The organism is Pseudomonas sp. BCA17 (assembly GCF_004519405.1).
Classification (GTDB): domain Bacteria; phylum Pseudomonadota; class Gammaproteobacteria; order Pseudomonadales; family Pseudomonadaceae; genus Aquipseudomonas.
Map to the genome: position 1 here is coordinate 398366 of NZ_SGWI01000004.1, position 112364 is coordinate 510729.

Genomic DNA, 112364 nt, shown 5'->3' on the forward strand with positions numbered 1-112364 from the left:
CGAGTACCTGCAAGGCCGCGAAGCGCCGAGCCCGCGCCGGCCGTTGAGCGAGCTGGTGTCCGAAGGTGACTTCAGCCTCTGACGCTCACGCAATACCCTCTGTGGGAGCAAGCCTGCTCCCACAATTCGCTCCGGGTACGGTCAGTAACCGCGCTCGAAATCCACTTCCCCGCGCAACGCTTCCTTGGCCTGATACGCCCGCAGGTTCTGCACGAACAACCCCACCATCATCGAAGGCGACGTCGGCGCCGAACTGTGTCCGGTCAGCAACAAGCCCCAGGCGGTCCAGAACGGGTGACGTTGCGGCAACGGCTCCTGGCGGCACACGTCGATCACCGCACCGGCCAAGTGCCCTTCTTTCAAGGCGTCGACCAGATCGGCATCCACCACCGCCACGCCGCGCCCGACATTGATGAACAAGGCGGTCGGCTTGAATTGCTTGAACAGCGCTGCGTCGTACAGGTCATGGGTGTTGGGCGTATTGGGCAGCAGGTTGACCACGTAGTCGACCTCCCCCACCAACCGACCCAATTGATCGAGCGCGGCCACTTCTTTAAACGGCGCCTGCTCACGTGCGGTGCTGGCGATACCGTAAAGCTCGACGCCGAACGGCACCAGGAAGTCAGCCACGCTCTGGCCGATATCGCCGGTACCGACCACCAGCACCTTGCGCCCCGCCAGGCTCTGGCCCATGCGGTTGTCCCATTTGCGCTCGACCTGGCTGACCAGCCGCGCCAGCACTTCGCGCTCGTGGCCCAGCATGTAGGTGAGCACAAACTCGGCCATGACCTGGCCAAAGATGCCGACCGCACGGGTCAGGCGATAGTTGCGGGGCAAGCCTTCGGCCAGCAGCGGTGTGATACCCGCCCAGGTCGATTGCAGCCATTGCGGCTGGTAGCCCTGACGCAACAGGGTCGCCAGCAGGTCCGGCTGGCCCAGCCACACCGGGCAATCGGCGGCCAGGCGCGACAGTTCGGCGGAATCACCGCTGGTCAATACCTCAAGGTCCGGAGCCGCGTCACGCAGCAGTTGGGCATAGAGCGGGTGATCCTGTTCAGCAATCAGAACACGCATGGTTCAAACCTTTCAAAAACAGTGCAGACGGCCGCCCGCATCCTTACGGCCACCGCCAACTAATACGAGTCCATGGAAGCAGGTGCCCTGAACAGGGCACTACCGATCAGATCGGGTCGTTGCGGCGCAGCAGCTCTTCGGGCAAGTGTTCGATGTACTCGTCCTCGGCCGGCGGCATTTGCAGGTGGTAGCCCTGCTTGTCGAGGTTTTCCAGGACTTGCACGATGTCTTCCTGTTGCAGCTTGCGCTCAGGCGTCAGCACCAGATCAAAGGCGTGCACCGGCTTGCCGAACACGGTGATCAAACCTTCGGGCACGCGCTCCAGGGCATCGCTTTTGAGTACATAGAGGTACATGCCGGCACGTTTCGGGCTGCGGTAGATGGAGCAAATACGTTTCAAGGCTGTTCTCCGGCAGTGGCCAGGCTGTCGAGCAGCGCCTGGCCCATCAACTCGCGGCGCCAGCCACGCAGCGAGTCTGGCAATTGGTAAGGCCCATCGGGGTAGCCACTTTTAACCAGGGCTTCGAGGGTTTTCTTGCGCAGCATCAGTTCCGGCGCCATGTCCAGGCGTTCGGCGAACGCCTGGCCCAAGGCACGCAGTTCTTTGATCAGCGCGGCAGCATCTACCGGCAGGGGTTCTGCGACGGCAGGCGGCCATTGGTCCATGGGCACGCTACCGGCACGTTTGATCAGGTCCAGCAGGAACTGGCCATCCTGACGCACGGTGCGCGGGTGCATGTCTTCGATCTTGCCCAGCGCGGCGAGGTTATCCGGCTGGGTTTTGGCCAGGGGCCATAGCGAATGTTCGCGAATGATACGGTTGCGCGGCAGGTCACGGGCACGGGCCTGCTGCTCGCGCCAGGCGCACAGTTCACGCAGGACGGCCAGTTGGGCGCGGGACAGTTTCCACGCCAGCTTGGCCTCGCGGTACACCTCGTACGGGTCGACTTCGCGGCGCAGGTTCGCCACCAGTTCGGCGCCGTCTTCCAGCACCCACGCGTACTTGTCATCGGACAAGCGCGGACGCAAGCGGGTATACACCTCGGCCAGGTGCACGGCGTCTTCGGCGGCGTAGCTCACCTGGGTCTCGGACAACGGCCGCTGCAGCCAGTCCGAGCGGGTTTCGCCCTTGGGCAACTCGATATCGAGCACGGTTTGCACCAGGCGCGAGTAGCCCATGGAGAAGCCGAGGTTCAGGTAAGCCGCAGCCAACTGGGTGTCGAACAGCGGCACCGGCAAGCTGCCGGTCAGGCGCAACAACACTTCGAGGTCTTCGCTGCAGGCGTGCACCACCTTGATCACCGCCGGGTTTTCCAGCAAAGCGGCCAACGGTTGCCAATTGTCGATGGTCAGGGGGTCGATCAGGTAAGCGCGTACGCCATCACCAATCTGGATCAGCCCGGCAATGGGATAAAAAGTGTCGACCCGCATGAATTCGGTGTCGAGGGCAACGAATGGCAACTGCTGCCATTCGGCGCAATGCTGGCCGAGGCTATCGTTGTCGCAGATCCAGTGAATATCGATGGCCACACGGCTCTCCCTTGAAGAATGGCGCGCAGTATATATCGCGAAAGGGGCTTGCGAGCATTCGCAGTGCACACACGATCATGAAAACTCCGACAAGAGACGGAGAATAGTCCGACGAGCGGGACTTATCCTCTCTTACGCAGAACGTAGACCCGCCACAATTTGGAGCCCGGGAGGAATTCCTGGTAACTCAGGACTTTGAAACCGGCCTCGCGGAATTCACCTTCCACCGTTTCGCGTGCATTCACCGACACGATCACCGTGTCGCGGCTGACCCGATGAAACTCGCGCAGCAACGTCAAGCGCACTTCACTGTCAAGGACGTGGCGAAACAATTCCAGGCAGAAAATGCAGTCCACCGCATTCGCCGACAGGCCAATGGAAAACGCTGAGCCTTGAAAGGTCTTGATTCGCTTGAGCAGCGCCGCCGGGTGATGGGTGCGCGCGTGGTCGAGCATGTTCTGCGAGTTGTCCGAGGCCAGGATCACCCGGTTGACGTGTTCGCCCAGCACGGGCCAGAACTGCCCCGAGCCACAGGCCAGGTCAAGGATCAGCCCCGGCTCGCCCGCCACCTTCAACGCATGGCGCACCAGCCGAGCCGTGCGCCAGGCAGCCAGGCGCTGCAACAGCCCTGGCGGACGGGTGTCACCGCATACCCGGGCATGTTCACGGTCACAGCGTTCGGTGAATTCGATCTCGATGGAGGATGGTGGTTGTGGCGACATCGCGGGCTCATGTAGGCGAAACGGTAGTGAACGACCTTGATCCGCAGCTTAACCACTGCAACGTGAAAAAAAGGTCGAAACCGTCGTGACCACAAATCCTGTCAGGCCTGGTTCAGGTACCACCGCCAATCCTGCTCACCCACTTCCCCCATGAACTGGCGATATTCGGCGCGCTTGACCGCCAGGAACACCCCAAGGAACTCACTGCCGAATGCCTCTCGCGCCCAACTTGACGCCTCCAACGCACGCAGGGTGGTGAGCCAGTCAGTGGGCAATAGTTCCTTGGCCTGGGCGTAGCCATTGCCTTGCACCGGCGCGCCGGGGTCGCGTTGTTCGCGGATGCCCCGATGGATGCCGGCCAGAATCGCGGCGGCAGCCAGGTAAGGGTTGGCATCGGCGCCGCAGATGCGGTGCTCGATATGCCGCGAGTGCGCCGGGCCACCGGGAACGCGCAGGCTGACGGTACGGTTGTCCACCCCCCAGGTGGCGGCCAGGGGCGCATAGCTGTTGGTCTGGAAACGACGGTAGGAGTTGGCGTTGGGGCAGAACATCAACAGCGAGTCGAGCAAGGTGCTGAGCATGCCGCCCACCGCCTGGCGCAGCAGCGGTGTGCCGTCGGCGGCTTCGCTGGCAAACAGGTTGTTCCCCTGAGCGTCCGCCAGGCTGACGTGCATGTGCATGCCGGTGCCTGCCAGGTTGTCGAACGGCTTGGCCATGAAGCAGGCGGTCATGCCGTGTTTATGGGCCACACCTTTGACCAGGCGTTTATAGCGCACCGCTTCATCCATGGCTTGCAGCGCATCAAAACGATGCTCCAGGGTGATTTCCACCTGGCCTGGGGCGTATTCGGAGATCGCCGTACGCGCCGGGATGCCTTGCAGTTTGCAGGCACTGTAGAGGTCGGCGAGAAACGGCTCGATCTGCTCAAGCTCGCGCAGGCCATACACCTGGGTAGAGCGTGGGCGATTGCCGTCCACATCCCGCGCCGGTTGCGGGCGGCCGTTATTGTCGGGCTTCTGGTCGAGCAGGTAGAACTCCAGCTCCGCCGCCATCACCGGGTAATACCCGTCAGCGTTCAACCCATCGATGACTTTGGCCAGTAAATGCCGAGGGTCGGCCACAGTGGCGGGCAAGCCTTCGGTGGGGTGCATGCTGACCTGCACGGCCGCCGTCGGGATCAGCCGCCATGGCATCCGCTGCAAGCTACCGCTGAGCGGATAGGCGCGGCAGTCGATATCACCGACGTCCCACACCAACCCCGAGTTTTCCACATCATCACCGTTGATGGTCAGGCCGAGGATCGTGCTGGGCAATGGCCGACCACTCTCGTACACCGCCAACAGCTCATCGCGGTGCAGCAACTTGCCGCGCGGTACGCCGTTATTGTCGAGGATAAACAGTTCGAACATCTCGATGTCCGGGTTGTGTTCAAGGAACGCTTGGGCTTCGTGCAAGCCGGCAAAAACACTCATGGCAATTCTCATACGGTTGTATCAGGCAGGCGCACAGGCGCCGCCGTTCAGATGCGCACAGGTGCGCGTCATCCATGGGGCGGATCAACGTACGAGAGGGGTATCGGGTGGGCGGGCATGACGGCAGTGGAACAGTGCCCAGAATGCCAGCTCGGATGGCAGCGCCTCGACGACCGTCGAACCGCTCGGCACCACAGCGCCAGGCGATGTCTCGGGGTGAGTGTCGGGGGAACCATCCATGTGTAAGCCACAGTGAGCTAGAGGCCTGCCAGCGTCACACGCACACAACGGTTGTTCAATTCAGGGTTGGCGGAGTTTGGTTGCAACTCGGCTAAACATTGCTATCCCCCGGCCCGCTGGAAATAATGACGGCCCCGCCCATGCCCCAAGGACTCGACCGCATGAAAGCTCCACTGGCCTTCTGTCTATTGGCAAGTCTGACCTCCTACGCCCTGGCCGATTCGCGCCTGGACGATGTGCTTCAACGCGGCACGCTGGCCGTCTGCACCACCGGCGACTACAAGCCTTACTCCGCGCTGCGCGCCGACGGCGGCTATGAAGGCATCGACATTGCCATGGCCGAATCCTTGGCCAAGAGCCTCAACGCGAAGATCCATTGGGTGCCCACCACCTGGAAAACCCTGATGCCGGACTTCCTCGCCCAACGTTGCGACATCGCCGTGGGCGGCATTTCCGTGTCGCTGGAACGCCAGAAAAAAGCCTTTTTCAGCCAATCGCTGGGCGTCGACGGCAAGATCCCGTTGGTGCGCTGCGCCGATGTGCAACGCTACCAGACCGTCGAGCAGATCAACCAGCCGCAGGTGCGCGTAATCGAGCCCGCCGGCGGCACCAATGAAGTATTTGCCCGTGCCCATCTGGGCCAGGCGCAGATACGCCTGCATGACAATGTGACGATTTTCGATGAACTGCTGGCGGGCAAGGCCGACGTGATGATCACCGATGCCAGCGAAGCGCGTTACCAGCAAAAACAGAAACCCGGGCTGTGCGCGGTCAATCCGCAGCAGCAAATGCAGTACAGCGAAAAAGCCTTCCTGCTGCCCCGCGATGATGTAGCGTGGAAAAGCTACGTCGATCAATGGCTGCACCTGAGCGTGGCCACCGGGGAGTACGAGCGCATCGTCAGTCAATGGCTGGCGGCGCCCTGAGCTACAGCCGTCTACGCTGTTGTCACATCAATAAGAATGAGGACGGGGCATGAAGGGATTACTCAGAATCACCTGGCTGTTGCTGTTGTGTTTCAGCCAGGTGCACGCGGCCACGCAGGACGAGGACGCCCAGGCGGCCAAGCATCTGCTGGAAAAAGCCCTGGCTTACTACCAGAACAACGGCGACAAGGCCTTCGCGGCGTTCAGCCGCCAGGGCGAGTTTATCGACCACGACCGCTACGTATTTGTGGTCGACACCCAGGGTGTGCTGCTGGCCAGCGGCGGGCCTTCCTCCGCCTTGATCGGGCGCGATGTGTCCGAGCTACTCGGCCCGGACCTGCAAGCCTCGTTCAAACAGGCGCTGGCCGTGCCGGAAGGCCAGGGTATCCAGCAGGCCGACTACCGCTGGCAGAACTGGAACGATGGCAAGGTCGAACACAAGCACGTGTTCTATCAGCGCGTGGGCCAGCGCATCCTGGCGGTGGGTTACTACTTGCCACGGGCTACGCCGGAACAGGCGCGAGCATTGCGCGACAAAGCGGTGAAAGCGCTGGTCAAGGATGAGGCCGGTACGCTCAAGGCGATCAACTCACTGGAAGGCGGCTTCCTGCAGGATGATCTGTATGTGTTCATCGTGGACCTGGACACCCGGCGCTATGTGGCCCACGGCACCAACCTGCGGCTGGTCAATACTGACTTCAGCAAGATCAAGGACCCGGACGGCAAGCCCGTCGGCGAGCCGATCCTGCATCTGATGGCCCAACAGGACCAGAGTGAATACAAATACCGCTGGAAAAACCCGGTGACCGACAAGGTCGAGAACAAGCATGCGTACCTGCGCAAGGCCGGGCATTTCATGGTGGCGGTGGGTTACTACAGCCCTTGATCCGGGGTGGAGTGCAATCAAATGTGGGAGCACGCCCTCGCCCACATTTCGCGCTTCATCCTGTCAGTTATCGAGCTTTATCTTCGCGGCCACGCAACAGGCGATTCGGCATCGCAATCGCCGCCGCCAGCCCCAGCAACGACACTGCCGCACTCACCATCAACAGATGCCTGAACGTCACCGCCAACTCGCCGCGCAGGGCATCCCGGGCCGGGCCTGGCGCGGCGTTCAGGCCATCGAGCAACACGTTGCCGGAACTGCCCTCTGCAACCAACGAACCGCTGGCCAGGTGGGCAAAGGTGGAGTCCTGCAACAGCGCCAGCAACAGTGCCGACATACACGCCACCCCAACCGCCCCGCCCAACGAACGGAACAGGTTGGTGGTGCTGGTGGCGACGCCGATGTCCCGTTGTTCAACGGAGTTTTGTGTGCCGACCAGGGAGGTCGGGAACTGCATGCCGGCAGCGATTCCGCACAGCAGCATAAAGATCGCCGTCAGCCCGACCGCCTGCGGTGCGCTGTAGGCCATGCCAAGGATGGCGAAAGGACTCAACAGCGCGCCGGTGAGAATCATCGGTTTATAACGACCGGTCACCGAGGTCATGCGCCCGGCAAAGTAGGCGCCCATCGGCAAGCCCATGGCCAGCGGCAGCAGGTGCAAGGCTGCGCTGTCGGCCCCCGAGCCGGTCACCGTCTGATAACGCAAGGGCATCAATACCGTCAGGGAAATCGCCTGGAAGCTGGTGAAGAAAATCGTGCACCAGCACAGCACCGCGCTGCGGTTGGCGAACAGGTGCATGGGCAGCAACGGCTCGCGTGCGCGGCGTTCGTGCCACACAAATACGCTCAGCGCCACCAACGCACAGGCCAACAACCCCAGCACCTGCTCATCGCGCCAATGATGGCCCTGGCCGATTTCGGTGATGCCCAGCAACAAGGCCGTCAGGCCGATGATCATCAGGACGGTGCCGAGGTAGTCGATGATCGGTGTGCGTTGCGGCACCGGCAGCCCTACCAGCGTGCGATGGGCCACATACCAGGCACCGGCGCCCAGCGGCAGGTTGATCAAAAATACCCAGCGCCAGGACAGATACTCGGTCATATAACCGCCCAACACCGGCCCGGCCACACTCGCCACCGCGTACATGCTGCTGAAATAGCCCTGATAACGCCCCCGCTCGCGAGGTGGGATGATATCGCCGATGATGGCCTGGCTCACCGAGATCATTCCGCCGGCGCCGATGCCCTGGAGAATCCGCGCCAGCACCAGTTGCTCCATGCTTTGCGCCATGCCGCAGAACAATGAGGCCAGGGTGAACACGCCCATGCCGATCAGCATCATCGGCCGCCGCCCGTACAAGTCGCCGAGCTTGCCGTAGATCGGCACCGCCACCGTCATCGCCACCATGTAGCCGGAGATCACCCAGGCCAGCAGGTTGACGTCATGGAACTGCGAGGAAATGGCCGGCATCGACACGGCCACAATGGTCTGGTCCAGGGCGCCGAGGAAGATCGCCATCATCAGGGCGACGAGCACGCTGCGTACGGCGGGAACGGATGGGGCAGGCTGATTCAGGTGGGTCACGGCAGAACCTTCGAGCAGAGCCCGCCAGGCAGGAAAGGCCGGCGGGAATGCTCGATACGATAGCAGGCTACTCGATAGCTTCGTAAGGAAGTCCGACGTAATTTTCTGCGATGGTTTTACGGCCCGCCTGCGAATGGATGAAGTATTCGAGTTCACTCTGTGCAATCCGCTGACTGAAGCCGTCCGCTTCCGGAAACTCATGCAGCATCGAGGTCATCCACCAGGAAAACCGTTCGGCCTTCCAGACGCGACGCAAGCAGATGGCGGAATACTTATCCAGCAAGTCCACCCGCCCTTCGCGGTACACCTTGAGCAAGATCCGATACAACGTACTCACATCACTGGCCGCCAGGTTCAGGCCCTTGGCGCCGGTCGGTGGCACGATGTGCGCGGCATCCCCCAGCAGGAACAGGCGCCCGTACTGCATCGGCTCCACCACGAAGCTGCGCAATGGCGCGATGCTTTTCTCGATCGACGGGCCGGTGACCAACTGTTGCGCAAGCGGACCCGGCAGGCGTTTTTTCAGTTCGTCCCAGAAGCGCTCGTCCGGCCATTCTTCCAGCGATTCGTCCACCGGCACTTGCAGGTAATAGCGGCTGCGGGTCGGTGAACGCATGCTGCACAGGGCGAAGCCGCGCGCGTGTTTGGCGTACACCAGTTCGGCATGGATCGGCGGCGTGTCGGCCAGGATGCCCAGCCAACCGAAGGGGTAGACCCGTTCGAAGACGTTGAGCGATTCGGCCGGAATCGACTGCCGGGCCACGCCGTGGAAACCGTCGCAACCGGCGATGTAGTCGCACTCCAGGCGAAAGGTTTCGCCCTGATGTTCGAAGGTCAGCCAGGGACGTTCACTTTTCAGGTCATGGGGCTGCACATTGGACGCTTCGTACAACGTCACGGCGCCAGCAGCGGCGCGGGCCGCCATGAGATCGCGGGTGACTTCGGTCTGGCCGTAGATCATGACCGATTGGCCATCGGTCAGGGATTTGAGGTCGATGTGGGTCAGCTCGCCATTGAGTGCCAACTCGAAACCATCATGCACCAGCCCTTCGGCGTCCATACGTCGGCTGACGCCCGCCTCGCGCAGCAGGTCGACCATGCCCTGCTCCAGCACCCCGGCGCGGATGCGGCCTTGCACGTAATCGGCACTTTGACGCTCTAGGATGAGGGTCTGGATACCCGCGTTATGCAACAACTGGCCGAGCAACAATCCGGAAGGACCGGCACCGATGATGGCGACTTGAGTATTCAGCGTTTTCATTATTTTTATCACCCGCAGGCTTCACCCGAACTGATCAAGTGAAAGAGTTGTCATTGGTCTTGTGGCTGACATTTTTCACTTGAGCGGGCAGCATAAGAAGGTGAGAACTGCCATAAAGCCTGCGCTTTTTGCCAATTTGGGCGATTACCGCACTACTGTCCTGAGTATCGGATTGAAACCATGACCAATACCGCGATTCCGGTCTTCAAGCTTTACGGGGAAAGCCAGCAATGGCCAACCCCCGATTTGTTGCACTGCGAAACCATTTCCCGAAGGAGTCGGGAATACCAGTGGGAAATCCAACCCCACCGGCACGCGGATCTGTGCCAGTTACTCTACGTCCACAAAGGCCAGGCGCACCTGGAAATCGAAGGCCAACGCACCACGCTCAACGAGGCCACCCTGCAAGTCCTGCCGCCCATGTGTGTGCACGGGTTCAGGTTTGCCGAAGAGGTGGAAGGCTACGTGGTGACTCTGTCGGCGCCATTGGTGAGCCACCTGCAGGCGCAGTTGGGCGCCACGGCCGGAGGCCTGCAGACGCTGGGAAATTATCCGGCAGGTAAAGACGCCGATTACCTCAACGCGCAGTTCGCCCGCCTGCAGGACGAATACGCCGACGAACAACCGGCACGCGAAATGATGATGCATGCTCTGGTCAGCGTGCTGCTGGTGTGGATCAGCCGCCAGGCGATCCAGCGCCGCCATCCGCGCGCGCCCAGGGGCCGCGAGTATTTTCGCCGGTTCACCCAGTTGGTCGAACAGCATTACCGCGAACACCCCAAGATTGAAGACCTGGCTCACAAGCTGGGCATCTCGGTCTCACACCTGAACGGGACGTGTCGGGAATTGGGCGGCCAACCGGCGTTGCAGATCATGCACGACCGCCAGTTGCTGGAAGCCAAGCGCTTGCTGACCTACACCAGCATGACCATCAATGAAATGTCGGAGGTGTTGGGGTTTTCCGACCCAACCAATTTCTCCCGGCTGTTTCGTCGACGGGTCGGGTTCTCGCCCAAGGCGTTTCGCGAGCAATTAAAGGCCGATCAGCCTACCTGAGCGCGCTGAAACTGCCGGTGCGGGGCACGCATTGGTCCTGGTGACAACTGATCGCGAAAGCCGCCGGTTGCAGGCGCGTTTGTTCAACGCGGTAGGCGGCAGTCCCGTACAGCGCGGTGGCGAATGCGCTGAGGGTGAAAATCATCAGGTACTTTCTGGTTTTGATGCTCATGGCACAGACCTCTGAACGGATCTAGACAGTGCTGTTTAAAGCATAGGTCAGTCAGGGCGAGTTGCCATTATCGGGCGTCATTCAATAGATTGATGTCGGTTTACAGGCCGGCATCCCAAGCAGGCTCGTCGGGAAAGCGCAGCACCAGAAAATCCAGCAGGCTGCGCAGGGCCGAGGGCATGTGCTTGCGTGAAGCGTACACCGCGTAAATGCTCAAATGCCGAGGTTCTGCCTGGGGTAGCAAACGCACCAACTCGCCACGGCGCACGTAGTCACCGGCCTGGTAGCTGGGCAGTTGCGACACGCCCGCCCCGGCCAGGGTCGCACGCAACAGGGTGCTGGATTCGTTGGCAGTGATGTTGCCCTGCACCGGTACCGAGACATGCTCGCCTCCCTCTTCGAAATGCCACAGGCTTTTGCCGAAATAAGAGTGGGTCAAGCAGTTGTGGCGGGCCAGGTCCTCGACCTTCTGCGGGGCGGGGTGCTCCAGCAAGTAGGCTGGTGAAGCACACACCACGGAGCGACAGACGGTCAGGCGCCGGGCAATCAGGTTCGGGTCCAGGTCATTACTGATGCGGATCGCTACGTCGATGCGTTCGTCCACCAGGTTCACGGTACGGTCGAGCATTTGCATATCCACCGTCACCAAGGGGTAGCGCTTGACGTACTCGGCGATGGCGTCCGCCAATTGCGCCTGGCCGAACGAGGTGCTGACACTCAAACGCAACAGGCCACGGGGTGCCTCATCGGGCTCGCTGACGGCGGCTTGCATGTCGCAGCACAGCTCCAGCAATTGCCGGCAACGCGGCAGAGTTTCACTGCCGGCGGCGGTCAGGCTCAGCTTGCGCGTGGTGCGGTGCAGCAGGCGCGCGCCGACCCAGTCTTCCAGTACGGCCAAATAGCGCGACACCACCGGGCGCGACAGGTCCAGATGGTCGGCGGCGGCGGATTGGCTGCCCAAGTCCACCACCGTCACAAACACGCGCATTGCTTGAAGACGATCCATGATTTGCCCGATTTTAGAAACAAACTATGTCCAAGCATCGCATTTTTTGTTGCGTTTGGTGCAACTAAGCTCTGTACATCCCTTACCGATGGCAGGAGCTGCCCGATGTTTTCAACCTTCAAACGCTTGACCCTGGCCACCGCCGCCCTGGCCTTTGCAGCCCACGCGGCAGCGGCAGACCTCAAACTCGACGTGTACAACCCAGGCGAAGCGGCGATCTTCCCGGTCAGCTCGGTGCTGGTCAGCGGAGCCAAAGACGCGATCCTGGTGGATGCGCAATTCGGCAAAGGCCAGGCTGAGCAACTGGTGCAGAAAATTCGCGCCAGCGGCAAACACCTGACCACCATCTACATCAGCCACGGCGACCCGGACTACTACTTCGGCCTCGATACCCTGACCGCGGCCTTCCCCGACGCCAAGGTGCTGGCGCCGCAACCGGTGGTCGACCACATCAAGGCCACCGTGGCCGGCAAACTGGCATTCTGGGGTCCGAAAATGGGCGCCGACAAACCGGCCAAAACCCTCGTGCCGCAAGTGCTTGAAGGCCACAGCCTGACGCTTGAAGGTGAGCAACTGGAAGTCGTCGGCCTGGACGGCCCGCAGCCGGATCGCAGCTTTGTGTGGATCCCGTCGATCAAGGCCGTCGTCGGTGGCGTGGTCGTGGCAGAAAACATCCACGTGTGGATGGCCGACACCCAGAGCGCCCAGTCCCACAAAGATTGGCTGGCGACCCTGCAACGCATCGAACAACTGAAACCGCACACGGTGATTCCGGGTCACTACCTGGGCAGCCCATCGCTCGAATCCGTGGCGTTTACCGCTGACTACATCAAAGCCTTCGATATCGAGACGGCCAAGGCCAAGGACTCCGCCGCCCTGATCGCAGCCATGAAGAAGCGTTACCCGCCCCTCGCCGACGAAAGTTCGCTGGAACTGAGCGCCAAAGTCGCCAAGGGCGAAATGAAGTGGTGATTGGTTTTTAAACCCTGATCGTACTGGAGAATGTCATGAGCAAGATTGCAATCATTGGGGCCACCGGCCGTGCCGGTAGCCAACTGCTGGAAGAAGCGCTGCGCCGTGGACATACCGTCACCGCCATCGCTCGTAATACCGACAAACTGACGGCGCGCCCGGGCGTGACCGTCAAGCAAGTCGACGCCCTGGATGCCAACGCCCTGCAACAGGCGGTGAGCGGCAATGACGTGGTGATCAGTGCCGCGCACTTCTCCACCCTGCCCGCCAGTGCCGTGATCGGCCCGGTGAAAAAGGCCGGCGTGAAACGCCTGCTGGTGGTAGGTGGTGCTGGTTCGTTGCTGCTGCCGGGTGGCGGGCGCGTGATCGACAGCCCGGGCTTCCCTGCCGAATACAAAGCTGAAGCCAGCGCGGGCGCGGAGTTTCTCGACGCACTGCGCCAGGAGAAAGAATTGGATTGGACGTTCCTGTCGCCATCGGCGGAGTTCGTGGAAACCGAGCGCACCGGGAAATTCCGCTTGGGCCAGGATGATTTGCTGGTGAGCAGCGAAGGCCGCAGTTGGATCAGCTTCGCTGACTTCGCTATCGCCTTGATCGACGAAGTTGAATCACCGAAGCACTCCCGCCAGCGCTTCACCGTCGGCTACTGATCTGCGGGAGGGGCAAGCTTTACAGCTGTAGGCGCGAGCTTGCTCGCGCCTACCAAAAGCCTTAACCCCGCCTCCCACATTGCGCCTGGCTCACCAGCCAACTCATCAATGCTTCCAGCCCTGGCGAGGGCTCGGCTCCCGCTGGATATACCAGGTAATACGCCATCCCCGTCGGTACCTTCAATTCAAACGGCGTCGCCAAGCGCCCCGCTTTCAGATCTTCGCCAATCAGCGCGCTGTCGCCGATCGCCACGCCTGAACCTTGTGACGCCACCGTCATGGCCAAATCCAGCGTCTCGAAATGATGCCCCTGGGCCAGATTGCTCAACCGCGTATTCGCCGCTTTCAACCACAACGCCCAATCCCGCCCGTCCCGCGTGGGGTGCAGCAGCACCTGGTGCTGCAAGTCCGCCGGTGTCTGCAAACCAGCGAGCAAGACAGGTGCGCAGACCGGCGTGAGCTGCTCATCAAACAAGTGCCGCGCCTCGGCGGATTGCTCGGCAATGGGCGCATAGACCACCGCGGCGTCGAATGACTCGCGACGAAAGTCCACGGTGTAGGCCACGGAGGTGGTGAGTTCCACCGGCACATCCGGACGTTCACGCTGCCATTGCATCAGGCGCGGCAGCAGCCACCGCATGGCACAGGTGGGCGCTTTGAGTTGCAGGGTTTCCCGACGATCGCCGATCTGCTCCAGCGCGTCCGAGATCAAGCCAAACACCTGCTGCACACGCAGGGACCATTCCCGCCCCTCTTCGGTCAGGCTCAAGCCCCGCGCCTGGCGCCGGAACAAGGCGTAGCCCAAATGGCTCTCCAGCCCGGCAATCTGCCGGCTCACCGCGCCTTGGGTGATATGCAATTGCTCGGCGGCGCGGGTGAAATTGCAGCACTGGGCGGTGACCCAAAATGTGTGCAAGGCGGGCAGCGGAGGAAGACGTTTCATTGCAGTGAGCCATGACGTGAGGACATGGCCAGTATGACTTTTTATCGATTGTTGCCGCTACCGCCGAGCCGCTCCAATACCGCCTCGAATCCCTGACAAGAGCGACATGTATGGCGACCTGCGGCGAAGTATTGGTCAACCTCCTGGAACGCTACGGTGTGGACCAGGTGTTCGGTATTCCCGGCGTGCACACCGTGGAGCTGTACCGTGGCCTGGCGCGTTCCGGCATCCGTCACGTCACCCCGCGCCATGAACAGGGTGCCGGGTTTATGGCGGATGGTTATGCGCGTACCCGCGGCAAGCCCGGCGTGTGCTTCATCATCACCGGCCCCGGCATGACCAATATCACCACCGCCATGGGCCAAGCCTATGCGGACTCGATCCCGATGCTGGTGATTTCCAGCGTGCAATCGCGCAGTCAATTGGGCGGCGGGCGCGGCAAGTTGCATGAGTTACCGAACCAGAGCGCAATGATCGCGGGCGTGGCGGCGTTCTCCCATACCTTGATGTCGGCCGCAGAATTGCCGGGCGTACTGGCGCGGGCCTTTGCAGTGTTCCAGGCCGGTCGACCGCGCCCCGTACACATCGAAATCCCGCTGGATGTGCTGGTGGAAAACGCCGATGCGTTGCTGGGCTGTGAGCCTGTCAGCGTGGCCCGGGCCGGCGCGGCGCCGTCGTCGGTCAAGCAAATGGGCCAATTGCTTGCCGCAGCAAAACGCCCTTTGATCCTGGCGGGTGGCGGCGCCATTGGGGGCGCGCCTGAGTTGACGCGCCTGGCCGAAACCCTCGGTGCACCGGTAGCACTGACCATCAATGCCAAGGGCATGCTGCCCTCCTCTCATCCACTGCTGATCGGCTCGACCCAGACCCTGGCCGCCACACGCGCGCTGGTGGCCGAAGCCGACGTGGTGCTGGCCATCGGCACCGAACTGGCGGAAACCGACTACGACGTGACCTTTGCCGGCGGCTTCGAGATCCCGGGCGCGCTGCTGCGTATCGATATCGACGCCGACCAGACCGTGCGCAACTACCCGCCACGGGTGGCACTGGTGGCCGACGCGCAAATGGCCGCCGCCGCGTTGCTGGACGACTTGCACAGCCGGCCATTGCCGGCTCGCGATTCGACCTGGGGCAGGCAACGAGTCGCCCGTCTGTGGGCCGAACTGACGCCGGCGTGGGATGCCGCCACTCGCGCACAGACTCTGTTCCTCAACACGATTCTGGATGAACTGCCTGGCGCCGTGCTGGTGGGCGATTCCACCCAACCGGTGTACAGCGGCAACCTGACCCTGAACCTCGACCATCCACGTCGCTGGTTCAATTCCTCCACCGGCTACGGCACCCTGGGCTATGCCTTGCCGGCCGCTATCGGCGCCTGGCTGGGACGTGGCGACGGGCAGCCAGTGGTGTGCCTGATCGGCGATGGCGGCCTCCAGTTCAGCCTGCCGGAACTGGCCAGTGCAGTGGAGGCCCGTACGCCGATCATTGTGCTGCTGTGGAATAACCAGGGTTACGAAGAGATCAAGAAATACATGGTCAACCGCGCCATAGAACCGGTGGGCGTAGACATCTATACGCCGGACTTTATCGGCGTGGCCAAAGCCTTGGGCTGTGCTGCCGAAAGCGCCCACGGCATTGCGCCGTTGCGGGCGGCATTGCGCGCCGCCATGGACCGCCAGGGCCCGACGCTGATTGAAGTCGACCAGGCCCTGTGGACGCAGGGGGTGGCGGAATAAGTGGGGACTGCACGGTGTCTGCATTGAGACTACGTGACGCACCGGCGATAGCGCACAGGCGGAGACTGACGTCGTGTTAGCAACATTATTTGTCCCACACCAAACATAGAAACGGCCTACAGAGCTTTCTATTGGCACGCTCGTTCCGTTAAGCTTTTGTGCAGTCTTGTACTGAGTTCGGTACAACGGGTTTACGGACGAAACCGATGCTAAACAGTAACTTGCTCAGAAAGCTCGATATGCAAGACTTGATGGTATTTATCGCCGTCTATGACCAGAGCAGCGTTACCGAGGTATCCGAAACGCTGTTCGTCAGTCAGTCCACCGTGAGCTACAGCCTGAAGAAGCTGCGCACCAGCTTTGAAGACGAGCTGTTTATCAACACGCGGGCCGGCATGCGCCCGACCTACAAGGCCACCACCATGTATGGCCATGTGCGCAAGATCCTGGAAAGCATCAACCTGTGCCACGCCGGTGGCCAGGCCTTCGACCCGAAGCAAAAGGCCGCTTCGACCTGGTGATGGCGTCGGCCCACACGTGCACCGTGCCCATGACGAACCGGTGGGTATGTGCCGACCTGGCGTTGCTATAAGCCTTAGCCGATCGCGACTTTGCTGTAGGACTCGCGATCCATGTCCACCAATTGCACACTGAACTGGACCTGCAGGTCCGCCGGCCATTCGCTCAGGTCCTGCAATGCCGCCAACAGGCTTTGCGACAACTGCTGCTTGATCTGCGGCGACCGCCCGCTGAGCAGTGACAGCTTCACCGCGATAAAACCGCGGGGGCTGAGGGAGGTGCCGACCTGGAAATGTTCCACCTTCACTGCGCGGCTCTTGATATCGAACTCGGACGCAAACTGCCCGGACGCCATCAGCACGTTGTTGAGCCGCAACAGGGTTTTCTCGACAGGCAGGTCTGTGAGGTTGGCGGTGTATTCCAGATGCAGGTGCGGCATTAAAAGCTCCCAATGGTTGTAGGAAAAGAGTCATACATATAGCACGCAGCCGGGCTGATTCAGAGCGCTTTCAGTGTGAAACTTCTGCCACGCTGCGCAGCGAACGATTCTCCCAAAATGCCACGATTACCAGGATCGCCGTGGTCAGTGCCCCCAGCACCAACGCCGAAAACACCTGTTGCCAGCCCAGCGGTAACAACACCAGCAACATCAACACGCCGCCCAGGTGCGAGAGCGGTGGCAACGGCCGGCTGGTCATCACCCATTTGAACAACGCACTGCCTAGCAGAAACACCCCCGGACCCGCGATGATCGCCAGCACGCCCGCCTGGCTAGCATGCCCGGGGTGCACCAGCACCAGCTCGTCGGCCACCGCGCTGACAATGATCCCCGCCACGATCAACACGTGCAGGTAGGTGTAGGCGATCCGTGCCTGTCGGCCTGGGTCGGCGGAACTGGCAATTCGGTGATGAGCGCGTTCGGCACCGCTGTCAAAATAGATCCACCACAGGGCGATACTGCCCACCACGGCCACCAGGAAGGCGCCGAAACCTTCGACACTCCAAGGCAACTCGGCGAAGGTGGCGCCGGTCACCAGCAGTGATTCCCCGAGGGCAATGATCACAAACAGGCCGCAGCGTTCGGCCATGTGACTGCCTTCCACATTCCAGTCCGCCAGCGTCGAACGCCCAAGCCCCGGCACCCAGAAATACACCGACGGGGATATCAGCTCGATCAATAGCGCCAGCGCCCAGCAGGCCAGGCGCTGCTCGCCCTCCAGCAACGCTCCGGTCAGCCAGAACACACCGGAGCAGAGCATCCACACCAGAATCCGCTGGAAATTGCGGATCATGTTCAGTGACTCGCCACGCACGGCCCACAAGGCAAACAGCGTACGGCCCACTTGCATGCAGACGTAGGCGCCGGCGAATAACAGCCCTCGGTCCGTAAAGGCCTTGGGGATTGATGACGACAGCAACAGACCGGCTACCATCAAGCCGAACAGGCCGAGGCGCACAGGGATTTTTTCCGGGTCGAGCCAGTTGGTGACCCACGAAGTGAAGATCCACACCCACCACACCGCGACCATCATCAGCGCCACCTGCACCGCGCCAACCAAGGTCAGGTGGGCCAGCAGCGAATGGGACAGTTGGGTCACGGCAAACACAAACACCAGGTCGAAGAACAACTCGACCATGCCGACCTTGCCACTGTCCTGACTGCCGCGCCCACGTAGTAACGAACGGGGTAAGGTCATCGGTGCTTCTCCCTGAAGGGTTGACTCAAGATTTTGGCGGCGGCTCCGCCAGCAAGCCTCGCTCACTCATGAAAGCTTCCAGGCGCGAGCGCATCCAGCGTTCCGCCGGGTCGGTATCGACATGGCTGAGCCAGACCATGGACAGGTCCAGGGTCGGGGTTTCAAACGGAAACGGCTCGCAGAACAGATGCCCGCCGGCGGCCATGGCCTGGGCGGTGTAGTCCGGGAGGCTGGCGATCATGTCGGTGCCGGCGAGCAATGCCGGCAGCGCGCTGTATTGCGGCACCGACAGCACCACCTGGCGCTTGCGGCCAATCTCCGCCAGCCATTCATCGGCAAACCCGGACACGTTGGCGGTATGGGACACCAGCACATGGGGCCGTGCGCAATATTCGTCGAGGGTCAGCGGTGTGTCCGAAGCATCGGCGCGCAACAGGCACGGGCGGATATGCCGCAACAGTTTACGTTTGGCGTTGGCCGGCAGGCCGCGGGTCTGGGTGATGCCGACCGTGATATCACCGGAAGCCAGCAAGTCCGGGATACGCCAGTAATCCACATGCTGCACCACAAACACCACCGATGGCGCTTCCTGGCGCAACGCCCGCAGCAACGGCGGCAGCAGGCCGAACTCGACGTCGTCGGACAGGCCGATGCGAAAGGTCATGGTGCTCAGGGAGGGGTCGAAATCGTGGGTCAGGCTCAAGGCCGACGACAGCGAATCCAGGGCCGGCGACAGGTGCTGGATGATCTCCTCGGCCCGCGCCGTCGGTTCCATGCGGTGACCGACGCGTATGAACAGCGGGTCATTGAACAAGGTGCGTAAACGGTTGAGGGCCGAACTGATGGTCGGCTGGCCGAGAAACAGCTTCTCCGCCACCCGTGTCACGTTGCGCTCGAGCATCAGTGCTTCGAAGACCACCATCAGGTTGATGTCGGCCTTGCGTAGTTCATTACGATTCATCGGCGCCTGCCCCTTTCCCCAAGACATCGCGCAGTTTAGAAAGCCCATGGGCCTGCGTCTATGTGAACACTGTTCATCGAACGGCTTTGGGACTATAAATCAGCTCTTGAAGGTCACAGGAACACCATCGTGCTGGTCATTATCGCCTTGGCCATTGTCGTGGCCGGGTTCTGTCTCTGGGTTGTCCGCCTCATCGCCAACCCCACCGTGAGGACATTGCTGCGCGTATTTATCGGCTTGTGCCTGGCGACGGTGATCGCCTATATGGTACTGGCGGCGGGGTTTCCGACGTCGCTGCTGGTTTAATCTCAAATGGCCTCAACCTGGTTGAGAGCAAGGACTGCCAAGCATGAAATTCGCCTACACCATTATCTATGTGCCGGACGTTGCCGCCTCCCTGGCATTCTTTGAAATAGCCTTCGGCTTCAGTCGCCGTTTCCTGCACGAGTCAGGCACCTATGGCGAGCTGGAGACCGGCGACACCACCCTTTCGTTTGCCGCGCATGAATTGGCGGACATGAATTTCGACGGCGGCCATGTGCAGGCCCACGCCTCACGCAAACCTTTGGGGATGGAGGTGGGTTTCATCACCGAAGACGTGTTTATCGCCCACGCCAGAGCCCTCGCACAAGGTGCAATAGAGCTGTCGCCACCGAGCACGAAGCCCTGGGGGCAAGTGGTGTCTTATGTGCGTTGCCCGGATGGAACGCTGGTGGAGTTGTGCACCCCGATCCATTGATCGGGTGCACCTGTTCAGGGTTTGAGCGGACGCTCCTGATCAAGCTCGGACAGTTCCGTACCGTCATCAGGATGCTTCCAGGTCTGGGGTTTTTCCTCACGCGGCTGCCGGGGTTGTTCATGCTCCGGCTCGTCGCGCTTCTTCTGCTCATGATCCATAGCCACCTCCCGTCCGTAAGAATGGGTCACCTGTGCAGCATAGAACAAGGTGAGCACTTTGGTCGCCCGCTCCCCTTTGATAACTTTCATGCATCAATTCATCCAAATAACTCACTTATCATTTCTTAATGTGTCAGCCACTATCCCGGGTCCTAAGCGAAACAAGCTCTTAAAAAAAACGCTGGAGACACAAAAACCATGACTAGCCCTTCCCGGCCCGACGCTGCCCCTTCGAAAGTAGGTGCGGTATTACGCGTTACCTCGGGCAACTTCCTCGAACAGTTCGACTTCTTTCTGTTCGGCTTCTACGCCACCTATATCGCTGCCGCGTTCTTCCCCGCCGCCAATGAGTTTGCGTCATTAATGATGACCTTCGCCGTGTTCGGCGCAGGTTTCCTGATGCGTCCGCTGGGCGCAATCATCCTGGGTGCCTACATCGATGACGTCGGTCGCCGCAAAGGGTTGATCCTGACTTTGTCGATCATGGCCAGCGGCACGCTGCTGATCGTGCTGGTACCGGGTTATCAAACCATTGGTCTGTGGGCGCCGTTGCTGGTGCTGCTGGGTCGTCTGCTGCAAGGTTTTTCGGCGGGTGCGGAACTGGGCGGTGTGTCGGTGTACCTGTCTGAAATGGCCACCCCAGGCCGCAAAGGCTTCTACACCAGCTGGCAGTCCGGCAGCCAACAGATCTCCATCGTGGTCGCGGCCGCCCTGGGTTATGGCCTGAACCAGTGGATGGAACCGGCCACAGTGGCCGACTGGGGCTGGCGCATCCCGTTCGCCATCGGTTGCGTGATCATCCCGTTCATCTTCGTGCTGCGGCGCAACCTGCAGGAAACCGAAGAGTTCGCCAACCGCAAACACCGTCCGAGCATGCGCGAAGTACTGGCGACCCTGGCGAAGAACTGGACCATGGTGATCGGCGGCATGCTGATGGTCGCCATGACCACCACGGCTTTCTACCTGATCACGGTGTACGCGCCGACCTTCGGCAAGACCGTGTTGCAACTGAGCACTTCCGATGCCTTGCTGGTGACGTTGCTGGTGGCCGTGTCGAACTTTGTCTGGTTGCCGATCGGCGGCACGTTGAGCGACCGCTTCGGGCGCAAGCCGGTGCTGGTGGCGATGACCGCCCTCACCGTACTCACCGCTTACCCTGCGCTGTCGTTTGTGGTGAATGCGCCAAGCTTTGCACACATGCTGGAAACCCTGCTGTGGTTCTCCTTCCTTTACGGCATGTACAACGGCGCAATGATCCCGGCCCTGACCGAAATCATGCCGGTGGAAGTACGTGTAGCCGGTTTCTCCCTGGCCTATAGCCTGGCGACTGCCATTTTCGGTGGTTTCACCCCGGCGATCTCCACCTGGTTTATCCATGTCACCGAAGACAAGGCTTCGCCGGCCTATTGGATGATGTTTGCCGCGCTGTGCGCCTTGTGCTCGACCTTGGCCCTGTACCGTCGCGCCAATGCCCGCGGGCAGGTAATGCGGGAGGCCGTATGATGCGGTCGCTGCTCAATAGCCTCACGGCCCTGGCCTTCGGCACCCTGGCGCTGACGGCGCAGGCCGAAGAGCTCAAGGTGATGACCTCCGGTGGTTTTACCGCTGCCTATAAACTGCTCGGCCCGCAATATGCCCGGCAAAGCGGCGACACCCTGGATACCATCCTGGGCCCGTCCATGGGCAAGGCGCCGGAAGCGATTCCCAACCGCCTGGCCCGTGGCGAACACGCCGATGTCGTGATCATGGTCGGCTATGCGTTGGATGACTTGATCAAGCAAGGCAAGGTCGACCCTGCGTCCCGCGTGGAACTGGCGGATTCGCGCATCGGCCTGGTGGTGAAAGCAGGTGCTGCCAAACCTGCGATCAGCACCGATGCCGAGTTGAAGGCGGCGCTGACCCAGGCCAAGTCCGTGGCGTATTCGGACAGCGCCAGCGGTGTGTATGTCGAGAAAGAGCTGTTCAAGAAGCTCGGCATGCCCGCCAAGGGCACCATGATCGAGCGCCTCCCGGTGGCCGAACAGGTCGCCAAGGGTGACTACGAGGTGGGCTTGCAGCAGGTGGCTGAACTGTTGCCGGTACCGGGGGTGACGTACGTCGGCAAGATCCCGGAAGACGTGCAGTCCGTGACGCGCTTTGCCGCGGGCATTCCGGTCAATGCCGAACATCCGGCGCAGGCGCGGGCACTGCTGAAGTTCCTGGCCTCACCCGAGGCGCAACCGGTGGTGCAGTCCACCGGCCTGGACTCGGTGTCACGCTGACCGAAACGGCATCTCACGCACCAACCGCTCCAACTCCAGCGCCGCCGGCGGCAACGTCCGCCCGCGGCGCTTGATCAAGCCCACATTGCGCATTACCTGCGGTTCCACCAGCGGCACACTCACCAGGATCGGGTGCGTGCCGGGCGGCATCGCAATCGATGGCACCATCGCCACGCCCAATCCTGCCTCCACCAGCCCGATCATGGTAGTCACGTGATGGGTCTCGCAGACACTCGGTTTCTTGACCCGCACGCCGCGCAGGGCCTGGTCCAGCAGAAACCGGTTGCCCGAGGATTTGTCCACGGTGATGTAGTCGTGTTCATAAGCTTCAGCCCAGCTCACACTCTGGCGCCCGCCCAATGGATGGTCATGGCGGCAGGCCAGGACGTAACGCTCCTGCAGTAGCAGTTCGAACTCCACCTCATCGGCCAGACTGCCGCTGAAACTCACACCGAAATCCGCCTCTCCGCTCTCCACGGCATTGCAGACCTCACCGGCGCTGGCATCCAGCACCCGCAGGCGAATCTTCGGGTAGAGCTTGTGAAACTCGGAGATCACATGGGGCATGAAGTAATAGGCAGTAGACGGCACGCAGGCAATGGTTACGTTGCCCATCCGCGTGGACGCCACATCGCTGATGCCCATCAAGGCAATGTCGAGGTCATCGAGAATACGCTCCACCTGGGGTAGAAACGCGCGGCCCACCATGGTCAGGTTGACGCGCCGTGTGGTGCGCTCGAACAGCTTCACGGCGAGCGCGGACTCGAGTTTTTCGATACGTCGACTGAGGGCCGGTTGCGAGATTCTGATGGCCTCGGCGGCAGCGCGAAAACTGCCTTTGTCTACCACGGCGCGGAAGGCTTGGAGATCGTTGAGGTCGAAGTTGATGTTCACGAAGTTCGCCAGTGGCTGTCAGGGTGGCGGCATTATCGTATGGGAGTTGCCGGGACGTCATGTACCTGGACCTGGAACGGCGTAGACGCATGGTTTTCGGGGACAGCCGGTTATCCCGGGGTGAAGTTCAATGGCAGCCTTGGTAGGGTGTCCGACTCGATCATTTTCTCCCTACCTTCACTGGCGCATACCGATGAACCCAATAATAAAAAACCACCGAGCGCTCCGTTTCGGCGCGTGGACCCTCGGCCTGCTATGCCTCGCCACCCTGGGCTTTTTTGCCTGGCAGAGTTTCTACCCGGTGCGGGCCGGCGATGGCTGGAGCTATGCGGTGATTCATCGAGACGTGGCCAAGGCGGCGTCGCTGATGCCCCTGCATGATGGCTCGCTGATGGTCACCCAGGAGCTCAAGGACGGGCTGGGCAGCATCGTGCGTATCCAAGCGGATGGGAAGCGCGAAGTGGTCGTGGCCAACTTGTCCAAACCCGACGGCATGGTCGCCACCCGTGGCGGCTGGGTGTTCAGCCAGGAATCAAGCGCTGCGCCCGTCAGCTATCTCAAGGACGGCGTCGTCACGGAGTTGTTCCGCGGTGAAAACGTGCAGGGCCTGTGGGTCGAGGGCGACGACCTGTACGCCATTGAAGACCGCAAGCCCACCGGTCGCCTGATGCGTTACCGCTGGAGTGACCAGTCCCTGAGCGTGCTGCGCGATCAGGTCGAGGAAGGCGAAGCCATCGTGCGTTGCACGGATGGGCGCATGCTTTATACGGAAAAGAAAAAGGGCGTGGTACGTGAGCTGACCGACGACGGCAGCGACCCGGTGGTGCTGGCGGGCCTGAACCAGCCGACGTTCCTGATGTGTGACGAGCGTGGGTTGTGGGTCAACGAGGACTCGACGCACCGGGCGCGCTTGCTGCTGATTGACCCCTTCGGAAAACAGCACACCATTCTGTCGTTCTTGAAAGCGCCGCAATCGATTGTGCCGACAGGGCGTGGGACATACTTACTGGCTGAGGGGGGGCGCAACCGGGTGCTGGAATTGGTGCCGCCGACGCACGCCGTTTCACCGTAAGACTCTACGCTTAAGCGGCAACCCTGGCGCGCATGGCGCCAGGGTACATATCACAGCGCCCAGGCGTGTGCGCTCGCAAAGAATGCCCTGCGCATTACTGTCCAGCGTCTGCACCGCCTGCACGATCACGCATGGCAATCCCAGCCCAAATACGCACTCACCTAAACGGGCAAACCCTTCTCGCATCACCGCGACTTTACTCAACGGGCCCAACGCGTAGATATCAAAGCCGAGGGACAACACCAGCACATCCGCCGAGAAGCCCTTCACCGCAACCAAGAGCTGTTCCAGCTTCTGGAAAAGCGGCGCCTCGCTCGCGCCGTGGCCCATTTGCAGGTTGAGGTTGAACCCTGCTCGAATGTCGCCTCCCCGCTCTTCGGCGAAACCGGCCATTACCGGATAGAAATTGGTGGGGCGCCATGGATCGACATATACAGCACGTCGTCGCGCTCGTAGAAAATCTCCTGGATACCTTGACCGTGGTGCATGTCGGTATCGAGGATCGCGACGCGTTGGAAGCCTGCGCACAGCACCTGTGCCGCCGCCGCGCTGTTGATGTAGCAAAACCCACCCGCTGCGTCGTAGCGGGCGTGATGACCTGGCGGCCGACACAAGGCGTAAGCGGACGGCGCACCCTGAGCTCACTAAGGCGTTCGAGCCTGGCCAGGCGGCAGGCTGGCCGGTGCGGCCGGCGTCGGTGATGGCGTGAGCGGACGGCAGCCTAAAGCACGTCGAATCGATTGCACTGATGATTATTATCGAAACGAGCGCCTGGGTGCCTGGCAAAACCGGTTCATATAATCGCCTCCACTTTCCCCTCCCCGCGCCTGGCTTCAGGCGTCATTCCCCTTGGAACCCATATCATGCCAAGTGCCAGCCAAGTCCCTAGCGGCCCCCCAGAACATAATCAACAGAGTGTCAAACAGCAGTGGCTGGCGATTCTCTCGGTTGCCGTTGGCGCGTTCGCCTTGGTGACCAGCGAATTCCTGCCGGTGGGCGTACTCAACGACGTCGCCAGCGACCTTGGCATCAGTGCCGGCCATGCCGGCCTGATGGTGACGCTGCCCGGCATCATGGCCGCCCTCGCCGCCCCGTTGCTGTCAGTGATTATTGGCGCCATGGACCGCCGCTATTTGTTGATCGGCCTGACGTTGATCATGATCATCGCCAACACTGTCGTGGCGTTCGCCAGTGACTTCAGCCTGCTGCTGTTCGGTCGTGTCCTGCTGGGCATCAGCATCGGCGGGTTCTGGGCCACAGCCATCGCCCTCAGCGGTCGCCTGGCCCCCAAAGGTGTGGGCGTCGCAAAGGCCACCTCGATCATCATGATGGGCGTGACCCTGGCCACCGTGCTGGGCGTGCCTGTCGGTACCTGGCTCAGCGGCCTGATGGGCTGGCGCATGACCTTCCTGGTCACCGCGCTGCTGGGCGTACCGGTGCTGCTGGCGCAGGTCTTCCTGCTACCTCGGCTCAATCCGGAAAAGGCCATTCTGATCAGCGACCTGCCGGCTTTGTTTATCAACCCACGCGCTCGGGTCGGGTTGATCGCGGTATTGCTGATTGGTCTGGCGCACTTTGCGGCGTACACCTACGTCGCGCCCTTCTTCAAAAACAGCTCCGGCTTCGACGGCCAGACCATTGGCTCACTGCTGCTGATGTTCGGCGTAGCAGGCGTCGCGGGTAACATTTTTGCCGGCTTCGCCGCCAACCGCAGCGTGCGCTACACCCTGCTACTGGTCGCACTGATGATCGGCACCAGTACCGCCTTGTTCCCCTACTTCGCCACCGGCCTGACCGGCGCAACGATGCTGATCGCACTCTGGGGCTTCGCCTTTGGTGCCTTCCCGGCGTGCGCCAGTATCTGGATGTTTGTCGTGGCGCCCAAGGATGTTGAACGCGGTATGCCGCTGTTCGTGGCCTTGTTCCAGGTGATCATTGCCTTGGGCTCGTTCTTTGGCGGGCGAATCGTTGATCAGATGGGTAGCTCGGTACTGCTGAGCCTGGCTACGGCGTTGGTCGGCGTTGGTTTTGTCACGGTGCTGGTGCTGGGGCGCAATGTGAGTAATAGCTCGGTGACGCAACCTGCCTGAGCAGAAAGCAGACAGCAGAAAACGAAAAAGCCCCGTAGCTTATTCAGCTACGGGGCTTTTTCTATGTAATGGCGGAGAGATAGGGATTCGAACCCTAGGTACCGGTGAAGGTACAACGGATTTCGAATCCGTCCCATTCGGCCACTCTGGCATCTCTCCAACGGCGCGCATCATAACAGTGTGTTTCGCGGAAGCAAACCCCAAAGAAGATTTTTTTCCGTGCTATCAGATGCTTGCGTCGATTAAAGCGGTACGCCCAGACGATTGGCGACTTCTTCGTAGGCTTCGATCACGTCACCGAGGCCCTGGCGGAAGCGGTCTTTGTCCATCTTCTTCTTGGTGTCCTTGTCCCACAGGCGGCAGCCGTCCGGGCTGAATTCGTCGCCCAGGACGATGGAGCCGTCGTGGAACACACCAAACTCCAGCTTGAAGTCCACCAGCAGCAGGCCGGCGTCGTCGAACAGTTTGCTCAGCACGTCGTTGACCTTGAGGGACAACTCTTTCATGCGCGCCAGTTGCTCAGCGGTGCCCCAGCCGAACGCCACAACATGGGATTCGTTGATGAACGGGTCGCCCTTGGCGTCGTCCTTCAGGAACAGCTCGAAGGTGTAAGGGTTGAGCTTGAGGCCCTCTTCCACGCCCAGGCGCTTGACCAGGCTGCCGGCGGCGTAGTTACGCACGACGCATTCGACCGGGATCATGTCCAGCTTCTTCACCAGGCACTCGTTGTCGCCCAGCAGTTTGTCGAATTGGGTCGGAATGCCGGCCGCTTCGAGTTTCTGCATGATGAAGGCGTTGAACTTGTTGTTCACCATGCCTTTGCGATCAAGCTGTTCGATGCGCTTGCCGTCGAATGCCGAAGTGTCGTTGCGAAACAGCAGGATCAGGCGGTTGGCGTCGTCGGTCTTGTAAACCGACTTGGCTTTGCCGCGGTAGAGTTCTTCACGTTTTTCCATGATGGGCTCCGCTTTGAGTGAGGTGGGCTAGGCGATATGTCGCCAGTCGAGCCCTGAATCTTGATCGGCCAGTTGCAGCCAGTCCGGGTCGCACCCGAGGGTGTCGACAAAACATTGCCGGGCAAGCGTCGGCAGGTTGTTCTTGCTGCTCAGATGGGCCAGGACCAGGTGTTGCAGGTCTTGCCAGCCCAACTCATACACCAGGTACGCCGCCTGATGGTTGTTCAAATGTCCCAGTTCGCCGCCCACCCGCTGCTTGAGAAAGTACGGGTAATGACCACGAGCCAGCAGGTCTCGACAGTGGTTGGACTCGATCATCAAGGCATCGAGGTCGCGGTAACCGTCCAGCACCTTCGCACAGTAGGAACCCAGGTCGGTGAGCACGCCGAAACGCCGCTCACCGCCACTGAACACGTATTGCGTCGGCTCCTGGGCGTCGTGTGCCACGGCAACCACATTGATGCTCAACGCGCCGATTTGCAGTTGCTCGCCACCGGCCAGGAAACCAGCAGGGTCAATGGGTTTGCGCATCCCGCGCAAGGTGCCGCGACTCAGGTATACCGGCAGATTGTAGCGCCGAGACAGCAAACCCACGCCATGCACATGGTCGGCATGTTCGTGGGTCACCAGAATCGCACTCAGCTGCGCGGGGTGAACCCCCAGGCGCAGCAGGCGCCGCTCGGTTTCTCTTAACGAGAAACCACAATCCACCAGCACGTACGTGTCGTCATGAGCGACCAGCGTGCCGTTCCCTTGGCTACCGCTGCCGAGAACGGCAAAACGCATCGGATCAGCCCAGGTTGTCCTGAATCACGCCCAACACTTTGCGCGCTGTTTCAGCCGGCGCAACGGTGTTGATGTTCTTCTCGACGGTGACCTGGACACTTTCGCCAACCTTGCTCAAACGAACCTGATAACGCTCGGCACGGGTTTCGATCTCTTCCTTGGTCGGCTTGCTGCCGAACAACTTGCCGAAGAAGCCTGGCTCGTCGTCTTTCTTCTCGGCCTTTTCAGCCACGTTGATGTAGTACAGGCCCAGGCTGCGGTTGATGTCCTCAACACGCCAAGGGCCTTTCTCCAACGCGCGACCTACACTGGCCCAGGCACGATCCAGGTCTTCACCCAGGTTCAGCACCACGTTGCCGCTGCCGTCTTCGGTGAGGCTGACGCGGTTAGGCGTATCGTAGTCGCGCGCGGCAAGCAGTGATACCGAACCGCCCTTCTCGGAGATACGGCTCATGCTGGCCAGCATCTCGTCGACCAGAGCGGCATCAACGCCAGTGTTGACCGAGCGGTTGGTGAAATCGACATTGGCCGTGCTGCCGGCAGGACGCTCGGCGCTGACCACATACACTTCACTGGTATTGCGCTGCACGCCAGGCTCGATGCGCACACGCACACGGGCTTCGCTGTCGGCCGCTACGCCACCGGCCTGCAGGCGCTGGGCCATGTTGGCGGACAGTTCACTGCCGTGCTGCCAGGCAGTGGTGAACTCACCGGTCTGCGGGCGTTGCTGGTCAAGACGGAAACCGTTGTCCTGGAAGAACTGCACCGCCACCGGCCAGACTTCGGCAGGTGGGCGCTGAGCCACGATCCAGCGGTTGTCGCCGCTCTTCTGCAGGCTGTAATCGCTGGCTTCCGCCACGGCCGTGATCGGCTGCGGGCGCGGTACGACGAACTCGCCTTTGACGGTGTCGTCGGCAACGTTGCGTGGAATCGGCAGCAGTGGGTCAAGGCGCTTGGCGACATTGACATCAGGCGGCAACTGCATCGGCTTGGTCGCTTGCGCGTCCAGGTAATCGCTGCCGCGGTCGCGGAAGTAGCCTTCCGGGCCCCAAATCCAACCGCAGCCACTGGTGCTGGAGATAATCAAGGCAAGTGCGGAAAGTCCGGCCAATCGCTTCATGCGTAGTGCTTCCTCAATTAAACCAGGACGCCGGACTGGCGCAGGGCCTGTCGCAGCGGTTCGTGACAGGCTTCGCTGAGACGGGTGAGCGGCAGACGGATACCGTCCGGCATCATGCCCATTTCAGTCAGCGCCCATTTCACGGGAATAGGGTTGGATTCAATAAACAGTGTCTTGTTGAGCGGCATCAGCTTCTCGTGGATCGCACGGGCGGTCGCGGCATCACCGGCGATGGCAGCGGCGCACATTTCGCTCATGGCACGTGGGGCCACGTTGGCGGTCACGGAGATGTTGCCCTTGCCGCCCAGCAGGATCAGCTCGACAGCCGTGGCGTCGTCACCGGAATACACCAGGAAGTCGCTGCTCACGCCGGCCAGGATGTCCTTGGCGCGCTGCAGGTCGCCGGTGGCTTCCTTGATGCCGATGATATTCGGCACGGTGGACAGGCGGATCACGGTCTCAGCCTTCATGTCGCAGGCGGTACGGCCCGGAACGTTGTAGAGGATCTGCGGGATCTCGACAGCTTCGGCGATGGCGCGAAAGTGCTGGTACAGGCCTTCCTGGGTTGGCTTGTTGTAGTACGGGGTCACCAGCAGGCAAGCGTCGGCGCCGGCCTTCTTGGCGTTTTTGGTCAGCTCGATCGCTTCGCGCGTCGAGTTGGCGCCCGTACCGGCGATTACGGCGATGCGGCCCGCGACACGCTTGACCACGAACTCGATCACCTGGATGTGTTCTTCCACATCGAGGGTCGCCGATTCACCTGTGGTGCCGACCGCAACAATGGCATTGGTGCCTTCTTGCAGGTGGAAGTCCACCAGTTTGCCAAGGCTGTCCCAGTCGAGATGACCTTGTGCATCCATGGGTGTGACCAGTGCCACCATACTGCCCGCAATCATGCAACCGCTCCTGCCGGAAAAAGAGAGCCGTAATGGTACTGGCGCCAAGATGCTTGCACAAGCGAAGTACCGTCTGAGGATGCGTTCTGGACCAACTAAACGACGGGCAATGCCATCATTGGCCCAAAGCATGGCCTGAAGCACGATGAAACCCGACCGGTCACGCAATGAAAACGCCGCCTCCTAGCCCTTGGCGACGCTTTTCGCTACCCTTCATCCTTTGATCGATACAGCCACACAGTATCGACCGCTCATCGCTTTAGGAAGGCTGCATGTCCACCCCCACAGTTCGCGAACAATTCCTTGTAATCAGTGCCCTCGGCGCCAACCCCATGGAGCTGACCAACGTCCTGTGCCGCGCCAGCCATGAGAACCGCTGCGCCGTCGTGACCTCCCGCCTGACCCGCCACGGCGAATGCAGTGCACTGGTGCTGCAGATTTCCGGCAGCTGGGATGCCCTGGCGCGCCTGGAGACCGGCTTGCCGGGCCTGGCCAAGAAGCACGACTTCACCGTCAACGTAGTACGCAGTGCCGCATTGGAGAATCGCCCTCAGGCGCTGCCCTATGTCGCTTATGTCAGCTCGGCGTATCGCTCGGACATCGTCAATGAGCTGTGCCAGTTCTTCATCGACCATAACGTCGAACTGGAGAACCTGACGTGCGACACGTACCAGGCGCCCCAAACCGGCGGCACCATGCTCAACGCCACGTTCACCGTCACCCTGCCGGCGGGCGTGCAGATCAGTTGGCTGCGCGACCAGTTCCTGGATTTCGCCGACGCCCTGAACCTTGACGCCCTGATCGAGCCATGGCGCCCACAGAACCCAATGTAAGGAAGTACTCATGCCGGTAGCCATCGATACCCCCGTGACCGATTTCGAAGCCCAGGCCACCAGCGGCCAGACCTTCAGCCTCGCGGCCCTCAAGGGCAAGCAAGTGGTGATCTATTTCTATCCGAAGGACAGCACCCCTGGCTGTACCACCGAAGGCCAGGGTTTTCGTGACCAGTACGCAGCGTTCAAGGCCGCCAACACTGAAGTATTCGGCGTGTCGCGCGACAGCGTGAAGTCCCATGAGAACTTCAAGGGCAAGCAGGAATTCCCGTTCGAGCTGATCAGCGACAAGGACGAAGCAGTTTGTCAGCTGTTTGATGTGATCAAGCTGAAGAAGCTGTACGGCAAGGAATACCTGGGTGTCGATCGCAGCACCTTTTTGATCGACAAGAATGGCGTGCTGCGTCAGGAATGGCGTGGTGTGAAAGTGCCAGGCCATGTGGATGCGGTGCTGGCGGCGGCTCAGGCGCTGGACAAGGCATAAGAGCAGACTGGGTGTGGCGAGCGCTTGCTCGCCACACACGGCCCCACCGTTACAACAACGGCGCCACCACCGGCTCCTTTCGCGGCCACGCGTCCAGCACCGCCTTGAACAGCGTCGCCAGGGGAATCGCAAAGAACACGCCCCAGAATCCCCACAGCCCACCGAATAACAACACTGCGCAGATGATCGCCACCGGGTGCAGGTTGACGGCCTCCGAGAACAACAGCGGCACCAGTACATTGCCATCCAGGGTCTGGATAATGCCGTACACCGCCATCAGGTAGATGAACTGGTCGCTCCACCCCCACTGGAACAAAGCGATCAACATCACCGGCACCGTCACCACCACTGCGCCGACATAGGGCACCACCACAGACACGCCCACCAGCAGCGCCAGTAACGCCGCGTAGTTCAGCCCGAGGGCGACGAAGGCGATGTAGGTAACGCCCCCGCAGATGACGATCTCAATCACCTTGCCGCGAATGTAGTTGGCAATCTGGCGGTTCATCTCCTCGGCCACCCGGGTAATCAGTGCCCGTTCACGCGGCAGATACCCGCGCACCCAACGCCCGATCATCTCGCGGTCCTTGAGGAAGAAAAACACCAGGATCGGCACCAGCACCAGGTAGATCATGATGTTGACCAACAAAGGCAGGCTCGACAGAGAAAAGGTCAGCGCCCACTGCCCGAATTTTCCGATCTCGCCACGCGCCACTTCAATAGCCTGCAACACCTGCTCATCCGACACCAAATGCGGATAGCGCTCAGGCAGTAACAGCAACAACGATTGCCACTTGGCCAGCATCCCCGGCAACTCGTTGAACAGGGTGATCATCTGATGCCACAGCAGCGGCAGCACTACCACGATGAACACCACCAGCAAGCCCATAAACAAGGCAAACACCAACCCGACTGCCACACCACCTGGTAAGCGCAAACGTTCCAGGGTGGTAACCAGCCCTTGCATCAGGTACGCCAGCACCATCCCTGCCAGTACCGGCGCCAGCATGCCGCCCAAGGTGAGCACGGCCGTAAAAGCCAGGAACAGCAGGACGGCCAGCACCACGGCTTCTTCATCAGAGAAGTAGCGCTGAATCCAGTCTCGTAACACTTTGAACATCAATCAACCTCGGGTGGTATGAACGAACGGTTCAAGCTTTGCGCAACCAGTAACGGTACACACCGTCAAGGTCTTCTTCGTGCAGCAAGGTGTGGCCGGCCAGTTTGGCAAATGTCCGGAAATCTCGTTGGGAACCGGCATCCGTGGCAGTCACTTTGAGAACCGCGCCGCTGGCCAACTGGTTGAGTTCCAACTTGGCCTTGAGCAGGGGCAGCGGGCAATTGAGGCCACTGGCGTCAAGTTCCGCATCAAAGGCTACAGCGTCGGTCATGGTTTTACTCCGAACAAGCGTTGGGGCCGCTTAGAATATCTGGTCCGAAGCTCAGTGTCCGGATACAGTAAGCTCTTTGTCGAAAGGCTCTGTGCATGACTTTTTTGCGCCCTACCCTGCTGACGCTGGCTTGCTTGCTGGCCTCTCCGGGCTTCGCTGACGACCTGCCGTCACTTGGCGACGCCAGTTCTGCCATTGTCTCGCCACAACAGGAATTCCAATTGGGTCGCGCCTGGCTTGCTTACCTGCGCGGTCAGGTCTCGCAGCTCAACGACCCACAGCTCAAGGACTATGTCGAAACCAGCGTGTACAAACTGGTGGAGACCAGCCAGGTCAATGATCGGCGCCTGGAGTTCATCCTGATCAATAGCCCCCAACTCAACGCCTTTGCCGCGCCTGGTGGGATTGTCGGGGTCAACGGCGGACTGTTCCTCAATGCGCAGACCGAAGGTGAGTATGCATCGGTATTGGCCCACGAATTGGCTCACTTGTCCCAGCGTCACTTTGCACGGGGCGTAGAAGCGCAGTCGCGTATGCAGATCCCGATGATGGCCGCCCTGCTCGGCGGTATCATCGCTGCGGCAGCAGGCGCAGGTGACGCCGGCATTGCCGCCATTGCCGGCAGCCAGGCCGCGGCCATCCAGGAGCAGCGCCGGTTCTCGCGCCAGAACGAACAGGAGGCCGACCGTATCGGCATCCTCAATCTGGAAAAAGCCGGTTATGACCCGCGCTCAATGCCCACTATGTTCGAACGGCTGATGCGCCAATACCGTTTCGACGCCAAGCCGCCGGAATTCCTGCTGACTCACCCGGTTACCGAGTCGCGGATTGCCGACACCCGCAACCGCGCCGAGCAAGCCAAGCCCGGCGGCACGGAAGACAGCCTGCGCTATCAACTGATCCGCGCACGCGTACAGCTGCAATACGAAGATACCCCGGGCCTCGCCGCCAAGCGCTTTCAGGCACAACTGGACGAGAATCCAAAAAACGACGTGGCGCGCTATGGCCTGGCTATTGCCCAGATCAAGGGCACCAAGCTCAAGGAGGCCCGAGAAAACCTGGCCCCCCTGCTGGCCAAGTCGCCCAACGACATCACCTACAACCTGGCGCAGATCGAGTTGGATATCACCAACAATCGCCTGCCTGACGCCCAGCAACGCACGGACCGGATGCTCACCCAATACCCTGGCAACTATCCGCTGAATCAGGTGCGCGTGGACTTGCTGCTCAAGCAGAACCGCACCGCCGACGCGGAAAAAGCCTTGGACGGCTTGCTCAAATCCCGTCCCGATGACCCCGATGTGTGGTACCAGGTTGCCGAGACACGTGGTTTGTCCGGCAATATCATCGGTTTGCATCAGGCCCGCGCCGAGTACTTTGCCTTGGTCGGTGACTTCACGCAGGCCATTCAGCAGTTGGACTTCGCCAAGCGCCGGGCCGGCAGCAACTTCCCGTTGTCCTCGCGTATCGATGCACGCCAACGTGAATTGATTGAACAGGAACGTTTGGTAAAAGGGATGATGGGGTAAACCTATCGCCCACAAAAAAGCCCCGCCTCCGTTAAACGAAGGCGGGGCTTTTTAATAGGCTAGAGCATTACTCTGCCAGTTTGAACGTGATGAAGCTGGCACGCCCCTGACGCAGGACACGCATCGACACCGAGCGATTCTTCGGCAACGCCTTGGCGATGTCGGTGAATTCCTTGGTGGAGTTGATCGCCTGGTTATTCAGGTGGGTGATCACATCGCCCGGTTGCAGGCCGATCAAGGCAGCTGGGCCGTCCTGGACTTCCTTGATCACAACGCCGCCCTTGAGGTCGAAGCTCTTCTTCTGCTCGGCGGTCAGCTCAGCCACCGCAATGCCCAGGCGGTTGCTGCTACGCTCAACGCCTGGCTTGGCATTGCCCAGCGCGTCGAGGGTGGCATTCTCATCAGGGATAGCACCAACGGTCAGCTCGATGGTTTGACGCTTGCCATCACGAATAACTTCCAGCTTGGCTTTGCTGCCCGCTTTCAGAGCACCGACCAGGTGCGGCAAATCGGCGGACATAATGATCGGCTGGCCATTCATGCTCAGGATCACGTCGCCTACTTGCAGACCGCCTTTGGCAGCCGGGCCGTCGTCCTGAATCTGCGCGACCAGTGCGCCGGCCGGCTTGTCGAGGCCGAAGGATTCAGCCAGGTCTTTGTTAACCTCCTGGATCACGACCCCCAACCAGCCACGGCTGACTTTGCCACCGCTCTTGAGCTGGTTGGAAACGTCCATGGCTACATCGATAGGAATCGCGAAGGACACGCCCATGAAGCCACCGGAGCGGGTGTAGATCTGCGAGTTGATACCCACTACCTCGCCCGCCAGGTTGAACAGCGGACCACCGGAGTTACCCGGGTTGATCGGCACGTCGGTCTGGATGAACGGCACGTAGTTTTCGTTCGGCAGGCTACGGCCAATGGCACTGACGATGCCCTGGGTGACGGTATGGTCAAAGCCGAATGGCGAGCCGATTGCCACGACCCACTGCCCGGCTTTCAGGTCCTGGGATTTGCCAAGTTTCAGCACAGGCAAATCCTTGCCATCGATTTTCAGCAAGGCCACGTCGGAACGTGGGTCCGTGCCGATCAGCTTGGCTTTCAACTCACTGCGGTCGGCCAGGCGCACGAGGATCTCGTCAGCATCGGCAATCACATGGTTGTTGGTGAGGATGTAGCCATCGGGCGAAATGATGAAACCCGAGCCCAGGGACTGCGCTTCGCGCTGGCCACCGCCACCACCACGTGGAGAACGTTGCTGCGGCATACCGCGCTCGAAGAACTCGCGCAGCATCGGCGGCAGCCCCTCGAGGTCCGGCATCTGCTGGTTCGAGACTTTGCGCTCGGGCAATTTCTGCGTGGTACTGATGTTCACCACGGCAGGCGAGGCCTGCTCCACCAGTTGGGTGAAGTCAGGCAGTTCAGCCGCTTGCGCGGACACAGCCTGACCCAGCACCAGCACCGTGGCGACTATGGACAAGTAAGACTTCAAACGTGGTATCGACATACAGCTCCCGTTACGACGAGCAGGGTTGAGCGACAGGGTTCAAGAAACGCCGAAAGCTACGACCGGCATTTTTGTTCCGCGAACAAAACAAGGCCAGGATCGACAAACTCTGACCTATAAAAAACATGGGGATTTTTTGCAAGTGAAAATACTGATCCGGACATTTCATGTTCTCAACACCCAACCATACAGGGGCTCACAGTGAAAGGTCAGGATGAACATAGGATTAACAACTCACGGCTGGGTGGCAACCTTTTCACCGCGCACCGACAGCGCAATGCGTTCGGCAGTGCCGATGGGGATTTCGCCGACAACCGTCACCATCACCTCACCGTCCACCGTGTTCAGGCGCCGCGACACGGCAACCGTAGGCCCCAGCTGAGTGCGGGTTTCGCTCACGTTCGCGCCGTCTGTCGACTCGAGAAACACCGAGAAGCGCGCAAGACCGTCGTCATACATCAAGCTGTCGATCGTGGATTTGGTGTGGGTATCCTGGCGGGCGGTACTGCTGGTGAGCTGAAAACCAGGCGGTAGCCAATTCAGATGCCATGCCTGACTTGCGGGCACTTCTGGCGCATTGCTTTTAGAGAGGGCGATAGGTGTGCATTCGCTGCTTGGCTGCAGATCGCGATCAGAAGGTGTCACCGACGTATTCAGGCGAGTGAACTGAAAGCGCTCCAACAACTGCCCCTGATCGTTGAGCAGCAACGATTTGAGTGGCAACGCCGTTTCACGATCCAGATGCAGCTCGAAACCATAGCGGTATTGGTCCCGTGGCGTGACCGAGACAATCACCGCATTACGACCGGCCACGCGGGATTTACCGATAACCGTCAGTTCGTAAAGTGGAGTGAGTTTTTGTGGATCGAGAGCACGCGCAGCCGAGGCGTCACGCGAATTTCCGAGGCCTGCGACGAGTGTGCCGCTGACGCATTGAGTATGACCATCTACCCGTACAACTTCCTGAGCAGAACCGTCGAGCTGTAATAACCGCTCACGAACCTGACCATCCTGGACGCGATGCCAGATGTTATGGGTAGAAAAACTGCCATTACGTTCGTAGACGAACGTACCGTCGAAGCTTTGCTGCTGCTCTGCCCGCCCAAGTCGAGTCAGCCAGTCTTGAGCTTCATCGGCGTGGGCGGATAGTGCAAACCAGCTGCTGAGCAAAAGCGTAAGGAGCGGTATGGCGCGCATAGGGCTCCTCAGCGGTTCAACGGTTTTCCAGGCTTGCAGCACGTGCGTAAGGCAGAGCGCTTTCAGTGCCTTTCAAGGCAGACTCCTGTGCGTGTTGACGCAGGTAGCCTGGAAGGCGCTGATCCTGCCAGCCGGATTGCCCTTGAAGCACACCGTTGGCCATTGGGCCGGTGGCGTCGGAGCTTTCCTTGTAGCCGGCCAGTACAGCTGGGCCCTTGACTTGCGGACCTGCCATGACCGGTTGCTGAGCCTGTTGGGCCAGTTCGTTGCCGGCGATCTCGTCCTGGTTGTACAGGCGAACACCCGCCAATACAGCCACAGTCACCGAGGCAGCCACCGCCAGGCGACCCAGGCTGCGCCATGGTCCCCGAGCAGCTTTTGCCGGAACGGCTTCATCAGCCAGTGCAGCAGAAACGGCCGCAGCAATATCCAAACGAGGGATTAATAGATCCTTGTGCATCACCGCCCGAGCGACTTGGTAACGAGACCAGGTATCACGGGTTTCGGCATCATCAAATGCGTTGAGCACTCGACGAAGTTCCAGTTCATCCGCTTCGTTATCCATCACTGCGGACAGCGATTCCTGCAGGGCATCACGACTCATGGCGGTTCCTCTCTTGGCTGTCGCCGCTGTCTTTAGTTTTCCTGCAACAACGGTTGCAAGGCTTTGTCGATGGCTTCCCGGGCCCGGAAAATCCGTGACCTTACAGTCCCCACCGGACATTGCATGACGCTCGCAATGTCTTCGTAACTCAGACCATCGAATTCACGTAAAGTTAACGCCGTACGCAAATCTTCTGGTAGCTGCTGAATTGTGCGATGAACGGTGCCCTCGATCTCGTCGCGCAACAGTGCACGCTCCGGCGACTCGAGATCCTTCAGACCATGATCACCATCGTAGAATTCAGCATCTTCTGAACTTACATCGCTATCAGGTGGGCGGCGGCCGCGAGACACCAGATAGTTCTTCGCCGTGTTAATGGCGATGCGGTACAGCCACGTGTAAAACGCACTATCACCGCGGAAATTGCCTAGCGCACGGTATGCCTTGATAAAGGCTTCCTGTGCTACGTCCTGCGCTTCATGGGTGTCGTGCACGAATCGCACGATCAACCCGAGAATTTTGTGCTGATATTTCAGCACTAGCAGATCAAACGCACGCCTGTCACCGCGCTGAACGCGCTCGACCAGCTGCTGATCCTCTTCCTGGGTTAGCATGAACACTCCTCGTTGTACTTGAAGGAGGCTTGCATAACTAAACGACCAGGCTTGCAAACATAGACTCGGGCTTTTCGCAAAAGTTCTCCCCTTTCAAGCAAGTTTCCGGCGCGCACTGATTTGGCACACACGAAAAACGCAGCACGGGCAACGCCGGCTGCGCGAATAATCTTGTCGTCGGTTTCCTGACGCGTCCAATGCTCCCGACGGGCCAATAAACTCAACGTTTCCCAGCTTTCGGGCAACCTGCTATTGAGTCGGATCTGCTGCTAAAAGTTCCCATTTCAATAACCGGCTGCTTTCAGCCGCGTCATACAAGGCAATCTCATATTGCCACGAATGCCCGGCTATTGTGCCGCTCCCCCCCTCTATATACTAGTGGCCCGTGTGACCCTTTGATTCGCCGATCCAGGCGTCCTGTTCGCGCCAGCCTCTCGGATCGCTTTTTGCGGAATCCTTCCAATGAGCCAACAATTTCAACACGATGTCCTGGTGATCGGCAGCGGCGCGGCCGGTTTAAGTCTTGCGCTGACCCTGCCCAGCCATTTGCGCATTGCAGTACTGAGCAAGGGCGACCTGGCCAACGGCTCGACCTTCTGGGCCCAAGGCGGTGTCGCGGCCGTGCTGGACGACACCGACACGGTTCAATCCCACGTCGAAGACACCCTCAACGCCGGCGGCGGCCTGTGCCATGAAGAGGCGGTGCGCTTTACCGTCGAACATAGCCGTGAAGCCATTCAATGGTTGATCGACCAAGGCGTACCGTTCACGCGTGACGAGCAGGCGGGCAACGATGATGGCGGATTCGAGTTCCACCTGACCCGGGAAGGCGGCCACAGCCACCGACGCATCATCCATGCCGCCGATGCCACCGGTGCAGCGATCTTCAAGACATTGCTCGACCAGGCGCGCCAACGCCCCAACATCGAACTGTTGGAGCAACGCGTCGCCGTAGACCTGATCACCGAAAAGCGCCTGGGCCTGGAAGGCGAACGTTGCCTTGGCGCCTATGTGCTCAACCGCGCCAGCGGCGAGGTCGACACCTACGGCGCACGCTTCACCGTCCTCGCGTCCGGCGGTGCAGCCAAGGTTTACCTCTATACCAGTAACCCTGACGGTGCCTGCGGTGACGGCATTGCCATGGCCTGGCGCTCCGGCTGTCGCGTGGCCAACCTGGAGTTCAACCAGTTCCACCCCACTTGCCTGTACCACCCCCAGGCCAAGAGCTTCCTGATCACCGAAGCCCTGCGCGGTGAAGGCGCGCACCTTAAACTGCCAAATGGCGAGCGCTTCATGCAGCGCTTCGACCCGCGCGCCGAACTGGCCCCACGGGATATCGTCGCCCGCGCGATCGACCATGAAATGAAGCGCCTGGGCATCGACTGCGTCTACCTGGACATCAGCCACAAGCCCGAAGCCTTCATCAAGGCCCACTTCCCGACGGTCTACGAACGCTGCCTGACCTTCAATATCGACATCACCCAAGGCCCGATCCCGGTGGTGCCGGCGGCGCACTATACGTGTGGTGGCGTAATGGTCGACCAGCATGGCCGCACCGATGTGCCGGGCCTGTATGCGATTGGCGAAACCAGCTTCACCGGCCTGCACGGTGCCAACCGCATGGCCAGCAATTCGCTGCTTGAATGCTTCGTCTACGCGCGCTCGGCGGCCGCCGACATACTGGAGCAGTTGCCACGTATCGCGGTGCCCGCCGCCCTGCCCCGCTGGGACGCCAGCCAGGTCACCGACTCGGACGAGGATGTGATCATCGCCCACAACTGGGATGAGTTGCGGCGTTTCATGTGGGACTACGTGGGAATCGTGCGCACCAATAAACGCCTGCAACGGGCACAACACCGGGTGCGGCTGTTGCTGGATGAGATCGACGAGTTCTACAGCAACTACAAGGTCAGCCGCGACCTGATCGAATTGCGCAACCTGGCCCAAGTGGCGGAACTGATGATCCGCTCCGCCATGGAGCGCAAGGAAAGCCGGGGCCTGCACTACACGCTTGACTACCCGCAGATGCTGCCCGAAGCCCGCGACACTATCCTGGTGCCAACCACCTACGGCGGCTGAACTTGAGGCGCACCCGCAGGCGCCGATGCACATCGGCGCCCTGCGAGTCCCTCGGCACACAGAGTGAACGCACGCGCCACTCACCCGGCACGCGGTAACGCAGCACTACGACCAACGGCAATGCCAGGCTGTCGGGCCGCAGTTGCACGCCGTGCCAGCCGCGCTCATCACTGAACAGGTGCCAGCCGTCTTCGTCACGACGCAGACCGCGCACCGACGAACGGTGAGTCAACAGAATGTGTCGCGGTAATACCCAGGCGGCGTGAGCCAGGCACAACAGCATGCCAAGGCTTGAATAAGGCAGATCGAGAAACGGCCAACTACCCAGCGCGAACAACTGGGCAAGAAGATACGCCGCCAGCAGCAGCCGAGAGGGCCGCCAGCGGCATTCGAAGCGACTATTTGGGCTGGACACGATCCAGGATCATCCGAACCATGCGCTGCAGCTCCGGGTCTTGCGACTCGTTGCGCTCCATGAACCAGCCGAACATGTCCTGGTCTTCGCACGTCAACAGCCTGACGTAGAGGTCACGATCCACCTGGTTGAGCGTCGCGTATACCTCTTTGGTAAACGGCACCAACAACACATCCAGCTCCAGCATGCCGCGGCGGCTGTGCCAGTAGAGGCGATTGATTTCTACATCTTCGACCATGGAGCGCTCCTCAAATAGGCGGCAAGTATACAGGCCCGACGGCAGTGGAACAGTCGGCTTTGGTCGCCTCTTATGGAAACTATCCATTTGCCGGGCGCCCCTCTATGATGCACCCATGACTTTTTGACCTGCGATGACCCATGGCTGACTCTGCTTTTTTCTGCCCCCTGTCCCACGAAGGCGTACTCGCCGTCCGCGGCGCCGACGCTGCCAAGTTCCTGCAAGGGCAACTGACCTGCAATCTCAATTACCTGAGTGACACTCAAGCAAGCCTCGGCGCGCGCTGCACGCAGAAAGGGCGTATGCAGTCGAGCTTTCGCATCCTGTTGCAAGGCGACGGCGTGCTTCTGGCAATGGCCACCGAATTGCTCGAACCGCAACTGGCTGACCTGAAAAAGTACGCGGTGTTCTCCAAATCCAAACTCACTGACGAAAGTGCCGCGTGGGCACGCTTTGGTCTGACGGATGCGGACCACGCCCTGGCCAGCCTCGGCCTTCCATTGCCTGCCGAAACCGACAGCGTCGTGCGTACCGATTCGCTGATCGCCATTCGTGTCTCCCCCCACCGCGCCGAACTCTGGGTACCCGCAGACCAGGCCGAAGCCATACAGGCCCAATTGAGTACACAGCTGAAAGAAGCCGGCCTGAATGAATGGCTGCTCGGCCAGATCCGTGCAGGCATTGGCCAGGTCATGCCACAAACCCGCGAGCTGTTCATTCCGCAAATGCTCAACCTGCAAGCCGTAGGCGGCGTCAGCTTCAAGAAAGGCTGCTACACCGGCCAGGAAATCGTCGCGCGCATGCAGTACCTGGGCAAGCTCAAACGACGCCTGTATCGCCTGAGTCTCAATGCGGCCGAACTGCCCGAGCCTGGCACCCCCCTGTTCTCTCCCAACCACAACAGTTCGATCGGCGAAGTCGTGATCGCGGCAAAAGCTGACCAGGGCGTTGAACTTCTGGCCGTGTTGCAAGCCGAAGCTGCCGACGGCGGCGATATCCGCTCAGGCACCCTGGAAGGCCCCGTCCTGCAACTGCTCGACCTGCCCTACCTATTGGATCGCGATAAAGAGATCCAGCGTTAATCGCCGTACCTTTTGCAGCACCCTAGAGAGCATGAATGAACAAGCTGGCGGAAAAAGTTCAACAGGCTTTGGTAAAGGCCATCGACAACGATGACCTGGTTCTGCCGACATTACCGGAAGTGGCCCTGAAGATTCGCCAAGCCGCCGAAGACCCGGATATCAGCATCAGCCACTTGAGCAAAGTGATCGGTCGCGATACCGCCCTGTCGGCGCGGCTGATCAAAGTGGTCAACAGCCCCCTGTTGCGCGCAACCCAGGAAGTCACCGACCTGCATACCGCCATCACCCGGCTGGGCACCAACTACAGCAGCAACCTGGCCATCGGCCTGGTGATGGAGCAGATCTTTCACGCCCGCTCCGAAGTGGTCGAACTGAAAATGCGCGAAGTCTGGCGACGCAGCCTGGAAGTGGCAGGCGTCAGCTATACCTTGTGCCGCAGCCACAGCCAGCTGAAGCCGGACCAGGCCGCCCTCGGCGGGCTGGTGCATCAGATCGGCGTGCTGCCGATCCTCACCTATGCCGAAGACCACTACGAGCTGCTCGCGGACCCGGTCAGCCTTAATCATGTAATCGACAGCATTCACCCCGTGCTCGGGGACAAACTGCTGCGCGTCTGGGAGTTCCCGGAAATGCTGGCCAGCCTGCCGGGGCAATACCTGGACCTGGAGCGCGACTCGCCGAAGCTGGACTACATCGACCTGGTGCAAGTCGCCGCCCTGTATTGTCATCGAGGCACCGACCACCCGCTGGCTGACGTACCGGTATCGACATTGCCGGCCATGAAGAAGCTACGCGTGGATCCCTACAGCGATGCCCTGCGTGCAGAGCTGGATGAAGCGCGCTCGATGTTTTACTGATCACCCCGCGATAAAACTCACCCGCACTTTCAACCCCGCTGATTCACCGTCGTGCAAACTGATCTGCGCCAGATGCGCCCGGCAGATCTCCCCAACAATCGCCAACCCCAGCCCTGAACCCACGCCCTGCTGGCTACGGCGATAAAAGCGCTCGAAAACCCGGTCCCGCTCATCGAGCGGGATACCTGGCCCGTCATCCTCGACCTCAAGCACCGCCGGGGCCGTGACCCGCAGAATCACGTTGCCGCCGGGTGGGGTGTGGGCGAGTGCGTTGTCCACCAGGTTACTCAGCAGCTCGTTCAACAATGTAGGCTCGCCGCGCAGCCACACCGGCTCATCGGCTTCCAGCGCCAGGGCGACGCCCCGCGCATGCGCCAACGGCGCCATGGCCATGCCCAGTTCCCGCGCCAACTGGCTAAGGTCGAGTAACTGCGCGCCCCCCTCGGCAATTGCCCGGGCACCGTTTTCAATACGCGCCAGGGACAACAATTGGTTGGCCAAGTGAGTCAGGCGGTCGGTGCCTTGGGCGGCGGTCTCCAGGGTGCTGCGCCAGGTGCCGGGGTCTTCGGCACGCAGGCCCAATTCCAGTCGGGCCTTCAGTGCGGCCAACGGCGTACGCAACTCGTGTGAAGCGTCAGCAATGAACTGCGCCTGGCGCTCGAACTGACCGCGCAGACGTTCAGTGAAGTGGTTGATCGAACGCACCAGTGGGCCGAACTCATGCTGCACCTCCACCAGCGGCAGCGGCCGCAAGTCGTCGGGCTGACGCTCCTCCACCGCCGTGCGCAGACGCTCCAGCGGGCGCAGCGCCGCGCTCACCGCAAACCACACCAGCAGCAACGCGCCGATAGCCAGCATGCCCAAGCGCAGTAAAGTATCGGCCATCAGGCTGCGCGCCATGGCGACGCGGGCTTCCTCCGTCTCGGCGACGCGGATTTCCGCCATGCCGTTCATATTCGGTTCCGACACCGCCTTGAGCAGGCTCACCACCCGCACCGGCTGGCCCTGGTACTTTGCATCGTAGAAGCGCGCCAAGGCGGGGTAATCATCGGTGCGCGGCGTGCCGGGCGGTGGGCCGGGAAGGTGTTCGTAGCCGGAGATCAGCTTCTGATCAATGTCGTTGACCTGATAATAAATACGCCCGGCACTGTCGTAGGCAAAGGTATCCAAAGCCACATACGGCACATTGGCGCTGAGCGTGCCATCGACCTGGGTCAACCCGGCGGCGATCGTCCGCGCCGAGGCCAGCAGCGTGCGGTCATACGCGGTGTCGGCGGCTTCGCGCCCATTCCAGTAGGCACTCAGGCCACTGGCGAGCATCAATACCACCAAGAGCAACGCCAGGTTCCACAGCAACCGCCAACGCAGGCTGCTGGGCTTATGCATCACGTGCTTCCAGCAAATACCCCAGGCCGCGGAAAGTCACGATGGCGATGGGTTGGCCATCAAGCTTCTTGCGCAGGCGGTGCACGTAGATTTCGATCGCATCGGGGCTGGCCTCTTCGTCCAGGCCGAACACCTGGGAAGCCAGTTGCTCCTTGCTCATCACGCGGCCCGGGCGGGCAATCAAGGCCTCCAATACCGCTTGCTCGCGAGAGGTCAACGTCATCAGTTCGCCCCCCACCGTGAACCGCCTTGTATCCAGGTCGTAGACCAGCACGCCGCAGGTCTGCTGGCGCTCGCCGCCGAGTACGCTGCGGCGCAACAGCGCCTTGACCCGCGCTTCCAGCTCCGTCAGTTCAAAGGGTTTGGCGAGGTAGTCGTCGGCCCCCAGGTTCAGGCCATGCACGCGGTCCTTTACGTCACTGCGCGCCGTCAGCATCAGCACCGGCAGGTTTTTACCGCGCGCCCGCAAGCGTGCCAGCACCTCGAAACCGTCCATGCGCGGCAGCCCGACATCGAGGACCGCTACCGCATAGTCCTCGCTGCTCAAGGCCAGGTCCGCGGCCACCCCATCGTGCAGCACATCGACGGTCAACCCTGTGCTCTTGAGCGCCTGGGCGACACTTTCGGCGAGTTGCAAATGGTCTTCAACCAAGAGGACACGCATGGATTTCCACCTTATACGGGCATGGTCGGCGCCACGCTTTGCGGGGCAGTTTACAGGCGCCGCATAGCCTGTGAAGCCCGAAAACACTGAAAGACAACTGAAAGGTTAGTGAAAGGTTCGCCCTTTAGCATCCAACCTCGGTGGTCTATGCCCACCCAGTTGCCTGACTCGCAACGCCCGAAAAACGCCTCGAAGCGTTTTCGCCAAAATAAGAACAATAACGGAGTACACAACGATGCTGTCGACACAGCCCCAGGCTCGCCCGCCTGTGCGTTTTTCCCGCCTGACCCGAACCGCCCTGACCAGCGCCGCCGCCCTTGCCGGCTTTTCCCCGGTCAGCCAGGCCGCCTTCTTCGAAGACAGCAGCGCGACCCTGGAAACCCGCAACATGTATTTCAACCGCGATTTTCGCGATGGCACCAGCGCCCAGCAATCCAAGCGTGACGAATGGGCCCAGGGCTTCATGCTCAACCTGCAATCGGGCTACACCGACGGCACCGTCGGCTTTGGCGTGGATGCGCTGGGCATGCTCGGGGTCAAGCTCGACTCCAGTCCCGACCGCACCGGCACTGGCCTGTTGCCCACCGACGACGGTCGCGCGGTCGACGAGTACTCCAAGCTCGGCCTGACCGGCAAAGTGAAGATCTCCGCCACCGAGCTGAAAATCGGTGCACTGATACCCGAGCTGCCGATCCTCAAGCCCAACGACGGTCGCATCCTGCCGCAGACGTTCAATGGCGGCCTGTTGACGTCCAAGGAGTTCAAGAACCTTGTGTTCACCGGTGGCCGCCTGGACAAAGCCAAGGACCGCGACTCCACCGACTACGAAGACATCGCCCTCAACAATAAGAACAGCCGTTTCGTCAGTGGCGCCACCGGCAAGCACTTCAATTTCGGCGGTGTCGACTACACATTCGCCGACAAGATCACCGGCAGCTACCACTTCGCCCAACTGGATGACGTCTACCGCCAGCACTTCCTCGGCCTGGTCGCCTCGCGTCCGATGGGCCCCGGCACCTTTGGCGCCGACCTGCGCCTGGCCATCAGCGATGACACCGGCGCCGCCCGCGGCGGCAAAATCGACAACACCTCCCTCAACGGCCTGTTCAGCTATGCCCTCAATGGCCATAAGCTCAGCGCCGGTTACCAGCACATGTCCGGCGACAGCGCTTTTCCCTACGTGGACGGCAGCGATCCGTACCTGGTCAACTTCGTCCAGATCAACGACTTTGCCGGCGCCGAAGAACGCTCCTGGCAGGCGCGCTACGACTACGACTTCGCCAAGCTGGGGATTCCCGGCCTGAGCTTCATGAGTCGTTACCTGTCGGGCGACAATATCAAGCTCAGGAACGGCGAGACCGGCAAAGAGTGGGAACGCAACAGCGAGATCCGCTACGTGGTGCAAAGCGGCACGTTCAAGGACGTCGCCGTGCGCCTGCGCAATGCCACGTACCGTTCCAACTATTCGGCCCGTGATGCGGATGAAGTGCGCCTGCTGGTCAGCTACAGCGTGGCGCTTTGGTAGTCAAAAAGCTCATAACAACAAAGACGGAGATACCCATGACCTTTTCATTGCGTAAATTGGCCCTTGCCGCCGGCTGCATGCTGTTCGCCGGTCAACTGCTGGCCGACGAACCCAAACGCCCGGAATGTATCGCCCCGGCTTCCCCCGGTGGCGGTTTTGACCTGACCTGCAAATTGGCGCAAAGCGCGCTGGTCAACGAAAAGCTGCTGAGCAAACCCATGCGCGTGACCTACATGCCCGGCGGCGTGGGCGCGGTCGCCTACAACGCGGTGGTGGCCCAGCGCCCTGCAGATGCCGGTACGCTGGTCGCCTGGTCCAGCGGTTCGCTGTTGAACCTGGCGCAAGGCAAGTTCGGTCGCTTCGATGAGAGTGCCGTGCGTTGGCTGGCGGCGGTGGGCACCAGCTACGGAGCCATCGCAGTGAAAAGCGATTCGCCCTACAAGACCCTCGATGATCTGGTCAAAGCCCTGAAGAAAGACCCGGGCAGCGTGGTCATCGGTTCCGGCGGCACCGTCGGCAGCCAGGACTGGATGCAAACCGCGCTGATCGCCAAGGCCGCCGGGATCAACCCGCGCGAGCTGCGTTATGTGGCACTCGAAGGCGGCGGCGAAATCGCCACGGCCCTGCTCGGTGGTCACATTCAGGTGGGTAGTACCGACATCTCCGACTCCATGCCGCACATCTTGAGCGGCGACATGCGACTGCTGGCGGTGTTCTCCGAGCAGCGCCTGGACGAGCCGGAAATGAAGAACATTCCGACCGCCAAAGAGCAAGGCTACGACATTGTCTGGCCGGTAGTACGTGGCTTCTACCTCGGGCCAAAAGTCAGCGATGCCGACTACGCCTGGTGGAAGGAGGCCTTCGACAAACTGCTGGCCTCCGAAGAGTTCGCCAAGCTGCGTGACCAGCGCGAGCTGTTCCCGTTCGCCATGACCGGCCCGGAGCTGGACACCTACGTGAAGAAACAGGTGGCTGACTACAAAGTGCTGGCCAAAGAGTTCGGCCTGATCCAGTAATCGCCCCTCTTTTGCACGGCCGTGCCCTCATGAACGAGGGCACGGCCCAGGAGTTCCACATGCTCTTACAACGCATTTTCGCCTCGGTGATGCTGCTGGTCTGCGCCGGCCTGGCGCTGATGGCGTGGCCGTATCAGGCGTCGTTTTCCTACGAGCCGGTCGGGCCGCGGGCCTACCCGCTGCTGATGCTCGGGCTGATGAGCCTGGGCCTGCTCTACATGCTGTTTCGCCCACAGCCGACCAAACACACGGAAGAAGAACCTGCGCTGGACCGCCAGACGCTGATCAAGATCGGTATCTGCGTGGCCCTGTTGCTGGTCTTTGCCGGCACCTTCGAATCCCTGGGTTTCATCCTCAGCAGCATGTTGATCGGTATTCCGATGGCACGGCTGTATGGCGGCCGCTGGTTGCCCGGTGCGGTGATCATCACCTTGATGAGCGTCGGCCTTTATCTGTTGTTCGATAAAGCCATGGACGTACCGCTGCCCCTCGGTCTGCTCGACGTTCTGGAGAACTGATATGGATACTTTCGGCTATTTGGGCCAAGGCTTCGGCGTCGCGCTGAGCCCCTACAACCTGGTGACCGCGCTGTGCGGCACTCTGATCGGCACCGTGGTCGGCCTGTTGCCGGGCCTGGGCCCGATCAACGGCGTGGCGCTGTTGATCCCCATCGCTTTCGCCCTGGGCCTGCCGCCCGAGTCGGCGTTGATCCTGCTGGCCGCCGTGTACCTGGGTTGCGAATACGGCGGGCGTATCAGCTCGATCCTGCTCAACATCCCGGGCGAAGCCTCTACCGTGATGACCACCCTCGACGGTTATCCGATGGCCCGCAAAGGCCTTGCCGGTGTGGCGTTGTCGTTGTCCGCCTGGAGTTCGTTCATCGGTGCGTTCATCGCTACCTGCGGCATGGTGTTGTTCGCACCGCTGCTGGCCAAATGGGCGATTGCCTTCGGCCCGGCGGAATATTTCGTACTGATGGTGTTTGCGATTGTCTGCCTCGGCGGCATGGCCGGTGACAAACCGTTGAAAACCTTTGTCGCGGCGCTGATCGGCCTGTTCCTCTCGGCGGTAGGCATCGACGCCAACAGCGGCGTGTACCGCTTTACCGGCGACAACATCCACCTCACCGACGGCATCCAGTTCGTGGTGCTGGTGCTCGGCCTGTTCTCCATCAGCGAGATCCTGTTGTTGCTGGAAAAAACCCACCGTGGTCAGGAAGCGGTCAAAGCCACCGGGCGCATGCTATTCAACCTCAAGGAAGCCGGTGCGGTGTTCGCGGTGAATATCCGTTGCGGCTTGCTCGGTTTCATCATGGGCGTGCTGCCCGGTGCCGGTGCCACCTTGGCGTCCGCCGTTGCCTACATGACCGAAAAACGCATGGCCGGTGCCGGCGGCAAGTTCGGCCAGGGTGACATGCGCGGCCTCGCGGCCCCGGAAACCGCCATCGGCGCCTCCGCCTGCGGCGCCCTGGTGCCGATGCTGACCCTGGGCGTACCCGGTTCGGGCACCACGGCGGTGATGATCGGCGCCCTGTCGCTGTATAACATCACCCCGGGCCCGCTGCTGTTCCAACAGCAACCCGACATCGTCTGGGGCCTGATCGCGTCGTTGTTTATCGCCAATATCATGCTGGTGATCCTCAACATCCCGATGATCCGCATCTTCACGCGCATCCTCGCCGTACCGAACTGGGCGCTGGTGCCCGTGATCGCCATTATCACCGCGATCGGTGTGTACGCCGTGCATGCCACCACGTTCGATCTCTTCCTGATGATCGGTATCGGTATCTTCGGCTACATCCTGCGCAAGCTCGACTTCCCGCTGTCGCCCGTACTGCTGGGTTTTATCCTCGGCGGCCTGATGGAACAGAACCTGCGCCGCGCGCTGTCGATCTCCAACGGGGCGCTGGATATCCTCTGGTCGAGCCCGATCACCTTCGGTGTGTGGGTGCTGACTGCGCTGATGCTGGCCTTCCCGCTGGTGCGTATCTACCGTAAACGGGCGCTGCAGCGTCGCGCCGTGGCCGATGTCTGAAGCCACCTTTAAACATTGGTGGGGAACACCGCTGGTCGGCCTGGCCGGCGGTTACCTGGCCAGCCTCGTCGGCTGGCCTTTGCCGTATATGGTCGGCTCGCTGCTGGCGATCATCCTGGTGCGCTGCCTTACACCGTGGCAACTGGCGGAGATCCCCGGAGGGCGCAAATGCGGCCAATGGGTGGTCGGCATAGGCATCGGCCTGCACTTCACCCCGGTGGTGATCGAACAGGTGATGAGCCACTTCGGGCTGATCTTCTTCGGCGCGTTGGTCACCAGCCTGTCGAGCATCGTGGGCGTGTGGTTGATGCGCCGCAGCGGCGAAGACCGCGCCACCGCGTTTTTCTCCAGCATGCCGGGCGGCTCCGGTGAGATGGTCAACCTCGGCGCACGCAACGGCGCGGTACTCAGCCGGGTCGCGGCCGGGCAGAGCTTGCGGGTACTGGTGGTGGTGCTGTGTGTACCGGCGATCTTCAAATATGTGCTGGAGGGTGGCACGCCACAGTTTCATCCGGCGCCGGTGAGCTGGCCCTGGTTACTGGTGCTGTTTCCGATTGGCGCGCTGATGGCCTGGGGCTGGCAGCGTTTGCGCCAGCCGAACCCGTGGCTGTTCGGGCCGTTGCTGGTGACCGCCACCGCCAGTGTTGTGTGGGACTTGCATATCGGCCTGCCCGACGGCGGCAGCCAGATCGGCCAATGGCTGATCGGCAGCGGCCTGGGTTGCCACTTCAACCGGCAGTTCTTCCGCCGCGCGCCCTCGTTCATTGGGCGTACCTTGATCGGCACGGCCTTGACCATGGCATTGGCGACCGTCGCTGCAGTGGGTTTGAGCGCGTTGACTGGCCTTGACCTGCGCTCACTGACCTTGGGCATGATGCCCGGCGGCATTGCCGAAATGAGCCTGACGGCCGAAACCCTGCAACTGTCGGTGCCCTTGGTGACGGCGATGCAGGTGATGCGGTTGTTGTTTGTGTTGTTTCTGGCAGAGCCGTTGTTCAGGCGGTGGGATCGCCTTCCCTGACAGGCCACAGCCATTCGTCGGAACTGTCAATTCTCACAGCTAGCGATACTGATGTGCCATCGTTTCAATCAACCCAACCGCCTGGTCCATTAAAGGAAGTGGTTATGAAACGTACCGTCAACCCCACTCAGCAGCAAAACGACGACGTGGAGCCTGAAGGCATTATCGGTGTCATACACCTTACCGACACACCAAGCCGCCTATTGGTCAACGTGGACGGAACACGTCTATATGTTGCCAGCACTAACGGTGAGTCAGTGACGATCATCGATACTGCAAGCAATGCCATCATCCACACGGTTGAAGGTCACGGAGCTCCACTCTGGCTGGTCCTGCACCCGACGCGCCCATGGCTCTATATCAGCTATGCGAACCGCCCCGGTAATCCTGTCATCATGGTGATCAGTACCACTACCTTTGACGTACTCGACACGTTGAGCGGCTTTATCTCCATCAACGGCATTGCGATTAGCTCGAGTGGGTTGCGGCTTTATGCTCCAGACCGCGCCGGCGAGCTGGATATCATTGAAATCAGCAATCCTCAGCAACGCGTAAAACTGAGATTCAACGCTGCGCCCGACATCGTCACAATCGCACCAGGGAATGCACGAGCCCACCTGGCCAACGGGTTCGCGAGTTGGTTCACGGTCCATCTGGGGACCAATCGTTTGGTGAGTACCGTCAATACACAAGTTCCCAGCCAGCCCTCCACTATCGCTCATGCAACTTACATCGCACGCATCTACATCCTTTACCCGAGCGCCAATCAGATTTACATAGGCGACACCACCACTAACCGACAAAGCCGAATCCTGAGCAACCTGCTGCAGCCATGGGATATCACGTTCAATAGCATGCGCGGGCTGGCCTACGTCACGGAAACCCAAGGTCACCGGGTCAGTATCCTCGATACCACCAGCGAAAGCGTCATCGGCACCTTCGAGGGGTTCAACAGGCCCATGGGGATTTCCAGCACCAGTGATGGCCGTATGGCCTATGTCGCCAACAGCGGCGACAACACCATTGCTCGAGTAAGGCTTTAAGCCCAGGCCGCTCCGGGTTCAGATTGGAGGCAATCGCCACTCAATCGGCGTTTCTCCATTTTGCTCGAGGAATTTGTTGGCACGGCTGAAGTGCCCGCATCCCAGGAACCCGCGATACGCCGACAACGGCGACGGGTGTACCGAGGTCAGCACCAGGTGCTTGGTGGCGTCGATCAGCTTCTGCTTGCTCTGGGCATGCGCGCCCCACAGCAGGAACACCAGATGCGGCTGATGCTCGCTGACCACTTCGATAATGCGGTCGGTAAAGAACTGCCAGCCCTTGCCCGCATGGGCGTTGGCATTGGCGCGCTCTACGGTCATGGTGGTGTTGAGCAGCAGCACGCCCTGGTTGGCCCAGCTCTGCAGGCAGCCGTGGTTGGGGATGTCGATGTTCAGGTCGCGCTTGAGCTCTTTATAAATGTTGACCAGCGACGGCGGCGTCGGCACGCCCGGCTGCACCGAGAAGCACAGGCCATGGGCCTGACCGGGCCCGTGATACGGGTCCTGGCCGAGGATCACTACCTTGACCTTGTCGAGCGGCGTGGAATTGAGCGCATTGAAAATCAGCGGGCCTGGCGGGTAGATCTCCTTGCCGGCGGCATGCTCCTGGCGCAGAAACTCGCGCAACTGGGCCATGTACGGTTTGTCGAACTCATCCCGCAGGGCGTGTTTCCAGCTGGGTTCGAGTTTGATACGGTCGCCATCAGTCATGATTGAGTCGTCTTGTAAAAAGAATGGGCGAACCCTAGGAAAGCGCACCCCGCTTGTCAATTGATCTGACACACCACCGACACTTTCCCGCCCAGCGATCATACTGATCCTTCAACGTATCGATTGAGGTCACGATGAACCTGCACTTTGAAGAGCTGACCTGCAGCGACGGTACGCGCCTGGGCATTGCCAGCCTGGACGCGGAAAAATCCCTGAACGCCCTCTCCTTGCCAATGATCCTGGCCCTGAGCGAACGCCTGGAGGCCTGGGCCAAAGACCCGCATATCGTCTGCGTGCTGCTGCGCGGCAACGGCCCCAAAGCCTTCTGCGCCGGTGGAGAAGTACGCAGCCTGGCGCAGGCCTGTCGTGAACAAACCGGCGTGGTGCCAACCCTCGCCGCGCAGTTTTTTGCAGCGGAATATCGTCTCGACTATCGCCTGCACACTTACCCCAAGCCGCTGATCTGCTGGGGCCACGGTTACGTGCTCGGCGGCGGCATGGGGTTGCTGCAAAGCGCGGCGGTGCGCATCGTGACGCCAAGCAGCCGCCTGGCCATGCCCGAAATCAGCATCGGCCTGTACCCGGATGTGGGCGCCGGCTGGTTCCTCTCGCGTCTGCCCGGCAAGTTGGGTTTGTTCCTCGGTCTCACCGGCGCCCATATCAACGGTCGGGATGCCCTGGACATGGGCCTGGCAGACCGTTTCCTGCGCGACGATCAACAAGAGCAACTGATCGACGGCCTGCTGCGCCTGAACTGGCAGGAGCAGACCGCGAAACAGCTCAACAGCCTGCTCAAGGCCCTGAGCCAGGAAGCGCTTGGCCAGCAGCCCGAAGCGCAATGGCTGCCGCGCCGTGCGCAGATCGACGAGTGGTTGGACGTCGGTGACGTCAGTTGCGCCTGGCGCGCCTTGAGTCTGCTGCGCGACCACAGCGACCCGCTGTTGAACCGCGCCGGCAAGACCCTCAGCGAAGGCTGCCCGCTGACCGCGCACCTGGTCTGGGAGCATCTGCGGCGCGCCCGTCATCTGTCGCTGGCTCAGGTGTTCCAGGTGGAGTACACCTTGAGCCTCAATTGCTGCCGTCATCCCGAATTTGCCGAAGGCGTACGGGCACGCTTGATTGATAAAGACCAGGCCCCCCATTGGCACTGGCCGGCTATCGACGCGATTCCAGACGCGGTGGTCCAGGCACACTTCAACAAAGCCTGGGAAGGTCGTCACCCTCTGGCGGATTTGTCCGACTACTGAAAGATCACTGCAGCCGGCCGTTGACCCTGAACGCGCAGTTGTCGGGCTGGCTGTCCTGGCACAGGAAAACCGGTTGGTTGAACGGGCCTATGTCAGGTTGCCAATACAGCGTACTGCTCAATGACATGTTAGTGACAAGGTCGCCCATGGCCGGTCTCAAGGCGACCAGGTTGCCGCTACTGGTGCGATAGAGACATTTGTCCATGAAACCGTTTTCCCGCTCTTGTCCGCTGCCCGGCATGAAGATTGCGCCGATGAACAGATCGATAAAATCGCGGACTTCGACCTTCGGACTCAGCCACAGCAACTGTTTGTCGGCACTTTTAAAATGCCCGTCAACGTACCGGATCATGGAGGGATAAGGGCATCCTTGCTCAGCCTGCACCTGGCCAATTGCGCTGAGCATCAGCAGGAGCAGGGCTATCCGCTGTTTGAATATTGAGAGGCTCATTCGACTGGTCGCTCTACTGGAAAAGCACAACGGCTTTTATGCAGTGAAATCCATTTTGGCCCCAAAATATAGCTGTTAATTTTGACAGTTTTTATGAACGCCACGTATAAAAAAACGGCGCCTCATGCGCCGTTTCTTCGGGCCTATCAACGATGACCGCCGCGTCCTCCGCCATGATCGGAACCGCGCCCGTGACCGCCATTCCCCCAGCGATTGCCCCAGTCCTGATTTTGATAGGGTCGGTAACCGGGCCGTGGGTAATACCGCGGTGTCGGTTGATAGTAGCGTGGAGACGAGTAATACCGTGGCGCCGAATAGTAGCGTGGTGAAGGTGCGTAATAGCCGCGCCCGTACGGGTAATAGGTAGGACCGCCGTAGTAATAGGCTGGCGCCGGTGCGGTGTAGACTTCAGAGCGGTAGTAGGTGCCGCCTCCCTCGTAGTAAGGCACGCAAGCTGACAAGGTCAGGCCGAGTAAAACGGTGAGCAGCAGTCGTCGATACATGGCGGCCTCCTGGACCGCGAAAGAGCGCCTCCAGCGACGCTGGGGGGCGGCATCCAGCTTTCGCTGAATGACGAAATATCTGACATCAAAAACGGAAACTGGTGCGCTCTTGCAACAGTTTTATACATCTGCGCGAGCTTAATCGATTAAGTAAATTTGTTTGGCAGGCAACTTTGGCAATTGCAATGATGTCACTATGACATCGCAAAGGGCCAGGGAGGCTCTAGCGTGCCCCTTCGCTACCCTTTCCGGACTTGCCCATGAAAATCTCAACCAAATTGCTGCTTTCATTTTTACTCTGTGCGCTGGTCACCCTGGGGGTGGGCCTGCTGGGCATCAAAGGGGTGGTCCGCCTCTCCACGGCATTGGAGCTGACGTTCTCCAACAACCTGGTTTCCGTGAGCAATACGGCCGCCACCCTCAGCGGCCTGACGGCCCATAACCGCGGCATGTACCGCTTGATGGACGCCAGCAAAGGCGATGTTGCGCCGCAAGACCGCGACCGCGTGCGCCAGGATATCGCCCAGGAACTCAAGCGCAGCCAGGCCTCCTACGCGACCTACCGCGCAACGCCGCTGGAAGATGACGAACGGGCAGCGGGCGATAAGCTCGACAAGATCTGGCCCGCCTATGTCAGCAGCTCCGAACGCATTGTTTCTCTGCTCGACGGTGGCCAGATCGATCAAGCGCGTACCCAGCTCAATACCACCAACAACGAACTGTTCCGTCAGGCACGGGAGCTGATCCGCGTCATGGTCGAGTCCAATAACCGCCAGATCAAGGAAGGCGCGATCGCTGCCGATGAGCTGCGCGACAGTGCATTGACGTGGATGATCGGCGGCATTGTGCTGGCGTTCATCATTGCAATCATCATCGGTGTGTTGATCACACGCCTGATCACACGCCCCATCGCTCAGGCCGTGGAAAGCGCACAACGCATCGCCCAGGGTGACCTGACCCAGGCCATCATCACCGAACGCACCGACGAAGCCGGGCAACTGCTGATGGCGTTGTCGGATATGCAGAGCGGCCTGAAAAACACCCTCGTGGAGATCGCCAACGCGTCCGACCAGCTCGCATCGGCAGCCGAAGAACTGAGTGCGGTCACCGATGAAAGCAGCCGTGGCCTGACGCGCCAGAATGATGAGATTCAACAAGCCGCCACCGCCGTCAACCAGATGACCGCTGCAGTGGACGAAGTGGCCAGCAACGCGGTTTCGACTTCTGAAGTCTCGCGTCAGGCCACCACCGAGGCCGAAGAGGGCCGCCAGCAAGTGGAACAGGCGGTGTCCGGCATGAATTCAATGGTGGATGAGATCAACGGCTCCACGCAATCGGTTGCAGATCTCGCCGGCCAGGTGCGGGAAATCGGCAAGGTGATCGATGTGATTCGCGGCATTGCCGAGCAGACTAACCTGCTGGCCCTTAACGCCGCCATTGAAGCGGCGCGTGCGGGTGAGCAGGGGCGTGGTTTCGCGGTGGTCGCCGATGAAGTAAGGGCGCTGGCGCACCGCACCCAGACGTCCACGGTCGACATCGAAAAGATGATTGGTGAAGTGCAGACCGGCGCCGACAATGCCGTGGCGGCGATGACCAAGAGCCTGACCTGGGCCAACAACACCCAGGCCCTGGCGAATAACGCCGGCGAAGCGTTGCAACGGATCACTACCAGCGTGGCGAAGATCAATGAGCGCAATCTGGTGATCGCCTCCGCCTCGGAGGAGCAGGCCCAGGTAGCGCGCGAAGTGGACCGCAACCTGCTGAACATCCAGGACCTGTCTGCCCAGACGGCCGCCGGCGCCCATCAGACCAACGCCTCCAGCCAGGACCTCTCCCGTCTGGCCACCTCGTTCAACGTCCTGGTCAGCAAGTTCCAGCTCTAAGTAGCATGCGCAGGGTCGGCCCTGTATCGTACAAGGCACCGGGATTCTCCGGAAACTTGTCCGATCCAGCCCGAACCTGCCCATGACCACACCAGCACTCTGCCCTGCCTGCGGCGCCCGCAACAACTGCTCCCTGGCGGACCCTCGCACGGTCGACCAGGCGTGCTGGTGTTACAGCGTCACCATCGACCCGGCAGTGCTCCAGGCCTTGCCCGACCCATTGCGTAACAAGGCCTGCCTGTGCCCGCGCTGTGCCCAATTCGACGAGCAGTTGCGTGGCGCTGAGCCTAAGTAATGCGGGTTGATCGTTTCCTCAGTAACCTCTCGCGCTTCAATCGCCGACAAGTTCGCCTGTTGCTGGTTGAGCGCCGTGTGTCGGTCGATGGCGTAGTCGTCAGCGACCCTCATCACGAGGTGCGGGAATTCAGCCGCGTATGCGTTGACGATGATGTGCTGCAGGCCGGCAAACCGGCGCGCTACTTCATGCTGCACAAGCCCCAGGGTTGCGTGAGCGCCACGGTGGACCCGCAGCACCCCACCGTACTGGATTTACTGGATGAGCCGGACAAACATGAATTGCACATTGCCGGCCGTCTGGATTTCAACACCACCGGCCTGATGCTGATCACCAACGACGGCCAGTGGTCGCGCCGCCTCACGCAACCGCAGACCAAACTGCCCAAGGTCTACCGCGTGGAAACCGAGCAGGACATCGGCCCGCAATACGCGCAGACCTTCGCCGCGGGCCTGTATTTTGCGTTTGAAGACCTCACCACCCAACCGGCCGAATTGACGTTGCTCGGCGCCAGAACCGCGCGCTTGAGCATCATTGAAGGGCGCTACCATCAGGTAAAGCGCATGTTCGGACACTTCAATAACAAGGTGATCGGCCTGCATCGCGAGCGAATGGGCCCGCTGGTGCTGGATGCAACCCTCGCGCCGGGCCAGTATCGCGCGCTGACCGCGGAGGAAATCCGACAGGTATGACGACCGTTCGGCCGGTAGTGGCAAAAACCCATTTCTATGGCTTGCGAGTTCAAGGATCAGATGCTTGAATCAAACCGTCAGCCGAAATATGACTGATGAGTCGCCTATAACCTCCAAGAAACACTTTGCCCCGCCCGCGCTTGATCTACGGGCCTTCCCGGCAAACAGCCCGCCCTAACAACACCCGTCGACCAGCCGTCCCCGGATCGACATGGGCCCTCATTTTTCCAGGCGTATGCCTACCTGTCATAAAGCTCGTGCAGAGTGATCTGCGCGCCCTACCCGCTTGCCAGGAGTCTTATGACATGAGGCCAGAAATCGCTGTGTTGGATATACAGGGTCAGTATCGGGTTTACACGGAGTTCTATCGCGCGGAAGCTGCTGACAAGACCATCATCCTGGTCAACGGCTCCATGGCCACCACGGCATCTTTCGCCCAAACCGTGAAAAGCCTGTACCCGCAATTCAATGTGGTTTTGTACGACCAGCCTTACGCTGGCCGCTCCAAAATCCATAACCGTCACGAGCAAATGCTGACGAAAGAAGTCGAAGGCCAGATACTGCTGGAACTCATCGACCATTTCGCCGCCGAACACGTGCTGTCGTTCTCCTGGGGCGGTGCCGCCACTCTGGTCGCCCTTGCCCACCGCCCCCGCCGCGTGGAAAAAGCGGTGATCAGCTCGTTTTCTCCGGTGATCAACGCGCCCATGCGCGATTACCTTGAGCGCGGCGTTGACTACCTCGGCAACCTCGACCGCCACAACGTCGGCAACCTGGTGAACAGCACCATTGGCAAACACTTGCCATCGCTGTTCAAACGCTTCAACTACAAGCACGTGAGCAGCCTGGCCGAGCATGAATATGGGCAGATGCACTTTCACATCAGCCATGTGCTGAACAGCGACCGGTTGTGCTACCTCAAGGCTGCCAGGCAGATCGATATTCCGGTGCTGTTCTTGAACGGCGAATGGGACGAATACACCAGCGCCCAGGATGCCAAGTTGTTCGGCCAACACGTGGCGAACAGCAGCTTCAGCACCATTCAGGCGACCGGGCATTTCCTGGACATGGAGCACAAGGCGGCAAGCCGGGACGCCCGGGATGCGGTGGTGGGTTTCCTCAAACCAGAGCGTCAGGTCAGCCGCTTGCGCTACCAACAGGGCCAGACGCAGCATGCCTTTGCGATTTGAATATGGCTCACTGTGGCGAGCAAGCTTGCTTGCGCTGGGGTGCGAAGCAGCCCCACTGTTTTATTTAGGAGCGCGTCGCCCCCAGCGGGAGCAAGCTCTCTCACCACAGGCACGCTCGCTCCCACAGTGGATCCAGTCGTCGGCTTACGTAACCTGCACATTTTTGAAGAAAAACTTCAAATCCCGGCGAACATCTGGTACAAAGTCAGCCGCTCTGAGCGGGTATAGTTTAGTGGCAAAACGAAAGCTTCCCAAGCTTTAGTTGAGGGTTCGATTCCCTCTACCCGCTCCACTTCTCTGCCGACTCGTTGACTTCTCTGACATCTCAGAGAAATAAAGCGAGAAAGCGTCAAAACGAAATAGCCCTTCTGCAAAAATTCGCGAGACGGTGAACCCTCACCGCGTACGATCGGGTCCACCCGGGTCCTGCTTTCGCATGCGCAATACCAGTCAAACTTTCTCCTCTACGCCTCGCTGCACCACCCACGCCAGCGGCAGCGTCACCCATAACAACCCCGCCAGCAGCATCACTGCCATCGGCACACCCCATGCGTCCCCTATGCCACCGAACACCACCGGTGCCACTGCTCCGCCACCAATGGTGCCGGTATAGAACAGCGCAAACGCCTGCTCCCGCCTGGCCGCGCCTGCCAGGTCCGGCACAGTGCCGTAGAGCACCGAAGACGTGCCATTGAGTACCATGCCGAGCACCGGCAGCATCACCATCAACCCGGCCAACGGCAAGTACACCGCCGCGACAATCAGCAGCGCGGTGCTGGTTTCCGTCAGCCATACGGTTTTCATCATGCCAAGACGGGCGCCGAGGTAACCGCAGAAGAGTTTGCCGAATGCGCCGCCGATAAACAGCATCGTCAGCGCCAAGCCAATGCCGGCGGTACCGGCACCTTTGGCTTGCAGCAGGAATGGCAGGAAGGTCAGAAACCCCATGCGCACGGCGCTGTCGAGAGTGCCGGTGAGGATCAGTGCGCGCAGGCCTGCGGCGGACCCCGCTCCGGTGAGAGGCTTCGTCTGTTTACTCGCAGTGGGCGCAGTGGGTTGGCCTGGGATCATCCACCACAACAGCCCCGCCGCCATCAGCCCCAGCAAGCCCAGCAGTGAGGCACTGGCGCGCCAACTGACAATGGTGAGCAGCAGGCCGACCAACCCCGGAATCAGTGTTTTGCCGATGTCGCCGGCGAAGTTGTACTGGGACAGCGCTTGCTTGACGCCACCACCCTCCTCGTAAGCGTCAGTGATCATCGAGGACGCCAGCGGGTGTTGGGTGCTGGCGCCCAGGCCGCCGAGCAGCAGCGCCAGCAGCAACATGACCAGGCCAGTGGCTTGCCCGACCAACAGGTAAGCGGCACCTGCCAGCGCGGTCCCCACCACCAGCATCGGCATGCGCCCCCAGCGCTTGGCGGCACGACTGGCCATGAGTTGGAACACCGCCATCGTCCCGGAGTAAGCGCCTCGCAGCAGGCCGATCTGGGCGTAGGACAACGCGAACTGGGTTTGCCAGATCGGCAGCAATACGTAGATGACATCGGTGAGGCCATCGTGCACGGCATGGGCGCCGCAACCGGCGATGAGCGAGCGGCGGCGGGAGGATTTCTCAATGGCAGGCAGGGCGACAGTATCGTTCATGGTGTTGGAACCCGTTCAGGCCGATGGGGCGTCCACCCAATCAGGGCGATCAGCAAGGTGAGGAGCTGGAAACCGATAATCAGGCTCACGCAGCCGGGCCAGCCCCAGCGTTCCCAGGTCGCCGCAGGAATGATGGCGCCACAACTGCCGCCCAGGTAATAACACGTGAGGTAGATGCCCACGGCGACAGTCTTACTGTCATGGGCACTGGCGGTGGTGAAGGCATTGGCGGCGGCCTGGGCGAGAAATACTCCCGTGGAACTGAGGGCAAGGCCTGCCACGATGCACCACAAGGGCGACAAAAGGGTCAGTGCCGAGCCCGTGACGCCGAGCACGACGGCAACGCTTAGCAGTTCGGCATGGGGCCGGGCCTTGCTAAGGCGACCTGCAACGGGAATCACGATCAAGGCCAGCAGGAACACCATATAGAGCGCGCCCAAGGCGGCGGGTCCAAGATTGTATGGCGGTAAGCCGAGGTACAGACCCACGTAGGTAAACGCCGCAACCTGTGAAAACAACACGCAAAAACCTACGGCATACGCCGCCAACAATGGTCGGCGAAAGACCCCCGATGACGTCGCGCTCCGCATTGCCGTCCGTGGCCGATTGGCGGGCAGCAGAAACTGGATAAACCCGCCCACCATCAAGCTCAGCACCGCCAGCCATTCAAAGGCCTCGCGCCAGCCCACATATTCGGTTATGACCCCCGTAACGAAGCGCCCGGCAAATCCGCCCAACACGGTCCCCGCCACATAGAGGCTGGTGACTTCAGTCACCGTGCCCCCCTGCCAGCGATCACCGATGTAAGCCACGCTGGTGGCAAACACCACCGGGATCAACATGCCTTCGACGAATCGCCACACCAGCACGTCGGCGAAGCTATCGGCATAAGCCGTCATCAACGTCGGCACCGCCAGCAACAGCGCGGCCCCGGCGATCACCGTGCGCTGTTCGAAACGCCCGGTCAGGCGGCTGACGAAGGGTGCGGTGACGGCCACGGCCAGGGTGGTAACCGTGATGCTCCACCCCGCCGCCCTGGCGCTGATCTGAAACTGCGTGGCAAAGGTCTGGAGAATGCTCTGGGTTGCATAGAGGTTGAGAAACGCCGCGCATCCACACAAAAACAGGGCAAGGCGGGCACAATGCAGGCGCGGTTTCATGAAACATCTCGGTTTATTTTGTAATGCCTTTATAGAATGGGTGGCAGGACCGTGACCAATACCGATTTCCGACCGATCAATACCCAAGGACCAGGATGCTTGACCTACGCAAGCTGCGTTACTTTCTGACGGTCGCCGAAGAACTGCACTTCGGCCGTGCCGCCCTGCGCCTGCATCTGGCCCAGCCACCACTGACCCGGCAGATCTCGGCTCTGGAAGCGGAGCTGGGTTTCAAGCTGTTCGATCGCACCAGCCGCACAGTGGCCCTCACCGCGCAGGGCCGTGCGTTTCTGCCCTATGCCCGTGGCGTGCTGGAGCAGGTTGAGCGGGCCCAAGTGATCGCCGGCAAATTGGCCGCCGGTACCGCCGGGCAGTTGACATTGGGCTATGTCAGCTCAATCGCCTTGTCGGATCTGTTCAGCCAGACGATCCAGGCGTTCGCCCAACGTTTTCCCGATGTACAACTCACCCTGGTGGAATGCGCCTCCGGCAGCCTGGGCGCGCAGGTGGCGGATGGGCGGCTGGACATCGGGCTGAGTCGCCTGTTGCCACAGACCCCAGACGTACAAGCCCTGTCATTGGGCGAGGAACGATTGGTGGCGGCGGTCTCCAGCGAGAGTCCCCTGGCGCTCCAGCCACAGGTCAGCCTGGCGCAATTGAGCGCTTATCCGTTGATCCTGTTCCCGCCTGATTATGGGTCGGGGTTGAACCAGTCCATCGAGCAGCTTTACCGACACCACGGCGTTCCCTTGCGCCCCGGCCCGAGCGGGCGGCAGATCACCTCAATCATTGCCCTCGTGGCTGCCGGGCAAGGTGTGGCGCTGGTGCCGGAATGCACGCAGAGCCTGATGAACAAAGGCGTGGCATACCGACCCTTGGTGGAGGTGGATGCGTGTGCCCGGTTATTGGTACTGACTCGCAGTGAAACCAACAGCGTGTTGGTTGAAGCCTTCCTCAGCGTCATCGCGCAGGCTCTACCGACTCGCGCTCGAGTGTTCTCGCGTCAGCGGCTCTAAGGTGTTGCGCCAGGACTGCCAACGGTCACTCAGAAATATCTGAATGCCGTGGCGGCCGCACCTTGTGATGATGGCAACTCGTTAGCCCTGAAAGAAGGATCAGCGCAATGCTTGAACCCGGACAATGCACACCAAAACCCATACTGCGCCAAGTGGTGGGCTGGGTTGTGGTATTGCCGCTATTGGTTTCATTTGTGAGGCTGCCATTTCCGTTTGGATTGTTCCTGGCGCTCGGCTCAATTGTAGCGTCCGCATATGGCGTTTGGCTGGCCCGGCGCCACGCCAGCCGACGCGTAACCGTGTTCGCCTGGGGCGTCACCCTGCTCAATGCCACCTCATTGATATTGACGGGTAATGCATCAGTCCTGGTGGCGCTTTATTGGACCGCCTGGCTTTATGGGTACCCGTACTATTCCAATTGGGTTTACTGGACCTTCTAGGCGGCAGCAGAATTTGACCGCAAGAATCGTAGTTTCCAGTCGGGCGGATGGACTTACAGTAGTGTCGTACTTATCTCCCCAGGAGCCCGATCATGTCTTACGAATACAAGCTCATGCCCTCCCCCGTCGGCCAGCTCACGCTGGTAGCACGCAATGGCAAACTCAGTGCCATCCTGTGGGAAAAAGAGCGCGCCAACCGCGTACGCCTGGGTCAATTGCAGGAAGCCAATGACAGCCCGGTACTGATGGAGGCCGAGCGCCAGTTGAGGGAATACTTTACCGGCACCCGCAACCGTTTCGAGCTGGAACTGGACTTCGTCGGCACCGAGTTTCAGAAGCAGGTGTGGCAGGCGCTGCTGACCATCCCCTTCGGCGAAACTCGCAGCTACAGCCAGATTGCCCGGCAGATCGGCAACCCTAAAGCCGTGCGCGCAGTGGGGGCTGCCAATGGGCGTAATCCGATCTCGATCATCGCGCCTTGTCATCGGGTGATTGGCGCATCGGGCGGGCTGACCGGGTTCGCCGGAGGGCTGGAGGCCAAGCAATATCTGCTCGCACTGGAAGGTGCCGGTCAGGCGGAGTTGGCATTCTGAGGCGTTGGGTACCGCTTCGTAGCATTCCGCGCGCTGAATCAATTGTTAAAAGAAATTTCAGAGCACGGCTGCGGTCAATCTTTCATCACCTCTAGATTCAAGGAATACGGTCATGAAATTTTCCGCAGTCTCCCAATCCCTGTCCCGCTGGGCAGGCAGTGCCCGGACATTTTACGCGGCGGTCGCGTTGATTTTCCTCTGGAGCCTCAGCGGCCCGTATTTTCACTACAACGATACCTGGCAACTGATCATCAACACCTCGACCACCATCATCACGTTCCTGATGGTGTTCCTGATCCAGAACACGCAGAACCGTGACAATGACATTCTGCATATCAAAATCGACGAGTTGCTGCGCGTGTCCAAAGACGCACAAAACGCTGTGTTGAGCCTGGAGGGCCTGGACCGCAAAGAGCTGGAAAAACTGCGCAACCAGTACCGCAGCATCGGCAACACGGGCACCGTCACCCTGAACGGCAATTGTGGTGAGAATGGCGAAGGTGCGCCGCCCACACGAACCGATTTGAATCAGGCATAAAAAACGGCGGTTGGAGAGATTCCAACCGCCGTTTTCATTTCCGGCAAAGGCGTCAACCGTCGCCTTGGTGGCCTTTGCCGTAGGTCGATGCCAGCGCCCGGGCTTTCTGCAGACGTTCCTGCAACTTGGGCAGCGTCTCATCGACCAGGGCTTTTATTTCCGGCACATCCGACGCCGCGCCTTCCTGTTTGAACAGCGCGATGGCGTCTTCGCTTTCCTTGACCTGTTGCGCGGTGTACGCGGCGTCAAAGGAATCGCCATCCTTGAGTTCCGGCATCAGGGTTTTGGCTTTATCGACGATTTTCTCCCGCGGTGCCACCGGCAGGTCGAGCTTCTTGGCGATCGCCGCCAAATGCTGGTTGGCCAGGGTGCGTTCGTTGATCACCTCGATGGTGTAATCCTTGATTTCCTGGGATGAGGTTTTGGCGTGGGCCATGCGACTGGTTTCGATATCGGCCATCCCTTTGGCCGAAGCCTGCTCGATGAATTCAGCAGGCGACTGGGCGAAAGCATTGCTGGCGCCGAGGCCCAGCAGCATCGCGAAACTGGCGGTGCGTAACCGGAAAGCCATGCGGCTCATGATAGGTTCCTCCAGGGCAAAAATAAGGGCGGGGCAACACGTCCCCGCCCTCAATTCGAATTTTCATGGCGGCAAAGGTTTAGAAAAACCTGCCCGACGCGACGAACGGTCGTCTGCGGCTCAGGCCGGCTTGCTGCCGAACAGCCCCGGCAACGCGTGCGCCAGGGCATTGATGGCAAAGCCGATAAACATCACGCCGCAGAGCCTGGTGATGAGGATTTCATGGCGCTGATACACCGTGCGCACGCGCTGGGCGCCAACCACGCCCACCAGGATCGCGTAGGCCAGTAGGCCGCCTAGAAAGCTGAGGGCAATCAGTGACGGCAGCATCGACCAGGTCAGCAATTCAGCACGGCTGGACAACAATGCGGTAAAAGTCGCGACCGCCACCGGGTAAGCCTTGGGGTTGGTCAAACCGAACAGAATGCCGTGCCAGAACGGATGCCGAGCGGCCCCCTGAGGCGCATCGCTGCTGCGACGCTGGGTGCGAATCGCCCGCCAGCCGAGCCAGAACAGATAGAGGCCGCTGAGTACGCCCAGTACATCAAATGCACTGCTGCCCACTTCCCTCGCGCCGACAATGGCGATCAGCGCCGTGCTGCACCAGACCACATCCCCGAGCAAATGCCCACACAGAAACCCCGCCCCGGCACGGCGGCCACGGGCGGCACCAATACCGAACACGGCCAGGACGCCAGGCCCAGGCGTAATACCGTAGATAAAACCCGAAGCAAGGACGGCGAGCAGCAGGGACGGGGTCATAGGCGCGACTCTGACAGACGGTTGGGGGCGGATGGATTCTGCACGTTCTGGTGCTACGGGTAAAACTTCATTCCGGCATAAGGCTGCGCGCGACAGGCGTGCAGGCGCGACGTCAAGTCACCGACATGGACTTCGAGCTTATGCCCGTCCGGGTCGAGAAAGTAGAACGACGCACCTTCGCTGCGGTTGTCGCGCCACTCTTGCACACCCGCGGCGCGCAGGCGGGCCACCACCTCGTCGAAGTCCTGGGCGCTCGCAGTCAATGCGTAGTGGGTATAGTCGACAGCGGGTGCCGACAGGCGCGACGGGTCGAGCGACAAGCACAGCCATAAACCGGGCAAAGAAAGATAGGCGCCGTTGTCCCAAGTGGCGTCGAGCCGAAGCTGCAACACCTCATGGTAGAAACTGACGCTGCGGTTCAGATCGGTAACGGCAAGGGTCAGGTGGTTGAAGCCTGAAAGCATAGTGTTTTCCTGTTATTGGGCGCCTTCGGACAATACACCCTGCACCTGCCCGATCAACCACTGCAACCCCGAATCCCCGCCCCGCCGCGTATGCCACGCCAGTTCAAAAGCAAAAGAGGGAATATGAAACGGCGGTGGCACAGCCAGCAAATACCGGTGATCAACGTTCAGCAAGCCGCGGGACGAGACCGTCAGAATCAAATCCGTGCCCTGGATCAACTGCGGTGCCACCCCCCAATGCGGCAAGCTGATCGCCACATGCCGACGCTGGCGAATCGCGCTCAACGCCCGCTCGATTTCCGGTGTGCCGCTACCGCGCATCTCCAGCAGCACGTGGGGACGCGACAGGTAGGTGGGCAGATCCAATACGCCGCTTTCCGGCAGGCTGCTGCGATCCACCAGGCAGGTGTAATGCTCTTCGAACAAAGGGGTAGTACACAGTTCGGCAGGCAAATCGGGGAACACACCGGCAGCCAGGTCGATGTCGCCATTAAGCACACCATCGACCATGCCTTCTCGGCTGGCTTGGATGATCTGCAGATCCACGCCAGGCGCATCACGGCGTAGAACCCGGGTCAGTTGCGGCAGGAAAATCGCCGCGCTGTAGTCCGACATCGCCACACGAAACCGGCGTTTTGCCGACGCGGGATCAAACCGGTTAGGCGCCAACAGCGCCTGCACCTGGGCCAGGGCTTCAGCCAGAGGCGCCGCGAGCTCCAAGGCTCGGGCGGTCGGCACCAGGCCACCGCCCTGGCGTACCAGCAACGGGTCGCCCAATAGGTCGCGCAGGCGCGCCAACGCATGGCTGACAGCCGGTTGACTCAGGTGCAGACGTTCGGCTGCCCGCGTCACATGGTGCTCGCTGAGCAGCGCGTCGAGGATCACCAGCAGGTTGAGGTCGATACGACGCAGATCATTCATAAGCTGCATGCTTGGCATAAGAACTTGGAATTTAAATTTGCGTGACGAATAGCCTAGAGTCCAGCAAAACCTTTGGGAGAATGAAGATGACGACGTTGCACTGGGTAGGCTTGTCAGCGCTGGCAGTGATCGCGGGTGCCGTGGTGCCGTTTCAAAGTGCAATCAACGCCAATCTGGGGCGAGGGCTGGGTCATCCGCTGTGGGCCACCCTCGCCTCGCTGTTGGTGAGCATTGTGGTGCTGCTGCCGGTGATCCTGGCGCTGCGCCTGCCACTGCCAAGCCTGGCGTTTATCGGCAAGGCACCGCTGTGGATGTGGGCAGGCGGTGCGTTTGGGGTGTGTTTCATTTCACTGGCGTTGATACTGCTGCCCAAGTTGGGCGCCTCAGGGTTTATCGCACTGGCCATGGCCGGGCAGATTCTCGCCTCTTTGCTGCTCGATCATTTCGGTTTGTTTGGCCTGGCGGAACGCCAACTGACAACGCCCCGCGTGTTGGGAGCGTTGTTGTTGATGGGCGGGGTGATATTGATTCAGTTCAGCGCAGCGCCCGCCAAAGCCTTGGCTGCTGCGTGAGCATGGGTCAGCGCTTGTCGGAAGTCCGCAGCTTTTGCGGCAACCCCCACAGCAGCAGCGCAGCGGCGATCAGCGCACACACGCCGATCACGTAGAGTGCCGGGGTCGTACTGCCCGTCATGTCCTTGATCCGACCGACCATCACGGGGCTGACAATACCGCCCAGTTGCCCCAGGGTGTTGATCAAGGCTATGCCGCCGGCGGCCCCTGCCCCGGCACCTGCCAGCAGCTTGGGCGGCAACGTCCAGAAGGTGGGGATCGACGCAATAATTCCCGCGCCCAGCAGCCCCAGGGCAATGATCAGGAAAAGGGTGTGATCATCAAAGATCCCGGCACAAAAGAACCCCACCGCGCCTAACGCGACCAGCCCACTGACAAACTTGCGCCGCTCCCCCGTGGCGTCTGACCAACGTCCCACCAGCACCATGGTGATAGCACCGCAAATGTAGGGGATGGCGGTCAGCAGGCCGATCACCACCGAGCTTTCGATACCCGTGCTGCGGATCAATTGCGGCGCCCAGAAATTCAAGCCGTAGGACGCCACCTGGATCAGGAAGTAAATCAAGCCCAGCATCAGGAAACCGGGAATTCGCAATGCTTGAAGCAACGAGCCTTTTTTATGGACTTCATGCACCGCAATACGGCTTGAGAGCAACGCCTTTTCGTCGCTGTTCAACCAGGGCGCATCCTCGATGCGGTCCTTGAACTGCGTCAGCACCATCCACGCCAGCACCACACAGGGAAGGCCGCCCAGCAGGAACAACCAGTGCCAGCCGCGCATCTGCAACACACCGTCCATGTGGTCCAATACGAACCCGGAGAACGGTGCGCCTATCAGCCCGGCAAAAGCCGACGCCAAAAACAGCATCGAGGTAATACGCCCGCGGAAATCCTGGGGGAACCAGAGGGTCAGGTAATACAGCACGCCAGGTGCAAAGCCGGCCTCCATGGCGCCGATCAGAAAGCGCAGGGCATAGAACTGCCATTCAGCCGTGACGAACACCATGGCTGCCGTCGCCAGCCCCCAGGACACCATGATGCGCGCGATCCAGCGTCTTGCGCCGACCTTGTAGAGCATCATGTTGCTCGGCACTTCGAAGATGACATAACCGACAACGAACAACCCGGCCCCCAGACCGTACGCGGTGTTGCTCAAGCCGAGGTCGGCCTGCAGCTGGAACTTGGCGAAGCTGATGTTGATGCGGTCAAAAAAAGCAAACAGGTAACAGACCATGATCAACGGCATCAGGCGCCAGGCGACCTTGTTCACGACTGCCTTGATCGGATCGGCTTCTCCGGCCGGGCGCGCGCCGGCCTCTAACGTATTAGTGCTCATGGTTTCACTCCAGAGGACAGCTCACAGGTGTCCGATTGTTTTTGTTGTCTGGTAAGCAGTTACAGCGTGGCGATGTAATCCGGCGGTGGGTGCAGGTCACAGTTGCGCCCGGCCTTTGCCACCTGACCGGGCAACTCATGACCCAGCAGCGCCGGCAGGCGACGGGACATTTTCAGCAGATGCGGCAGATCGATGCCGGTGTGAATGCCAACCTCCTCGCACAGGTTGACCAGGTCTTCGGTGCAGATATTGCCCGACGCGCCCGGCGCAAACGGGCAACCACCGAGCCCACCCAGCGCCGCATCAAAACGCCGGGCGCCGGCCTCGTAGGCGGCCAGCACATTGCACAAACCCAGGCCCCGGGTATTGTGAAAATGCAGGGTCAGGTCGCTGGCGGTCACGCGCTCCAATACACGCTTGACCAGGCGCTCCACTTGGCGCGGGTTGGCCATGCCGGTGGTGTCGGCGAGGCTGATACCGCGGATGCCGAGTGCTTGATAAGCGTCGACAATTTCCAGTACGCGGTCTTCATCAATCGTGCCTTCGAATGGGCAACCGAACGTGGTGGCGATGCTGCCATTGAGGCGCACCGGGTGATCGGCGGCAAAGCGAGTGATATCGCCAAACGCCGCCAACGACGCCTCGCAACGCATGCGCATATTGGCCAGGTTGTGGGTCTGGCTGGCGGACATCACCAGGTTCAACTCGTCGGCGCTGGATTCGATGGCACGCTGCGCGCCCTTGAGGTTGGGGATCAGCGCCACGTAGATCACGCCGGGTCTGCGTTGAATGCCCTGGAACACCTGCTCACCATCGCGCAATGCCGGGATGGCTTTGGGGGAGACGAATGAACCGGCTTCGATCCGCGAGAATCCGGCCAGGGAAAGCTGGTCGACCAGCGCGATTTTGTCGGCCGTCTCCACCCAGGTCGGCTCGATTTGCAGGCCATCGCGCGGGGACACTTCCTGCACGATCAGAGCCTCTGAATAATCAGTGATCATTGCACCACTCCGCAGGTTTTCAGGCGTTGGATATCGGCAACCGTCAAACCCAGGTTGCCGAGGATGTCATCCGTATGCTGGCCCAGGGCCGGACCTTGCCAGTGGACCGCGCCGGGCGTCTCCGACAGCTTGGGCACGATGCCGGGCATCTTCACCGACACACCACCGGGCAGCTCGGCATCGAGCAGCATGTCGCGTGCCTGGTAATGCGGGTCTCTGACGATGTCGGCCACCGAGTAGATACGCCCGGCCGGCACTTCGGCGGCTTCCAGGGCATTGAGCACCTGCTCGATAGGCCGGCTGCTGGTCCAGTGGGTAATCGCAGCGTCCAGCACACCGCTTTTCGCCGCGCGGCCATCGTTATGGGCAAACTCCGGCGCTTCGGCCAGGTCGGCGCGGCCGATGGTGGTCATCAGTCGCTTGTAGATCGGGTCGCTGTTACCTGCAATCACCACATAGGCGCCATCGGCGGTGAGGTAGGTGTTGGAGGGTGCGATGCCAGGCAGGGCACCGCCGCTGCGCTCACGCACATGGCCGAGCATGTCGTATTCAGGCACCAGGCTTTCCATCAGGTTGAACACACTTTCGGCGAGGGACACATCGACAATCTGCCCGTCGCCCTGGCCGGTCTTGACTCGCAGCAACGACATCAGCGCACCGATCACCCCGTGCAAAGACGCCAGGGAATCCCCCAGGCTCACGCCCACCCGCGCCGGCGGCGAGTCCGGGTTGCCGGTGGTATAGCGGATGCCACCCATGGCCTCGCCAATCGCACCAAAGCCCGGGCGGTCGCGGTAAGGGCCGGTCTGGCCGTAGCCAGAGATACGCACCAGAGTCAGCTTGGGGTTGAGGGCGTGCAACACGTCCCAGCCCAGGCCGAGTTTTTCCAGCCCGCCGGGGCGCAGGTTCTCAATGAGCACGTCGGCGTCGCCGAGCAGTTGTTTAATCAGGCCCAAGCCTTCAGCGGACTTCAGGTCCAGAGCCAATGACTTCTTGTTGCGCGATTGCAGGTACCACCACAGCGACGTGCCTTCATGCAGCTTTCGCCACTTGCGAAGCGGATCGCCCTGCCCCATGGCTTCGATCTTGATCACCTCGGCGCCGAACTCGGCCATCAGCCGCGCGGCAAACGGCGCGGCAATCAGGGTCCCGATCTCGATCACCTTGATACCGCTCAGGGGAGCCGTCATGGGGTATACCTCTTATTCTTGGAATGTGACGCCAAGGCTAGAGGACTGAACAGGAAGAAAGCCAACCGTCAGTTGGCAAGGAGCGTTCGCGAAACGCGAACAAACAGCGAATTACCTGTAGGAATGTGCCGAATGACTCAGGTAGTCAAAGAGCAAACGGCTGACGGGCGAGAGCTGCGCCTCATCGCGTACCACCAGGATCAGACGGCGATCGGACCAGTCATCCGTCAGCGGTACGGCATGCAAACCCAGTGCGCGACCAAATAATTCAAAAGCCTTCTGCGGCAGGATGCCAATCCCCATATTGGCCTGGACCATCCGGCACATTGCATCGAAACCCGGCACATGAATCCGCAGCCGCAGCATCTTGCCGGCCTCGCGCGCGGCGGCATGGGTGCGCATATTGATCGAGCTGGCCGAATGCAGGCCGACGTAATCGCTGCCCAGGGTTTCGGCGAAGGCCAGGGACTGGCGGGCCGCCAACGGATGGTCCGCCGGCATCAGCACCACCAGTTTGTCGTGGCGGTAAACCACGCGCGGCAGGCCCTTGGTGTCGGTGTCACTGGAGCAGATACCCAGGTCCGCCACGCCATCCAACACGCCTTGCACCACACCGTTGCTGGGACGTTCTTCGAGGTCGGTTTTGACTTCTGGGTGCAACTCGGAAAAATCCCGCAAGTCTTCCGGAAGGAACTGAATGATCGCCGACAGGTTGGCCAACATCCGCACATAGCCCCGCACGCCATGGCTGTGCTCGCCGAGTTCCAGGCCCATTTTTTCGACGTTGAACAGCATCTGCCGTGCATGGTGCAGCAACGTCTCACCGGCTGCCGTCAGGTCCATGCCCTTGGCCCGGCGCACGAACAGGCTGACGCCCAGCACCTGTTCCAACTCCATCAAACGCTTGCTGGCCGCCGACACCGCGATGGCTTCCCGCGCGGCGGCGCGGGTCAACGTGCCTTCTTCAAACACGGCAACGAACAGTTGCAGCGTGATCAGGTCCAGGCGCCGCACCAGGCTCTTGTGCAGCATCAGCGACGCTCGGCGGCCAGGCGATTGATCCCGGCCTGTTCCACCACCGCCTGAGGCGCGCCATGGCGCACCGCCGCGAGCATCGCCTGGCCGACGGTTTCGGTACTCACCACCCAACCCGGTTTGACCCGGCGAAAGAACGACAGCAGCGGGCCGAGCACAGTATAGAAAGAGTGGTACAGCGGCGTTTTCGAGCGCACGCCGTGCAACGGTTGGATCACCCCGGGCCGGAACAGGTACACCGCCTTGAACGGCAGGCGCAGCAATGCGTTTTCGGTCTTGCCCTTGACCCGCGCCCACATCGACTTGCCCGACTCGGAGCTGTCGGTACCGGCGCCGGACACGTAGATAAACGTCATTTGCGGATTGAGCCGCGCCAAGGTGCTGGCCGCAACAAGCGTCAAGTCATAGGTAAGGTGGGTGTAGCGGGTTTCACTCATGCCTGCCGACGAGACGCCCAGGCAGAAGAAACAGGCATCGAAACCTTGCAGCAGGTTTTCCAACGGTTGGAAATCGAGCATGTCGCTGTGCAACACCTGATGCAGCTTGCCGTGTTCCTGGGCCAACGGCGTACGCCCCACGGCGACGACTTCCTGAACGTCGGACGCCAGCAGGCACTCACGCAACACACCCTGGCCGACCATGCCGGTGGCGCCGAATAGCAGAACTCTCATAAGGGGACCTCAGCGGCAAGCCGCACGCTTCATGCTCAAGTTGAATGCAGTTCGACTTGTAGCTTAACGCTTGCGGCTTGCGCGTGCCCCTTTAGAACGCGCTGCGGAAAATCTCCTCAATCTGACGCTGATCGGCTCGCCGAGGGTTGGTCACCCCGCAGGCGTCTTTCAACGCGTTGGCGGCCAGCAGTGGGATGTCCTGCAACTTGGCACCCAACTCGCGCAGCCCGGCCGGGATTTCAACATCCTGCGCCAAAGCGCGGATGGCCACGATCGCCGCCTGGGCGCCCTCCTCCGGCGAGTTGCCTTTGATATCGGCGCCCAGTGCGCGCGCCACGTCGCTCAAGCGTTTGGCACTGACACTGGCGTTGAAGCTCTGTACGTGGGGTAACAACACCGCGTTGCAGACACCGTGCGGCAGGTCATACAGACCGCCCAACTGGTGCGCCATGGCATGCACGAACCCCAGGGAGGCATTGTTGAAGGCCATGCCGGCGAGGAATTGCGCATAGGCCATGTTTTCCCGCGCGGTCATATCGCTGCCATCACGTACCGCCAGGCGCAAATTGGCGCTGATCAATTCGATGGCCTTGATCGCACAGGCATCGGTAATCGGGTTGGCGGCGGTGGACACGTAGGCCTCGATGGCGTGGGTCAAGGCGTCCATGCCGGTGGCGGCGGTGAGGCCCTTGGGCATACCGACCATCAGCGCCGGGTCGTTGACCGACAGCAGCGGCGTGACGTTGCGGTCGACGATGGCCATTTTCACATGGCGGGTTTCGTCGGTAATGATGCAGAAGCGGGTCATCTCGCTGGCGGTGCCGGCGGTGGTGTTGATGGCCACCAGCGGCAGTTGCGGCTTGCTCGACTGGTCGATGCCTTCGTAGTCGCCGATATGCCCGCCGTTGGTGGCGCACAACGCAATACCCTTGGCGCAGTCATGGGGCGAACCGCCGCCCAGGGACACCACGAAATCGCAGGCATGGGCTTCCAGAAGCGCCAGGCCTTTCTCGACGTTTTCCACATTGGGGTTGGGCTTAGCGCCGTCGTAGATCACCGAGTCGATGTCCTGCATCGCCAGCTTCTCGGCGATCATGCTCGCGACGCCCGCCTTGGCCAGGCCGGCATCGGTGACGATCAGCGCCTTGCGAAAACCGTAGTTGCGGATGGCGTCCATGGCTTCGTCGAGGCAGTCGGTGCCCATGATGTTGACGGCGGGAATGAAGAAGGTGCTGCTCATGGCGAATCCTCAGAGGCGTTATGCCTACAGGATCAACCTCAGTGGCCTCAGGCATCTTGATCAGGATCAACGCCGGCTCGTGATAAAGTCACCCACCCGCCGATTTTGAGTAGACCCGCCGCAATGAAGGATTTCCAGGATATTGACGCCCACCTCGAAGACTGGAGCGCGGTGCGCAGCGCCATCGACTTCAGCGCGATTCTGATCGGCAACGGCGCCAGCCGCACGATTTGGGAAGACTTTGCCTACGATTCGCTGTTCGAAAACGCCCGCACCGTCGAAGAAAAACCCCTGAGCCAATCCGAACTCAGTGTGTTCGACGCCCTTCAAACCCGCAGCTTCGAGCAGGTCCTGGGCGCACTGAAAACCACCAGCCGGGTCAACAAAGCCCTGGCCGTCAGCTCGGCGGCGCCGCGTAATCGCTACTATGCGATCAAGGAAGCGCTGATCAACGCCATCCACGCCGTGCACATCCCGTGGCGCCTGGTGCAGCCATCGACGCTGGCGACGATCCACGCAGAGTTGGCAAGCTACCCCACCGTCTTCACCAGCAACTACGACCTGCTCAACTATTGGGCGATCCTGCACACGCCGGGCATCGACGATCTGTTTCACAGCGCCGACGCCAGTTTCGACCTGCGCAACACCCACACCGACGCCACACGCATCCTCTACTTGCACGGCGGCCTGCACCTGGTGCGCAACCTCGATGGTACGGCGCGCAAACTGGCGTCTACCGACAGCACCTTGCTCAGCAGTTTCGCGATCAACAATACAATCAAGACCCTCGATGACGTGCCGCTGTTCGTCAACGAAGGCAAGGTGCAGGAGAAGCTCAAGACCATCCGCAGTTCGGACTACCTGTCGTTCTGCTATGAGCAGTTGCTCAGCCATGAAGGGGCGCTGTGCATCTTCGGCCATGATCTGGGGCTGCAGGACCAACACCTGGTGGATGCGGTTCGTCAGGCGAAGCCCACCACCCTGGCGATCTCGGTGTCGGGGCGCAGTGACGGGTTTATCCGCCAGCAGAAGCGCCGGTATTCGGAGTTGTTTGAGGGGGCTGGGGTGGAGCTGAAGTTCTTTGCGGCGCGCACGCATCCTCTGGGTAATCCGGTGCTGTCAGTACCTGTCGAACGCTGATGCGCTGAACAAAGAAGATCAATGTGGGAACTGGCTTGTGTCCCACATTGATCCTACTTCAAGCACGCATCAGCGTTACTCTTCGGTGCTGTGCACCACCACCAACAGTTGCGCCTGCACCTCCCCCACCGAGCGAAGCCGGTGCGGCTTCTGCGCGTTGAAATGCAGCGCATCCCCGCGCTCCAGAATCACCCGCTCGTTCATGAAATCCACTTCAACCCGGCCTTCATGCACAAACAGAAATTCTTCCCCCAAGTGCTCCTTGAAGGTCTTGTCGGTGAACTCCGCCGGCGGGTAGATGATGAACGGCAGCAGGCTGCGTTCACTGACCTGATGGGCCAGCACGGCATATCCCGGCGTGGTGTCCGGCCGCTCGCGGCTGCGCACCAGGCTGTAGCTGTCGAGGCTTACATTGTCTTCGCTGAACAACTCCTCGACCTTCACGTTCAACGCCTTGGCCAGCTTCAGCGCGGCCGCAATCGACGGCGTGTTCAGCCCGCGCTCGACCTTGGACAGGTAACTCTTGGTCATCCCGGATCGTTCAGCCAAGGCCTCAAGGGTTACGCCAAGTTTTTTTCTCAATAATTTCAAACGGATAGACATGCGCTGCGGTTAATCCATGCAGAAAAGCAAGAACGTGCTTGCCTATGACACTTTGTGTCATATAGCATCTTTTGTGTCATTTGCGTTCACCCCACGACCTTGCGAGCAACGGGAGCCCAGCAAACCAGACGTCAATTGAACCACCCAAAGGACACCGATATGGCCAAGACATTAGCACTCCCCAAAGACCAACTGGTCAAGCAAGCGCTGATCCAGATGCAAAACACCCTGGCAGATAATACGTGGACCGACCGGCAAAAGCTGGCGCTCACGTGCCGCATCCTGTTCGAGCATGGCCACGACTCCGGCCTGGCCGGGCAGATCACCGCGCGCGGACCCATGCCCGGCACCTATTACACCCAGCAACTGGGCCTGGGCTTTGATGAGATCACCGCCAGCAATCTGTTGCTGGTCAACGAAGACCTTGAAGTGCTGGAAGGTCACGGCATTCCCAACCCGGCCAACCGCTTTCACACCTGGGTGTACCGTGGTCGGCCGGATGTGAACTGCATCATCCACACGCACCCGACCCACATCGCTGCGCTGTCGATGCTGGAAGTGCCGCTGGAGGTCTCCCACATGGACCTCTGCCCGCTCTACGAGGATTGCGCTTTTCTGAAGGCTTGGCCGGGCGTGCCGGTGGGCAATGAAGAAGGGGAAATCATCACTGCGGCGTTAGGCGACAAACGCGCGATTCTGCTCTCGCACCACGGCCAGCTATCCACCGGTGCAAGCATCGAGGAAGCCTGTGTGATCGCGCAGTTGATCGAACGTGCGGCCAAATTGCAGTTGCTGGCGATGTCGGCCGGTACGATCAAACCGATCCTGCCGGAACTCGGTCGCGAGGCCCACGACTGGATCTCAAAGCCCAAGCGCCATGGCGCAGCGTTCAACTACTACGCGCGGCAGAACCTGCGTCAACACGCCGATTGCCTGAACTGATTGCCCTTTTTCGAGCGGAGACTTGCCCATGTCCACCCCAACTATTCACGGCATCATCGGCTACACCATCACCCCGTTCAGCGCCGACGGCCAACGCATTGACCTCGACGCCCTGGGGCGCTCCATCGACCGCTTGATCGCCAGCGGCGTGCATGCCATCGCGCCCCTGGGCAGCACGGGCGAAGGCGCGTATCTGAGCGATGCCGAGTGGGATGAAGTCAGCGCCTACAGCCTGGCAAAAATCGCCAGGCGTGTACCGACCATCGTCAGCGTGTCCGACCTGACCACGGCCAAGGCCGTGCGCCGTGCGCGGTATGCCGAGGCCAATGGCGCCGACGTGGTGATGGTGCTGCCGGCCTCGTACTGGAAACTCAGCGAGGCGGAGATCCTCGCCCATTACGCTGCGATCGGCGACAGCGTCGGCATACCGATCATGCTCTATAACAACCCGGCCACCAGCGGCACGGACATGTCAGTGGACTTGATCCTGCGCATTGTCCAGCAGGTCGCCAACGTGAGCATGGTCAAGGAAAGCACCGGCGATATCCAGCGCATGCACCAGTTGCGCCGCCACAGCGACGTGCCGTTCTACAACGGTTGCAACCCGTTGGCCCTGGAAGCCTTTGCGGCGGGTGCCAAGGGTTGGTGCACGGCGGCGCCGAATCTGATCGCGCAATTGAACCTGGATTTGTATGACGCGGTACTGGCCAATGATCTGGCCCTGGCACGGGAACTGTTCTATCGCCAGTTGCCATTGCTGGAGTTCATTCTCAAAGGCGGGTTGCCGGCGACGATCAAGGCCGGGTTGCGGTTGACCGGCCTGGAAGCGGGCGATCCGCGGTTGCCGGTGTTCCCATTGGGTGAAGCGCAGATCGAGCGGTTGAAAACACTTCTGCGCTGACACTCCTTATGTGGGAGGGAGCACATCGAATTATCAAACCGCCCTCCCACGGTTCTACAGCGTTTGCGCTTAAATGGAGACAAATGACAATAGTTCTCGATATCATTCACGACTTTTCTACGTCGCACTTCGTCAAGAAGGATATCCATGTCTCGTCCCAAGCCCGACCCGCTGTCGGCCGATGCCTTTCGCGGGTTTTATGCAGATATCCTGCATTTCCTGCGCAAACGCACGGACAACGCCAGCGATGCGGCGGACATGACCCAGGATGTCTTCACCCAATGGCTGGATTACCGCGACCGGGCCAAGGTCGAGCAGCCACGGGCGTTTCTGTTCCAGATGGCGCGCAACCTGCTGCGTGATCACTGGCGTAAACAGAAGGTACGCCACACCGTTCATGCAGGTCAGGCCGATATCGACACCGAACCGGTCGCCGACGAACAAAACGATCCCATGGCCGCCGCACTTCGCATGCAGCGCCTGGACCAGTTGAAAGAAGTCCTCGCCGAACTCTCGCCGCGCAGGCGAGAAGCCCTTATGCTGCACCGCTTCGAAGGCTTGAGCCAGGCGCAGATCGCCGAGCGCATGGGGATTTCGACCAGTATGGTGGAAAAGCACATCGCTTTTGCCCTGCTGCACTGCAAGCGACGCCTTCAATACGCACCCGGCACGGAGCAGCCAGAATGAACCGCCTGAGCGAGAACGACGCCCTGGACATCGAAGCGAGCGACTCGATCGATGCCCAAGCCGCCAGTTGGTTTGCCCGCAACAGCAGCGAGTCGCCGCGAGCCGACCGCAAAGCCTTTGCCGCCTGGCAAGCGGAGCCGGCCCACGCTCGCGCCTATGCCGAGTTCGAGCAGCTGTGGGACGACCTTGCTCAATTGCAGCAACACAACAGGCCCGTGCCGCTGCCCAAACGCAAACCCTCGCTGTGGCGCCCAGCCCTGGCCGTGGCCGCCGCCCTGGTCTGCGCCGTGATGGCCAGCCATATCGGCACGCCCCGCGAGCTTTATCACAGCCAGGTCGCTGCCCACGCCAAAGGCATGCGCACCCTGCACCTGCCAGACGGCAGCACCCTGTATGTGAATGCCAACACACGCCTGCGGGTGGATTTCACCGCCTACCAACGCATCCTGCACCTGGAAAAAGGCCAGCTGTACATCGAAGTCGCGGCCGACAAAGAGCGCCCGCTGTACGTGCAAGCCGGCGAGGCAAGTGTGCGGGTAGTCGGCACCGGCTTTGACGTGCGGCGCAGCCAGCAGCAACTGGTGGTCAGCGTCGCCCACGGCCAGGTGGCGTTTGAGCCGGACGCAAAAAACCCGGTGGCCCTGCTCGGCGCCCAGCAACGCGCGATCTACAGCTACGCCAAAGGCACCGTGCAACAGCAGGCCCTCACCGCTCAAGAGGTAGCCGACTGGCGCAGCGGGCACCTGTCCTTTCGCAATCGCGAGTTGGCCAGCCTGATCGATGAGTTGAGCCTCTACCGTCCTCAGGCTCCGTTACAGGTCAACCGTGCCGTCGCGCAGTTGAAGGTCTCGGGCAATCTGGATGTGAATGACCCGGATGCCCTGCTGAATGCTCTACCCGCCCTGCTGCCAGTGAAAACCGTGACCTCGGCCGATGGCATCGTCAGAATCGAACCACGTAAATAAAGCCCGGAAAATTCACACTTGAGAATATCTTGCATTTGCATGTGTGGTTTTTTTGGCCTGCCCCGTCTTCCTCCCGACTGTGTTTGATAAGCACACCTTTTCGGCTATTCAGCCACCCCGGGGGATTCCATGTTTCGCGCGCCTTGCCACGCTTCGCACCTGTTTCTTCGACCCAGCCTCGTTGCCACTTGCCTGGCGTTCAGCCTCAGTGCCCAGGCTGAGTCGTTCAAGTTGCAACTGCCCGCCCAGCCGCTGGCCATGTCCCTGAGCCAGGTGGCGCAACAGGCGAAAATTCAGCTGCTGTTCGATGAAACACTGCTCAACAACGTGCAGGCACCGGCGCTCAGTGGTGATTTCACCCCGGAAGTCGCGATTCGCAGCCTGCTGAAAAACGGCGAATTCACCCTGATCAAAGTCGGCACCACCTACGTGGTACGCCCCGACGAAGGCAAGACCACCCAAAGCGGCGCGATCCAACTGGACGCCCTCAGCGTGATCGGCACCGGTAACAAAGTCGACTCCAGCACCGTCAACCGCTCCACCCTGACCCAGGCCGATATCGACCGCTACCAATCCAATAACATCCCCAGCCTGTTGCAGACGTTGCCCGGTGTGAGCCAGGGCGGCTCGCTCAAACCCGGCGGCCAGACCATCAACATCCGTGGCTTCGGTGATGCCGAAGACGTACCGCTGACTGTCGACGGCGCCACCAAGAGCGGCTTTGAGCGCTATCAACAAGGCACGGTGTTTATCGAGCCCGAATTGATCAAAAGCATCGAGGTGGAGAAAGGTCCCAACTCGCCATTCAACGGTAACGGCGGTTTTGGCGGCACGGTCAACATGACCACCAAGGATGCACCCGACCTGCTCCAGGACGGCCGCAACAGCGGTGCCATGCTCAAATATGGTTACTCCAGCAACGACCACGAACAGGTCTACAGCAGCGCCGTGTACGGCCGCACCGACGACGGCCGCTTCGATGCCCTGGCCTACCTGACCCAGCGTGACGGCGGCGATATGAAGGTGGCCGCCAAACTGCCCAACGAGAACAACCAGTACCCGATCAACCCCCAGCGGCTGCCCAACTCGGCCCAAGACGTGGACGGCAAGTTGTTCAAGCTCAACGCGCACTTCACCGATGAGCACAGCGCGGGCTTGTCCTACTCGCGCTCCCACAGCAATCGCTGGACACCGTTCTCCGCCGCCAGCTATCCGACGCCGCCGACCCAGGCCAACATCGACCGCTACGGCTATGAAAACGCCCTGAAACGTTTTTTGGCGCAACGTGACACCACCGACACCACCTGGTCGGGCAAGTATGAATACACACCGCTCGACAACCCGCTGGTGGATCTGACCGTCAAGTACTCCCAGTCCGACACCGAGCAGACCGACGAGCGCGACGCTACTGCGTTCTTCCAACTGGCCACCGGCGGACGCAAGATGGACACGTCCTACACCGACAAGAACCTGGACGTGCGCAACGTCAGCTTGTTCAACACCGGGCCGCTGCAACACGCCCTGACGGTGGGTGGGCAGATCCGCAAGCATATTCGCGAGACCGAGATGTGGATGCCCGGTGCCACCTACAACACCGCGCGTTACAACTACGGGCATTTCCAGCCGGGCTTCATGCCTCATGGCAAAGTCGATACCAACAGTTTCTTTGTCCAGGATGCGGTCACCGTCGGCGATGTGACCATCACCCCATCGCTGCGCTACGACCATGTGCGCAACCGTGGCGAAGGTAACGACGCGCCGTACTACAACAATCCAGACCCGTCCTACGGCCATGACTACAGCGACCGTACCTACACAGGCTGGTCGCCGCGCCTGGCGTTGTTCTGGAACGTCAACCCACACCTGGGACTGTTCGCCAACTGGAGCAAGACCTGGCGTGCGCCGGTCATCGACGAGCAATATGAGGTCCAGGGCCTGGGCAGCCGCACCGCCACCAGCCTCGACCTCGACCCGGAGCGCATTACCTCGATCAGCGTAGGCAGCGTTACCAGCTTCGATAACGTCATCACCCAGGACGACAATCTGCAACTGCGCACCACCCTGTTCCACAACAAGGTCGAAGACGAAATCTTCAAAGCCACGGGTGTGGGTTGCCAGAACCAGGCCATCAACGGAGGCACGATTTCCAGCGCCTGCCCGTCGGGAGCATTGCCCAACTACCGCAACATCGGCGGCATGACCATCAAGGGTTTTGAGCTGGAGTCGTTCTATAACTCCACCTACCTGTTCGGCTCGGTGTCGTTCGCCTATGCCAAAGGTGATCACGAAGGCGCATACACCAACCCGTGGGGGCCGGATGTACCGGCACGTGACATTCCGCCGACCAAATGGGTGCTGGTCCTGGGCACTCACATCCCGGCCTGGGATGCCCAGGTGGGCTGGATGGGCCAGTTCATCGGCGCGACCGACCGCCTGCCCAGCGACAAATATTCCGGCGGCCCGGGCAGCAGTGTGGGCGACCTGTTCTACGACCAGTACGGCAACAAGCGCTACAACACCCAGGGCCTGTTTGCCAAATGGAAACCGCAACAGGCTTACCTCAAAGGCACCGAAGTGAATGTCACCGTCGATAACCTGTTCAACGAAAACTTCCGCCCGGCCTTGAGCGGCGACCGCGCGTACACCAAGGGCCGCGACGCGAAGATCAGCGTTACGCGGTTCTTCTGAAACTGTACGGATAAATCCACACGCAGCTGTAGGCCCGTGATCAACGCGGGTTGTGGCTAGATGGGCTTCCCTTGAAGCCCTCTAGATTGTGGTCCCCTCCATGAGCTCGCGCGAAAACACCGGCATGGCCCTGGGCCTGCTGGGCGTCATCATCTTCAGCCTGACCCTGCCCTTCACGCGCATTGTGGTGCAGGAAATCCATCCGCTGCTCAACGGCCTGGGTCGTGCGTTGTTCGCGGCGGTCCCGGCGGCGGCGCTGTTGTTGTGGCGGCGCGAGCGGTGGCCGACCTGGCGTCAGGTGCGTGGGTTGTGCCTGGTCATCGCCGGCGTGATCCTCGGTTTCCCGGTGCTGTCGGCCTGGGCCATGCAAACCTTGCCGGCGTCCCATGGCGCGCTGGTCAACGGCCTGCAACCGCTGTGCGTAGCGCTGTATGCGGCGTGGTTGTCCCACGAGCGACCGTCGAAGGCCTTTTGGGCCTGTGCAGCGTTGGGCAGTGGGCTGGTGTTGAGTTACGCGCTGATCACCGGCGCCGGCAGTATTCAGGCGGGCGATCTGTTGATGCTCGGCGCTATTGCCGTGGGCGGCCTGGGCTATGCCGAAGGCGGCCGTCTGGCCAAGGAGATGGGGGGCTGGCAAGTGATCTGCTGGGCGCTGGTGCTGTCGACGCCCGTCTTGATCGGCCCGGTGTGGTACCTGGCGGCGCAGCATCAAGGGGCGATTTCCATGCGCACCTGGTGGGCGTTCGGCTATGTGTCGCTGTTCTCGCAGTTCCTGGGGTTCTTTGCCTGGTACGCCGGGCTGGCCATGGGCGGCATCGCCAGGGTCAGCCAGATTCAACTGTTGCAGATCTTCTTCACCATCGCGTTTTCAGCGCTGTTCTTTGGTGAACATATCGAGCCGATTACCTGGCTGTTTGCCTGCGGGGTGATCGTGACGGTGATGCTGGGGCGCAAGACAGCGGTGCAGCCTGCGCCCATTTCAAAGCCCAATACAGTCTAAGTGCGGGAGGCGCTTGCCCTGATATCTTTTGGAGCGAACTTGCTCGCGAAGAACTCACAGGCGCCGCGTTTACTCAGGGAACACGCGTTACCGTTGACGTTTTTTTGCGAGCAAGCTCGCTCCTGCAGATGACGACTTGCCCGGTGCTCAGCTCAGGTAACCCTCTGCGCGCAGCAGGGTTTCCAGGCAGTGCTCGGTGATGTGGTAGAACGCCTTCAGTTCCTGGATTTTCTCCAGCAACTGGGCGTTATCCACTGGCTCGGCGCGTTTGACCGCCAGGATCATCTTGTTCTTGTTGGTGTGCTCCAGGGAGATGAACTCGAACACCTTGGTCTCGTAGCCACAGGCTTCAAGAAACAATGCACGCAAGCTGTCGGTGACCATTTCCGCCTGTTGGCCCAGGTGCAGGCCGTATTGCAGCATCGGCTTCAATAGCACTGGGCTCTGGATCTGCAGGCGAATCTGCTTGTGGCAGCACGGCGAGCACATGATGATCGACGCGCCGGAGCGGATGCCAGTGTGGATCGCGTAGTCGGTCGCGATATCGCAGGCGTGCAGGGCAATCATCACGTCCAGCTCGCTCGGCGCCACGCTGCGCACATCACCGCATTTGAACACCAGCCCCGGGTGTTCCAGGCGTGCGGCGGCGTTGTTGCACAGGGTGACCATGTCTTCGCGCAGCTCGACGCCGGTCACTTCGCCCTCGGCCTTGAGGGTGTTGCGCAGGTAATCGTGGATGGCGAAGGTCAGGTAGCCCTTGCCCGAACCGAAATCGGCGACGCGCACCGGCTGGTCGAGCTTAAGCGGTGACGAGGTCAACGCATGGCTGAACACTTCGATGAACTTGTTGATCTGCTTCCACTTGCGCGACATCGACGGGATCAGCGCCTGCTTGGAATCGGTCACGCCCAGGTCGGCAAGGAACGGACGGCTCAGGTCGAGGAAGCGATTTTTCTCGCGGTTGTGCTCGGCGGAAGGTGCCTCGCGCAACTGTTGCGGCTTGCTTTTGAACAGCGAGCTTTTGTTCTTCTTGCTGTATTCCAACTGGGCTTCGTCGGTCAGCGACAGCAAGTGCGCGTTCTTGAACGAGGCCGGCAGCAGCTCGGCAATCGCCGTCACGCCGTCGGCCAAGGGCAGGTTCTTGGTGATGTCGCGGGTCTTGTAGCGATAAACGAAGGACAGGCAAGGCTGCTCCTTGACCGTCACCTGCTTGATGATCAGCCGTTGCAGGTCAGCTTCTTCACCGACGTACTTGGCCAGCACCAGCTTGATGAACGCGTTCTGCGCCAGGCTTGTGCTCAGCAACTCAATGAACTGGGCATGATGATCAGGCGCAGGGCGGGCAGGTTGAGCGGTGACGGACATGAACAAAAACGCCTCGGGCTGGGAATGCCGGGCATTTTAGGGGGGATAGCCCGCCAGGGCACGGAGTTATTTGACCAATGGTCACCACAGGCCATTTGTGGGAGGGGCCTGCTCCTTCCCACATGGGTTCCTGCGTTGCCTGGCCTATTCGAGCACTACCAGGCGATTGGGCAGCTCGTTACGCGTCTGCGTCACCGGCACATGCACCTTCAGCAACTCACCACAGGCCTCGATGCAGGCAATGAACCCGGCCAACGTCTGCCCCTGTTTCACTTGCAGGGTAAACGCCTTGACGATGGCGTCCCAACTGCTGTCATCCAGCCGCTTGGAAATGCCGTCATCCACCAGGATCTCCACGTAGCGCTCGGCCTCGCAGACAAAAATCAGCATGCCGGTGCTGCCCAGGGTGTGGTGCAGGTTCTGCTCGAGGAACTGTCGCCGTGCCAGGTTGGATGCGCGCCAGTGGCGTACCGAGCGTGGGATCAAGCGGGTGGTGACCTTGGGCAAGCGAAACAGCAGGCACAACACGATGAACGTCACCCATTGCGCCAACAACAGGGTGTACATGGTCAAGTAGCCCGACAGGTAATGCACCACGCCCGGCACCACCAACGCGATCAGGCTGGCCCACAACAGCGGAATGTAGGCGTAATCGTCAGCGCGCGCGGCCAGCACCGTCACCAGTTCGGCGTCGGTCTGTTGCTCGACCCGGGCGATGGCTTCGGCGACTTGGCGTTGCTCATGTTCAGTCAGTAATGCCATGGTTGTACATGCTCTTTTCTAGTTATTGTCATCACCAGCCACCCGACGCACCGCCGCCGCCGAAGCCGCCACCGCCGCCTCGGAAACCTCCGCCTCCCCCGCTTCCTCCGCCGCCTCGACCACTGCTGCTGAGGATCGCCAAGAGGATAGCGCCCACCGGCAGGCCCAGGCGATTGCACAACCACAACACGCCGATCAGCAGGATAAACAGGCCAATCGAAAACCCGGGATTATCCTTGGCGAAATTCGCATCCGCCACATGCGCAGGCACCGCCAACGGCTCGCCGCCTACCACCTGCAGCATCGCCGCCACACCCTCGCTGATGCCCTGGCTGAAATTGCCGGCCTTGAACTTGGGCGCGATCACCTGGTTGATGATCACCCATGACTGCGCATCCGTCAGCACACCTTCCAGCCCGTAACCAACTTCGATGCGCAATTTGCGCTCATCCCGGGCGACGATCAACAGCGCGCCGTTGTCCTTGCCCTTCTGGCCAATGCCCCACTGGCGGCCCAATTGATAACCGAAGTCTTCAATGGGCACACCCTGCAGGTCGGGCACGGTAACCACCACGATCTGGTCGCCCGTGGTTTGCTCCAGTGCCTGCAGTTGCCGGGTCAGTTGCTCGCGCGTGGCCGGGTCGATCATCTGCGCGTTGTCCACCACCCGGCCGGTCAAGGCCGGGAACGTCAGTGCCGCCTGGGCGGCACCGACGCAGGCTAACAACCACAGCGCAAAGCCTATCCGTAATAAACGCATCGACACCTCAGGGAAGCCTTATTTGAACTTCACTTGGGGCGCTTTATCGGCATCGGCACTGGTGGCTTCGAACGTAGCGCGGACCGGCAGATCGCTGTACATGATGCTGTGCCACAAGCGTCCCGGGAAGGTACGGATCTCGGTGTTGTAAGCCTGCACTGCCTGGATAAAGTCACGACGGGCCACGGCGATACGGTTTTCAGTGCCTTCAAGCTGGGATTGCAGGGCCAGGAAGTTCTGGTTGGCCTTCAGGTCCGGGTAGCGTTCGGACACCACCATCAGGCGGCTGAGGGCGCCGCTCAAACCGTCCTGGGCTTGCTGGAACTGCTTGAGTTTTTCCGGGTTGTCGAGGGTGCTGGCATCCACCTGGATCGAGGTGGCCTTGGCCCGCGCTTCGATCACGGCGGTGAGGGTGTCCTGCTCATGGGCGGCGTACCCCTTGACCACTTCCACCAGGTTGGGGATCAGGTCCGCACGCCGTTGGTATTGGTTCTGCACCTGGCCCCAGGCCGCCTTGGCCTGTTCGTCCAGGGTAGGAATGGTGTTGATGCCACAACCGCTCAGCACGCTGCTGATCAAGAGCAACGCGGCGGCCTTGAAGCCCCAGCGGTAGGTGTGTGCTGCTTGCATGGTGTCTCTCCTGGTGAAACGGGATGGAATTGACAGCTGGCCCTATCGATCACGCGCTTGAGGCATAATCCGCGACCACGACTGGAATGCATCGAGTCAATCAGCTAAAAGATGCCCAGCGCAAATAAGAGTTCAGAAGTGTGGTGCATTTTCAGCAATAACACTCGAACAACAACATAAGTTCCCCACATTTTGGCAGACCGGTGCATGTGTGCCGTGCAGTAAGCCGAAAAAGGATATTCATGAAAAAGCTGTGTTTGCTCGGCCTGATCGCCACGCTGGCCACTCACCCCGTATGGGCAGAGACAACGCCTGCCACGCTTAAAGACAAGGATGCGTTCGTCAACGACCTGCTCAAGCAGATGACCCTCGATGAAAAGATCGGCCAATTGCGCCTGATCAGCATCGGCCCGGAAATGCCCCGCGAGCTGATCCGCAAGGAAATCGCCGCGGGCCGCATCGGCGGCACCTTCAACTCCATCACCCGCCCGGAAAACCGTCCGATGCAGGACGCCGCCATGCGCAGCCGGTTGAAGATCCCGATGTTCTTCGCCTATGACGTGATCCACGGCCACCGTACCATTTTCCCGATCAGCCTGGCCCTCGCTTCCAGCTGGGACATGGACGCCATCGGCCGTTCCGGGCGCATCGCCGCCCAGGAAGCCGCCGCCGACAGCCTCGACATCACCTTCGCGCCGATGGTCGACATCTCCCGCGACCCACGCTGGGGCCGTACTTCCGAAGGTTTCGGCGAAGACACGTATCTGGTCTCACGCATTGCCGAGGTGATGGTCAAGGCATTCCAGGGCACCAGCCCCGCCAACGCCGACAGCATCATGGCCAGCGTCAAGCACTTCGCCTTGTATGGCGCGGTGGAAGGCGGTCGCGACTACAACGTCGTCGACATGAGCCCGGTCAAGATGTACCAGGATTACCTGCCGCCCTACCACGCGGCGATCAAGGCCGGTTCCGGCGGCGTGATGGTGGCGCTCAACTCCATCAACGGTGTGCCCGCCACCGCCAACACCTGGCTGATGAACGATCTGCTGCGCAAGGACTGGGGCTTCAAGGGCCTGGCCGTCAGCGACCACGGTGCGATCTTCGAGCTGATCAAGCACGGCGTGGCCAAGGATGGGCGTGAAGCCGCCAAGCTGGCGATCAAGGCCGGTATCGACATGAGCATGAACGACTCGCTGTACGGCAAGGAATTGCCGGGGCTGCTCAAGTCCGGCGAGATCGAGCAAAGCGACATCGACAACGCCGTGCGTGAAGTGCTTGCCGCCAAGTACGACATGGGCCTGTTCAAAGATCCGTACCTGCGTATCGGCAAGGCCGAAGACGATCCGGCCGACACCTATGCCGAGAGCCGCCTGCACCGCAGCGACGCCCGTGACATCGCGCGGCGCAGCCTGGTTTTGCTGAAGAACCAGAACCAGACCCTGCCGCTGAAAAAGTCCGCGACCATCGCCCTGGTCGGCCCGCTGGCCAAGGCTCCGATCGACATGATGGGCAGTTGGGCCGCCGCCGGGCGTCCCGCGCAATCGGTCACACTGTTCGACGGCATGAACGCCGTGATCGGCGAAAAAGGCAAAGTGATCTATGCCCGTGGCGCCAACATTACCAATGACAAGGCGGTCGTCGACTACCTCAACTTCCTCAACTTCGATGCACCGGAAGTGGTGGACGACCCGCGCTCATCGCAAGTGATGATCGACGAAGCGGTCAAGGCCGCGAAAAATGCCGACGTGGTAGTGGCGGCCGTGGGTGAATCCCGTGGCATGTCCCACGAGTCCTCCAGCCGCACCGACCTGAACATCCCGCAAAGCCAGCGCGACCTGATCAAGGCGCTCAAAGCCACCGGCAAACCTCTGGTGCTGGTGCTGATGAACGGGCGTCCACTGTCGATCGTCGAGGAAAACCAGCAGGCCGATGCGATCCTGGAAACCTGGTTCGCCGGCACCGAAGGCGGCAACGCCATCGCAGATGTACTGTTCGGTGACTACAACCCATCGGGCAAACTGCCGATCACCTTCCCACGCTCGGTGGGGCAGATTCCGACCTACTACAACCACCTGACCATCGGTCGGCCGTTCACCCCAGGCAAACCGGGCAACTACACCTCGCAGTACTTCGATGACACCACCGGGCCGCTGTTCCCGTTCGGCTACGGCCTGAGCTACACCACGTTCAGCCTGTCGGACATGGCGCTGTCGTCCACAACCCTGAACAAGACCGGCAAGCTCGACGCCAGCGTCACGCTGAAAAACACCGGCACGCTGGATGGCGAAACCGTGGTGCAGCTGTACATCCAGGACGTGGCCGGCTCGATGATCCGTCCGATCAAGGAGTTGAAGAACTTCCAGAAGGTCATGCTCAAAGCGGGTGAGGAACGCACCCTGCACTTCACCATCACCGAGGACGACCTGAAGTTCTACAACACCCAGCTCAAGTACGCGGCGGAACCGGGTGAGTTCAATGTGCAGATCGGGCTCGATTCACAGGATGTAAAACAGCAGACTTTTGAGTTGTTGTAACGGCTAGATTCAAGTTGCAAGCTTCAAGCGGCAAGAAAGAGCAGGTGTGCTCTTAACTTGCAGATTGAAGCTTGCAGCTGCTTTAGCTCCTTCTGTCTAGAAGGTTCACCACCAGCCGATCAATCCACCCCCACACCCGCTGTTTCACGCGCCGCCACAACGGCCGCGCTTTCCACGCCTGCAGACTCACCGCCTGGCTTTGCGCAAAGTCCCGCTCGAAGCACCTCGTCACCGCCTGCGTCAATCCGGGGTCCAACGCTTCGAGGTTGGCTTCCAGGTTGAAGCGCAGATTCCAGTGATCGAAATTGCACGAGCCAACACTCACCCAGTCATCCACCAGCACCATTTTCAGGTGCAGGAAACACGGTTGGTATTCGAATATCTGCACACCCGAGCGCAACAGGCGCGGGTAATAGCGGTGCCCGGCGTAGCGCACGGAAGGGTGATCGGTGCGCGGCCCGGTGAGCAGCAGGCGCACATCCACACCCCGCGCCGCCGCCCGACGCAGAGCCCGGCGCACGCCCCAGGTCGGTAAAAAGTAGGGCGTAGCCAGCCAGATGCGTTGCTGGCTGAGGTTCAATGCGCGGATCAGTGATTGCAAAATATCGCGATGCTGACGAGCGTCGGCATACGCCACCCGACCAAGGCCAGCACCTGTCGCCGGCACCTTGGGCAAGCGCGGCAAACCGAAATGGCTGGCGGGTTTCCACTCCCGACGCGCCGCGTTGGCATGCCATTGACGGTCGAACAGCGCCTGCCAGTCCTGCACCAGCGGGCCGCTGATTTGCACCATCACTTCATGCCAGTCGGCAACATCGTTACCGGGCGTCCAGAATTCATCCGTCGCACCGGTACCGCCCACGAAAGCGTCGGACTGGTCGATCAACAATAGTTTGCGATGGTCGCGGTACAGGTTGCGCATCCAACGGCGCCAGTTGAGGCGATTGTAGAAACGCAGCTCCACACCGGCATCGGTCAAGCGTTTACGCAGCCCAAGGGTGAACGCCAGGCTGCCGTAATCATCGAACAGGCAACGCACCTGCACTCCTCGTTCAGCGGCCAGCACCAACGCCTGCACCAAGGCTTCGGCGCAGGCGCCGGCTTCCACCAGGTAGAGTTCGAGGTCCACCTGCCGCTCGGCCCGGGCGATGCCTACCAACATCTGAGGGAAGAAACTCGGACCGTCGATCAGCAACTCGAAACGGTTGGCGTTGCGCCAGGGAAATACTGCGCCGCCCATGTCAGCGCGCCGAAAAAATCAGCACCGCACCCACCGGCACCGAAAGGCTGATCGACGTAAGCCCGGCCGCCTTACGCAAGGCCGCCACACCCGGCATCAGCTCGAAATCCTCGGCATGCACCACCACAGGTTCCAACGTCACCACCTGGAACCGGCGATCATCCAGACGCGTGGCGAGCAGCTCGGCACTGTAAGTCCGGGTCTTGCCATGCAGCGTCACCGACAGAGGCAGACGCAGCTCCAGCTGTGCGCCTGGCGCCAGGTCGTTGATCGGTTGCAGGTTGATCTGCGCGTTGATCCGGGCTTCAGGGAATGTCTTGATTTCAAACAGGTCATTGCGCATGCGCTCATCGCGCAGGGGGATGCCACTCTTGATCGACTCCAGCTCAACGTCCAGTTGCGCCGCGCCATCGCCGTCGACCTTGCCGTGCAACACCAGGAAGCGATGCACTTCGGCGATTTCGGTATTTTTGGTCGTAACGAACGACAGGCGCGAGGACTCGTTATCCAGGTACCAATCGGCATGGGCAGGCACGGCGGCCGCAGCCAAGAGTGCGAAGGCCAAGGGTTTGATTGACATTAAAGACTCGCGGGAAAAAACCTGGACGAACCTTAAGCGCAATGTCATGAACGGCGCAAATCCATTATGGGAGGGGACTTGCTCCCGGTAGCGGCTGATCAGTCAGACAAGCAGGCGGCCGCCTCTGCACCCATTGCGTCAGCTGCTCATGGGCATACGCCAATTGCAGCACCGCGTGGTCGGCCTGGGCCGGGCCGATGATCTGCAGCCCCATGGGCAGGCCCTGGGGGTTGAAGCCCACCGGGATGCTCATGCTCGGCAGACCGGCCAGGGTGGGGCCGATCACCACCTCCATCCAGCGATGGTAAGTATCCATTTCACGCCCTGCCACTTGGCGCGGCCAAGGCTGTTGTGCATCGAAAGGGAACACCTGGGCAGTGGGCAACAGCAGGAAATCGTAGCGTTCGAACAGCGTGGTCAACGCGCGATACCACTCGCTGCGATCCACCGATGCCTGATACACCTGCTGGGCACTCAAGCCCAGGCCGCCCTCCACTTCCCATTGCGCCTCGGGCTTGAGCAGTGCGCGCTTTTTCGGGTTGGTATAGGCCGCAGCCAGGTTGCCATGCACCAACCAGTGGCGATGCACCAGCCAACTGCGCCACAGGCGCGCCATGGAAAAGTCCGGTTGGCAGCTGTCGACGTCGCACCCCAGCGTGGTGAAATCGCTCAGGGCCGATTCACACAGGCTCATTACGCCGTCTTCCATCGGCAGGTAGCCGTTATAGTCCCCCAGCCAGCCCAGGCGAGTGCCCTTGAAATCACGCGGCAAGGGCTGGCCCAAAACGCTCGGATCGTCCTTCGATGACAACGGCACCCGTGGGTCATAACCCGCCTGGATGCTCAGCAGCCGCGCCACGTCCGTTACGCTGCGGCCCATCGGACCTTCGGTACTCAGTTGCTGCACGAACAGTTCCGGCATCGGTCCGTGGGGCACCCGGCCCTGGGACGGGCGCAAGCCGAACACATTGTTGAAGGCCGCCGGGTTGCGCAACGACCCCATCATGTCGCTGCCATCGGCCACCGGCAGCATGCGCAGCGCCAGGGCCACGGCCGCCCCGCCGCTGCTGCCGCCCGCGACGCGGCTTGGGTCATACGCATTGACGGTGGTGCCAAACACCGTGTTGTAGGACTGCGAGCCCAGGCCGAACTCCGGCACGTTGCTCTTGCCGATGATGATCGCGCCGCTGGCCCGCACCCGCGCTACGCTGATGGCATCTTCTTTCGGCACATGCTCGGCGAACAGGGGCGAGCCCAAGGTCGTGCGCAGTCCCTGGGTGGCCGCCAGGTCCTTGATCGCCTGGGGCATGCCGTGCATCCAGCCACGGGACCGGCCCTGGTCCAATTCGCGATCGCGGGCCCGCGCCTCGGCGAGCACCTCATCGGCCTCGCGCAGCGACACCAGCGCGTTCACGCTCGGGTTGAAACGCTGGATCTGCGCCAGATACGCCAGCATGACCTCTTCGCAGGAGACCTGCCGGGCGTGGATCGCCCGCGACAGTTGCACCGCATCCCAATCAACAATATTCAAGGCTTCACCTCACTCGGAAACGGCAGCGGCTGCTTGGCACGCAGGGCCGAAAAATCCGTCGGTGGCCATGCACGGCATTAGCAGCAAACGCTCGATAGACGACGCAGCGGTCAGCCACTCACAGTTCCACAGGTGGACCATCAAGGCAACAGGCGGCAGCCCTGGCGATCGCCCATCCACCGTGCGGTATGGGTGCGCCCCAGGCCGCTGGCGGTCACTTCACTGCGCTTGGGGCTATCGCTGAACGCACTGGTCGGCACGTACTGCTTCACATAGCCCCGGCAATATTCGGCCGGGTTGTTTTCCACGTACCGGCACGAACAGTATTCCTTGGCCGTGTACGCCGCGATGATGTCAGGGAAGGCTTGCAGGTTGACGCGCTCGTGCCAGATCCACCCCGCCAACGCGAGCAACAGCAGCAGGAACAGACAGGTAAACGGCCGACGGCGGATCATGGCTGCACCGCCGCCAGTACGCGCTTGAGCAGTTCGTTGTGGCGATAGCTGCCGTCACGGTCATCGCCATAGCGCACGATCACCAGGTGTTCGGCGGGCATCACGAACAACGCCTGGCCCCAGTGGCCGAGCGCGGCGAAGGTGTCCTCGGGGGCATCGGGCCAGGGCCTGGGTGCGCCTTTATTGAGCCACCAATGGCCACCCGGCACAGCGTCGTCCTGGCCAGCCTTGTAGTGGGCGAAGGGCTGGCGATTGAAGGCGATCCACGCTTCAGGCAGCAACTGCTGATCGCCCCAGCGCCCGTCCCGGGCCATCAACAGGCCAACCCGCGCCAGGTCGCGAGCGGTGAGGTAGGCATAGGACGAAGCGACAAAAGTTTCATCAGCATCGGTTTCCCAGGTGGCGTTGCGGATGCCCAGCGGTTTGAACAGCACGTCCCAGGGATAACTTATATAAGCCTTGTGACCGAGCATGCCCTTGAGGGCGGCGGACAGGATGTTGGTGTCACCACTGGAATAACGGAACACCTGGCCTGGCGCGCTGACGGACTCGGTGTCTGCCGCAAAGTCGGCCATATCGCCACGGCCGCGGGTGTAGAGCATCGCCACCACGGAGGATTTCAGCGGGGCGTATTCATAGTCTTCCTGCCAGTCCAGGCCCGACGCCCAGTGCAGCAGGTCGGCCATCGTCACCGTGGGGTGTTGTTTCATCGGCGGGTAAAAGCGCGCGGCGGGGTCGGTCAGCTTGAAGCGGTTTTCGCCGTAGGCCACACCGAGCACAGTGGCCATCAGGCTTTTGCTGACGGACCACGTCAGGTGCGGCGTGCTGGCAGTGGTGGGCGCGCCGTAGCGTTCATAAATGATCTCGCCGTCACGGATCACCAGCAGTGCGTCGGTGCGGATGCCTTTACGGGTCACGTCATCGCGGGCGGGGAATGCGTAGGCGTCCAATGCATCGACAGCGGGGCCGGAAAGCGCTGCGCCCCTGGCCCACTCCTTGTCAGGCCAGGTTTCGGCGTGGGCGGTAACGGTGACGAACAGCAGGGCGACGCACAACAAGCCTCTGACCATAAACGCAGACTCAACGAGGGGGCATTCAAGCCCGCGAGCCTAGCCGAGGCCGATGACAGATTGGCGACAAAAGGCCTGTCATCCAACCGTCACCGTAACTTCATGGAGATGACACCGAGGCTACATAGCCTGAGTTTGGACAAACAAGTCGACCGGCCGGTAAGTGGCCGGCACTCGGAGATTCGCCATGACTCAGATCGCCCGCATCAGCGACACCGGCAATGAACGCCGCCTGCAAGCCGAACGCCTGGTTGGCGCGCAGGCGTTGCAGGAAGCCCAGACCCTGCGGTTCAACGTGTTCAGCGGCGAGTTCAACGCCAAGCTGAAAGGTGCGGAACTGGGCCTGGACATGGATGATTATGATGTTCACTGCAGCCACATCGGCGTGCGTGATTTGAACAGCGGTCGACTGGTGGCCACCACCCGTTTGCTGGACCACCAGGCTGCCAGCACCCTGGGTCGGTTCTACAGTGAAGAAGAATTCAGCCTGCATGGTTTATTGCACCTGCAAGGCCCGATCCTGGAAATCGGCCGCACGTGCGTCGACCCGGCTTACCGCAACGGCGGCACTATCGCAGTGCTGTGGGGCGAGCTGGCCGAAGTACTCAACGAGGGTGGCTACAGCTATCTGATGGGTTGCGCGAGCATCCCGATGCACGATGGCGGCATTCAGGCCCACGCGATCATGCAGCGCTTGCGCGAACGTTACCTGTGCAACGAACACTTGCGCGCCGAACCGAAAAAGCCGCTGCCGGCGCTGGACCTGCCGTCCAACGTCATCGCCGAGATGCCGCCCTTGCTCAAGGCCTATATGCGCCTGGGTGCGAAGATCTGCGGCGAGCCGTGCTGGGATGAAGACTTCCAGGTGGCCGATGTCTTTATCCTGCTCAAGCGCGATGAGTTGTGCCCGCGTTACGCCCGCCATTTCAAGGCGGCAATGTGATGAGCCGTCTGCGCGTCTACGGACGCATTGCCCGGGTGGTGCTGGTGGTGGCGCTGGGCTTGAGCATGGCCAGTGTCTTTGGTGTGTTCGAACGCTTGGGCGTCGCCAACTCGATGGTGCGGCGCCAGCGCTGGTCGCGGTTCTTTATGGCGCGATTGACTAACGCCCTGCCCTTTCGCGTGACGGTACACGGCGAGGTGCCGCAAACGCCGATGCTGTGGGTGAGTAACCATGTGTCCTGGACCGACATTCCGCTGCTGGGCATGGTGGCGCCGATGTCATTTCTGTCCAAGGCCGAAGTACGCACCTGGCCGGTCGCCGGTTGGTTGGCGGCCAAGGCCGGTAGCCTGTTTATCCGCCGGGGCTCGGGCGACAGCCAGTTGATCCGCAAACAGATGACCCGCCACTTGGAGCAGCAGCACCCGCTGCTGATGTTCCCGGAAGGCACCACCACCGACGGGCGCAGCCTGCGCACCTTCCACGGGCGCTTGCTGGCCAGTGCGATCGATGCCGAGGTGTCACTGCAACCGGTGGCGATCCGTTACCTGCGCGGTGGTCAGGTCGATCCTCTGGCACCGTTCATTGGCGATGATGACTTGCTCTCGCACCTCATGCGCCTGTTTGCCAATGACCAGGGCGATGTGGAGATTCATGTGCTCAAGCCGATTGCCTGTGCCGGCCAGGAACGCGCGGCGCTGGCGTACCAGGCACAGCAGGCGGTGCAGAAGGCGTTGTTCGGGCCGTTGCCCGAGGCCGAGCAGGTGGATGCCCGACCAGCATTTGCGGCCTGAACTTACCCGGAGGGAGGGGCTTAGCCCTTCCCACCTTCAGTTCTGCAGAGTCAGTTGGGCCTGGGCAAATTTCTGCAACTGCGGATAGAACAACCGAAAGTCCTCACTCAGCGGCTCATACAACACCCGCAACTCCTGCATGGCATGGGCCAGTTCTTCGGGCTGCGTCAGGCGTCGGGAGATCCCTCGCAAGACCTGCTCCATCACCGCGAACTCGCGGTATGAACCCAGCCAGTCATCCGCAGCCATATAAGGGGCGATCTGTGCCAGGCGCCCCGGCAATTGCGGTTCGGCCGCCAGCACGCGGTAGACCTGTGCGGTAAAGCGTTCCAGCGGTTGGTCGGCATACTCCAGCCAATCCCGCGCCAGGCAATGGTCGAAAAACACATCGAGGACGATCCCGGCATAACGCCGGCGGGTCAGGCTGAAGCGCGACAACGCCTCCCCCACCAGCGCGTGGCTGTCGGTGAAGCGATCAATTGAGCGGTGCAGCGCAATGGCCGATTCGATTTGCGGGCTGAACTGGCCCTGCAGGCGGCCTTTGACAAAGTCGCCATACAGGCTGCCCAGCAATTGCGCAGGAAGTTGGCCGCCCAGGTGCAGATGTGCGAGATAATTCATGGCGTGCAGTCTAACACTGCCACCAACGTATCGTTATAACCCGATATACCGAATTGATCGGCATTAAGACCAAAATCATATTGGTATATCGAGATTCAACGATTTAAAGTTCGCCTCATCGCGATATAACGCTGCAGCAACGAGCAACCGCCATGTCCATCGACCTCGACGAAATAATAAAAGCCCTGGCACACCCAGTACGACGAGAAATCCTCACCTGGCTGAAAGACCCCAAGGTGCAGTTCCCCGAACAACTGCACAACCACGAATACGGCATCTGCGCCGGGCAGATCGACCAGCGCTGCGGCTTATCCCAGTCGACCGTGTCGGCCCACCTGGCCACCTTGCAACGGGCCGGTCTGATCAGCAGCCAGAAGGCCGGGCAATGGCACTTTTTCAAACGCAACGAGGAAACGATCCAAGCCTTCCTCGCCGCGTTCATCACTGAACTCAGCGCTGACGATAAAGCAGCGCTGTAACAAGGAAACGATAATGCCCCTCTCGCTACTCATACTGGCCCTGAGCGCCTTCGCCATCGGCACCACCGAATTCGTCATCATGGGTTTGCTGCCCGATGTGGCGGCGGATTTGGGCGTGTCGATTCCAGGCGCCGGCTGGCTGGTTACCGGTTACGCCCTGGGCGTGGCCATCGGCGCGCCGTTCATGGCACTGGCGACCGCCAAGCTGCCACGCAAGGCCGCCCTAGTAGCGTTGATGGTCATCTTCATTATCGGCAACCTGCTCTGCGCCCTGGCCAGCGACTACAACGTGCTGATGTTTGCCCGCGTGATCACCGCGCTGTGCCACGGCGCCTTCTTCGGTATCGGTTCGGTGGTAGCGGCCAATCTGGTGCCGGCCAACAAGCGCGCGTCGGCCGTGGCCTTGATGTTTACCGGCCTGACCCTGGCGAACGTACTGGGCGTGCCATTGGGCACTGCACTGGGGCAGGAAGCCGGCTGGCGTTCGACCTTCTGGGCCGTCACGGTGATTGGCGTGGTGGCGTTGATCGGTCTGATCCGTTTCCTGCCCGCCAAGCGGGATGAAGAGAAACTCGACATGCGCGCCGAACTCAAAGCCCTCCAGGGTGCCGGTATCTGGCTGTCGCTGACCATGACCGCGCTGTTTTCAGCGTCCATGTTCACCCTCTTTACCTACGTCGCGCCGTTGCTGGGCGATGTCACTGGCGTTTCGCCCAAGGGCGTGACCTGGACGCTGCTGTTGATCGGCCTGGGCCTCACGGCGGGCAACATCATCGGCGGCAAGCTGGCGGACAAACGCCTGGCAGCCACGTTGATCGGCGTGTTCATCAGTATGGCGGTGATCTCCACCGTATTGACCTGGACCAGCGCGGCACTGATCCCGACTGAAATCACGCTGTTCCTGTGGGCAACTGCCTCGTTCGCCGCCGTCCCGGCGCTGCAGATCAACGTAGTGACCTTTGGCAAGGCGGCACCGAACCTGGTGTCCACCCTGAACATCGGTGCCTTCAATATCGGCAACGCCCTGGGCGCCTGGGTGGGCGGCAGCGTGATTGCCCACGGCTTCGGCCTGACCAGCGTGCCCGTGGCCGCCGGCGCCCTGGCGGTGCTCGCGCTGCTGGTGACCCTGATTACTTTCCGTCAGAGCGGCGATGCCGACCTGGCCCCTGCGACCAACTGATCAACTTAATAGAGAGAGTGTTTTCCCATGACGACTATTTTCGATCCGATCAAACTGGGCGACCTGGAACTGTCGAACCGCATCATCATGGCACCGCTGACCCGCTGCCGCGCAGATGAAGGCCGTGTACCCAACGCACTGATGGCCGAGTACTACGTGCAACGTGCTTCTGCCGGGCTGATCCTCAGCGAAGCGACCTCGGTCACCCCGATGGGCGTTGGCTACCCCGACACTCCGGGCATCTGGTCCAACGACCAAGTGCGCGGCTGGGCCAACATCACCAAGGCCGTACACGGTGCGGGCGGCAAGATTTTCCTGCAACTGTGGCACGTAGGGCGGATCTCGCATGAGTCCTACCTGAACGGCGAAACGCCGGTGGCCCCGAGCGCCATCCAGCCTAAAGGCCACGTCAGCCTGGTGCGCCCACTGGCCGACTATCCAACCCCGCGCGCCCTGGAAACCGCTGAAATCGCCGACATCGTCGACGCCTACCGCGTGGGTGCGGAAAACGCCAAGGCTGCCGGCTTTGACGGTGTGGAAATCCACGGCGCCAACGGCTACCTGCTTGACCAGTTCCTGCAAAGCAGCACCAACAAGCGTACCGACAACTATGGTGGTTCCCTGGAAAACCGTGCCCGCCTGCTGCTGGAAGTCACAGACGCTGCGATTGAAATCTGGGGCGCCGGCCGTGTAGGCGTGCACCTGGCTCCGCGCGCCGACTCCCACGACATGGGTGACGAGAACCTGGCCGAAACCTTCACCTACGTGGCCAGCGAACTGGGCAAGCGGGGTATCGCATTTATCTGTTCCCGCGAAAAAGAAGGTGCCGACAGCCTCGGCCCGCAGTTGAAAAAAGCCTTCGGCGGCCCGTACATCGCCAACGAGCGTTTCACCAAGGACAGCGCCAACGCCTGGCTGGCAGCGGGCAAGGCAGATGCGGTGGCCTTCGGCGTACCGTTCATTGCCAACCCCGACCTGCCGGCACGCCTGAAGGCCGATGCACCGCTGAACGAACCGCATCCGGAAACCTTCTACGGCAAAGGCCCGGTGGGTTACATCGATTACCCAACGCTGGCGATCTGACGTAAATCGCTGAAACGAAAAAGCCCCGGTTCGCAGGAACCGGGGCTTTTTCATAGGCGCTTGGAAACATTCCTTCACAGCCTTGCAACAATATCGCTACAAAATACATAGGCGGCTATCTATCAACCGACCGCCAGCCCGTATATAAAGTCATCCTACCCATCAGGCAGAAGGGCGATTGACTGTCTCTGGACTTTACTGTTGACACAACTGGAAGCAATTACGCATTTTGTCTCAATTGCGCAGGCTGGGGCTCAGGCGCAGCATGTCCAGCCCTGCATCAACCCAACGCTCTGCGTCCTGGTGCAGCTGGAAGCTGTCGGGCACCAGTAGCCACTGGCCAATCAGGCCTTGGATGTAGCCATGGATGCACACTGCCCCCCGGACAGTGTCCAGGTTTTCCGGAAGCTGCCCCCGATTGACCGCGTTACGCAACGTCAGGCCGATGCGCAGGTTGCATTCCAGACTGTGGGTCTGGCGTTGGCGCCGCATGTCACACATTTCATCGGTGAACTCGCACTTATGGATCAGGATTTCGTTGATGCGCCGGGTTTTCGGGTCCAGAGCCACTTGATGATAGAGATGAATCAACAGCTTGCGCATACAGCCCAGCGGGTCGACTTCGTCCTCGCTTTCACTCGCCCTGGCCAATTCGTCCAGGGGTTCGTGCAGCGTGTCCAGCAGTGCCTGGAGCAAGTCCGACTTATTACTGAAATGCCAGTAGATGGCACCGCGCGTCACGCCGGCCAGCGTGGCGATGTCCGCCAACGTGGTCCGCGCAACGCCGCGCTGATAAAAGGCTTGCTCGGCGGCCTCGAGAATCTGGCTGCGTGTTTCCTGAGCTTCCTCTTTGGTGCGACGAACCATGGCAATAAAACCTCAATCAGAACACTTGGGATGATCGGCAACGAGCATCTGAATAATTGTGGGACGACACCGTCATGGGCGCCGAACGTACTAGAATCCAGGCTTTCAGCGGTGCTTTGTCAACATTCCGCAAAGCCTGTCAAGAGTTTACAAACAACCATGAACGTAAGTATATTGCGTAGCAAGCTACTTATCTACTCACAGCTTGTTTTTTACCCTTCCACACTGCTTGTGCGCACTCTGCGCGCCTGACCCGAGGATCTTCATGCAACTTAAGCCAGCTGTTACCGCTCTGGTCACTGCCGTCGCCCTGGCATCGCTGCTCAGCGGATGTAAAAAGGAAGAAGCGGCTCCGCCCGCTCAAACCCCTCAGGTCGGCGTGGTAACCATTCAACCGCAAGCCTTTACCCTGACCACCGAACTGCCAGGTCGTACCACGGCCTACCGCATTGCGGAAGTTCGTCCTCAGGTCAATGGCATCATTCTCAAGCGCCTGTTCAAGGAAGGCGGCGACGTGAAGGAAGGGCAGCAGCTCTACCAGATCGACCCGTCGGTGTATGAAGCCACGCTGAAAAGCGCACAAGCCACCCTGACCCAGACCAAGTCCATCACCGACCGCTACAAGCAGTTGGTCGATGAGCAGGCCGTCAGCCGCCAGGAGTACGACACCGCCCTGGCCAACCGGATGACCGCAGAGGCCAACGTGCAAACCGCCCAGATCAACGTGCGCTACACCAAAGTGTTCGCGCCGATCTCCGGGCGTATCGGCCGTTCCTCGGTGACTGAAGGCGCGCTGGTCAGCAATGGCCAGACCGATGCCATGGCCGTTATCCAACAACTGGACCCGATCTACGTCGACGTCACGCAGTCCTCGGCTGAAATGCTGAAACTGCGCCGCGACCTGGAAAGCGGCCAGTTGCAAAAAGCGGGTGACAACGCCGCCAAGGTCAAGCTGACCCTGGAAGACGGCACGGCCTACGGCCTGGACGGCAAGCTGGAGTTCTCGGAAGTGTCGGTCGACGAGACCACCGGTTCCGTGACCCTGCGCGCCGTGTTCCCGAACCCTGACCACACCCTGCTGCCAGGCATGTTCGTACACGCCCAGCTGCAAGCGGGTGTGAACAGCAAGGCCATCCTGGCGCCGCAACAAGGCGTGACCCGTGACCTCAAGGGTATCCCGACGGCACTGGTCGTGAACCAGGACAACAAGGTCGAGCAACGCGTCCTGGTAGCGAACCGCACTGCCGGCGCCTACTGGCTGGTGGAAGATGGCCTCAAGGCCGGTGACCGCGTGATCACCGAGGGCCTGCAGTTCATCAAGCCGGGCATCGAAGTCAAGGTCAAGGACGCTGATAACGCTAAACCCGCCGGTACGGCTGCAGCGCCTGCTGCCGCTGCTGGTAAAGGGGAGTAATTCATGTCGAAATTTTTTATCGACCGTCCCATTTTTGCCTGGGTAATCGCCCTGGTGATCATGCTGGTCGGGGCATTGTCGATCCTGAAGTTGCCCATCAACCAATACCCGGCCATTGCGCCAACCGCTATCGATATCCAAGTGACCTACCCAGGCGCGTCCGCACAGACCGTGCAGGACACCGTCGTGCAGGTGATCGAGCAACAGCTCAACGGTATCGACAACCTGCGTTATGTCGCCTCGGACAGTAACTCCGACGGCAGCATGACCATCACCGCGACATTCAACCAGGGTACCAACCCGGATATCGCTCAGGTCCAGGTGCAGAACAAGCTGAACCTGGCGACCCCACTGCTGCCGCAAGAAGTGCAGCAGCAGGGTATCCGCGTGACCAAGTCGGTGAAGAACTTCCTGATGGTGATTGGTCTGGTGTCGGAAGACGGCAGCATGACCAAGGACGACTTGTCCAACTACATCGTTTCCAACATCCAGGACCCGATTTCCCGGACCGCGGGTGTAGGTGACTTCCAGGTGTTCGGTTCGCAGTACGCCATGCGTATCTGGCTCGACCCGGCCAAGCTGAACAACTACCAGCTCACGCCCGTAGATGTCAGCAACGCCATTGCGGCCCAGAACGTCCAGGTAGCCACCGGCCAGTTGGGCGGCCTGCCTGCCCTGCCCGGCACCCAGCTGAACGCCACCATTATCGGCAAGACCCGCCTGCAAAGCGCCGAAGAGTTCGCCAAGATCCTGATGAAGGTGAACGCCGACGGCTCGCAGGTTCGCCTGGGCGACGTGGCTCGCATCGAGCTGGGTGGCCAGAACTACAGCATCAGTGCGCAGTTCAACGGCAAGCCGGCCTCCGGTATGGCCATCAAGCTGGCAGCCGGTGCAAACGCCCTCGACACCGGCAAGGCTATCCGCGCCACCGTGGCGTCCCTGGAACCGTTCTTCCCGCCTGGCATGAAGGCGGTGGTGCCGTATGACACCACCCCGGTGGTGACCGAATCGATCTCCGGTGTGGTTCACACCCTGGTCGAAGCGATCGTGCTGGTGTTCCTGGTGATGTTCCTGTTCCTGCAGAACTTCCGCGCCACCATCATCACCACCATGACCGTACCGGTGGTATTGCTGGGCACCTTCGGCATCCTCGCGGCAGCCGGCTTCACCATCAACACCCTGACAATGTTCGGCATGATCCTGGCCATCGGCTTGCTGGTGGACGACGCCATCGTGGTAGTGGAAAACGTCGAGCGGGTAATGGCCGAGGAACACCTGTCGCCGAAAGAGGCGACGATCAAGTCCATGGGCCAGATCCAGGGCGCCCTGGTGGGTATTGCCCTGGTCCTGTCGGCGGTACTGTTGCCGATGGCGTTCTTCGGCGGTTCCACCGGTGTGATCTACCGGCAGTTCTCCATCACCATTGTTTCGGCGATGGCGTTGTCGGTACTGGTTGCCTTGATCTTCACCCCGGCCTTGTGCGCCACCATGCTCAAGCCGATCGACCCGGAAAAACACGGCCAACCCAAGCGCGGCTTCTTCGGCTGGTTCAACCGCACATTCGATCGCGGCGTTCAGAAGTACGAGCGCGGCGTGGGCGGCATGATCAAGCACAAGATCCCGGCGTTCCTGGTGTATGCGCTGATCCTGGCCGGCATGATCTGGATGTTCACCCGCATTCCAAGCGCGTTCCTGCCTGAAGAAGACCAGGGTGTGATCTTTGCCCAGGTGCAGACGCCGGTAGGTTCGTCGGCTGAACGTACGCAGAAAGTCATCGACGATATGCGTATCTTCCTGCTGAACGACAAGGAAGGCGAGCCGGGCGAAGGCAAGGCCGTGAAGTCGGTGTTTACCGTCAACGGCTTCAACTTCGCCGGTCGTGGCCAGAGCTCGGGCCTTGCGTTCGTGATGCTCAAGCCGTGGGACGAGCGTGATGCGTCGCAATCGGTGTTTGAAGTGGCCAAGCGTGCCCAGGGTTACTTCTTCGGGGCCTTCAAGGACGCCATGGTCTTTGCCATCGTGCCGCCTTCGGTTCTGGAATTGGGTAACGCCACCGGTTTCGACGTGTTCCTGCAAGACCAGGGCGGCGTTGGCCACCAGAAGTTGATGGATGCGCGTAACCAGTTCCTGGGCGCGGCGTCGCAAAGCAAGATCCTGGCGGGCGTGCGCCCCAACGGCGTGAACGATGAGCCGCAATACGAGCTGACCGTTGACGACGAGAAGGCCAGTGCCCAAGGCATCAGCCTGGCGGAAATCCAGCAGACCCTGGCGATTGCCCTGGGTGGCAGCTACGTCAACGACTTCATCGACCGTGGTCGTGTGAAGAAGGTGTACGTGCAGGGCGATGCAGCCAGCCGCATGTCTCCGGAAGACCTCAACAAATGGTACGTACGCAGCACCTCCGGGAAGATGGTGCCCCTGTCGGCCATCTCTTCGGGCAAGTGGATCTACGGCTCGCCGAAGCTCTCGCGTTATAACGGTGTAGCGGCGATGGAAATCCTCGGTACTCCGGCACCAGGCTACAGTACGGGTGACGCGATGGCGGAAGTCGAGCGTATTGCCAAGGATCTGCCAACCGGTATCGGCTACTCGTGGACCGGCCTGTCGTATGAAGAACGTCTGTCCGGCTCCCAGGCGCCTGCGCTGTACGCCCTGTCGCTGCTGGTGGTGTTCCTGTGCCTCGCGGCACTGTACGAAAGCTGGTCGATCCCGATTGCGGTGATTCTGGTGGTGCCACTGGGCGTGATCGGTGCATTGATCGCCACCAGCCTGCGCGGCCTGTCCAACGACGTGTTCTTCCAGGTGGGCCTGCTGGTCACCGTGGGTCTGGCAGCGAAAAACGCCATCTTGATCGTGGAATTCGCCAAAGAACTCCACGAACAGGGCAAAGGCATCGTCGAGGCCGCCATCGAAGCGTCCCGCATGCGTCTGCGCCCGATCATCATGACGTCCATGGCGTTCATGCTCGGCGTACTGCCGCTGGCGATTTCCACCGGCGCAGGCTCAGGCAGCCAGCACGCGATCGGTACCGGCGTCATCGGCGGTATGATCACGGCTACTGTCCTGGCGATCTTCTGGGTGCCGCTGTTCTACGCAACCGTGTCGTCCGCCGGCGAACGCAAGAAACCGGTTACTACTGAAACCCCTAAAGAGGCTGGCCAATGAGCAAGTCGCTACTTTCCCTGGCCGTCACGGCATTCGTGCTCAGTGGCTGCTCTTTGATACCCGACTACCAGCGCCCTGAGGCGCCGGTAGCCGCCCAGTTCCCCCAGGGGCCGGCGTATTCGTCGGCCCAGGCGCCGGGCCAGGCCGCTGCCGAGCAGGGCTGGAAGCAGTTTTTCCATGACCCCGCCCTGCAACAGCTGATCCAGACCGCGCTGGTGAACAACCGTGACCTGCGCGTCGCGGCCCTGAACATCGACGCGTATGCGGCGCAGTACCAGATCCAGCGTGCCGACCTGTTCCCGGCCGTTTCGGCCACGGGTAGCGGCAGCCGTTCGCGTACTCCGGCGCGCCTGTCGCAGACCGGCGAGGCGAGCATCAACAGCCAATACTCGGCCGGGCTCGGGATCAGCGCGTATGAGCTGGACCTGTTCGGTCGCGTCCGCAGCCTGAGCGAAGAGGCCCTGCAAAAGTATTTCGCCACTGAAGAAGCACGGCGCAGTACCCAGATCAGCCTGGTGGCCAGCGTGGCCAATGCCTACCTGACCTGGCAGGCCGACAAGGAACTGCTCAAGCTGACCCAGGACACCTTGGGCGCCTTCGAGGAGAGCTACCGGTTGACCTCGCGCAGCAACGAAGTCGGCGTGGCCTCGGCCCTCGACCTCAGCCAGTCGCGTACCTCGGTGGAAAACGCCCGCGTGCAGCTTGCCCGCTATACGCGCCAGGTAGCCCAGGACGAAAACAGCCTGACTCTGCTGCTGGGCACCGGCCTGCCGGCCAACCTGGCCAGCAAGCCGCTGTCGGATGACCTGCTCAGCGAAGTGCCGGCCGGCTTGCCGTCTGACCTGCTGCAACGTCGTCCCGACATTGTGCAGGCCGAGTACAACCTCAAGGCCGCCAATGCCAATATCGGCGCAGCCCGTGCAGCGTTCTTCCCGAGCATCAGCCTGACCGCCAGCGCCGGTACCGCCAGCCCTAACCTGGGCGGCCTGTTCAAAGGCGGTTCAGGCACCTGGTCGTTTGCCCCGCAGATCAACATCCCGATCTTCAACGCCGGTAGCCTGCGCGCAAGCCTGGATTACTCGAAGATCCAGAAAGAGATCAACGTGGCCAACTACGAGAAAGCGATCCAGACCGGCTTCCAGGAAGTCTCCGACGGCCTCGCCGCACGTGCGACCTACAAGCAGCAACTGGACGCCCAACGTGGGTTCGTCGCCGCCAACCAGGATTACTACCGCCTGGCCGAGCGTCGCTACCGCATTGGTGTCGACAGCAACCTGACGTTCCTCGACGCCCAGCGCCAACTGTTCAGTGCCCAGCAATCGCTGATCACCGACCGCCTGGCGCAACTGACCAGCGAGGTCAACCTGTACAAGGCCCTCGGCGGCGGCTGGAACGAGCAAACCGCTAAAAACGAACCGTTGAAAGAAGAAGCGCCGAAGATGAAGCTGTTCTGATATCTGCGGCGTAAACGAAGCCCACCTTTCGGTGGGCTTTTTATTTTCCGTGCCCCACCAGCTTTCGTTCGATCATCGCCCACAACCCGCTCTTCCCCACTTTCAACGCTCCCATACCGCCAAGCACCATGGCCGCCACCTGCACAACCCCAATAACAACAGGTCCGACACCATGAGCACTTTCCATCCGCGCCAGCTTTTGCTGGCCACCGCTGTCGCCGGCTTTGCCCTACCCGTGGTCGCTGAAGAACACGGCTTTCTCGAAGACGCCAGCGCCAACCTCAACCTGCGCAATTTCTTCTTCAACCGCAATTACACCAACCCGACCAAAAGCCAGGGCGGCGCGCAGGAGTGGACGCAAAGTTTCATCCTCGACGCCAAGTCCGGCTTTACTCAAGGCACGGTGGGTTTCGGCCTGGATGTACTGGGCTTGTATTCGCAAAAGCTCGACGGTGGACGCGGCACCGGCGGTACCCAACTGTTGCCGCTGGACCACGATGGCCGCCCGGCCGATAACTTCGGGCGCCTGGGCGTGGCGTTCAAGACGCGTATTTCAAAGACCGAAGTGAAGGTCGGCGAATGGATGCCTGTGCTGCCGATCCTGCGTGCCGATGATGGCCGCTCGCTGCCGCAGACCTTGCGCGGTGGGCAAATCACCTCCAGGGAGATCGACGGCCTGACGGTGTATGGCGGCCAGTTCCGCGCCAACAGCCCACGTGACGACAGCAGCATGAGCGACATGTCGATGACCGGCAAAGCGGCATTCACCTCCGATCGCTTCAACTTTCAAGGTGCGGAATATGCGTTCAATGACAAACGCACCCAGGTCGGCCTGTGGAATGCCCAGCTCAAGGACATCTACCGCCAGCAGTTCGTCAACCTGATCCACAGCCAGCCCGTGGGTGACTGGACCCTGGGTGCCAACCTTGGCTTTTTCTATGGCAAGGACGATGGCAGCGCCCGCGCCGGCAGCCTGGACAACAAGACCTGGTCCGGCCTGTTTTCCGCGCGCTACGGCGGCAATACCTTCTACGTCGGCCTGCAAAAACTCACCGGCAACAACGCCTGGATGCGCGTCAACGGCACCAGCGGCGGCACCCTGGCCAACGACAGCTACAATTCCAGCTACGACAACGCGCAGGAAAAATCCTGGCAAGTGCGCCACGACTACAATTTCGCCGCCCTCGGCATCCCGGGCCTGACCTTGATGAACCGCTACATCAGCGGCAGCAACGTACACACCGGCACGATCACCGACGGCAAGGAATGGGGGCGTGAGAGCGAAGTGGGCTACACCGTGCAGAGTGGAACCCTGAAGAACCTCAACGTACGCTGGCGCAACTCCACGATGCGCAGGGACTACAGCAACAACGAGTTCGATGAAAACCGGTTGATCGTCAGTTACCCGATCAGCCTGCTGTAAACCGGCGTCCCACTTGCTGTATGGTGCGCGCCTGCCGCTGCTGAACCGCCCAGCAGCGGCCTTTATTCGAGCCCGCATCCCCCATGAAAGCCTTCGCTTCAGCGACTGCCCTGCTAGCCCTGGCCTTGAGCCTCAATGGCTGCATCAGCGCACCTGTCGCCTTGACGCCGCAGACCGCGCAGCGCTTGCAGGCCCAGGCACCGATCCGATTTCTGCTGACCTTCGATGACGGCCCCAGCGCCTCGGGCTACAACAACCCGAGCCGTTCAGTAATGGCAGACCTGGCGAAAAACCCGGTGTTGCCGGGCATCAAGGCGGTGTTCTTCCTGCAGACCGAGGCGTCCCGTTCCGGCGGCAACCCTCGCGGCCACAAGACCATGGAGCGCGAATATGCCGCCGGGCATATCCTGGCATTCCATACGGCCACTGCGTTTCATACCAACCATCGCTGGCTGAGTGACGCCGAATTGGAACGCACCCTCACCCAAGGCTCGGCAGACATCGCCGCCATCACCGGAACACCGCCCCTGCTGGTTCGCCCGCCCTTCTGGAACTACGACAAGCGCACCTTCGCGGCCTACCAGCGCCACCACATGCAGGTGTTGCTCACGGACCTGAGTGCCAATGACGGCAAGATCTGGGGGTTCAATGGCAGCCCGCGTCGCCGGGCCAATCTGTACCGGCAACTGTCAGTGGTGCGCGAGCATATTGCCCTGGGTGAACTGCCGACGGTGGACGGCGTGATCCCCGTGGTGGTGACCTTCCACGACATCAACCGCTACACCGCGCGGCATATGCAGGAGTACCTGCAGATCCTGATGGACAGTGCGCGGATCAACGGCATGAAAACCGCCGCCGAGCCGTTCTACACCGACCACGCCACCCTGGAACGCGCGGCGTTGGCCCGCACGGTCAAGGATGTGAATGAGCCGGTGCATCTGCCCGGGGTGTGGAACTGGGTGTGGGACGCCGATTCCCACTGATCACTCGCGAGACTCAACCCCCAACTCATCCCACACCGACTCCGCCAGGTGGAACGTCGCATTCGCCGCCGGAATGCCGCAGTAGATCGCGCTCTGCATCAGCACCTCCTTGATCTCGGCACGAGTGACCCCATTGCTGGCGGCGGCACGCAGGTGCAATTTCAATTCTTCACTGCGGTTCATGCCGATCAACATGGCGATGGTGATCAGGCTGCGGGTGTGCCGTGGCAACCCTGGTCGGGTCCAGATATCGCCCCAGGCATGACGGGTGATCATTTCCTGGAACTCACTGTTGAACTCGGTCAGGGCATTGAGGCTACGGTCGACGTGGGTATCGCCCAGCACCTCGCGGCGCACTTGCAGGCCATCAGCGTAACGTTGTTTCTCGTCCACAAAAGACTCCTTAACGGGCCAGCAAAAATTCCAGCACGCGTTCGCTGAACGCTGTGCCGGCTTGAACGTTGGACAGGTGAGCCGCGTAGAACTCGGCGTACTCGGCGCCTTTCACATGGTTCTGGATAAAGTGCCCGCCGGCCGGTGGTGTCACGGCATCTTCAGTGCCGGCAATCACCAGGGTCGGCACTTTGATCGAGGCCAATTGCTCACGAAAATCGGCATCGCGCACCGCTGCGCAGTTCGCGGCATAGCCCTGGGGTGAAGTCGCCGCGAGCATGTCGGTGATCTGCTGCGCCTGGTGCGGGTTGGCCGCCGCGAAATCAGCCGTGAACCAGCGCGCAATCGAAGCATCGCGCAGGGCCACCATCGCCGCCGCGCCATCGCGCAGGACCATTTCTATGCGCGGGTTCCATACCTCGGGCGTGCCGATCTTGGCGGCGGTGTTGCACACCACCAGGCGGTGCAGGCGTTCGCCCGCGTGAATGCCCAACCATTGGCCAATCAGCCCGCCCATGGACAGGCCACAGAAATGCGCACGTTGGATATCCAGCGCGTCGAGCAACGCAACCACGTCATGGCCAAGTTGCTCGATGCTGTAAGGCCCCTCCGTCACCAGGGACTGGCCGTGGCCACGGGTGTCGAAACGCAACACGCGAAAATGCCGGGTGAAGGCAGGAATCTGGATGTCCCACATATGCATGTCGGTACCCAGGGAGTTGGACAGCACCAGCACCGGCGCGTCGATCGGCCCGTCCAGTTGGTAATGCAGTTCGCCCTCGGCGAGTTGTACAAAAGCCACAGCGTTCTCCTCAGGCGTTCAATGCAAAATGGTCGGCCACCGCGCGGGTAACCCAAGTATGGGCCTGGCCCAGGTAGTTAGCCGGGTCAAGCAGCCGGTCCAGCTCAGACGCCGACAGCTCGGCGGTGATCTGCGGTTCGTCCGCCAGCACGGCGCGCAGATGGCGCCCGTCGGCGACGGCACGTTTGCAGCAAAGCTCAAGCAGATGGTGCGCGGTCTCGCGGCCCAGGCGCTGGGCAAGCACGATGCTGACCGCTTCGGCCAACACCAGGCCTTGGGTCAGGTCGAGGTTGTGCGCCATGCGCTGCGCATCGACTTCGAGGCCCTCACTCACCAGCAATGCCTGCTTCAAGGCACCGGACACCAGCCGGCAGATCTCCGGCAGGGTTTCCCATTCGGCGTGCCACAAACCCAGGCTGCGCTCGTGCTCCTGGGGCATGGCGCTGAACATCGTCGCCACCAGGCCGGGCACGCGCGTGGCGGCGCTGATCAGCACGGCAGCGCCCACCGGGTTGCGCTTGTGGGGCATAGTCGAGGAACCGCCCTTGCCCGGTGCCGAGGGTTCAAACACTTCGGCGGCTTCGGTCTGCATCAACAGGCTGATATCGCGCCCGATTTTGCCAAGGCTGCCGGCGATCAGGCCAAGGCTGCCGGCAAACTCCACCAGGCGATCACGCTGGGTATGCCAGGGTTGCTCGGGCAGGCTCAACTGCAACTCGGCCGCCAGCGCCTCGGCCACTGGCATGGCCTGTTCGCCGAGCGCCGCGAGGGTGCCGGACGCACCGCCGAATTGCAGCACCAGCAGGCGCGGCTTCAGCTCGGCCAGACGCTGACGGCTACGGGTGACGGCACCCAGCCAACCGGCGATTTTCATGCCCAACGTCACCGGCGTCGCATGCTGAAGCCAGGTGCGGCCAGCCAGAGGCGTGGCTGCATGACGCTGCGCTTGAGCGGCCAGAATGCCGCCCAAACGCGCCAGGTCCGTTTCGATCAACTCCATGGCACGCCGCAGTTGCAGTACCAGGCCGGTGTCCATCACATCCTGGCTGGTTGCGCCCAGGTGCACATAACGTTCGGCACCGGCGTCTTCAGCGGCGATCAACTTGCCCAACGCCTTGACCAATGGAATCGCCGAATTGCCCGCCGTGGCAATCGCCACGCCGAGCGCATCCACGTCGTACAACGACGCCAGGCAGGCTTGGGCAATCGGTGCCACGGCGGCCTGCGGAATCAGCCCGACCCGCGCCTCGGCGCGGGCCAGTGCAGCCTCGAAATCCAGCATGCCCTGCAGGCGTCCATGGTCGCAGAACACCTCGGCCATGCTGTCAGCGGTGAAGTAGGCGTCGAACAGTTGATTGCTCGTGCGCAGCGTCATAACTCATCCCTAGAGATCGTGGTGCAGATACGCCGCCTGTTTCGGCAGGCGCAAGCTGAACAGGAAAGCGATTGCCATCATCGCCGTGACATACCAATAGAAGCTGTTTTCCAGGCCGATGGACTTCAGGCTCAGCGCGACGAATTCCGCCGAGCCGCCAAAAATTGCATTGGCGACCGCGTAGGCCAGGCCCACTCCCAACGCACGTACCTGAGGCGGGAACATCTCCGCTTTGACCAGGCCGCTGATGGAGGTGTAGAAACTCACAATCGCCAAGGCCAGGGTGATCAACACGAACGCCAGGAACGGGCTGCTGACGGTTTTCAAGGTGAGCAGGATAGGCACGGTGAACAGGGTGCCAAGGCCGGCGAACCACAACATCGAGGCACGTCGGCCGATCTTGTCCGCCAACATACCGAACACCGGCTGCATGCACATGTACAGGAACAGCGCACCGGTCATGATGTAGCTCGACGTCTTGGCATGCATGCCGACGGTGTTCACCAGGTACTTCTGCATGTAAGTGGTGAAGGTATAGAAAATCAGCGAGCCGCCGGCGGTATAGCCCAGCACGGTGATGAACGCCGCCTTGTGGTCGCGGAACAAGGCGCTAATGCTGCCGGCGTCTTTGTCTTCGCGCATTTCCTTGCTGGTGGTTTCTTTCAATGAACGGCGCAACAGCAGCGAAATCACCGCCGCAATGGCGCCGATCACGAACGGGATACGCCAGCCCCAGGCCCGCAGTTCTTCTTCAGTGAGAAACTGTTGCAGGATCACCACCACCAGCACGGCCAGCAATTGCCCGCCGATCAGCGTCACATACTGGAAGGAAGCGAAGAAACCCCGTTGTCCCTTGAGCGCCACCTCACTCATATAGGTCGCGGTAGTGCCGTACTCGCCGCCCACGGACAGGCCTTGAAACAGGCGCGCCACCAACAGCAGGATCGGCGCCCAGACGCCGATGGTGTTATAGGTCGGCAAAAAGGCGATGACCAGCGAGCCGGCGCACATCATCAGCACCGAGATCATCATCGAGTTTTTACGGCCGTGCTTGTCGGCCACGCGACCAAACAGCCAACCACCGATCGGCCGCATCAGGAACCCGGCGGCGAACACACCGGCAGTGTTGACCAGCTGAACGGTGGGGTTGTCCGATGGAAAAAATGCAGGGGCAAAGTAAATGGCGCAGAAGGCATAGACGTAGAAGTCGAACCATTCGACCAGGTTGCCGGAAGAAGCACCGACAATCGCAAAAATCCGTTTGCTGCGTTCTTCTCCGGTGTAGTGACTCGTTGTTGTTGTCATGGTTTTTTCACTCAGTGGGAACAGTTATAGCCTAGACATACTTTGCAACAACCATGTTCCGCATGTGGAGCAGTTGCAAGTTTCAAGCTACAAGCTACAAGCTACAAGAGAAGAACGGCCGCAATCACTAATGCCAGTCAGTTAAGAAGGGGAAAGGCTAAAAAGTAACCTGTGGCGAGGGAGCTTGCTCCCGTTGGGC

The 112364-nt window shown here is 60.9% G+C and carries 113 protein-coding genes, 2 tRNA genes and 2 pseudogenes (1 of these 117 cut by a window edge); 55 read left to right on the forward strand and 62 right to left on the reverse strand.

The window, feature by feature from the left end:
* Positions 1-82, forward strand: partial view of a nitroreductase family protein gene (locus EXW71_RS17975; protein ID WP_134657927.1) — the 3' portion only. Its footprint begins 503 nt before the window's first position; only the last 82 of its 585 coding nucleotides appear in the window; its start codon lies beyond the left edge, outside the window; the stop codon is at positions 80-82.
* A 59-nt stretch (positions 83-141) separates the two neighbouring features.
* Here the strand turns inward: EXW71_RS17975 and EXW71_RS17980 are convergent, their stop codons facing one another.
* The 5 genes from EXW71_RS17980 to EXW71_RS18000 form a co-directional block, all read right to left on the reverse strand.
* Positions 142-1074 (reverse strand): D-2-hydroxyacid dehydrogenase, encoded by a 933-nt coding sequence (locus tag EXW71_RS17980; RefSeq protein WP_134657928.1) that lies wholly within the window; start codon positions 1072-1074, stop codon positions 142-144.
* A gap of 106 nt (positions 1075-1180) precedes the next feature.
* Positions 1181-1474 carry a YcgL domain-containing protein gene (locus tag EXW71_RS17985; RefSeq protein WP_123715069.1) on the reverse strand — a complete coding sequence of 98 codons (294 nt, stop codon included), beginning with the start codon at positions 1472-1474 and terminating at the stop codon, positions 1181-1183.
* Positions 1471-2604, reverse strand: a complete 1134-nt coding sequence (gene rnd, locus EXW71_RS17990; protein ID WP_123715068.1) for a ribonuclease D — start codon at positions 2602-2604, stop codon at positions 1471-1473. The genes EXW71_RS17985 and rnd overlap by 4 nt, the downstream gene beginning before the upstream one ends.
* A gap of 122 nt (positions 2605-2726) precedes the next feature.
* Complete coding sequence (locus tag EXW71_RS17995) at positions 2727-3326, reverse strand: class I SAM-dependent methyltransferase (RefSeq protein WP_123715067.1); 600 nt, start codon at positions 3324-3326, stop codon at positions 2727-2729.
* Between the two features lie 101 nt (positions 3327-3427).
* Positions 3428-4798: a glutamine synthetase family protein gene (locus tag EXW71_RS18000; RefSeq protein WP_134657929.1), complete on the reverse strand. Its 1371-nt coding sequence runs from the start codon at positions 4796-4798 to the stop codon at positions 3428-3430.
* A gap of 401 nt (positions 4799-5199) precedes the next feature.
* Here EXW71_RS18000 and EXW71_RS18005 point away from each other — a divergent pair, with 401 nt between their 5' ends.
* Together EXW71_RS18005 and EXW71_RS18010 are read left to right on the forward strand one after the other, a co-directional pair.
* Positions 5200-5964: a transporter substrate-binding domain-containing protein gene (locus tag EXW71_RS18005; RefSeq protein ID WP_134657930.1), complete on the forward strand. Its 765-nt coding sequence runs from the start codon at positions 5200-5202 to the stop codon at positions 5962-5964.
* Positions 5965-6013: 49 nt separating this feature from the next.
* Positions 6014-6850 carry a cache domain-containing protein gene (locus tag EXW71_RS18010; protein WP_134657931.1) on the forward strand — a complete coding sequence of 279 codons (837 nt, stop codon included), beginning with the start codon at positions 6014-6016 and terminating at the stop codon, positions 6848-6850.
* A gap of 67 nt (positions 6851-6917) precedes the next feature.
* On the opposite strand, the gene EXW71_RS18015 is transcribed toward EXW71_RS18010, so the two are convergent.
* Positions 6918-8435 (reverse strand): MDR family MFS transporter, encoded by a 1518-nt coding sequence (locus EXW71_RS18015; protein WP_134657932.1) that lies wholly within the window; start codon positions 8433-8435, stop codon positions 6918-6920.
* 67 nt (positions 8436-8502) lie between these two features.
* Complete coding sequence (pobA, locus tag EXW71_RS18020; protein WP_372241335.1) at positions 8503-9687, reverse strand: 4-hydroxybenzoate 3-monooxygenase; 1185 nt, start codon at positions 9685-9687, stop codon at positions 8503-8505.
* A gap of 189 nt (positions 9688-9876) precedes the next feature.
* Between pobA and EXW71_RS18025 the strand changes: the two genes are divergently transcribed.
* On the forward strand, positions 9877-10752 hold the full coding sequence (locus EXW71_RS18025; RefSeq protein WP_123715058.1) for a helix-turn-helix domain-containing protein: 876 nt from the start codon (positions 9877-9879) through the stop codon (positions 10750-10752).
* Here EXW71_RS18025 and EXW71_RS18030 read toward each other — a convergent pair.
* A complete protein-coding gene (locus EXW71_RS18030; protein WP_134657934.1) occupies positions 10745-10924 on the reverse strand; it encodes a hypothetical protein in 180 nt (59 codons plus the stop codon). The two genes, EXW71_RS18025 and EXW71_RS18030, sit on opposite strands and share 8 nt — an antisense overlap.
* Positions 10925-11024: 100 nt before the next feature.
* Positions 11025-11930, reverse strand: a complete 906-nt coding sequence (locus EXW71_RS18035; protein WP_134657935.1) for a LysR family transcriptional regulator — start codon at positions 11928-11930, stop codon at positions 11025-11027.
* Between the two features lie 105 nt (positions 11931-12035).
* Here EXW71_RS18035 and EXW71_RS18040 point away from each other — a divergent pair, with 105 nt between their 5' ends.
* Both EXW71_RS18040 and EXW71_RS18045 read left to right on the forward strand, forming a co-directional pair.
* Entirely contained in the window at positions 12036-12902 is an 867-nt protein-coding gene (locus EXW71_RS18040) for an MBL fold metallo-hydrolase (protein ID WP_134657936.1), read from the forward strand.
* Between the two features lie 35 nt (positions 12903-12937).
* Positions 12938-13552: an NAD(P)-dependent oxidoreductase gene (locus EXW71_RS18045; protein ID WP_134657937.1), complete on the forward strand. Its 615-nt coding sequence runs from the start codon at positions 12938-12940 to the stop codon at positions 13550-13552.
* Positions 13553-13613: 61 nt separating this feature from the next.
* On the opposite strand, the gene EXW71_RS18050 is transcribed toward EXW71_RS18045, so the two are convergent.
* Positions 13614-14495 (reverse strand): LysR substrate-binding domain-containing protein, encoded by an 882-nt coding sequence (locus tag EXW71_RS18050; protein ID WP_134657938.1) that lies wholly within the window; start codon positions 14493-14495, stop codon positions 13614-13616.
* 110 nt (positions 14496-14605) lie between these two features.
* Here EXW71_RS18050 and EXW71_RS18055 point away from each other — a divergent pair, with 110 nt between their 5' ends.
* Complete coding sequence (locus EXW71_RS18055) at positions 14606-16231, forward strand: 5-guanidino-2-oxopentanoate decarboxylase (protein ID WP_134657939.1); 1626 nt, start codon at positions 14606-14608, stop codon at positions 16229-16231.
* 206 nt (positions 16232-16437) lie between these two features.
* Positions 16438-16743: pseudogene (locus EXW71_RS18060) on the forward strand (LysR family transcriptional regulator); the annotation flags it as partial.
* 83 nt (positions 16744-16826) lie between these two features.
* Here the strand turns inward: EXW71_RS18060 and EXW71_RS18065 are convergent.
* The 3 genes from EXW71_RS18065 to EXW71_RS18075 form a co-directional block, all read right to left on the reverse strand.
* Positions 16827-17189, reverse strand: coding sequence for a 5-carboxymethyl-2-hydroxymuconate Delta-isomerase (locus EXW71_RS18065; protein WP_123715051.1), 363 nt, complete (start codon positions 17187-17189; stop codon positions 16827-16829).
* Positions 17190-17259: 70 nt separating this feature from the next.
* Positions 17260-18447: a low temperature requirement protein A gene (locus EXW71_RS18070; protein WP_134657940.1), complete on the reverse strand. Its 1188-nt coding sequence runs from the start codon at positions 18445-18447 to the stop codon at positions 17260-17262.
* Between the two features lie 25 nt (positions 18448-18472).
* Entirely contained in the window at positions 18473-19408 is a 936-nt protein-coding gene (locus EXW71_RS18075; protein ID WP_134657941.1) for a LysR substrate-binding domain-containing protein, read from the reverse strand.
* 129 nt (positions 19409-19537) lie between these two features.
* Here EXW71_RS18075 and EXW71_RS28810 point away from each other — a divergent pair, with 129 nt between their 5' ends.
* Positions 19538-19714, forward strand: a complete 177-nt coding sequence (locus EXW71_RS28810; protein ID WP_167659651.1) for a hypothetical protein — start codon at positions 19538-19540, stop codon at positions 19712-19714.
* Positions 19715-19757: 43 nt separating this feature from the next.
* On the forward strand, positions 19758-20147 hold the full coding sequence (locus EXW71_RS18080; RefSeq protein WP_134657942.1) for a VOC family protein: 390 nt from the start codon (positions 19758-19760) through the stop codon (positions 20145-20147).
* A gap of 14 nt (positions 20148-20161) precedes the next feature.
* Here EXW71_RS18080 and EXW71_RS18085 read toward each other — a convergent pair whose 3' ends face one another.
* A complete protein-coding gene (locus EXW71_RS18085; protein WP_123715047.1) occupies positions 20162-20395 on the reverse strand; it encodes a hypothetical protein in 234 nt (77 codons plus the stop codon).
* A 108-nt stretch (positions 20396-20503) separates the two neighbouring features.
* Here EXW71_RS18085 and EXW71_RS18090 point away from each other — a divergent pair, with 108 nt between their 5' ends.
* Together EXW71_RS18090 and EXW71_RS18095 are read left to right on the forward strand one after the other, a co-directional pair.
* Positions 20504-21808: an MFS transporter gene (locus EXW71_RS18090; protein WP_123715046.1), complete on the forward strand. Its 1305-nt coding sequence runs from the start codon at positions 20504-20506 to the stop codon at positions 21806-21808.
* Complete coding sequence (locus EXW71_RS18095; RefSeq protein ID WP_134658916.1) at positions 21808-22566, forward strand: substrate-binding domain-containing protein; 759 nt, start codon at positions 21808-21810, stop codon at positions 22564-22566. The genes EXW71_RS18090 and EXW71_RS18095 overlap by 1 nt, the downstream gene beginning before the upstream one ends.
* On the opposite strand, the gene EXW71_RS18100 is transcribed toward EXW71_RS18095, so the two are convergent.
* Positions 22558-23460 carry a LysR family transcriptional regulator gene (locus EXW71_RS18100; RefSeq protein ID WP_134657943.1) on the reverse strand — a complete coding sequence of 301 codons (903 nt, stop codon included), beginning with the start codon at positions 23458-23460 and terminating at the stop codon, positions 22558-22560. The two genes, EXW71_RS18095 and EXW71_RS18100, sit on opposite strands and share 9 nt — an antisense overlap.
* 193 nt (positions 23461-23653) lie before the next feature.
* On the opposite strand from EXW71_RS18100, the gene EXW71_RS18105 reads away from it, so the two are divergent.
* A complete protein-coding gene (locus tag EXW71_RS18105) occupies positions 23654-24532 on the forward strand; it encodes a hypothetical protein (protein WP_177421584.1) in 879 nt (292 codons plus the stop codon).
* Positions 24533-24582: 50 nt separating this feature from the next.
* Here EXW71_RS18105 and EXW71_RS18110 read toward each other — a convergent pair.
* Positions 24583-25167: pseudogene (locus tag EXW71_RS18110) on the reverse strand (histone deacetylase family protein); the annotation flags it as partial.
* A 228-nt stretch (positions 25168-25395) separates the two neighbouring features.
* Here EXW71_RS18110 and EXW71_RS18115 point away from each other — a divergent pair.
* The gene (locus EXW71_RS18115; protein ID WP_134657944.1) at positions 25396-26622 is read left to right on the forward strand and encodes an MFS transporter; all 1227 of its coding nucleotides are present in this window, start codon (positions 25396-25398) and stop codon (positions 26620-26622) included.
* A gap of 69 nt (positions 26623-26691) precedes the next feature.
* On the opposite strand, the gene EXW71_RS18120 is transcribed toward EXW71_RS18115, so the two are convergent.
* The 5 genes from EXW71_RS18120 to dapA all read right to left on the reverse strand — a co-directional run bounded on the left by EXW71_RS18120 (position 26692) and on the right by dapA (position 30380).
* A tRNA-Ser gene (locus EXW71_RS18120) sits at positions 26692-26781 on the reverse strand.
* An 83-nt stretch (positions 26782-26864) separates the two neighbouring features.
* Entirely contained in the window at positions 26865-27578 is a 714-nt protein-coding gene (gene purC / locus EXW71_RS18125) for a phosphoribosylaminoimidazolesuccinocarboxamide synthase (protein WP_010212191.1), read from the reverse strand.
* 27 nt (positions 27579-27605) lie between these two features.
* Positions 27606-28364 carry an MBL fold metallo-hydrolase gene (locus EXW71_RS18130; protein ID WP_123715039.1) on the reverse strand — a complete coding sequence of 253 codons (759 nt, stop codon included), beginning with the start codon at positions 28362-28364 and terminating at the stop codon, positions 27606-27608.
* Between the two features lie 4 nt (positions 28365-28368).
* Positions 28369-29484 (reverse strand): outer membrane protein assembly factor BamC, encoded by a 1116-nt coding sequence (bamC, locus tag EXW71_RS18135; protein WP_123715038.1) that lies wholly within the window; start codon positions 29482-29484, stop codon positions 28369-28371.
* A gap of 17 nt (positions 29485-29501) precedes the next feature.
* The gene (gene dapA, locus EXW71_RS18140; RefSeq protein WP_123715037.1) at positions 29502-30380 is read right to left on the reverse strand and encodes a 4-hydroxy-tetrahydrodipicolinate synthase; all 879 of its coding nucleotides are present in this window, start codon (positions 30378-30380) and stop codon (positions 29502-29504) included.
* A 272-nt stretch (positions 30381-30652) separates the two neighbouring features.
* Here dapA and EXW71_RS18145 point away from each other — a divergent pair, with 272 nt between their 5' ends.
* Both EXW71_RS18145 and EXW71_RS18150 read left to right on the forward strand, forming a co-directional pair.
* Positions 30653-31213, forward strand: a complete 561-nt coding sequence (locus EXW71_RS18145; protein WP_003189463.1) for a glycine cleavage system protein R — start codon at positions 30653-30655, stop codon at positions 31211-31213.
* A 10-nt stretch (positions 31214-31223) separates the two neighbouring features.
* A complete protein-coding gene (locus tag EXW71_RS18150; RefSeq protein WP_123715036.1) occupies positions 31224-31697 on the forward strand; it encodes a peroxiredoxin in 474 nt (157 codons plus the stop codon).
* A gap of 49 nt (positions 31698-31746) precedes the next feature.
* Here EXW71_RS18150 and EXW71_RS18155 read toward each other — a convergent pair whose 3' ends face one another.
* Both EXW71_RS18155 and EXW71_RS18160 read right to left on the reverse strand, forming a co-directional pair.
* Entirely contained in the window at positions 31747-32817 is a 1071-nt protein-coding gene (locus tag EXW71_RS18155) for an AI-2E family transporter (RefSeq protein ID WP_123715035.1), read from the reverse strand.
* 31 nt (positions 32818-32848) lie between these two features.
* Positions 32849-33088 carry a sulfurtransferase TusA family protein gene (locus tag EXW71_RS18160; protein ID WP_123715034.1) on the reverse strand — a complete coding sequence of 80 codons (240 nt, stop codon included), beginning with the start codon at positions 33086-33088 and terminating at the stop codon, positions 32849-32851.
* A gap of 95 nt (positions 33089-33183) precedes the next feature.
* Here EXW71_RS18160 and EXW71_RS18165 point away from each other — a divergent pair, with 95 nt between their 5' ends.
* Positions 33184-34617 carry a M48 family metalloprotease gene (locus EXW71_RS18165; RefSeq protein WP_134657945.1) on the forward strand — a complete coding sequence of 478 codons (1434 nt, stop codon included), beginning with the start codon at positions 33184-33186 and terminating at the stop codon, positions 34615-34617.
* A gap of 67 nt (positions 34618-34684) precedes the next feature.
* Here EXW71_RS18165 and EXW71_RS18170 read toward each other — a convergent pair whose 3' ends face one another.
* The 4 genes from EXW71_RS18170 to rpoE all read right to left on the reverse strand — a co-directional run bounded on the left by EXW71_RS18170 (position 34685) and on the right by rpoE (position 38539).
* Positions 34685-36124 carry a DegQ family serine endoprotease gene (locus EXW71_RS18170; protein WP_123715033.1) on the reverse strand — a complete coding sequence of 480 codons (1440 nt, stop codon included), beginning with the start codon at positions 36122-36124 and terminating at the stop codon, positions 34685-34687.
* A gap of 234 nt (positions 36125-36358) precedes the next feature.
* On the reverse strand, positions 36359-37321 hold the full coding sequence (locus EXW71_RS18175) for a MucB/RseB C-terminal domain-containing protein (RefSeq protein ID WP_134657946.1): 963 nt from the start codon (positions 37319-37321) through the stop codon (positions 36359-36361).
* A gap of 16 nt (positions 37322-37337) precedes the next feature.
* The gene (locus EXW71_RS18180; protein WP_123715031.1) at positions 37338-37925 is read right to left on the reverse strand and encodes a sigma-E factor negative regulatory protein; all 588 of its coding nucleotides are present in this window, start codon (positions 37923-37925) and stop codon (positions 37338-37340) included.
* A gap of 32 nt (positions 37926-37957) precedes the next feature.
* Complete coding sequence (gene rpoE, locus EXW71_RS18185; protein WP_123715030.1) at positions 37958-38539, reverse strand: RNA polymerase sigma factor RpoE; 582 nt, start codon at positions 38537-38539, stop codon at positions 37958-37960.
* Positions 38540-39001: 462 nt separating this feature from the next.
* Between rpoE and nadB the strand changes: the two genes are divergently transcribed.
* A complete protein-coding gene (nadB, locus tag EXW71_RS18190) occupies positions 39002-40618 on the forward strand; it encodes an L-aspartate oxidase (protein ID WP_134657947.1) in 1617 nt (538 codons plus the stop codon).
* Here nadB and EXW71_RS18195 read toward each other — a convergent pair.
* Together EXW71_RS18195 and EXW71_RS18200 are read right to left on the reverse strand one after the other, a co-directional pair.
* Positions 40587-41033 (reverse strand): protein YgfX, encoded by a 447-nt coding sequence (locus EXW71_RS18195; RefSeq protein ID WP_134657948.1) that lies wholly within the window; start codon positions 41031-41033, stop codon positions 40587-40589. The genes nadB and EXW71_RS18195 overlap by 32 nt on opposite strands.
* A complete protein-coding gene (locus tag EXW71_RS18200; RefSeq protein ID WP_123715027.1) occupies positions 41017-41271 on the reverse strand; it encodes a succinate dehydrogenase assembly factor 2 in 255 nt (84 codons plus the stop codon). The genes EXW71_RS18195 and EXW71_RS18200 overlap by 17 nt, the downstream gene beginning before the upstream one ends.
* Positions 41272-41411: 140 nt before the next feature.
* On the opposite strand from EXW71_RS18200, the gene EXW71_RS18205 reads away from it, so the two are divergent.
* Together EXW71_RS18205 and EXW71_RS18210 are read left to right on the forward strand one after the other, a co-directional pair.
* On the forward strand, positions 41412-42353 hold the full coding sequence (locus EXW71_RS18205; protein ID WP_134657949.1) for a folate-binding protein YgfZ: 942 nt from the start codon (positions 41412-41414) through the stop codon (positions 42351-42353).
* Positions 42354-42388: 35 nt separating this feature from the next.
* Positions 42389-43210 carry an HDOD domain-containing protein gene (locus EXW71_RS18210; protein ID WP_134657950.1) on the forward strand — a complete coding sequence of 274 codons (822 nt, stop codon included), beginning with the start codon at positions 42389-42391 and terminating at the stop codon, positions 43208-43210.
* Here the strand turns inward: EXW71_RS18210 and EXW71_RS18215 are convergent, their stop codons facing one another.
* Positions 43211-44596, reverse strand: a complete 1386-nt coding sequence (locus EXW71_RS18215) for a sensor histidine kinase (RefSeq protein WP_134657951.1) — start codon at positions 44594-44596, stop codon at positions 43211-43213.
* The gene (locus EXW71_RS18220) at positions 44589-45260 is read right to left on the reverse strand and encodes a response regulator (protein WP_123715023.1); all 672 of its coding nucleotides are present in this window, start codon (positions 45258-45260) and stop codon (positions 44589-44591) included. Before EXW71_RS18220 ends, EXW71_RS18215 begins: the two co-directional genes overlap by 8 nt.
* Before the next feature lie 235 nt (positions 45261-45495).
* Here EXW71_RS18220 and EXW71_RS18225 point away from each other — a divergent pair, with 235 nt between their 5' ends.
* From EXW71_RS18225 to EXW71_RS18250, 6 genes are all read left to right on the forward strand, one after another.
* Positions 45496-46785, forward strand: a complete 1290-nt coding sequence (locus EXW71_RS18225; RefSeq protein ID WP_134657952.1) for an OprD family porin — start codon at positions 45496-45498, stop codon at positions 46783-46785.
* A gap of 35 nt (positions 46786-46820) precedes the next feature.
* A complete protein-coding gene (locus EXW71_RS18230) occupies positions 46821-47801 on the forward strand; it encodes a tripartite tricarboxylate transporter substrate binding protein (RefSeq protein ID WP_123715021.1) in 981 nt (326 codons plus the stop codon).
* Between the two features lie 59 nt (positions 47802-47860).
* The gene (locus EXW71_RS18235; RefSeq protein ID WP_123715020.1) at positions 47861-48319 is read left to right on the forward strand and encodes a tripartite tricarboxylate transporter TctB family protein; all 459 of its coding nucleotides are present in this window, start codon (positions 47861-47863) and stop codon (positions 48317-48319) included.
* 1 nt (position 48320) lies between these two features.
* Positions 48321-49835, forward strand: coding sequence for a tripartite tricarboxylate transporter permease (locus tag EXW71_RS18240; RefSeq protein ID WP_123715019.1), 1515 nt, complete (start codon positions 48321-48323; stop codon positions 49833-49835).
* Entirely contained in the window at positions 49828-50856 is a 1029-nt protein-coding gene (locus EXW71_RS18245) for an AbrB family transcriptional regulator (protein ID WP_134657953.1), read from the forward strand. Before EXW71_RS18240 ends, EXW71_RS18245 begins: the two co-directional genes overlap by 8 nt.
* A 104-nt stretch (positions 50857-50960) precedes the next feature.
* Complete coding sequence (locus tag EXW71_RS18250; protein ID WP_134657954.1) at positions 50961-51899, forward strand: YncE family protein; 939 nt, start codon at positions 50961-50963, stop codon at positions 51897-51899.
* A gap of 18 nt (positions 51900-51917) precedes the next feature.
* Here the strand turns inward: EXW71_RS18250 and ung are convergent, their stop codons facing one another.
* On the reverse strand, positions 51918-52610 hold the full coding sequence (ung, locus tag EXW71_RS18255; protein WP_134657955.1) for a uracil-DNA glycosylase: 693 nt from the start codon (positions 52608-52610) through the stop codon (positions 51918-51920).
* Between the two features lie 134 nt (positions 52611-52744).
* Here ung and EXW71_RS18260 point away from each other — a divergent pair, with 134 nt between their 5' ends.
* The gene (locus EXW71_RS18260; protein WP_134657956.1) at positions 52745-53857 is read left to right on the forward strand and encodes an enoyl-CoA hydratase/isomerase family protein; all 1113 of its coding nucleotides are present in this window, start codon (positions 52745-52747) and stop codon (positions 53855-53857) included.
* 4 nt (positions 53858-53861) lie between these two features.
* Here EXW71_RS18260 and EXW71_RS18265 read toward each other — a convergent pair whose 3' ends face one another.
* Positions 53862-54308, reverse strand: a complete 447-nt coding sequence (locus EXW71_RS18265; protein WP_256657094.1) for a DUF3757 domain-containing protein — start codon at positions 54306-54308, stop codon at positions 53862-53864.
* A 146-nt stretch (positions 54309-54454) separates the two neighbouring features.
* Positions 54455-54811 (reverse strand): hypothetical protein, encoded by a 357-nt coding sequence (locus tag EXW71_RS18270; protein ID WP_134657957.1) that lies wholly within the window; start codon positions 54809-54811, stop codon positions 54455-54457.
* 260 nt (positions 54812-55071) lie between these two features.
* Between EXW71_RS18270 and EXW71_RS18275 the strand changes: the two genes are divergently transcribed.
* From EXW71_RS18275 to EXW71_RS18295, 5 genes are all read left to right on the forward strand, one after another.
* Positions 55072-56694, forward strand: coding sequence for a methyl-accepting chemotaxis protein (locus EXW71_RS18275; RefSeq protein WP_134657958.1), 1623 nt, complete (start codon positions 55072-55074; stop codon positions 56692-56694).
* A gap of 82 nt (positions 56695-56776) precedes the next feature.
* A complete protein-coding gene (locus tag EXW71_RS18280) occupies positions 56777-56989 on the forward strand; it encodes a cysteine-rich CWC family protein (RefSeq protein ID WP_134657959.1) in 213 nt (70 codons plus the stop codon).
* Positions 56989-57681 carry a 16S rRNA pseudouridine(516) synthase gene (locus EXW71_RS18285; protein WP_134657960.1) on the forward strand — a complete coding sequence of 231 codons (693 nt, stop codon included), beginning with the start codon at positions 56989-56991 and terminating at the stop codon, positions 57679-57681. Before EXW71_RS18280 ends, EXW71_RS18285 begins: the two co-directional genes overlap by 1 nt.
* Before the next feature lie 305 nt (positions 57682-57986).
* On the forward strand, positions 57987-58871 hold the full coding sequence (locus EXW71_RS18290; protein WP_123715011.1) for an alpha/beta fold hydrolase: 885 nt from the start codon (positions 57987-57989) through the stop codon (positions 58869-58871).
* 218 nt (positions 58872-59089) lie between these two features.
* Positions 59090-59163 (forward strand) — tRNA-Gly (locus tag EXW71_RS18295).
* A gap of 158 nt (positions 59164-59321) precedes the next feature.
* On the opposite strand, the gene EXW71_RS18300 is transcribed toward EXW71_RS18295, so the two are convergent.
* Together EXW71_RS18300 and EXW71_RS18305 are read right to left on the reverse strand one after the other, a co-directional pair.
* Positions 59322-60515, reverse strand: a complete 1194-nt coding sequence (locus EXW71_RS18300; RefSeq protein WP_134657961.1) for an MFS transporter — start codon at positions 60513-60515, stop codon at positions 59322-59324.
* Positions 60512-61675, reverse strand: a complete 1164-nt coding sequence (locus EXW71_RS18305; RefSeq protein ID WP_134657963.1) for an MFS transporter — start codon at positions 61673-61675, stop codon at positions 60512-60514. The genes EXW71_RS18300 and EXW71_RS18305 overlap by 4 nt, the downstream gene beginning before the upstream one ends.
* Before the next feature lie 95 nt (positions 61676-61770).
* On the opposite strand from EXW71_RS18305, the gene EXW71_RS18310 reads away from it, so the two are divergent.
* The 4 genes from EXW71_RS18310 (at position 61771) to EXW71_RS18325 (ending at position 64262) form a co-directional block, all read left to right on the forward strand.
* Positions 61771-62691 carry a LysR family transcriptional regulator gene (locus tag EXW71_RS18310; RefSeq protein ID WP_134657965.1) on the forward strand — a complete coding sequence of 307 codons (921 nt, stop codon included), beginning with the start codon at positions 61771-61773 and terminating at the stop codon, positions 62689-62691.
* A 107-nt stretch (positions 62692-62798) separates the two neighbouring features.
* Positions 62799-63131 carry a hypothetical protein gene (locus tag EXW71_RS18315; RefSeq protein WP_134657967.1) on the forward strand — a complete coding sequence of 111 codons (333 nt, stop codon included), beginning with the start codon at positions 62799-62801 and terminating at the stop codon, positions 63129-63131.
* A gap of 92 nt (positions 63132-63223) precedes the next feature.
* Entirely contained in the window at positions 63224-63724 is a 501-nt protein-coding gene (locus EXW71_RS18320) for a methylated-DNA--[protein]-cysteine S-methyltransferase (protein ID WP_134657969.1), read from the forward strand.
* A gap of 112 nt (positions 63725-63836) precedes the next feature.
* On the forward strand, positions 63837-64262 hold the full coding sequence (locus EXW71_RS18325; protein WP_134657971.1) for a low affinity iron permease family protein: 426 nt from the start codon (positions 63837-63839) through the stop codon (positions 64260-64262).
* Positions 64263-64314: 52 nt separating this feature from the next.
* On the opposite strand, the gene EXW71_RS18330 is transcribed toward EXW71_RS18325, so the two are convergent.
* The 4 genes from EXW71_RS18330 to EXW71_RS18345 all read right to left on the reverse strand — a co-directional run bounded on the left by EXW71_RS18330 (position 64315) and on the right by EXW71_RS18345 (position 67007).
* Complete coding sequence (locus tag EXW71_RS18330) at positions 64315-64842, reverse strand: DUF4142 domain-containing protein (RefSeq protein WP_134657973.1); 528 nt, start codon at positions 64840-64842, stop codon at positions 64315-64317.
* A gap of 120 nt (positions 64843-64962) precedes the next feature.
* Positions 64963-65604, reverse strand: a complete 642-nt coding sequence (locus tag EXW71_RS18335) for a LysE family translocator (protein WP_123715005.1) — start codon at positions 65602-65604, stop codon at positions 64963-64965.
* Positions 65605-65657: 53 nt separating this feature from the next.
* On the reverse strand, positions 65658-66068 hold the full coding sequence (fos, locus tag EXW71_RS18340) for a fosfomycin resistance glutathione transferase (RefSeq protein WP_134657975.1): 411 nt from the start codon (positions 66066-66068) through the stop codon (positions 65658-65660).
* Positions 66069-66080: 12 nt separating this feature from the next.
* Positions 66081-67007, reverse strand: coding sequence for a LysR family transcriptional regulator (locus EXW71_RS18345; RefSeq protein ID WP_134657977.1), 927 nt, complete (start codon positions 67005-67007; stop codon positions 66081-66083).
* Positions 67008-67075: 68 nt separating this feature from the next.
* Between EXW71_RS18345 and EXW71_RS18350 the strand changes: the two genes are divergently transcribed.
* On the forward strand, positions 67076-67561 hold the full coding sequence (locus EXW71_RS18350; protein WP_134657979.1) for a DMT family transporter: 486 nt from the start codon (positions 67076-67078) through the stop codon (positions 67559-67561).
* A 7-nt stretch (positions 67562-67568) separates the two neighbouring features.
* Here the strand turns inward: EXW71_RS18350 and EXW71_RS18355 are convergent, their stop codons facing one another.
* The 6 genes from EXW71_RS18355 to yiaY all read right to left on the reverse strand — a co-directional run bounded on the left by EXW71_RS18355 (position 67569) and on the right by yiaY (position 74034).
* Positions 67569-68897: an MFS transporter gene (locus tag EXW71_RS18355; protein ID WP_134657981.1), complete on the reverse strand. Its 1329-nt coding sequence runs from the start codon at positions 68895-68897 to the stop codon at positions 67569-67571.
* Between the two features lie 59 nt (positions 68898-68956).
* Positions 68957-69898 (reverse strand): hydroxymethylglutaryl-CoA lyase, encoded by a 942-nt coding sequence (locus tag EXW71_RS18360; protein WP_134657983.1) that lies wholly within the window; start codon positions 69896-69898, stop codon positions 68957-68959.
* Positions 69895-71088, reverse strand: a complete 1194-nt coding sequence (locus EXW71_RS18365; protein WP_134657985.1) for a CaiB/BaiF CoA-transferase family protein — start codon at positions 71086-71088, stop codon at positions 69895-69897. Before EXW71_RS18365 ends, EXW71_RS18360 begins: the two co-directional genes overlap by 4 nt.
* A gap of 111 nt (positions 71089-71199) precedes the next feature.
* Positions 71200-72120, reverse strand: a complete 921-nt coding sequence (locus EXW71_RS18370; protein WP_123714999.1) for a LysR family transcriptional regulator — start codon at positions 72118-72120, stop codon at positions 71200-71202.
* Positions 72120-72794 (reverse strand): NAD(P)H-binding protein, encoded by a 675-nt coding sequence (locus EXW71_RS18375; RefSeq protein ID WP_123714998.1) that lies wholly within the window; start codon positions 72792-72794, stop codon positions 72120-72122. Before EXW71_RS18375 ends, EXW71_RS18370 begins: the two co-directional genes overlap by 1 nt.
* A 91-nt stretch (positions 72795-72885) precedes the next feature.
* Positions 72886-74034, reverse strand: coding sequence for an L-threonine dehydrogenase (gene yiaY, locus EXW71_RS18380; RefSeq protein WP_134657987.1), 1149 nt, complete (start codon positions 74032-74034; stop codon positions 72886-72888).
* 123 nt (positions 74035-74157) lie between these two features.
* Between yiaY and EXW71_RS18385 the strand changes: the two genes are divergently transcribed.
* Entirely contained in the window at positions 74158-75174 is a 1017-nt protein-coding gene (locus tag EXW71_RS18385; RefSeq protein ID WP_134657989.1) for a DUF4917 family protein, read from the forward strand.
* Positions 75175-75249: 75 nt separating this feature from the next.
* Here the strand turns inward: EXW71_RS18385 and EXW71_RS18390 are convergent, their stop codons facing one another.
* Complete coding sequence (locus tag EXW71_RS18390; protein WP_134657991.1) at positions 75250-75777, reverse strand: helix-turn-helix domain-containing protein; 528 nt, start codon at positions 75775-75777, stop codon at positions 75250-75252.
* A gap of 159 nt (positions 75778-75936) precedes the next feature.
* Here EXW71_RS18390 and EXW71_RS18395 point away from each other — a divergent pair, with 159 nt between their 5' ends.
* From EXW71_RS18395 to EXW71_RS18425, 6 genes are all read left to right on the forward strand, one after another.
* Entirely contained in the window at positions 75937-76719 is a 783-nt protein-coding gene (locus tag EXW71_RS18395; protein ID WP_134657993.1) for an aldolase, read from the forward strand.
* Positions 76720-76747: 28 nt separating this feature from the next.
* Positions 76748-77620, forward strand: a complete 873-nt coding sequence (locus tag EXW71_RS18400; RefSeq protein ID WP_134657995.1) for a dihydrodipicolinate synthase family protein — start codon at positions 76748-76750, stop codon at positions 77618-77620.
* Between the two features lie 147 nt (positions 77621-77767).
* Complete coding sequence (locus EXW71_RS18405; protein WP_134657997.1) at positions 77768-78307, forward strand: RNA polymerase sigma factor; 540 nt, start codon at positions 77768-77770, stop codon at positions 78305-78307.
* On the forward strand, positions 78304-79272 hold the full coding sequence (locus EXW71_RS18410) for a FecR domain-containing protein (protein ID WP_134657999.1): 969 nt from the start codon (positions 78304-78306) through the stop codon (positions 79270-79272). Before EXW71_RS18405 ends, EXW71_RS18410 begins: the two co-directional genes overlap by 4 nt.
* Positions 79273-79401: 129 nt before the next feature.
* Positions 79402-81960, forward strand: coding sequence for a TonB-dependent receptor (locus EXW71_RS18415; protein WP_134658001.1), 2559 nt, complete (start codon positions 79402-79404; stop codon positions 81958-81960).
* Between the two features lie 100 nt (positions 81961-82060).
* Positions 82061-82960 (forward strand): DMT family transporter, encoded by a 900-nt coding sequence (locus EXW71_RS18425; RefSeq protein WP_123714987.1) that lies wholly within the window; start codon positions 82061-82063, stop codon positions 82958-82960.
* A gap of 147 nt (positions 82961-83107) precedes the next feature.
* Here the strand turns inward: EXW71_RS18425 and EXW71_RS18430 are convergent, their stop codons facing one another.
* The 4 genes from EXW71_RS18430 to EXW71_RS18445 all read right to left on the reverse strand — a co-directional run bounded on the left by EXW71_RS18430 (position 83108) and on the right by EXW71_RS18445 (position 86477).
* Positions 83108-84325, reverse strand: coding sequence for an SAM-dependent methyltransferase (locus EXW71_RS18430; RefSeq protein ID WP_134658003.1), 1218 nt, complete (start codon positions 84323-84325; stop codon positions 83108-83110).
* Between the two features lie 144 nt (positions 84326-84469).
* Positions 84470-85087: a TPM domain-containing protein gene (locus EXW71_RS18435; RefSeq protein WP_123714985.1), complete on the reverse strand. Its 618-nt coding sequence runs from the start codon at positions 85085-85087 to the stop codon at positions 84470-84472.
* Positions 85088-85118: 31 nt separating this feature from the next.
* On the reverse strand, positions 85119-85847 hold the full coding sequence (locus tag EXW71_RS29220; protein WP_134658005.1) for a YgcG family protein: 729 nt from the start codon (positions 85845-85847) through the stop codon (positions 85119-85121).
* An 18-nt stretch (positions 85848-85865) separates the two neighbouring features.
* Positions 85866-86477 carry a LemA family protein gene (locus EXW71_RS18445; RefSeq protein ID WP_134658007.1) on the reverse strand — a complete coding sequence of 204 codons (612 nt, stop codon included), beginning with the start codon at positions 86475-86477 and terminating at the stop codon, positions 85866-85868.
* A gap of 242 nt (positions 86478-86719) precedes the next feature.
* Here EXW71_RS18445 and bglX point away from each other — a divergent pair, with 242 nt between their 5' ends.
* On the forward strand, positions 86720-89011 hold the full coding sequence (gene bglX, locus EXW71_RS18450) for a beta-glucosidase BglX (protein WP_134658009.1): 2292 nt from the start codon (positions 86720-86722) through the stop codon (positions 89009-89011).
* An 82-nt stretch (positions 89012-89093) separates the two neighbouring features.
* Here the strand turns inward: bglX and EXW71_RS18455 are convergent, their stop codons facing one another.
* The 5 genes from EXW71_RS18455 to EXW71_RS18475 form a co-directional block, all read right to left on the reverse strand.
* Positions 89094-90251, reverse strand: a complete 1158-nt coding sequence (locus EXW71_RS18455) for a phosphatidylserine/phosphatidylglycerophosphate/cardiolipin synthase family protein (protein ID WP_134658011.1) — start codon at positions 90249-90251, stop codon at positions 89094-89096.
* A gap of 1 nt (position 90252) precedes the next feature.
* Positions 90253-90831, reverse strand: coding sequence for a YceI family protein (locus EXW71_RS18460; protein ID WP_134658013.1), 579 nt, complete (start codon positions 90829-90831; stop codon positions 90253-90255).
* Between the two features lie 64 nt (positions 90832-90895).
* Entirely contained in the window at positions 90896-92362 is a 1467-nt protein-coding gene (locus EXW71_RS18465; RefSeq protein ID WP_134658015.1) for an amidase, read from the reverse strand.
* 140 nt (positions 92363-92502) lie between these two features.
* A complete protein-coding gene (locus tag EXW71_RS18470) occupies positions 92503-92817 on the reverse strand; it encodes an amidase (protein WP_123714979.1) in 315 nt (104 codons plus the stop codon).
* Complete coding sequence (locus EXW71_RS18475; RefSeq protein ID WP_134658017.1) at positions 92814-93887, reverse strand: serine hydrolase; 1074 nt, start codon at positions 93885-93887, stop codon at positions 92814-92816. Before EXW71_RS18475 ends, EXW71_RS18470 begins: the two co-directional genes overlap by 4 nt.
* A gap of 187 nt (positions 93888-94074) precedes the next feature.
* Between EXW71_RS18475 and olsB the strand changes: the two genes are divergently transcribed.
* Together olsB and EXW71_RS18485 are read left to right on the forward strand one after the other, a co-directional pair.
* Complete coding sequence (gene olsB / locus EXW71_RS18480) at positions 94075-94830, forward strand: L-ornithine N(alpha)-acyltransferase (protein WP_123714977.1); 756 nt, start codon at positions 94075-94077, stop codon at positions 94828-94830.
* Entirely contained in the window at positions 94830-95621 is a 792-nt protein-coding gene (locus EXW71_RS18485) for a lysophospholipid acyltransferase family protein (RefSeq protein ID WP_123714976.1), read from the forward strand. The genes olsB and EXW71_RS18485 overlap by 1 nt, the downstream gene beginning before the upstream one ends.
* 36 nt (positions 95622-95657) lie before the next feature.
* Here the strand turns inward: EXW71_RS18485 and EXW71_RS18490 are convergent, their stop codons facing one another.
* Positions 95658-96242 (reverse strand): ACP phosphodiesterase, encoded by a 585-nt coding sequence (locus tag EXW71_RS18490; RefSeq protein ID WP_134658019.1) that lies wholly within the window; start codon positions 96240-96242, stop codon positions 95658-95660.
* 152 nt (positions 96243-96394) lie between these two features.
* Here EXW71_RS18490 and EXW71_RS18495 point away from each other — a divergent pair, with 152 nt between their 5' ends.
* The 3 genes from EXW71_RS18495 to EXW71_RS18505 are packed head-to-tail and all read left to right on the forward strand — an operon-like array spanning position 96395 to position 98984.
* Positions 96395-96721, forward strand: coding sequence for a helix-turn-helix transcriptional regulator (locus EXW71_RS18495; protein WP_123714974.1), 327 nt, complete (start codon positions 96395-96397; stop codon positions 96719-96721).
* A 13-nt stretch (positions 96722-96734) separates the two neighbouring features.
* Positions 96735-97901: an MFS transporter gene (locus tag EXW71_RS18500; RefSeq protein WP_134658021.1), complete on the forward strand. Its 1167-nt coding sequence runs from the start codon at positions 96735-96737 to the stop codon at positions 97899-97901.
* 27 nt (positions 97902-97928) lie between these two features.
* Complete coding sequence (locus EXW71_RS18505; RefSeq protein ID WP_134658023.1) at positions 97929-98984, forward strand: alkene reductase; 1056 nt, start codon at positions 97929-97931, stop codon at positions 98982-98984.
* Positions 98985-99218: 234 nt separating this feature from the next.
* Here EXW71_RS18505 and EXW71_RS18510 read toward each other — a convergent pair whose 3' ends face one another.
* Positions 99219-99851, reverse strand: a complete 633-nt coding sequence (locus EXW71_RS18510) for a TetR family transcriptional regulator (RefSeq protein WP_123714971.1) — start codon at positions 99849-99851, stop codon at positions 99219-99221.
* 265 nt (positions 99852-100116) lie between these two features.
* Here EXW71_RS18510 and EXW71_RS18515 point away from each other — a divergent pair, with 265 nt between their 5' ends.
* From EXW71_RS18515 to EXW71_RS18535, 5 genes are all read left to right on the forward strand, one after another.
* Entirely contained in the window at positions 100117-101265 is a 1149-nt protein-coding gene (locus EXW71_RS18515; RefSeq protein ID WP_123714970.1) for an efflux RND transporter periplasmic adaptor subunit, read from the forward strand.
* Positions 101266-101268: 3 nt separating this feature from the next.
* Positions 101269-104430 carry an efflux RND transporter permease subunit gene (locus EXW71_RS18520; RefSeq protein ID WP_123714969.1) on the forward strand — a complete coding sequence of 1054 codons (3162 nt, stop codon included), beginning with the start codon at positions 101269-101271 and terminating at the stop codon, positions 104428-104430.
* A complete protein-coding gene (gene adeC, locus EXW71_RS18525; RefSeq protein WP_123714968.1) occupies positions 104427-105884 on the forward strand; it encodes an AdeC/AdeK/OprM family multidrug efflux complex outer membrane factor in 1458 nt (485 codons plus the stop codon). Before EXW71_RS18520 ends, adeC begins: the two co-directional genes overlap by 4 nt.
* 172 nt (positions 105885-106056) lie before the next feature.
* Positions 106057-107307, forward strand: a complete 1251-nt coding sequence (locus tag EXW71_RS18530; protein WP_134658025.1) for an OprD family porin — start codon at positions 106057-106059, stop codon at positions 107305-107307.
* Positions 107308-107390: 83 nt separating this feature from the next.
* Positions 107391-108290, forward strand: coding sequence for a polysaccharide deacetylase family protein (locus EXW71_RS18535; protein WP_123714966.1), 900 nt, complete (start codon positions 107391-107393; stop codon positions 108288-108290).
* Here the strand turns inward: EXW71_RS18535 and pcaC are convergent, their stop codons facing one another.
* The 4 genes from pcaC to EXW71_RS18555 are packed head-to-tail and all read right to left on the reverse strand — an operon-like array spanning position 108291 to position 112165.
* Complete coding sequence (gene pcaC, locus EXW71_RS18540; RefSeq protein WP_134658027.1) at positions 108291-108683, reverse strand: 4-carboxymuconolactone decarboxylase; 393 nt, start codon at positions 108681-108683, stop codon at positions 108291-108293.
* 10 nt (positions 108684-108693) lie between these two features.
* Positions 108694-109485 (reverse strand): 3-oxoadipate enol-lactonase, encoded by a 792-nt coding sequence (gene pcaD, locus EXW71_RS18545; RefSeq protein ID WP_134658029.1) that lies wholly within the window; start codon positions 109483-109485, stop codon positions 108694-108696.
* Between the two features lie 10 nt (positions 109486-109495).
* Positions 109496-110860 carry a 3-carboxy-cis,cis-muconate cycloisomerase gene (locus EXW71_RS18550; protein ID WP_134658031.1) on the reverse strand — a complete coding sequence of 455 codons (1365 nt, stop codon included), beginning with the start codon at positions 110858-110860 and terminating at the stop codon, positions 109496-109498.
* 9 nt (positions 110861-110869) lie between these two features.
* Positions 110870-112165 (reverse strand): MFS family transporter, encoded by a 1296-nt coding sequence (locus tag EXW71_RS18555; protein WP_123714964.1) that lies wholly within the window; start codon positions 112163-112165, stop codon positions 110870-110872.
* Positions 112166-112364: the final 199 nt, after the last annotated feature.

Bases quoted from the DNA above. Each gene is read 5' to 3' on its own strand.
- EXW71_RS18080 (WP_134657942.1), top strand. From the start codon at position 19,758: ATGAAATTCGCCTACACCATTATCTATGTGCCGGACGTTGCCGCCTCC.
- EXW71_RS18370 (WP_123714999.1), bottom strand. From the start codon at position 72,120: ATGCTGCACAAGAGCCTGGTGCGGCGCCTGGACCTGATCACGCTGCAA.
- EXW71_RS18000 (WP_134657929.1), bottom strand. From the start codon at position 4,798: ATGAGTGTTTTTGCCGGCTTGCACGAAGCCCAAGCGTTCCTTGAACAC.
- EXW71_RS18505 (WP_134658023.1), top strand. From the start codon at position 97,929: ATGACGACTATTTTCGATCCGATCAAACTGGGCGACCTGGAACTGTCG.
- EXW71_RS18385 (WP_134657989.1), top strand. From the start codon at position 74,158: ATGAAGGATTTCCAGGATATTGACGCCCACCTCGAAGACTGGAGCGCG.
- EXW71_RS18265 (WP_256657094.1), bottom strand. From the start codon at position 54,308: ATGAGCCTCTCAATATTCAAACAGCGGATAGCCCTGCTCCTGCTGATG.
- EXW71_RS18425 (WP_123714987.1), top strand. From the start codon at position 82,061: ATGAGCTCGCGCGAAAACACCGGCATGGCCCTGGGCCTGCTGGGCGTC.
- adeC (WP_123714968.1), top strand. From the start codon at position 104,427: ATGAGCAAGTCGCTACTTTCCCTGGCCGTCACGGCATTCGTGCTCAGT.
- EXW71_RS18285 (WP_134657960.1), top strand. From the start codon at position 56,989: ATGCGGGTTGATCGTTTCCTCAGTAACCTCTCGCGCTTCAATCGCCGA.
- EXW71_RS18220 (WP_123715023.1), bottom strand. From the start codon at position 45,260: ATGCGTGTCCTCTTGGTTGAAGACCATTTGCAACTCGCCGAAAGTGTC.
- EXW71_RS18025 (WP_123715058.1), top strand. From the start codon at position 9,877: ATGACCAATACCGCGATTCCGGTCTTCAAGCTTTACGGGGAAAGCCAG.
- bglX (WP_134658009.1), top strand. From the start codon at position 86,720: ATGAAAAAGCTGTGTTTGCTCGGCCTGATCGCCACGCTGGCCACTCAC.
- EXW71_RS18320 (WP_134657969.1), top strand. From the start codon at position 63,224: ATGTCTTACGAATACAAGCTCATGCCCTCCCCCGTCGGCCAGCTCACG.
- EXW71_RS18475 (WP_134658017.1), bottom strand. From the start codon at position 93,887: ATGGTCAGAGGCTTGTTGTGCGTCGCCCTGCTGTTCGTCACCGTTACC.
- EXW71_RS18055 (WP_134657939.1), top strand. From the start codon at position 14,606: ATGGCGACCTGCGGCGAAGTATTGGTCAACCTCCTGGAACGCTACGGT.
- EXW71_RS18345 (WP_134657977.1), bottom strand. From the start codon at position 67,007: ATGCCAAGCATGCAGCTTATGAATGATCTGCGTCGTATCGACCTCAAC.
- EXW71_RS18115 (WP_134657944.1), top strand. From the start codon at position 25,396: ATGCCAAGTGCCAGCCAAGTCCCTAGCGGCCCCCCAGAACATAATCAA.
- EXW71_RS18430 (WP_134658003.1), bottom strand. From the start codon at position 84,325: ATGTCCGTCACCGCTCAACCTGCCCGCCCTGCGCCTGATCATCATGCC.
- EXW71_RS18235 (WP_123715020.1), top strand. From the start codon at position 47,861: ATGCTCTTACAACGCATTTTCGCCTCGGTGATGCTGCTGGTCTGCGCC.
- EXW71_RS18245 (WP_134657953.1), top strand. From the start codon at position 49,828: ATGTCTGAAGCCACCTTTAAACATTGGTGGGGAACACCGCTGGTCGGC.
- EXW71_RS18075 (WP_134657941.1), bottom strand. From the start codon at position 19,408: ATGAATCGTAATGAACTACGCAAGGCCGACATCAACCTGATGGTGGTC.
- EXW71_RS18395 (WP_134657993.1), top strand. From the start codon at position 75,937: ATGGCCAAGACATTAGCACTCCCCAAAGACCAACTGGTCAAGCAAGCG.
- EXW71_RS18250 (WP_134657954.1), top strand. From the start codon at position 50,961: ATGAAACGTACCGTCAACCCCACTCAGCAGCAAAACGACGACGTGGAG.
- EXW71_RS17995 (WP_123715067.1), bottom strand. From the start codon at position 3,326: ATGTCGCCACAACCACCATCCTCCATCGAGATCGAATTCACCGAACGC.
- EXW71_RS29220 (WP_134658005.1), bottom strand. From the start codon at position 85,847: ATGCGTTTATTACGGATAGGCTTTGCGCTGTGGTTGTTAGCCTGCGTC.
- EXW71_RS18445 (WP_134658007.1), bottom strand. From the start codon at position 86,477: ATGCAAGCAGCACACACCTACCGCTGGGGCTTCAAGGCCGCCGCGTTG.
- EXW71_RS18300 (WP_134657961.1), bottom strand. From the start codon at position 60,515: ATGAACGATACTGTCGCCCTGCCTGCCATTGAGAAATCCTCCCGCCGC.
- EXW71_RS18065 (WP_123715051.1), bottom strand. From the start codon at position 17,189: ATGCCGCACCTGCATCTGGAATACACCGCCAACCTCACAGACCTGCCT.
- EXW71_RS18160 (WP_123715034.1), bottom strand. From the start codon at position 33,088: ATGACCGACGCTGTAGCCTTTGATGCGGAACTTGACGCCAGTGGCCTC.
- purC (WP_010212191.1), bottom strand. From the start codon at position 27,578: ATGGAAAAACGTGAAGAACTCTACCGCGGCAAAGCCAAGTCGGTTTAC.
- EXW71_RS18130 (WP_123715039.1), bottom strand. From the start codon at position 28,364: ATGCGTTTTGCCGTTCTCGGCAGCGGTAGCCAAGGGAACGGCACGCTG.
- EXW71_RS18155 (WP_123715035.1), bottom strand. From the start codon at position 32,817: ATGTTCAAAGTGTTACGAGACTGGATTCAGCGCTACTTCTCTGATGAA.
- EXW71_RS18490 (WP_134658019.1), bottom strand. From the start codon at position 96,242: ATGAATTATCTCGCACATCTGCACCTGGGCGGCCAACTTCCTGCGCAA.
- EXW71_RS18410 (WP_134657999.1), top strand. From the start codon at position 78,304: ATGAACCGCCTGAGCGAGAACGACGCCCTGGACATCGAAGCGAGCGAC.
- EXW71_RS18415 (WP_134658001.1), top strand. From the start codon at position 79,402: ATGTTTCGCGCGCCTTGCCACGCTTCGCACCTGTTTCTTCGACCCAGC.
- EXW71_RS18145 (WP_003189463.1), top strand. From the start codon at position 30,653: ATGTCCACCCCCACAGTTCGCGAACAATTCCTTGTAATCAGTGCCCTC.
- EXW71_RS18215 (WP_134657951.1), bottom strand. From the start codon at position 44,596: ATGCATAAGCCCAGCAGCCTGCGTTGGCGGTTGCTGTGGAACCTGGCG.
- EXW71_RS18210 (WP_134657950.1), top strand. From the start codon at position 42,389: ATGAACAAGCTGGCGGAAAAAGTTCAACAGGCTTTGGTAAAGGCCATC.
- EXW71_RS18275 (WP_134657958.1), top strand. From the start codon at position 55,072: ATGAAAATCTCAACCAAATTGCTGCTTTCATTTTTACTCTGTGCGCTG.
- EXW71_RS18455 (WP_134658011.1), bottom strand. From the start codon at position 90,251: ATGGGCGGCGCAGTATTTCCCTGGCGCAACGCCAACCGTTTCGAGTTG.
- EXW71_RS18310 (WP_134657965.1), top strand. From the start codon at position 61,771: ATGCTTGACCTACGCAAGCTGCGTTACTTTCTGACGGTCGCCGAAGAA.
- EXW71_RS18485 (WP_123714976.1), top strand. From the start codon at position 94,830: ATGAGCCGTCTGCGCGTCTACGGACGCATTGCCCGGGTGGTGCTGGTG.
- dapA (WP_123715037.1), bottom strand. From the start codon at position 30,380: ATGATTGCGGGCAGTATGGTGGCACTGGTCACACCCATGGATGCACAA.
- EXW71_RS18510 (WP_123714971.1), bottom strand. From the start codon at position 99,851: ATGGTTCGTCGCACCAAAGAGGAAGCTCAGGAAACACGCAGCCAGATT.
- nadB (WP_134657947.1), top strand. From the start codon at position 39,002: ATGAGCCAACAATTTCAACACGATGTCCTGGTGATCGGCAGCGGCGCG.
- EXW71_RS18305 (WP_134657963.1), bottom strand. From the start codon at position 61,675: ATGAAACCGCGCCTGCATTGTGCCCGCCTTGCCCTGTTTTTGTGTGGA.
- EXW71_RS18105 (WP_177421584.1), top strand. From the start codon at position 23,654: ATGAACCCAATAATAAAAAACCACCGAGCGCTCCGTTTCGGCGCGTGG.
- EXW71_RS18470 (WP_123714979.1), bottom strand. From the start codon at position 92,817: ATGATCCGCCGTCGGCCGTTTACCTGTCTGTTCCTGCTGCTGTTGCTC.
- EXW71_RS18260 (WP_134657956.1), top strand. From the start codon at position 52,745: ATGAACCTGCACTTTGAAGAGCTGACCTGCAGCGACGGTACGCGCCTG.
- EXW71_RS18365 (WP_134657985.1), bottom strand. From the start codon at position 71,088: ATGACGGCTCCCCTGAGCGGTATCAAGGTGATCGAGATCGGGACCCTG.
- EXW71_RS18515 (WP_123714970.1), top strand. From the start codon at position 100,117: ATGCAACTTAAGCCAGCTGTTACCGCTCTGGTCACTGCCGTCGCCCTG.
- EXW71_RS18180 (WP_123715031.1), bottom strand. From the start codon at position 37,925: ATGAGTCGTGATGCCCTGCAGGAATCGCTGTCCGCAGTGATGGATAAC.
- EXW71_RS18280 (WP_134657959.1), top strand. From the start codon at position 56,777: ATGACCACACCAGCACTCTGCCCTGCCTGCGGCGCCCGCAACAACTGC.
- rpoE (WP_123715030.1), bottom strand. From the start codon at position 38,539: ATGCTAACCCAGGAAGAGGATCAGCAGCTGGTCGAGCGCGTTCAGCGC.
- EXW71_RS18045 (WP_134657937.1), top strand. From the start codon at position 12,938: ATGAGCAAGATTGCAATCATTGGGGCCACCGGCCGTGCCGGTAGCCAA.
- EXW71_RS18400 (WP_134657995.1), top strand. From the start codon at position 76,748: ATGTCCACCCCAACTATTCACGGCATCATCGGCTACACCATCACCCCG.
- EXW71_RS18070 (WP_134657940.1), bottom strand. From the start codon at position 18,447: ATGACCTTACCCCGTTCGTTACTACGTGGGCGCGGCAGTCAGGACAGT.
- EXW71_RS18535 (WP_123714966.1), top strand. From the start codon at position 107,391: ATGAAAGCCTTCGCTTCAGCGACTGCCCTGCTAGCCCTGGCCTTGAGC.
- EXW71_RS18240 (WP_123715019.1), top strand. From the start codon at position 48,321: ATGGATACTTTCGGCTATTTGGGCCAAGGCTTCGGCGTCGCGCTGAGC.
- bamC (WP_123715038.1), bottom strand. From the start codon at position 29,484: ATGAAGCGATTGGCCGGACTTTCCGCACTTGCCTTGATTATCTCCAGC.
- EXW71_RS18200 (WP_123715027.1), bottom strand. From the start codon at position 41,271: ATGGTCGAAGATGTAGAAATCAATCGCCTCTACTGGCACAGCCGCCGC.
- fos (WP_134657975.1), bottom strand. From the start codon at position 66,068: ATGCTTTCAGGCTTCAACCACCTGACCCTTGCCGTTACCGATCTGAAC.
- olsB (WP_123714977.1), top strand. From the start codon at position 94,075: ATGACTCAGATCGCCCGCATCAGCGACACCGGCAATGAACGCCGCCTG.
- EXW71_RS18330 (WP_134657973.1), bottom strand. From the start codon at position 64,842: ATGAGCCGCATGGCTTTCCGGTTACGCACCGCCAGTTTCGCGATGCTG.
- EXW71_RS18325 (WP_134657971.1), top strand. From the start codon at position 63,837: ATGAAATTTTCCGCAGTCTCCCAATCCCTGTCCCGCTGGGCAGGCAGT.
- EXW71_RS18355 (WP_134657981.1), bottom strand. From the start codon at position 68,897: ATGAGCACTAATACGTTAGAGGCCGGCGCGCGCCCGGCCGGAGAAGCC.
- EXW71_RS18035 (WP_134657935.1), bottom strand. From the start codon at position 11,930: ATGGATCGTCTTCAAGCAATGCGCGTGTTTGTGACGGTGGTGGACTTG.
- EXW71_RS18350 (WP_134657979.1), top strand. From the start codon at position 67,076: ATGACGACGTTGCACTGGGTAGGCTTGTCAGCGCTGGCAGTGATCGCG.
- EXW71_RS18230 (WP_123715021.1), top strand. From the start codon at position 46,821: ATGACCTTTTCATTGCGTAAATTGGCCCTTGCCGCCGGCTGCATGCTG.
- EXW71_RS18530 (WP_134658025.1), top strand. From the start codon at position 106,057: ATGAGCACTTTCCATCCGCGCCAGCTTTTGCTGGCCACCGCTGTCGCC.
- ung (WP_134657955.1), bottom strand. From the start codon at position 52,610: ATGACTGATGGCGACCGTATCAAACTCGAACCCAGCTGGAAACACGCC.
- EXW71_RS18040 (WP_134657936.1), top strand. From the start codon at position 12,036: ATGTTTTCAACCTTCAAACGCTTGACCCTGGCCACCGCCGCCCTGGCC.
- EXW71_RS18460 (WP_134658013.1), bottom strand. From the start codon at position 90,831: ATGTCAATCAAACCCTTGGCCTTCGCACTCTTGGCTGCGGCCGCCGTG.
- EXW71_RS18435 (WP_123714985.1), bottom strand. From the start codon at position 85,087: ATGGCATTACTGACTGAACATGAGCAACGCCAAGTCGCCGAAGCCATC.
- EXW71_RS18500 (WP_134658021.1), top strand. From the start codon at position 96,735: ATGCCCCTCTCGCTACTCATACTGGCCCTGAGCGCCTTCGCCATCGGC.
- EXW71_RS18170 (WP_123715033.1), bottom strand. From the start codon at position 36,124: ATGTCGATACCACGTTTGAAGTCTTACTTGTCCATAGTCGCCACGGTG.
- yiaY (WP_134657987.1), bottom strand. From the start codon at position 74,034: ATGAGCAGCACCTTCTTCATTCCCGCCGTCAACATCATGGGCACCGAC.
- EXW71_RS18335 (WP_123715005.1), bottom strand. From the start codon at position 65,604: ATGACCCCGTCCCTGCTGCTCGCCGTCCTTGCTTCGGGTTTTATCTAC.
- EXW71_RS18550 (WP_134658031.1), bottom strand. From the start codon at position 110,860: ATGACGCTGCGCACGAGCAATCAACTGTTCGACGCCTACTTCACCGCT.
- EXW71_RS18090 (WP_123715046.1), top strand. From the start codon at position 20,504: ATGACTAGCCCTTCCCGGCCCGACGCTGCCCCTTCGAAAGTAGGTGCG.
- EXW71_RS18225 (WP_134657952.1), top strand. From the start codon at position 45,496: ATGCTGTCGACACAGCCCCAGGCTCGCCCGCCTGTGCGTTTTTCCCGC.
- EXW71_RS18010 (WP_134657931.1), top strand. From the start codon at position 6,014: ATGAAGGGATTACTCAGAATCACCTGGCTGTTGCTGTTGTGTTTCAGC.
- EXW71_RS18270 (WP_134657957.1), bottom strand. From the start codon at position 54,811: ATGTATCGACGACTGCTGCTCACCGTTTTACTCGGCCTGACCTTGTCA.
- EXW71_RS18095 (WP_134658916.1), top strand. From the start codon at position 21,808: ATGCGGTCGCTGCTCAATAGCCTCACGGCCCTGGCCTTCGGCACCCTG.
- EXW71_RS18050 (WP_134657938.1), bottom strand. From the start codon at position 14,495: ATGAAACGTCTTCCTCCGCTGCCCGCCTTGCACACATTTTGGGTCACC.
- EXW71_RS18290 (WP_123715011.1), top strand. From the start codon at position 57,987: ATGAGGCCAGAAATCGCTGTGTTGGATATACAGGGTCAGTATCGGGTT.
- EXW71_RS18495 (WP_123714974.1), top strand. From the start codon at position 96,395: ATGTCCATCGACCTCGACGAAATAATAAAAGCCCTGGCACACCCAGTA.
- EXW71_RS18390 (WP_134657991.1), bottom strand. From the start codon at position 75,777: ATGTCTATCCGTTTGAAATTATTGAGAAAAAAACTTGGCGTAACCCTT.
- EXW71_RS18520 (WP_123714969.1), top strand. From the start codon at position 101,269: ATGTCGAAATTTTTTATCGACCGTCCCATTTTTGCCTGGGTAATCGCC.
- EXW71_RS18085 (WP_123715047.1), bottom strand. From the start codon at position 20,395: ATGAAAGTTATCAAAGGGGAGCGGGCGACCAAAGTGCTCACCTTGTTC.
- EXW71_RS18205 (WP_134657949.1), top strand. From the start codon at position 41,412: ATGGCTGACTCTGCTTTTTTCTGCCCCCTGTCCCACGAAGGCGTACTC.
- EXW71_RS18405 (WP_134657997.1), top strand. From the start codon at position 77,768: ATGTCTCGTCCCAAGCCCGACCCGCTGTCGGCCGATGCCTTTCGCGGG.
- EXW71_RS18375 (WP_123714998.1), bottom strand. From the start codon at position 72,794: ATGAGAGTTCTGCTATTCGGCGCCACCGGCATGGTCGGCCAGGGTGTG.
- EXW71_RS18030 (WP_134657934.1), bottom strand. From the start codon at position 10,924: ATGAGCATCAAAACCAGAAAGTACCTGATGATTTTCACCCTCAGCGCA.
- EXW71_RS18165 (WP_134657945.1), top strand. From the start codon at position 33,184: ATGACTTTTTTGCGCCCTACCCTGCTGACGCTGGCTTGCTTGCTGGCC.
- EXW71_RS18315 (WP_134657967.1), top strand. From the start codon at position 62,799: ATGCTTGAACCCGGACAATGCACACCAAAACCCATACTGCGCCAAGTG.
- EXW71_RS18005 (WP_134657930.1), top strand. From the start codon at position 5,200: ATGAAAGCTCCACTGGCCTTCTGTCTATTGGCAAGTCTGACCTCCTAC.
- EXW71_RS18150 (WP_123715036.1), top strand. From the start codon at position 31,224: ATGCCGGTAGCCATCGATACCCCCGTGACCGATTTCGAAGCCCAGGCC.
- EXW71_RS18360 (WP_134657983.1), bottom strand. From the start codon at position 69,898: ATGATCACTGATTATTCAGAGGCTCTGATCGTGCAGGAAGTGTCCCCG.
- EXW71_RS18555 (WP_123714964.1), bottom strand. From the start codon at position 112,165: ATGACAACAACAACGAGTCACTACACCGGAGAAGAACGCAGCAAACGG.
- EXW71_RS17980 (WP_134657928.1), bottom strand. From the start codon at position 1,074: ATGCGTGTTCTGATTGCTGAACAGGATCACCCGCTCTATGCCCAACTG.
- EXW71_RS18175 (WP_134657946.1), bottom strand. From the start codon at position 37,321: ATGCGCGCCATACCGCTCCTTACGCTTTTGCTCAGCAGCTGGTTTGCA.